This window comes from Morganella psychrotolerans (assembly GCF_001676155.1).
Taxonomy (GTDB): domain Bacteria; phylum Pseudomonadota; class Gammaproteobacteria; order Enterobacterales; family Enterobacteriaceae; genus Morganella; species Morganella psychrotolerans.
Window position 1 is genome coordinate 629,346 of the sequence record NZ_LZEW01000001.1, and the last position, 115,343, is coordinate 744,688.

Sequence of the window (115,343 nt, forward strand, 5' to 3'; positions counted from 1 at the left end):
TTTAATCAAACGTTTTGATCGTTCTTATGAAGATATTAATAATCCCAGTCGTATCCATTTCATTACGGCACAAACATTTATGGGGCTGGCGGGGACCGAGCCATCAAACTACGTCTCTATTGCAGAGCAGATGATGATAAATGGTGCGAGTGATGATATGGCTGAACTTTGGGTACGTATGGCTTACTCTGTGATGATCCAGAATACAGATGATCATCTGCGTAATCACGGCTTTATCCGGGCGGGCAATCGCTGGGCTCTTTCCCCTGCCTATGATATCAATCCCGATCCGTCAGTTGGCGGCACGCTCAAGACCGCGATAAGCGAGATTCATGGTAACGAACTTAATATTTTAGCGGTGTTGGACGCGGCACCGCTCTTCAATATCGACACAGGTGAAGCTCGCGAGGCTCTCAGGGTTATGGCTGAAATCATTACAGACAGATGGCGCCCTCTTGCCTATGAGTTGGGAATGACTGCGAAAGACATTAAGGTGCTTGTACCAGCCTTTGAAAGCCCGCAGGTGAAGAAAGCATTGAGTCTGTAATGAACGAATTTCTACAGCGAGATTGAGCTTTGACAATTTCTGGCTATCGATAGACTGCGGTTTCTACGTAGTGGATCAAGAACCGCTTTTTATTGGTCATTGCAGATCGCATGATGTGTGTAGTAAAGGTCTGCTTTCCGGTTTTGAGTTTTATGTCTGTTACAATTCTGTACCGGATGAGACAAAATAAAATGACAAATTACGTGTATCACCTTGGTTGTCAGCACCAGATAGAAATAGCCATAAACGAATGGTATAAGTTATGGCATAGTGTGACGGGGTTTAATGCATTAATATGATTTTAAACGATTTTTATGTATTAAATATAATTGAGTGGGAATGATCTCCCTATAGTTTTTAACTGTCGGTAATTATCAGAAAACCGCAAGCCATCAGTAACTTACTGGTGGCTTTTTTTGTGGAATTTTATGGTGGATTGCAGATTAATATCACTGTTATTTTATCTTTAGTTGAACATCCGCATTTTTACCCTTTCAATATAAACCCGTATTATCAGATTTTTTCCACATTACCCCCAACCCCAAACACAACTCAGATCCTCAACTTATCAGGCAAACGATTAATCTTGACCCGAATCAATAAAGTGAGTTGTTGTTAGTATATGCATTGACTAAAATAGTAAGCAATATCATTATTGTGTGAAGCGAATCACATAATGAAAATAAAATGATTAAAATGACAGATAATGAAAATCAAATGAGTACAAAGCAGGGATTGGTTGCTATTGAGTATTCTGTTCAGGTTTTTTTCAGAGTATCGCTTGTTATTATGGCCGTAACACTTTTATGCCCGATCCTTGCATTTGCCGTGATGTAATTTATGTCGATATTTTTGGTTTTGTCCGGGGGATATTTTTCGGATGAGGCTGAAATAAATGAAGCTCCGCACCGGGAGCTTCATTTATGTTATTTCTTTCGGGTCTGACTTTTTATATCTGATATTGTCAGCGGGTCAGATCAAATTCTGCCCAGATGGGTGCGTGGTCAGAGGGTTTTTCCATACCGCGGATGTCATAATCAATGCCGGTGGCAGTACAACGCGGTGCCAGTCCAAGGCTTGCCAGGATAAGATCAATACGCAGACCCCGGTTTTCATCAAACCCGCGTGAGCGGTAATCAAACCACGAGAAGCGGTCGTCCGTATCCGGATACATCGCACGGAAAGTATCAGTCAGCCCCCAGCTGAGCAGGCGCTCCATCCATTCACGTTCTTCCGGCAGGAAAGAGCATTTTCCTGTTTTCAGCCAGCGTTTGCGGTTAGCTTCACCAATACCGATATCAATATCTGTGTGGCTTATATTCACGTCACCCATGACAATGATCGGATCCTGATTTGAACGCCCCGACAGGTAGTCTTGTAAATCCTGATAAAATTTCATTTTTGCCGGAAATTTCAGCGGGTGATCGCGGCTTTCACCTTGCGGGAAATAGCCGTTAATAACAGTGAGTAACCCGGCAGGCGTTTCAATATCAGCCATAATAAGGCGGCGCTGAGCATCTTCGTCATCACCGGCAAATCCTTTGCGTACGGCAACCGGCTCATTTTTTGTCAGCAGCGCAACACCATAGTGTGATTTCTGACCATGATGAAAAATGTGGTAACCCAGATGTTTAAGCGCATCATGAGGAAACATGTCGTCGTGAACTTTGATTTCCTGCAAGCCGATAACATCAGGCTGATGTTGCTCGATAATGGCTTCAAGCTGATGGGGCCGGGCTCTTAACCCGTTAATATTAAAAGAGACAAACTTCATAGAATTTCAACCGGTTGATGAGTTAACAACAAAAGAGTAACAGATCACGGAAAGAAAGTAACCTGTCAGAGGAATAATAAAAAATAAGACTCACTGTGCTTTTTATTATTCCTTAATTTTAATTGACAAAATTTGCATCATTAATAATTATTCATATTCATGCTGTAAAGTAAAAGAGCTAAGGGTTACTAAAATTTAAATATCAGCTTTTTGTTGTTGTGTATTAATCTTTAAAGACAGGTTTAATTAAATAAGAAAACATAAGTATCAAAAAAATATTATTATTGAAATAAATATTAAAAAATAAACGTATTTAAACTGTTTGTTTAAGAAAAAAAACGTTAGATATAAAGTCGTTATATATCAATAAGTAATTGTTTTATTGATTGTTTACCACAGCAATAGGAATCGACATTATGTTTTTTTCAAGGAAGTTAGAAGCTTTTATGGCTGTTGTCGAATACGGCTCACTCAGCAAAGCAGCGAAAGTGATGAACAGAACAACGCCCCCTGTCGCAAAATCGATTAAAGATTTCGAGATTTTGCTGGGGAAGCGTTTATTTAAGCGTGAAAAATTTGGTATGAGCCTGACAAGGGAAGGTCTGGAATTGTATAATGACCTGAAAGATCTGTATACACAGGAAAAAGAAATTACTAAAAAACATATCAGCGGAACGATATGTAATAAGATAAATGTATTTTATGACTGGGGGAAAAGTAAATATATTGATGCATTATACAGAGCTGCATTTAAAGCAAATGTGCAAATTAATGTATTTCGGTTTAATTATGATTGTATTGATGAAATAAACGATTTTGAAGGAAATACATTGCTGCTTTCTTCTGAGTCGGTTGTCAGTGAGCGTTTTGCTTTGTTGCGTAATTTGCCGCAAGGGCAGATTGGTATCTGCTGCCGGCAATCCCTTTTTCAGTCCTGTGATAATAATCTGCAAACATTATTATCCCGCTGTGTCTGGTTATGTGAGCCGCTGTTATATGAAAGCCCGCTTCTGAAAACACTGTTACAACAGCATGATGAACAGAGCAAACATGAACATGTACACTTAATTGACAGCACGCACGGTTATCTGCATCTGTTAATTGACGGGGATTATCTCTGTTTTATTGATGAACACCCGAAAACATCACCATACAGCAGTGAGCTTATTTTTTTACCACTGTCGCAGAGTGAGGCAGAAAACAGTTGTCATCTGTACAAATCAAAATCACATGCGAGTGTGCTGAATAAGATTATGGATTGTATTGAGAATTTGAAATAAAGGAGGGCAGTGCAGAAATGGTGGTGGGAGAAGGATTCGAACCTTCGAAGTCTGTGACGGCAGATTTACAGTCTGCTCCCTTTGGCCGCTTGGGTATCCCACCAGTTTTAAATTGTGTGCCTGAACAGTTATTGCCTCAGGACGGGCTGCATAATAGCAAATATGCGGGTGCTGTAAAGTAAAAAAAGAGAAAAGATGAATGTCCGTTGTTTTTTTGCCCGAAGTGCACGGTTTCCGTGCAACTTCAGGCAATTGACCTGTTTACAGAATAACCGTGCGGTTACCGTAAACAAAAACACGTTGTGTCAGAACCCGGCTCAGCGCGTGACTGAGGACGTTTTTTTCAACATCACGTCCGGCGAGTACCATGTCATCAGCGCTGTAAGTGTGATCGATATTAATCACGCTCTGATAAATGATCGGACCTTCATCGAGGTTATTGTTTACGTAGTGCGCCGTTGCGCCGATAATTTTCACGCCGCGTTCATAAGCCTGATGATAAGGGCGTGCGCCGATAAAGGCCGGCAGGAACGAGTGGTGGATATTGATAATCTGGTTCGGGTAGTGCTCAACAAATTCCGGCGTCAGAACACGCATGTATTTTGCCAGCACGACATAATCAGGCTGGTATTGATCAATTTGTTTGATTATCTGCATATCGTGCTGTTCACGGGTTAAACCGTCATGGTTGATATGATGGAACGGGATGCCGAATTGGGTGACGAGGTGACCCAGCACATCATGGTTACCGATGATTGCGGCAATATCGACATCCAGGCCACCATAGGCGCTTTTCATCAGAATGTCGCCAAGGCAGTGCGCTTCTTTTGTCACCATAATGACAATGCGGCGGCGACCGGATGTTGTTAACTCACGGCTTGAGCCTTTCGGCAGTGCATCGTCCAGATCGGCGAGCAGGGTTTCGTCGTTAAAAATGCCTTCCAGTTCGGTGCGCATAAAAAAGCGCCCGGTGCGGTGGTCGACGAATTCGTTGTTCTGAATAATATTAAGCTGATGCTTATAACAAATATTGGTGATTTTTGCGATAAGCCCTTTTGCATCAGGGCAAATGGTTCTCAGGATCTTTTTCTGGCTCATTTGGTGTTGCATGGACGGTGTAAATCCTTAATAACTGATATTTTGTTGTTTGCAAGAGGGTGCTTATTCTGTGTCATGCACAGCATTTTTTTATATTTTTTTCCGGAGCCGCAGGGGCAGGGGTCGTTACGACCTGTTTGCGGTGTCACGCCGTCGAGATAGAACCACTGATTGTCAATCAGGCGAAAGCGTGAGCGCTCATGGATAAGCTGTTTATCTTCGGACTTTTTATCAATAAAGCAAGCACAAAATTCGACGAAAGCCTCGTCCGGTACCGGACCGGTCTGAAAATCAATAATATTGAGACTCAGCCACTGAGTTTGGGTAAATCCGGTTTCAAGATCGTCCCGCACTAGCTGAGCGCGCTCAGGCGGATACCAGGTGCGGATCAGGTGATCTGCATTATGTGTGACAAAAGCACTGTAACGGGAGCGCATCAGTGCCCGGGCATCGGGTGCGGATTGTTGTCCGGACAGATAAGGTCCGCAGCACTGAGCCATATTTTTTTCACTGCCGCAGGGGCAGAGTGCATTATCAGTAAAATGAGGCATAAGTATCAATTAGTGTATTCAGGGTAAATAAACGTAAGGAACAGAGGTTAAATGCTACCGGAAATACAGATCACACGCTATCCTTTATCTTAGCAGCATAGCGGGAACCGCGCCGTCACCGGTGTTTGTGCCGGTCTGTGTAGTCATGCGGGGAATGAGGGAATGCCATGAAAAGAGCACTGGATGAAAAACGAATTTTAGTCATTGACGACGACCCGGCATTCAATATGACGCTGTCATCGTATTTACGACACCTCGGTGCGACAGTATTGTCTGCAGAAGAGGGGGCCCGGGCTCTGTTATGTATTGAAAACGGCTTTCAGCCGGAGCTGATATTTTGTGATTTGAATATGCCGGTGATGAGTGGCACAGAATTTATCGCCGTTATACGGACAGTGTTACCGGATGTCCCGGTGATTGTGATTTCTGCAACTCAAAAAATGTCTGATATTGATGACGCGCTGCGCCTTGGTGCAAAAGATGTGTTGCTCAAACCGCTCAACCGGCTGGAAGAGGTCAAAAAACTGTGTCTGTCTCATTTCTATCCCTTATTTTTTGCCCCGGGCTTGCTGGAAAAAAATGACCTGTCCGGTATCTGGTCGCAGCTGCAACATAATGTGGATGATGTTTTACGTTTATTAAAACAGCTTACCCCGCCGCCTACTCAGGTACTGGCCAATTATCAGATCCGTTATGCGCAATTATCGGATGCCTGCCAGACCGGGCTGGTATTTGATGTGGCGGAGTTTTCAGATAACGAAGTGGCATTTTATTGTCTCGATATCAGCAAAAACACCGGGAATGGTCCGCTGGTGGCGATGTTAATCCGCGTTATTTTTAACGATTTGCTTAAACGTTATATTCATAATAATCACCGCCGGTTACCCAGTATGACCGCGATTTTAAATAAGCTGAATACCCTGTTGCAGGATGCCGGTATTCCGGGGCAGTTACCCTTGTTGCTGGGGTATTATCATACTCAACGCAAATCGGTATTACTGTCCAGTGCAGGGATCAGCGCGGAACTGCGCTCAGAAAATAACGTTATTCGTGTAAACAGAGGTATTCCGCTGGGAACGCTCTCGGCTGTTTATTCCAGTCAGATAAGTGAATTCAGCCCTCATCTGCAATGCCGGATATGGAACGGCAGTAGTCAGATCAAATTAAGTTTAACGCCGGGACCCCGTCACGGGTAATTTCAGTGGCTTATCAACCCGGTCAGATATTAAACATCTCTTAACATCAATTGCCATTTACACAGGACAGAGTATTTATCCCTGAAAATTAGCTGGTATACTCAGACGCATTATTTTGTATTAATCGCGTATTGGTTTTGTATATACGCATTGAGGATGATGTATGTCAGCGCTGAAAAATAAGGTTCATAAGGCCGTGATCCCGGTTGCAGGATTAGGAACACGTATGCTTCCGGCCACCAAAGCAATTCCGAAAGAAATGTTACCGCTGGTGGACAAACCACTTATCCAGTATGTCGTTAATGAATGTATCGCCGCAGGGATCACTGAAATTATTTTAGTGACCCACTCCTCAAAAAACTCCATTGAAAACCATTTTGATACCAGTTTTGAACTGGAAGCCATTCTGGAAAAACGCGTTAAGCGCCAGTTACTCGATGAAGTTCAGTCAATCTGTCCCCGCCATGTCACTATTATGCAGACCCGCCAGGGTATTGCGAAAGGGCTGGGACACGCCGTGTTATGTGCCCGCCCGATGATTGGTGATGAGCCGTTTGCCGTTGTACTGCCGGACGTGGTTATCGATGAATACAGCACTGACCTGTCAAAATTTAATCTTAAAGAGATGATCCAGCGCTATGAAGATAATCAGGCAAGCCAGGTGATGGTCGAACCTGTGCCGCTTGAAGTTGTCTCAAACTATGGAGTGGTGGACTGTCATGGTGAAAACCTGGCAGCCGGCGAAAGCAAACCGATGTTTGCCGTGGTGGAAAAACCGGAACCGGCTAAAGCACCGTCGAATATGTCTATTGTCGGGCGCTATGTGTTATCTCCGGATATCTGGTCGCTGCTGGGTAAAACAGCGCCAGGCGCCGGGGATGAAATCCAGTTAACAGATGCCATCGCCATGCTGATTGAGAAAAACCCCGTTGAAGCTTACCGCCTGGTCGGACGCAGTCACGATTGCGGCGACAAAATGGGGTATATGAAAGCGTTTGTCGAATACAGCATGCGCCATAAACATCTGGGTGGTGAATTCTCAGATTGGCTGAAAACATTACAGAATTAATTATTGTCGCTATAGGTGAACTATGAAAGTAACTGTATTTGGAATCGGATATGTAGGGCTGGTACAGGCAACCGTTCTGGCTGAAGTCGGTCATGATGTTATGTGTGTCGATGTCGATGCACAGAAAGTTGAAAACCTGAAAAACGGTCTTATTCCGATTTTTGAACCGGGTTTAACGCCGCTGGTAAAGAAAAATTATGAAGAAGGGCGTTTAAGCTTTACCACAGATGCCGCAAAAGGTGTGGCACACGGCACATTGCAGTTTATTGCGGTCGGTACGCCACCGGATGAAGATGGCTCCGCTGATTTACAATATGTGACGGCGGTTGCCCGCACTATTGCGCAGTATATGGACGGTTATAAAGTCATTATTGATAAATCAACTGTTCCTGTCGGTACGGCAGACAAAGTCAATGCAACGATCAAAGCCGCTCAGGCCGAACGCGGTACTGATTTTGCGTACGATGTGGTTTCCAACCCGGAATTCCTGAAAGAAGGGGCGGCGGTTGCAGACTGTATGCGTCCTGAACGTATTGTTATCGGCTGTGATAACGAAGGCGTTGTGGATATCATCCGTGAACTGTATGAGCCGTTTAACCGTAATCATGATCGCATGATTGTGATGGATATCCGCAGTGCAGAGCTGACAAAATACGCAGCAAACTGCATGCTGGCGACAAAAATCAGCTTTATGAATGAGATTTCAAACCTCGCGGAACTGCTGGGTGCGGATATCGAAAATGTCCGTCAGGGGATTGGTTCTGACTCCCGTATCGGCTATCACTTTATTTATCCGGGTTGTGGTTATGGCGGCTCCTGCTTCCCTAAAGATGTGCAGGCGCTTATCCGTACCGCAGAGCACATTGGTTTCACGCCGAGAATTTTGCAGGCTGTGGAAGAAGTGAATGAGTTGCAGAAATACAAACTGCCTTCTTTTATTAAGCGCCACTTCGGTGATGACCTGCGCGGCAAAACGTTTGCAGTGTGGGGGCTCTCTTTCAAACCGAATACGGATGATATGCGTGAAGCCTCCAGCCGTGTTCTGTTACAGGAGTTGTGGGCAGCCGGTGCGAAAATTCAGGCTTATGACCCGGAAGCCATGCAGGAAGCGCAGCGTGTTTTCGGACAGCGTGATGACCTTGTACTGATGGGCACCAAAGAAGCGGCACTGCACGGCGCAGATGCACTGGTTATCTGTACCGAATGGCAGAGTTTCCGTGCACCGGATTTTGATACCATTAAATCAGGTCTGAAAACACCGGTTATTTTTGACGGGCGTAACCTTTATGACCCGGAACGTTTAGAAAACCGTGGCTTTATCTATTATGGTATAGGCCGTGGTGCTTCCATTAATCCGGTAATTTGAGTCTGAATATGAAAATACTTGTAACCGGCGCGGCTGGTTTTATTGGTTATCATGTCACACAGCGTCTGCTTGAGCAGGGCCATGAGGTTGTCGGTGCTGACAATCTCAATGACTATTATGATGTTAATCTCAAGAAAGCGCGCCTTGATCTGATTTTATCGCATCCGAATTTTCATTTTTTTAAAATGGATTTATCGGTTAAAAGTGATGTTAGTGAATTATTTGCTTCACAACAGTTTGAGCGTGTTATTCATCTCGCGGCTCAGCCGGGTGTCCGGTATTCTATCCAGAACCCGATGGCGTATATAGACGCAAATATTCTGGGACACATGAATATTCTGGAAGGCTGCCGTCATCATCAGGTGGGGCATCTGATTTATTCCTCTTCCAGCTCGGTATATGGTCTGAACCGTAAACAGCCGTTCTCTGTGGAAGATGATGTTGATCATCCGGTTTCGTTATATGCGGCGACAAAGAAAGCCAATGAATTAATGTCACACAGCTATTCGCATCTTTATCAGTTACCTACAACCGGACTGCGTTTTTTTTACAGTTTACGGACCGTGGGGACGTCCGGACATGGCATTATTTAAATTTGTTAAAGCCATGCTGGATGGTAAACCGATTGATGTTTATAACCATGGAAATATGGTTCGCGATTTTACGTATGTCGGTGATATTGCGGAAGCTGTAGTACGGTTATTAGATGTTATACCAACAGCAGATGATGACTGGACGGTTGAGGAAGGGCTGAAATCAGCCAGTTCTGCGCCGTACAAAATTTATAATGTCGGTAACGGACAACCTACCCGGTTAGGCGATTTTATTCAGGCGATTGAAACCGCACTGGGTATTAAAGCGGCCAAGCATTTTATGGATATGCAGGATGGTGATGTGTTATCCACTTGTGCGGACTCCGGCGAGCTGTATAAAACGATAGGTTTCTCTCCGAATACACCGGTTAATTATGGTGTACAGCAGTTTGTTGATTGGTATATGTCGTTTTATCACGGCAAAAATAAATAATCAGATACGCACTGAGTAACAAAAAAGGAGGTGAAAGCCTCCTTTTTATCGTCAGAATACCGGCAAACAAGCGCACAAAAAAAAGCCCTTCGCAGAAGGGCTTTTCAGTGTGGAAATCCGGATTATTTGATTAAGAAACTATCCAGAGATTTGCCTTCACTTTCGATTGCCTGTTTGATAACAGCTGGCGTGCGACCCTGACCTGTCCAGGTTTTCTGCTCGCCGTTTTCATCGATGTACTCGTATTTAGCCGGACGCTGCGCACGTTTTGATTTGCTTGCAACTTTACCGGTAGACATTGACTGAATTAATTCTTCAGGATTGATACCCTGCTTGAGAATTAACTGGCGAACTTCTTCTAATTTACGGGTACGCTCTTCCAGTTCAGCTTTAGCCTGAGATTCTTCAGTACGGCGTTCTTCAACAACCGAAGTCAGTTTCTCCAGCATTTCTTCCAGACTTTCCAGGGTAGATTCTCTGGCCTGTGCGCGAAGAGTACGAATATTATTAAATGGCTTCAAAGATTCACTCATAATTCTGGTCTCAAATTAAATGTTGGCTGATGTGTAGTTAATAATAGATTGCTATTTAAAAATCTGCAATAGCAAATTTCGTAGTAAGGTTAAAACACATTTTTTTTTAAAAGCAATTATTTCTGCGGAATAATAAGCGTCTTTGTGCTTTTTTGTTTAATTTCGATAAGGGGACGGGGTAAAAAGGTGTTGGTGTTCAGCGATTTTAAAAAGATTTGATCATAAACGATGATAGCGATACAAATTATATTTAACCTTATCTTATGTAAAGAAACGTTATTCTTCAGCTCAGATATAATAAAAAACAGGATAAAATGACCATTGCTGATAACAGTAGTGAATATTCGGCATGTAATCATGCTTCCTATGAATTGCGGTAACGATGAATAACGGATATTGCACATGCGGTTAAGGCATGCTGGCAAATACTGATCACGCTATTTTTATAGCGGTTGTGTTAGTATTGTGGCGATTTTTGAATGACTGAGAGGGAGAGAGCCGGTGGCTCAGCTTTATTTTTATTACTCCGCGATGAATGCGGGAAAATCGACCGCACTATTACAATCCTCCTATAACTACAATGAGCGCGGAATGCGCACACTGATATTTACGGCAGAAATTGATAACCGGTATGCACATAGCAAAGTAACCTCCCGTATCGGCCTGAGTGCTGATGCACGGGTCTTTAGTGAGGATACTGATATTGGCAGTGTTATCACGCAGGAACATCAGCAGGCGCCCGTACACTGCGTATTAATAGATGAGTGTCAGTTCCTGACAAAAGCGCAGGCAGAGCAGTTATGTTATATCGTCGACGATATTGATATACCCGTTCTCTGTTACGGACTGCGCACTGACTTCAAAGGTGAGTTATTTAGTGGTAGTCATTATTTATTAGCTTGGGCTGATAAATTAGTGGAATTAAAAACAATTTGTCATTGCGGGCGGAAAGCCAGCCGTGTTTTGCGTTATGACGGACAGGGTCATGTAATGTCTGACGGTGCACAAATTGATATTGGCGGAAACGAAAAATATGTTTCGGTATGTCGTAAACATTACAGCGACGCGATGCGTAAAGTAATGGCGGCACAATGTTATTCATAAAATAGATACCCGCGTCATGTATACGGAAAATGCCGGACACGCGTGTCCGGCATTTTTATATCAGCGTCGGATAAAAGCACAGACAGCGATGCAAAGGATACCCGGTAAACAGGAAGACGTAAGGCGGTATTTGTGTTGCTCATGATAAAATACTGAAAAATAGCCCCCGGCATCATGTCTGTTTTGTCATTTGTATTAAGTGAAATATTAAAAATCAGCAGCAGGCTGAATTGTTGATCAAAAGAGAATACATATTAATCTTGTGACAATTATTCAGTTATTATTATGGGATAGCGATTAAAAAAGCCCTCAGAAGAGGGCTCTACGGTTATTATTTATCTAATAGATGATTATTTCTTAGCAGTCCGTTTTGAAACAGGTTTGACCAGAGACTTTGGCGCAGCAACCGGAACGGACTCGTCATAGACGCGGCCATAATAAGTATCCAGCATAATTTGTCTTAATTCAGCAATAAGCGGATAACGCGGATTTGCTCCGGTACATTGGTCATCAAATGCATCTTCAGACAGTTTATCCAGCTTCGCCAGAAATTCTGCTTCCGGTACACCGGCTTCGCGGATAGATTTCGGGATCCCCAGAGACGCTTTAATTTCATCCAGCCAGACCAGCAGTTTTTCAATTTTCTGAGCAGTGCGGTCACCGGCAGCACCCAATCCCAGATGATCGGCAATTTCAGCATAACGGCGGCGCGCCTGCGGGCGGTCATATTGGCTGAATGCTGTCTGTTTGGTCGGGTTATCTGTTGCGTTATAGCGGATCACGTTACAGATAAGCAGGGCATTGGCTAATCCGTGCGGGATATGGAACTCAGAACCCAGTTTGTGCGCCATTGAGTGACAAACACCCAGGAAGGCGTTAGCAAACGCGATACCGGCGATAGTGGCGGCGTTATGGACGCGCTCACGGGCGACCGGGTTCTTCGCGCCTTCATGGTAACTGGCCGGCAGGAATTCTTTCAGCAGTTTCAGTGCCTGTAATGCCTGTCCGTCTGAGTATTCATTTGCCAGAACAGATACATAGGCTTCCAGAGCATGCGTTACCGCATCCAGCCCGCCGAATGCGGTGAGGGATTTCGGCATATTCATGACAAGGTTCGCATCCACGATGGCGATATCCGGGGTCAGTGCATAGTCTGCCAGCGGGTATTTTTGTCCGGTTGCATCATCAGTCACAACGGCAAAAGGTGTAACCTCAGAGCCTGTACCGGATGTGGTGGTGATCGCGACCATTTTGGCTTTTACGCCCATTTTCGGGAATTTATAGATACGTTTGCGGATATCCATAAAGCGCAGCGCGAGTTCTTCAAAATGTGTTTCCGGGTGTTCATACATGACCCACATAATTTTCGCGGCATCCATCGGTGAACCACCACCGAGTGCAATAATCACGTCCGGTTTAAAGCTGTTCATCTGTGCGGCACCTTTGCGCACGACAGATAAGGTTGGATCCGCTTCCACTTCAAAAAATATTTCCACTTCCATGCCGTGGGATTTCAGCACACGGGTGACTTCATCGACATAACCGTTATTGAATAAATAACCGTCAGTAACAATAAATGCCCGTTTTGCGCCATCAGTCGCAATTTCTTCCAGGGCAATCGGCAGGCAACCCCGGCGGAAGTAGATAGATTTAGGAAGTTTATGCCACAACATATTCTCAGCCCGTTTTGCCACAGTTTTGGTGTTGATCAGGTGTTTCGGCCCGACGTTTTCAGAAATGGAGTTACCACCCCAGGAGCCGCAACCCAATGTCAGTGACGGAGAGAGTTTAAAGTTGTACAGGTCGCCGATCCCGCCTTGTGAGGCAGGGGTGTTAATAAGGATACGGGCGGTTTTCATTTTTTCGCCGAAGTACTTTATACGCTCCGGGCGGTTATCCTGATCGGTATATAAGCAGGAGGTGTGACCGATCCCGCCCATTTCCACTAATTTTTCTGCTTTTAGTACCGCGTCTTCAAAATCTTTACCGCGATACATCGCTAACAGCGGGGAGAGTTTTTCATGGGCGAATGGCTCTGATTCATCAACCACGGAAACCGCACCGATAAGAATTTTTGTCCATGCAGGGACGTCAATTCCTGCCATTTCAGCGATTTTCACCGCAGACTGACCGACAATTTTAGCATTCAGTCCGCCGTTGATCAGGATGATATCCTGAACCGCTTTCAGATCTTTGCCTTTCAGGATGTAACCACCGTGATTTTCAAAACGCTCTTTAACCTGTTCATACACTTCATCAACGACAATGACAGACTGTTCGGAGGCACAAATCACGCCATTATCAAAGGTTTTTGACATCAGAATAGACGCCACAGCGCGTTTGATATCTGCAGTTTCATCAATAACAACCGGGGTATTACCTGCGCCGACACCAATGGCAGGTTTACCGGAACTGTAAGCGGCTTTCACCATGCCCGGTCCGCCGGTGGCGAGGATCAGGTTAGTATCGGGGTGGTGCATTAATGCATTGGATAATTCAACAGAAGGCTCATCAATCCAGCCGATAATATCAGCCGGCGCACCGGCGGCAACCGCGGCATTCAGTACAATCTGAGCCGCTTTATTGGTGGCATTTTTTGCACGCGGATGCGGGGAGAAGATAATACCGTTACGGGTTTTCAGGCTGATCAGCGCTTTAAAGATAGCAGTGGATGTCGGGTTGGTGGTGGGGACTATCCCGCAGATGATGCCGATAGGTTCAGCAATGGTGATTGTCCCGAATGTCGGGTCTTCAGACAAAATACCGCAGGTTTTTTCATCACGGTAGGCATTATAGATATATTCAGAAGCAAAATGGTTTTTGATCACTTTGTCTTCAACAATCCCCATTCCGGACTCTTCAACGGCCAGTTTCGCCAGAGGGATACGCGCATCCGCTGCGGCAAGTGCCGCCGCACGGAAAATGGTGTCTACCTGTTCCTGAGTGAAACCGGCAAATTCACGCTGTGCTTTTTTAACGCGGGCAACTAATTCATTGAGTTCGGTAACATTGGTTACGGCCATACAGATGACTCCTGATAAATTGTTAAACTTTTTAAGCAAATTAGCGGGTCGGTACGATTTGATTATAGTCACAACAGCAAGAGGTAACTAAATCGATTTTGCTCATAACCTATGGCCTATATCCCGAATTATTCAGAGTATAACCGGGGGAGCCCGCTGATTTGCTTAAAAAGCCCGTCAGGTATTCTGTTAATGACTGAAGTTGAATCGATTCAACTTCAGTAAAATGAGCTTAACATTACAGCGGGATATTAAAGTGATCAAAATCACAAATACAGCAAGCTGACACCATTCAGCTTGTGTGTAAACGAGATTAATTATCAATTTCAACTATAGTGTCTGCCGTCAATTTTACAGAGGAACTGATGATTGACTAAAATATACACATGGATAAGGGGATTGAGCTGTATCGTGTCAGCTTGAGGGGCGAAATATTCTGTTGAAAGCAATTTCTTTTATCCGGGATTCAACGGTATGATGTCCGGGTTAATATAATTATTACAACCCTTTGGCAATACGCGGCGGCGTATATCAGCCGTTCATTACAGTATTATTATACCCGACGAACCTGCAGTTTGAATGAATAAGGGTATATCAGGTTGAGGATTTTTTGTGGGCGCTACATTACTGGACTTTTCCGGCTATTTAAAATTTTTTGTCGGTTTATTTGCCTTAGTAAACCCGGTTGGTATTTTGCCGGTGTTTATGAGTATGACGAATTATCAGACCGCAGCTGTACGCAACCGAACCAATATGATTGCGAACTTTTCGGTTGCCATTATTTTGTGTCTGTCACTGCTGGTCGGCGATAAAATCCTCATGATGTTCGGTATTTCGATTGAGTCTTTCCGGATAGCAGGGGGCACGCTGATTGTTCTGATCGCACTGTCCATGATCAGCGGAAAGCTGGGTGAAGATAAACAAAACAAGCAGGAACAATCAGAAACCGCGATCCGCGATAATATCGGCGTTGTGCCGCTGGCGCTGCCGCTGATGGCAGGACCTGGTGCCATCAGCTCTTGTGTGGTCTGGAGTGCGCGCTGGCAGGGCTGGCAAAACTTTGCCGGACTGGCGCTGACCAGTATTGTGTTTGCGTTTTTCTGCTGGTTGTTGTTCCGCTCTGCGGGGCTGTGGGTGAAATATCTGGGGCAAACCGGGATCAACGTCGTAACCCGTATTATGGGACTGATGCTGATGTCATTAGGTATTGAACTGATTATTACCGGGATGAAAATGAGCTTTCCGGGGTTATTATCATAATCACGCTATTGCTGTTATCCGCAATCTGAACGGGGCATTAGCCCCGTTTTTGCTTTTGTTTAACTGCTCAGCGAACTTCTTCTGTTGTTTCCATCCGGTGCTCTCCCCGGACTAATGCCGCGCGATCAAACTCCCGTACAATCTCTCCGTGCGCCATAAATGCCGCTCTGTCAGACATATGCGCGACCACATCGGCGTCATGACTGACCATCAGATAGGTCATACTGTGTTCAGTTTTCAGGTGATTCAGCAGATTGAGAATTTCGGCCTGAACGGACATATCCAGTGCGGAAGTCGGTTCATCCAGCAATAAAATCTGCGGGCGCAGCATCAGTGCGCGGGCAATCGCAATACGTTGGCGCTGTCCGCCGGAGAGCTGGTGAGGATAGCGCTGCGCTACATCCGGCGGTAATCCGACAGATTCTATTGCCTGTGTGACCCTGGCTTCAATATCATTCTCATTATGAATGTGTAACGGCTCGGCAAGGGCGCGGTGAATAGTATGAAACGGATGCAGGGACGCGTAAGGATCCTGAAATACCATCTGTACATTGCGGCGCAGTGCGCCCTGATAGCGCAGCCCCGGATGTATATGCTGTGACAGCAGCTGAACGCCTCCCTGCCATTCCCGCTGTAATCCGGCGATCACCCGCAGGATAGTGGATTTTCCGCATCCGGACTCACCAATAAGACTGAATGTCTCGCCTGCATTGAGGTGAAAGCCAGCCTTGCAGACGACCTGCCGCTGCCCGAAACTGACGGAAAGATTATTAACCTCAATAATCGGCGCTGGATTATTTTCCGGCATGATGAGTCTCCTGAGTCAGTAAAGTCTGCAACGCCTGTCTGTCCAGTACCGGTAAGTCCGTCCCGTAAGTCTGAGCATCCGGGCGGCAGGTCCACAAGGTGCGGGTATAGGGATGTGTTGCCTGCGGCAGTTGTGCGGCGGGCAGCTCATCCACCTGCTGCCCCTGATACATCACCATCACGCGCTGACAATGAGCGGCGACCAGCGGCAGGTCGTGGCTTATCAGCAGCAATCCCATCCGGCGCTCCTCACACTGGCGGACAATCAGCTCCAGGATTTGATGGCGCAGCCGTGCATCCAGTGCTGAGGTTGGTTCGTCGGCAATTAATACCGCGGGATTATTGATCAGGGCAATTGCAATCATGGCGCGCTGCCCCATTCCGCCGGAAAGTTGCCCCGGATAGCGGGAAAGGGCGGATTCTGCCAGCCCGGCTGCACGCGCCATGTCATATACGCGGTCACGACGGTCAGATTTTGACAGCCTCTGATGCCGCACCAGCGCTTCTTCAATCTGCTGATACAGATTTTTTACCGGATTGAGGGCATAACGCGGATCCTGCATTATCATGGCGATATCATTACCGCGCAGTGCCGCCCACTGTTTTTCACGCAATGACAGCAGCGGGGTATTATGAAATTCCAGCGTTTGCGCACTGACTTTGCCGGGTTTGCGCACCAGCCCCATCAGTGCTCTCGCCGTCATGGATTTACCGGAGCCGGATTCGCCGACCAGCGCCAGCCGTTCCTGTCCCAGGTTAAATGAAATGCTGTTGACCACCCGCGCACGCGGATAATCCACTGACAGGTTTTTGACACGGATAAGTGGCTCAGTCATGTTCAGGCTCCATAATATCGCGTAAACCATCACCCAGAAGATTGAATGCCATACCGGCAGTCAGAATTGCCGCACCCGGTACCGCCGCAATCCACCACTGGTCAAAGATAACCTGCATGCCGTCCGCGATCATCGCTCCCCATTCCGCCATCGGCGGTTGTGCGCCAAGCCCTAAGAACCCCAGACCGGCGGCCGCCAGGATGATAGTCGCCAAATCAAGCGCGAGGCGGACAATGGCCGATGGCAGACAGAGCGGCAGAATATGTCCCCATAACAGGCGCAGTCCGCGGATCCCCAGCATTTCTGCACTGGCAAGATAATCACTGTTGCGCAAATGACGGATTTCACTGCGCGCCTGGCGTGCATACGCGGGCCAGGAGGTGAGTGCGAGCGCCAGCGCGCCGTTTATCAGTCCCGGCCCCAGGATGGCGACAAACGCAAAGGCGAGGATCAGGCGCGGCATCGACATTACAATATCGGTAAAACGCATCAGAACAGTTTCAACCCAGCGCCCGTAAAACCCTGCCAGAATGCCGATCAGCAAACCCGCCGGCAGAGTAATTACAGCAACGAGAGCAACCAGACCAAACATCGGGCGTGCACCGTAAATCAGGCGTGAGAGAATATCCCGCCCGTAGCTGTCAGTGCCGAGCCAGTGTTGTGCGTCCGGTGCCAGCAGACGCTGTGCCGGGTTTTGCAACACCGGATCAAACGGGGCAAGCCAGGGGGCAAACAGGGCAACCAGCAGGAGAAAAAGAATAATCAGTGAGCCGGTCAGTGCGGAAGGTGACCGGCGGATTTTCGGCAGTAATCTCATAATGTCACCCGTGGGTCAGTTAAGCGCACAATCATATCAGTCACATTATTGATAAAGATAAAGCAGATCCCGATAACCAGTGTGCCGCCCATGACGGCAGTTGTGTCTCCGGCAAACAGGGCGGCGGTGAGATAGCGTCCGATGCCGGGCCAGGAGAAAACCGTTTCGGTCAGTACCGCACCTTCCAGCATTCCGGTGTACGCCAGCGCGACCACGGTTATCAGTGTGCCACGGATGTTCGGCAACACATGGCAGAACAGAACCTGCATGTCCGTATTGCCTTTGGCACGCGCCAGGGTGACATACTCTTTGTTCATTTCACTCAGACACGCGGCGCGGGTCAGCCGGGTTATTCCCGCCAGACAAAAATAGGCAAGCAGCGACACCGGTAAAATCAGATGTGCAACCGCATTGGTAAATGCTCCCGGTTCACCGGAAAGCCAGGTATCAATCAATACAAACCCGGTTTTTGCCTCAATTGTATATTGATAGATATCATCCAGCCGTCCGGGTCCCGGACTCCATTGCAGCGTGGCATAAAACAGCAGCAGCATCAGCAGTCCCAGCCAGAAAACAGGAACAGAGTTACCGAGAAGTGTCAGGGTACGGATGATAAAATCAAGGGGTGAACCTGCATAGCGGGCGCACAACACACCACACAGAATGCCGAGCGATGACCCCGCGATCAGTGCAAGGGTTGCCAGCTCAATCGTGGCGGGCAGGGTATGGAGTACGCCATCAAGTACGGGTTGCCCCATAGAGGCGGCGATCCCGAGATCGCCATGCAGCAATCTGCCCAGATAATGCCAGAACTGAATATAAACGGGCTGATCCAGCCCCAGTTCCAGTTTTACCTGTTGATAGGTTTCGTGGCTGGCGTGATCGCCGACAATTTGCAGCACCCGGTCAACCGGGGACAGAGCAGAAAGCGCGAAGGTGATGATCAGCAGCCCGAGCAGTGTCAGTGACAGCGTAAAAATACTCTGAACAGTGACACGCAGGACATGGCGCAGCACAGCGGCGGCAGGCGAAGAGTCAGACATACAGCTATTCCTGAATAAAACAAAAGACAATAACCCGCCGGTGATCCCGGTGGGCTATATAACCGTATGCATTCACACAACAGATTTGTTGGCTGCATCTTGAAGTATGACGAGTATCAGTGGGTTATTTGGTCACTCTGTCGTAATACACCATATCCGCATTCAGTCCCTGCTGATAGCCTTTCACATTATCGCGCAGAACAACCTGGTTTTGTCCCTGAGCCATAAACACATACGGTGAACTGCGCTGTAATTCTTCCTGCATCGCGGCATACATCTGTGTGCGTTTGGCTTTATCAGGCTCTGCCACGGCTTTCAGTGTCATTTCTGACAGCGCGGGAATATCCCAGCCGTTCAGCCATGCGACAGTACTGCTTTTGCCGTCATTAAAGGCAAATGCGCTGGCGTTTGAGTGTGCATCAAAATAGTCCGGGATCCAGAAACGAACCGCCGCCTGATGTGAACGCGCCCGCACCCGTGAATACACCTGGCTGCCCGCCGCAGGCAGAAGCTCCACACGAATTCCGCCCTGTGCAAAGCTTGCCTGAAGTGATTGCGCGATAGTGATATACGGCGGTTTATTCTCTACATCAAGTGTGAAGTGAGCATCTTTAATACCGGCTTTTTCCAGAATGGCTTTTGCTTTGGCCGGATCAAATTTATACGGATTATTAGTCAGCGTGCCGGGTAAACCGACCGGCAGGAAGCTCTGATGAACAAAATACTGACCTTTCAGTAAATCTTTGGTAATGCCTTCATAATCAACCAGATAACGTGCTGCTTCCCACAGCGCCGGGTTCTTCAGCAGCGGATTTGCACTGTTCCCGGTGTTGAACGCCAGATAATCCTGTTCGGCGGACGGAATATTTTCCACTCTGATACCGGCGGTATTTTTCAGTGCGGCAGTCTGGTCAGCCCCCAGTTCGCGGGCAATATCCGCATCTCCCTGCTGAATAAGCAGGCGGCGCGATGCCGGGTCCGGCACGTTTTTAATAATAATAGAGGCAATTTTAGCTTCACCGGTAGAAACATGCGGGTTAGCCGCCATCACAATAGCCTGATTCGGCTGATAAACTTTAAGAAAATAGGCACCGCTGCCGGCAGAATGCATTTTCAGCCAGGCGTTACCGAAATCATTATTTTTAATATTCGGTGTCACTAATTTTTCATCTACAACGGATGCAATCGGTGTGGATAATAAATTAAGTGCCACATCCGGGCTGATATCCGCACTCCATTTAATTTTAAGTGTCCGATCACCGGTTTTTTCAAATTGCTGTGCAATATTGTCTTTATTCCAGCCGAGGATATTGAGAATAAATGCCGGTGATTTATTCATCGTCACTGCGCGCTGATAAGAGAAAATAATATCTTCAGGTCGTACCGGGTTACCGGAAGCAAACTGTGCATTTTCTTTAATACGGACAGTCAGCGTTTTATTCGCAGGATCCGCCTGCCAGTCTTCTAATAAGATGGCATCAAGCTGTGCCGGATTATCACGGTTGGGCTGAACAATGCGCTGATATAAGCTCGGGACAGTCTGAATACTGGAAAGCTCATTACTTTCGGCGGGGTCAAGGCTGACAATATCATCCAGCCCCTGAACAACAATCAGCGTACCCGGTGGTGTTGCGGCGAATACGGAGGTTGAAAAGAGCAGAGCCAATGACACTGACAGTGTTGTTTTTCTCATGATGCGTCCCCTGAATGATGTTGGGTATCTGTTTTAATAATGACACGTTAGAAAAAAATAGCCGGGATTTGCAAAGTCTGTTACGGACTTGTTTATAACTATTCGTTATAGATATTGTTAATGATAGTCCTTCATTTCAATTCCGGTAGCCCGGAAGATAAAAACAGTTATAAAACACCATTGATATAACAACAGGTTATCAGTACATAAGAAATAATGATAAAAATACGGCGGTATTTTGGTAGTGAAAAGGAGCGGTACAGTTTATTTATTTTCGGGTATAACAGATAAGGTGCTCAAATAAACACCAGGGGCGAATTTTATGTCGGAGAGTATATTTTCATACATTAGTTCTTTGATTTTGAAACGGAAATTACTCTTTTACTCTTTTTATTTACAGTTGTATTTTAACTGATTGTTAATATTTAATTGGTTAAAACTGTGATGCATGTAGGTTTTTGCTCTGGTTAAATTGCTTTTTGTTAATTAAATGTTTATTTTTCTATTTGGGCGAAAGCGATTTCCCGTAGTGTGAGAGGAAATCATTATCCTTTTATTTTGCCGGTGCTTTTTCCGCTGATAAGCGCGTTTACAAACAAAAACAGTTACCGGGCTTAAAAATCACAGTCAGCGCTAAGAAAATGCCCGGTGAAATAAACAGAACCTATACTCAGTAATAACGCATTTGCGGTGCTTTAATCACGTTGTTTGTCTAATTGGTGTTATTCAGACCGGGACGGAAAAATGAAAAAAAACGTTATTGCTGTTTCCCTCACCCCCGCGTTGTTGCTGAGCCTTTTTGCGTATCCTGCATCAGCGGCACAGGTGCCTGCCGGAACAAAACTGGCTGTAAAACAAGAGATTGTTATTAATAACGGCAGTGAACCTGTATCACTGGATCCGCATAAAGTGGAAGGTGTGCCGGAGTCCAATATTATTCTTAACCTGCTGGAAGGTCTGGTTTCCACAGATGCGGACGGAAAAATAGTGCCGGGTGTGGCGCAGAGCTGGTCATCACCGGATAACCGGACCTGGACATTTATATTATATCCGGATGCAAAATGGAGTGACGGCTCGCCTGTCACCGCCAATGATTTTGTCTATAGCTGGCGGCGGCTGGTGGATCCGAAAACCGCATCGCCTTACGGCAGTTATCTGCATTATGCCTACGTCGAAAACGTGGATGAGATCCTCAAAGGTACAAAATCACCGGATACACTCGGCGTGAAAGCATTGGATGACCATACTTTGCAGGTGCAGCTGACACAACCGGTACCGTATTTTGTTGATATGCTCAGCCATACGGCACTGAAACCGGTGCCCAAGGGCGCGATTGACCAGTTTGGTGATAAATGGACGGCTGTCGGAAAATTTACCGGCAATGGCGCATATACCTTGTCATCATGGAATGTGAACGAGCGCCTGGTGCTGAAACGCAATCCGAAATACCGCAATGATAAAGAAACAGTGATTGAGCAGGCGACCTTTTTGCCGTTGCAATCAGAAACCAGTGATATTAACCGGTACCGCGCCGGTGAGATTGATATTACTAACAGTGCCGTGCCGCCGGTCTTATTCAGTAAGCTGAAAAAAGATATCCCGGCAGAGGTTCATATTTCCCCTTACCTGTGTACGTTTTATTACGAAATCAATAATTCAGCCACCTCATTTACCGATCCCCGTGTCCGGGAAGCCATCAAGCTGGGCATTGATCGCGATATTATTACCAATAAAATCATGGGGCAGGGGCAGATTCCTGCATACGGTTTTACGCCACATTATATTAACGGCGGAGACTTTATTACCCCGGACTGGGCATCCCAGACGCAGGCTCAGCGTAATGAAAAGGGACGAAAACTGCTGGAAGAAGCCGGTTTCAGTGAGAAAAGCCCGCTGACCTTCGAATTGCTCTATAACACGTCTGATCAGAACAAACAGCAGGCGATTGCTGCCGCATCCATGTGGAATAAAAACCTCGGGGTGAATGTGGTGCTGAAAAACCAGGAATGGAAAACATCGAATCAAAATCGCCACGAGGGTAACTATCAGGTCGCGCGGGCTACCTGGTGCGCGGATTACAATGAACCTTCTTCGTTTTTGAATATTTTCCTGTCAGACAGCAGTAATAACACCAGTTTCTATCGTAATGCCACTTTTGACAGTGCAATGCAGCGCGCATTACTGGCAACCGATGAAAAAACGCGCCAATCCGCTTACCAGCAGGCAGAAATGCAGTTAGATCAGGACTCTGCATTGATCCCTGTCTATTATCGCGTGAGTGTGCGGTTGATAAAACCAGCAGTTGGCGGGTTTACCGGTAATGACCCGCTTGATTATATGGATATTAAGCGCTTATATATGGTAGAAACGTATTAATAATAAAAATTTGCACGCTAATAAGTAGTGCGAAAACAATAAAGGCATGAGTAACAAAAATAAGTGCCTGAAAAACACGCAACAAACGCAAAACACATTCGTCAATGGGGAGTTATGTAAGATGGTAAAGCTGACAAAGAAGAGTTTATTAACACTAAGTGTGATTAGTGCGCTGGGAATGGGATTGGGTGCTCAGGCGTTTGCGGCGGAGGTTCCGGCAGGGGTTCAGCTGGCTGAGAAGCAGGATCTGGTCCGTAATAACGGGTCTGAGCCGCAGTCGCTTGATCCGCATAAAGTGGAAGGGGTTCCGGAAGCCAATATTATCCGTGACCTGATGGAAGGGATCACACTTGAAGGCCCTGACGGTACTGTTTTACCGGGATCTGCGACATCCTGGGAAAATAAAGATTTTAAAGTCTGGACGTTTAAAATCCGTGAAGGCGCAAAATGGTCAAACGGTGATCCTGTCACCGCACAGGACTTTGTTTACAGCTGGCGTCGTTTAGCTGATCCGAATACCGCGTCACCGTATGCGAGTTATTTACAGTATGCCCATATTGCGAATATCGATGATGTTATTGCCGGGAAAAAGAAACCGGAAGAGCTCGGTATTAAAGCGCTGGATGATAAAACATTAGAAATTACCCTGACAGAAGAAGTGCCGTATATTCCGAAACTGCTGGCGCATAACTCTATGTCACCGGTGCATCCGGCTTCTGTCGAAAAGTTTGGTGATAAATGGACGCAGCCGGGAAATTATGTCAGTAACGGCGCGTACAAACTGAAAAACTGGGTAGTAAATGAAAAAATCGAGCTGGAGCGTAACCCGAATTATTGGGATAACCAAAAAACCGTTATTAATAATATCCGCTTCCTGCCTATTTCCTCAGAAGTCACTGATGTAAACCGCTACCGCAGCGGTGAAATCGACATGACGTATAATAACCTGCCGATTGAACTGTTCCAGAAACTGAAAAAAGAGATCCCGGACGAACTGCGTATTTCGCCGTATATGTGTACCTATTACTATGAAATCAATAATGAAAAAGCGCCGTTTAATAATCCGAAAGTCCGTGAGGCTCTGAAACTCGGTTTAGACCGCGATATCATGGTTAATAAAGTGAAAGCGCAGGGTGATACCCCGGCTTATGGCTTCACTCCACCGTTTACCGATGGTATGTCTGCGAAAGAGCCGGAGTGGTTCTCCGGAATGACTCAGGCACAGCGTAATGAAAAAGCACGGAAACTGCTGGAAGAAGCGGGCTACACCAAAGATAAACCGCTGAAATTCAATCTGCTGTATAACACGTCTGATCTGCACAAAAAAATGGCGATTGCCGCCGCATCTATCTGGAAGAAAAACATCGGTGTTGATGTGCAGCTGGAAAACCAGGAATGGAAAACATTCCTCGATACCCGCCATCAGGGCACGTATGATATTGCCCGCGCCGGCTGGTGTGCAGATTACAACGAGCCTTCATCTTTCCTGAATATGATGCTCTCCTACAGCAGCAGTAATACCCCGCATTATAAAAATACAGATTTTGATAAGCTGATGAAACAGTCTCTTCAGGTGAAAACTGATGAAGAGCGGGCAAAAATCTACCAGCAGGCTGAAACAGTGCTGGATAACGATTCCGCCATTGTGCCTGTCTATTACTATGTCAGTACCCGTTTAGTGAAACCGTACGTGGGGGGATACAGCGGAAAAGATCCGTTAGATCACCTTCATACAAAAGATCTTTATCTGATGAAAAAATAATAAAGACGGTTGGCAGCCTCCCCGGAGGCTGCCTGTGTATACCCGACGTCATTCAGGATGCAGGCAGGCGGTAACTAACTGAGCGAAGCCAACGAACCTGCGGTTTGAATGAATAAGGGTTATGTACCCCGGGAGCGGGTACTGTATAGGAACGGGCAATGTTTAAGTTTATTCTTCGCCGTATACTCGAGGCGATCCCGACACTATTTGTGTTGATTACTATCTCTTTCTTTATGATGCGTCTGGCGCCGGGCAGTCCTTTTACCGGTGAGCGCAAATTACCACCGGAAGTGATGGCCAATATTGAAGCCAAATATCATCTGAATGATCCCATCCATGTTCAGTATTTCGACTATTTAGTCCAGTTGTCGAAAGGGGATTTCGGACCCTCATTCAAATATAAAGATTACTCTGTGAATGATTTAGTGGCGACAGCATTTCCGGTCTCCGCCAAACTTGGCATAGCGGCGTTTGTGCTCGCATTGATCGCGGGGGTGAGCGCAGGGGTTATTGCCGCACTGAATCAAAATACCCGGTGGGATTATACGGTTATGGGGGTTGCCATGACCGGGGTTGTTATCCCGAGCTTTGTGGTGGCGCCACTGCTGGTTCTTGTTTTTGCTATCCACCTGCACTGGCTGCCGGGCGGCGGCTGGAACGGGGGGCAACTGAGTAACATTATCCTGCCGATGGTCGCACTTTCACTGGCTTATATTGCCAGTATCTCCCGTATTATGCGCAGTTCAATGATTGAAGTGATGCACTCCAACTTTATCCGCACTGCGCGGGCAAAAGGGCTGCCGATGCGTAAAATCGTCTGGCGGCATGCGCTGCGTCCGGCGCTGTTACCGGTTGTTTCTTTTATGGGACCGGCGTTTGTGGGGATTATTACCGGCTCGATGGTCATTGAGACGATTTTCGGTTTACCGGGCGTCGGGCAGTTATTTGTGAATGGCGCGCTTAACCGCGATTACTCACTGGTACTGAGCCTGACTATCCTTGTAGGGGCGCTGACTATCGCCTTTAACTGTATCGTTGATGTGCTGTATGCCGTTATCGATCCGAAAATCCGCTATTAACTCAGGAGCACGCTATGTTACCGAATGAAAAAAAATGCGACGCTCTGGCGAATTTTGCGGAGCAGCAAAATGTTGAAGGGCGCAGTTTATGGGCGGATGCCCGTCGTCGTTTTATACACAATAAAGCGGCGATCACCAGCCTGTGTCTCCTGTCTTTAATTACACTGTTTGTTATTTTTGCGCCGGTGTTATCGGATTTTGCTTACGATGATACAGACTGGGAAATGATGTCTGCGTCACCGGACAGCGAAACCGGGCACTATTTCGGCACGGACTCCTCCGGGCGTGACCTGCTGGTGCGTGTGGCAATCGGCGGGCGTATTTCGCTGATGGTCGGTCTGGCGGCAGCGCTGGTGGCGGTGCTGGTGGGAACACTCTACGGCGCAATGTCCGGATATGTCGGCGGTAAAACAGACTCCGTGATGATGCGCGTACTGGAAATTCTCAACTCCTTCCCGTTTATGTTTTTTGTTATCTTACTCGTCACCTTCTTCGGGCAGAATATCTTCCTGATCTTTGTGGCCATCGGGATGGTGTCCTGGCTGGATATGGCGCGTATTGTGCGCGGACAAACCCTCAGCCTGAAGAGCAAAGAGTTTATTGAAGCCGCGAAAGTCTGTGGTGTGCCGACCCGCAATATTATTCTGCGCCATATAGTGCCGAATGTGCTGGGTGTGGTGGTGGTGTATGCCTCACTGCTGGTGCCGAGCATGATCCTGTTTGAATCCTTCCTCAGTTTCCTGGGGCTGGGAACACAGGAGCCGTTAAGCAGCTGGGGTGCATTGCTTAATGATGGCGCAAACTCCATGGAAGTATCGCCCTGGTTACTGATGTTCCCGGCAGCATTCCTGGTGGTGACTCTGTTTTGTTTTAACTTTATCGGCGATGGGTTGCGTGATGCCCTTGACCCGAAAGATCGCTGAGGAGGCCGCCAATGACTCAGTTATTACAGGTAAAAGACCTGAATGTGGCGTTTAAAACGCCGGACGGTGATGTTACGGCTGTCAATAAACTCAATTTTTCATTATCGGCAGGTGAAACACTCGGCATTGTCGGCGAGTCCGGCTCCGGAAAATCACAAACTGCGTTTGCACTGATGGGGCTATTAGCCCGTAACGGCGTGGTCAGCGGCTCTGCCATGTTTAATGGTCGTGAAATTCTCAATCTGAAAGAGAAAGCCTTAAATAAAATGCGCGCGGAAGAGATTTCCATGATCTTCCAGGACCCGATGACATCGCTTAACCCGTATATGAAAGTGAGCCATCAGCTCACAGAAGTACTGATGCTGCATAAAGGGCTGAGCAAACATGATGCCTTTGAAGAATCAGTGCGGATGCTGGACGCGGTAAAAATGCCGGAAGCCCGTCAGCGTATGAATATGTATCCCCATGAGTTTTCCGGCGGAATGCGCCAGCGCGTGATGATCGCGATGGCACTGTTATGTAAGCCGAAACTGCTTATTGCTGATGAACCGACCACGGCGCTGGATGTGACTGTTCAGGCGCAGATTATGACGCTGCTCAATGAACTGAAACATGAATTCAACACAGCAATTATTATGATCACCCATGATTTGGGGGTTGTCGCGGGAATTTGTGACAAAGTGCTGGTGATGTATGCCGGGCGTACCATGGAATACGGCACCGCGCGCGATGTATTTTATCAGCCGGTGCATCCGTATTCTATCGGGTTGCTTAAAGCGGTTCCGCGTCTTGATGGTCCTGAAGATAGTGTACTTGCCACTATCCCCGGAAATCCGCCTAACCTGCTGCGTCTGCCGGCAGGCTGTCCGTTCCGCCCGCGTTGTCAGTATGCGATGGAGCAGTGTGCTCAGCAGGAGCCGCCATTAAATGCATTTGCTCAGGGCCGTTTGCGTGCCTGCTTTAAAACAGTTGAGGAGCTGGCATCATGACGAATCCTGAACGTCCTGTTCTGCTGGAAATTGAAGATTTAAAAGTCCATTTTTCTGTCAGAGATAACAAACAGTGGTTCTGGCAACCGGCAAAAAGCCTGAAAGCCGTTGATGGTGTTACTGTCCGTTTGTATGAGGGCGAAACTCTCGGCGTTGTCGGCGAATCCGGCTGTGGAAAATCAACCTTTGCACGGGCGATTATCGGGCTGGTTAAAGCGACAGAAGGGCGCGTAACCTGGCTTGGTAAAGATCTGAACGGCATGAGTGAAAAGGACTGGCATAACATCCGCAATGATATTCAGATGATTTTCCAGGACCCGCTGGCATCACTGAATCCACGTATGACTATCGGCGATATTATTGCCGAGCCGCTGCGCACCTATCATCCGCGCATGAAAAAATCAGAGGTCACGGAAAAAGTGAGAGCGATGATGATGAAAGTCGGGCTGCTGCCTAACCTCGTCAATCGTTATCCGCATGAATTTTCCGGTGGTCAGTGTCAGCGTATCGGAATTGCCCGCGCCTTAATCCTGGAGCCGAAACTGGTTATCTGTGATGAACCGGTATCTGCACTGGATGTCTCGATTCAGGCACAGGTGGTTAATCTGCTCAAAGAATTACAGCGGGAAATGGGGCTGTCGCTTATTTTTATCGCCCACGACCTTGCGGTGGTAAAACACATTTCTGACCGCGTTCTGGTGATGTATCTCGGACACGCAGTGGAGCTTGGCACGTATGATGAGGTTTATCATAATCCGCTGCATCCTTACACCAAAGCACTGATGTCTGCGGTACCGGTGCCAGATCCGGACAGAGAACAGAATAAAGTTATTCAGTTACTGGAAGGTGAACTGCCGTCACCGATTAACCCGCCGACAGGCTGTGTTTTCCGCACGCGCTGCCCGCTGGCAGACAGTGAATGTGCGCGCACGCGTCCGTTACTGGAAGGCAGTTTCAGGCATGCGGTTTCATGCCTGAAAGTCGATCCGCTGTAAATTTAAGTTCTGTCTTATCTGCGACGAAGCGCTCATTTTGAGCGCTTTTTTTTCATTCGGTAACATCTCTTTTTCCGCGCCCGCAGCAACCTCTCTGATGCATAAAAAACGGCCATTGAGGCAGATACTGGTTTCCGTTATTAACTACAGGCCGGTATATATCCTTATTCATTTAAAACATACGCCGGTACGGAAATTTCCCGGATAACCGGGACAATATTAATTGTTGACGAATGTCAACGTACTGGCTACAGTACAGGTATCAGCGGAAATGAAGAGACACCCGGATAAACATATCCAGTCAGCTATTGAGTATGCATTGCTTCAGGGCTGGGTTTGGATCCCTGCGGGAAATTCGGCACATGCGTTTTGCCGGTTGCGGTGCGGTTCTCCGGCTGAAAAACACCGGCTACACCAGATGAGTGTCTGGTCAACACCGCGAAACCCGGAAAATCATGCTAAGCAGATTCGAAGAAAAATAGACAGTTGTTTGTTATGACTGAATTAATCAGGGTGGTAAATACTGCCTCCATACAAGGGAAAAAGTATGGCACTGTATAATTTTACACTAACACTTTCCGGCGTCACCGCAGAGACAGAAAATCTGGAAGATGCATTATTTAAAAGTGGTTGTGATGATGCATTACTCTGTTTTTACGGGAAATCAGTGTATCTGGAATTTGACCGCGAAGCGCTGTCCCCGGATGCCGCTATCCGCAGTGCTGTTGAGGATGTTGAATCAGCGGGGCTGAATGCCCGGGTTGAATCGGTGGATTCTGCCCTGGTCGGACTGAGTGATATTGCAGAACTGACAGGTATGTCGCGTCAGGCGATTGCGCTGCTGAAAGACGGCACGCGTGGGCAGGGTAATTTTCCGTGCCCTGTTCAGCGCCTTCGCGGGCAATCCCCGTTGTGGGACTGGGCGGCAGTCGCTGTCTGGTTGTCACAGCAGGGGCGGCTGGCGGCGCATCCGGAGCTTGCGGAGAACGCAAAAACCATCGTCAAATGGAATGTGGCGCTGCGAGCCGGTGCTGCTGAAAACCCTGCGGAAATTGAAGCGATTACACGGTCATTGCTGGCGCGCCGTGAAAAATGCCGTTGCTGAGTGTATGAGCGGGGTGCGAACCCCGCACACGACCGGGAAACAAAAAAGACAGATTATTTCCGCCAGCGAATAGCAAATTCCGGGGTGCCGGTAAATTGGCGTGAGAGGAGAACACGGGCGAAAATCTGGTCGATATCGGCATCATCGTCCGGTGCCAGCCCGATAACCACTTCTGCGCAGTCCGGAGTTTGTGCCGGAAAAGAGGCGATTTCAGACCAGTCATTACCGGTGGGTACCAGTTCCGCACCTCCGCAATCTTCAAATTGCAGATTAAATAACAGGACATCGGCGGGATCCAGATTATCCATTGCCTGTTCCAAAAACAGATCGTATGCCATTTCAATGGTTTCTTGCTCGCTGAGGCGGCGGGGACGTGGGGTGCTCATGGTCAGACAGCTTTCCGGTTATTCCCTGCAACAGGGCAGTTGCAGGGATAATAAAATAATCAGTATTACAATAACGGGCTGAAGAAGTAACACAGCCGCTCAAGAATACGGTTTGTCAGCGGGCGTTTTTCCCACTCAGCATAATCGAGCCGCGCAGAACGGCTGATATAATCGTTTTGCACGATATTGAGATCACCGGCAAAACTTTCATCATCAATAACAGCTGTAATTTCAAAATTCAGCCATAAACTGCGCATATCCAGATTAACCGATCCTACCATACTGAGCTGGTCATCCACTAACACACTTTTCGTATGCAATAAGCCATCTTCAAACAGGTAAATCTCCACACCGGCTTCCAGCAGTTCGGTATAAAAAGCACGGCTTGCCCAGCGGACAAGGAAAGAGTCATTGAGGCGCGGCATCACAATCGCCACCCGCACGCCGCGCATAGCGGCGGTACAGATAGCATGCATCAGGTCATCGCTCGGGACAAAATACGGTGTGGTGAATGTCAGGCGCTCCTGTGAGGCAAAAATTGCCGTCATCAGTGACTGCTGAATAAGCTCTTCCGGAAAACCCGGACCGGATGCCACAATGTTTACGGTATGTCCGCTGTCTTTTTCAAACGGCATTTCGATATCATCAGGCGGTGGCGGAAGACGTCGCTCACCGCGCTCCATTTCCCAGTCAAAGGCGTAGATAATCCCGAACAGTGCCGTAACCGGACCTTCCATCCGGACAAGGATATCTACCCATTCTCCCACGCCTGAATCTTGCTTGAAGTAGCGCGGATCAACCATATTCATGCTGCCGGTGTATGAAATATAGTTATCGATAACCACGATTTTGCGATGTTGACGCAAATCCATACGGCGCAGCGCAAAGCGCAGAATATTGACCGGCAGCGCCTCGACAAACTCGATACCCGCATCCCGCATCATCTTTGGATAATCACGGCGGAAGAAGTGCCAGCTACCGGCGGAGTCCACCATAATACGGCACTTTACACCGCGTTTGGCAGCGGCAAGCAGGGCATTGGTGACGTGATCCACATCACCGCCCGGTTTCCAGATATAAAACACCATATCGATATTGTATTTTGCATTATCGATATCTTTTACTATCTGCCTCAGTGAATCTTCACAGGTAGTAAATAACTGAATTTGATTGCCTTTTACACCGGGAACACCCTGGCGGCTCTCTATCAGCTGAAATAACGGAGCGGCCTGCCTGCTGTTCTCTGTGGAGAAAATATGTTTTGACTGACGCAGTCCTTCCAGCCATCCGGCAACAGATGGCCACATTCCTTTTGCCTGATCAACCCTCCGGCGTCCCAGATGCAGCTCACCGAAGGCGATATAGGCAATAATTCCGATGAACGGCAGGATATAAATAATCAGCAACCAGGTCATGGTGGAGGTCACCGGGCGGCGTTTGTACATAACACGCACAGTGATACCGGCAATCAGCAGCCAGTAGAAAAGAATACTCAGCCAATACAACAATGTATAAAATGTCGACATAGGTATGTTCTTTCCTGAAAATGAGGTTTACAGATACATCAGATATGAAATCAGATTGATAGCGCACAGGAAAATGTATCAGAAAGCTTTCTGTAATGCTGCTTTATTTATGATTTCAGTCTGTTTGACCAACATTTGGTTCAATTGTCTGAGGTTATTGCGGGAAAGCGGTTGGTTATTGTGTCAGGGAGCTTATAATAATGCTCCTTATTATGAAGCTTATTACATACCCAACGTCATTCAGGATGCAGTCAACGAACCTGAAGTTTGAATGAATAAGGGTATACACACTGTTTAAAAGGGTTTAGTTATGAGGCACAGCAGGCCGGAAGTTGCACGTTGGCGGATGTTAAGACAGGTAACCCGTCGTCGTCGTCGCTGGTTAGAAAGTCAGTCCCGCCGGAATCTGCGGATTTTTTCACTGCGAAAACTGGATATTGCAGGACAACGTCGTTCACTGCTGTTTGCACATACGCGTTTTAGTCATTAAAGAGTGACATTTCGCACGACAAGTGACAATGGTTATGTTTTTCTTATTGAAATTGATTGCTATTTGCATTTACACTAGTAGCCATTGTCATTATTAGTTTCTTATAAGATTGTATCGATATGTCTATTTTTCGTTGGGTGAGTTGGCCGATTCTGATTTCTCTTTCTCTGCACGCATCTGTGGCAGCGGCAATCTATTACAATATGAACAAGGAAAGTGCGGAAGAACCAAAGCTGATGAGCGTTGAAATGGCTGTATTTGCACCGGTACCCGCCGCCGCAGCACCACAGCCGGAGCCTGAACCAGAGGTTGAACCGGAACCTGAACCGGAGCCGGAACCTGTGGTGAAACCGGTTATCGAAAAACCGGTGGAAAAAAAGCCGGTTGAGAAAAAACCAAAACCTAAGAAAGAAAAGAAAATTGAAAAACCAGCGGTAAAACCGACGGAAACCAAAGCGCCGGTCTCTGATAAGCCGTTGTTCAGCGGAACACCGGACGGACAGCAGGATGTGAAAAAAACAGCGCCGGGACCTGTGAGTAACCAGCCGTCAGCCGGGTTGAGCGATAACGGTGGTGGTGACCCGAAAGCACTGAGCCGCGCTGATCCTGTCTATCCCGCCCGCGCCCGCAGCCTGGGTAAAGAGGGAACGGTCCGCGCCAGATTTGATGTGGATGAAAACGGACGTATTCAGAATATCGATATTATCGACGCCACCCCGAAAAATATGTTTGACCGGGAAGTCCGTCAGGCAATGCGTAAATGGCGCTATGAGAAAAAAGCGAAGAAAGGTCTGACCACGACGATTATTTTCCGCCTGGATGGCAAAACATCAGTACAATAAACAGTATATAAGAAGAGGACCCGGCCGTGAGCCGGGTTTTTTACGTCCGGTTATTGACCCGGTAAAAGTATCACGGGAAAGATATCATCCCGCAGATTAATCAGGTCATCCGGCGTGACATGAATCACGCCTTCTCCCGGGATATCAATCTCTGCGATCATAAATAACGCCATAGTGGTCAGCAGCGGCAAAATTAAAATCATAATATTATTGCCGGGCAGCCCGCGGATATTATACCCGATCAGCACATTGGCACTTGCGGCAAAGAGAATGAGTAACACCCAGGCGGCTCCCGGAATTTGATAACGCCAGCTCGCCATGGTTTTCTCTTCAGACACATACAAATCACTGAATGCCGTTAATACCGAGGCAATTACAGGATTAGGTGCGGTGCGGGCTTGTGTGGCGGCTAATTCCCAAAGTGCGTTCTGAGCATCAAGAGACATATCCCGCCAGCGTTCGGTTTTTGCCTGTGATCCTGCATTAAAAAAAGGAAATGCGGGCATCAAGATAATCTTTCAGTAATACCTGCGCCTGTAAATTATTTTCAGGAGAGAGAAGTTGTGCGCGCTGATAGGCATTGCCGATAGTAATAGCTTCGTTTTCTTCCATCTGCTCGCGGTTATTATAGCCGCCGATAGAGATTGTCAGTAAAAAGCCGATTAATAACCCCAGCAGAGATAATACCGCCCCGAGCACAATTTTGGTTTCATCATCCGCCAAATCCGTTTTACCGTGACGTTTTTTGAACAGATATTTTCCGCCATAAGCAGAAAAAACAGAAAGAATAAAAATAACAGCGAATAATAATACAGAGTTGGAGACTAACGCGTTAAATAGTGCTGACATAACAGTGACCCTTCAACTTTACCCTTATTCATTCACGCTGCAGGTTCGTTGGCTGCTGTCAGCCAGACGGGTCACATACTGATGTATGCTCCCCGTCTGTCTTCCCTTGCCGCCTGCCTGCATCTTGAATGACGTTGGGTATATACCCTTATTCATTCAAACTGCAGGTTCGTTGGCGGCGTGAATGACGTTGGTACAAAAACGTCCCCGCAAAAAGCAGGGACGCTGATGGAATAAAATCAGCCCGCAATAGCCTGGTTTTATAGTTAATACTGATTATCATCCGCTGATATAATTTACTGTCCTTCGGGTTTATTTCAGCAGTCTGACTCTGACTGCTTTACCTTTAATTTTGCCTTGCTGTAACTGCTTGCGTGCATGGTTTGCGACTGATTGGCGGATTGCAACATAGGTGTGCATCGGATGGATAACGATTTTACCGATGTCAGCGCCATTAAGCCCCATATCGCCGGTCATGGCGCCCAGAATATCACCGGGACGCAGTTTGGCTTTTTTGCCGCCGTCAATGCACAGAGTTGTCATTGCAGGCTCCAGCGGGGTGATGGAAAGCCCGGTCGGTACCGGCTGCCAGTTCAGTTTCATCCGGAGCATTTCTTCCAGTGCATTGGCGCGCGGCGCTTCTTCCGGTGCGCAAAGGCTGACTGCCAGTCCGCTTTCGCCTGCGCGGGCAGTACGCCCGATGCGGTGGATATGAATTTCAGGGTCCCACGCCAGCTCGTAGTTAATCACCATTTCCAGAGATTTGATATCCAGCCCGCGGGAAGCGACATCAGTTGCAACCAGTACGCGGCTGCTGCCGTTCGCAAAGCGGATCAGAGTCTGGTCACGATCACGCTGTTCCATATCACCATGCAGTACCAGTACGCTCTGATTGCTGTCACTCAGTGCTTCAAAAACATCCTGGCAATCTATTTTTGTGTTACAGAACACCACGCAGGACGCCGGTTGTTCACGGCTCAGCAATTTCTGTAATAAATCAATTTTACCGCGGCGGGACACTTCATAGAACTGCTGTTCGACGGGAGGCAGTTCATCGGTGCTGTTAATTTCAATTGTCAGCGGGTCGCGTTGAAAACGGCGGCTGAACGTTGCGATTTCATCCGGCCAGGTGGCGGAAAATAACAGTGTCTGACGATTTGCCGGGGTGCTGTCCACGATGGCGCTGATATCATCAGCAAAGCCCATATCCAGCATGCGATCAGCTTCATCCAGCACCAGGGTCTGTAACCCGTCCAGATGCACAGTTTCTTTACTCAGGTGATCAAGCAGACGACCCGGTGTTGCCACAATAATATGTGCGGCATGGATCAGTGAATCGCGCTGAATACTGAACGGCACGCCGCCGCACAGGGTCAGAATTTTGATGTTCGGCAGATAACGCGCCAGACGGCGCAGCTCACCGGCGACCTGGTCGGCCAGTTCACGCGTCGGGCACAGCACCAGTGATTGTGTGGTGAATTGTCTGGCATCAATCTGCTGTAACAGACCCAGACCAAATGCAGCCGTTTTACCGCTGCCGGTTTTTGCCTGGGCGCGGATATCTTTTCCGGCGAGAATAGCCGGCAGTGCTGCCTCCTGAACAGGGGTCATGGTCAGATAGCCCAGTTCGGTCAGGTTGGCGAGTTGTTCTGCGGGAAGCGCGTTAAGTTCAGCAAATGAGGTCACAATGAAAATTCCGGATTAAATAAAAAGAGAGATATCCGCCAATGATACTATCCCTTACCGGTTGTGTCGCGGGGAACCTGCTGTATCCGGTGGCGGTCGTTTGACCCGGGTACAAAAAAGGCCACTCTTACTGAGTGGCCCGGAGGAAATGCATTATCTTAATTTTAATCGCTGTTACTGCTGCCTAACTGAAAATTACGTTTTCCGTCAGGTAAAGGGCGGGGACGGTTATCAGCGTCAACGGCGACATAGCAAAATACCGCTTCTGTCGCCCGGTAGCGATCACCAATCGGATCCGTTGCCACTTTTTTCACCCAGACTTCGACCTTGACTGTCATGGATGAATTGCCGGTTTTCAGGCAGCGCGCGTAACAGCAGACCACATCCCCGACAGCCACAGAGCGCAGGAAGGTTATCCCGTCGACACGCACGGTGACGACGCGCCCGAGTGCCATTTCTTTTGCCAGGATAGCACCACCGATATCCATTTGTGACATTAACCAGCCGCCGAAAATATCACCGTTGGCGTTGGTATCCATCGGCATGGTTAAGGTGCGCAGCACCAGTTCCCCGTTAGGTAAACATTGTTGTTGAGTCATGAGAAACACTTACGTCCGTTTGACAAAAAGGATACCGTCCAATACAGACAGGTATCCGGTTGATTTTATTATTTTTCTTCTTCTTCGCGCGGCAGATGACGGTAAATATATACCACACTGATAAGGGTAAACACCAGCGTTACAGCGGTCAGACCAAAGACTTTGAAATTAATCCAGGTATCCATCGACAGCCAGAATGCGACATAAATATTGACCGCAGCGCAGATAATAAAGAACAGGGACCAGGCGATATTCAGACGTTGCCACACATGAGGCGGCAGTGTCAGTTCTTTACCCAGCATTTTCTGGATCAGCGGTTTTTTGAAGAACAACTGGCTGCCCAGCAATACCAGGGCAAACAGGGCATAAATAATAGTCACTTTCCATTTGATAAACAGCGGGTCATGGAAAACGATGGTCAGTGTGCCGAAAATCGCCACAATCGCAAAAGTGATAACGGCAGATTTTTCCAGATGTTTATACAGAAACCAGCGAACAGCGAGCGCTACCGCAGATGCGGCGATTAATGCGCCGGAGGCATAATAGATATCCATGGTTTTATATATGGCAAAAAAGATAACCAGGGGAATAAAATCGAGTAGTTGCTTCATAATTGAGTCAGTCCGAAATTTAAATTTATTTTAAGCACATTGCCATCCAGCCGCTTATTTTTAAAGAAAAAAAAATATATTACAAATGACTTTGCAATATTTTACCATAAGACGGGCGATGACTATCTTCTTTATCCGCATTCGGTTATAAATCAGTTTAATTATTAGCTGTAAAATTAAATTTTACGTCTTAATACGACACTATATGACATATCTATAAGGGTCAACAATGCCGCAAAGCCGACTTCTGCGCTGGATGCCGGGACTTTCCGTTTTTCTGCACTATGAACGCAAAAACCTGCGTTACGATATCCGCGCCGGGCTTTCTGTTGCCGCAGTCGCACTGCCGGTCGCGATCGCCTATACCGGGCTGATGGGCATCAATGCGATTGTCGGGCTGTATGCCTGTATTCTGCCGATGGTCACTTATGCCTTGTTCGGCTCATCGCGCCAGTTGATTGTCGGACCGGATGCTGCCACCTGCGCAGTCATTGCGGCGGCAATTATTCCGCTGGCGAAAGGTGACCCGGATACGCTCTGGCAACTGGCGATCATTATGACGCTGATGACCGGGGTCTGGTGTCTGATCGCCGGTCATTTCAAACTGGCCGCGTTCGCTGATTTCCTTTCACAGCCAATTTTGCAGGGGCTGCTTAATGGTGTGGCGGCAACGATTATTGCCGGGCAGATTGGTAATGTGCTGGGCGTCTCCGGGCTGCCGTCTCCGCTGATTGAGCGGCTGTTTGCCTTGCCGGGGAAATTACACCTGGTTCACTTTCCGACACTGGTGCTGACCGCTGTCAGCCTGGCGGCGCTGTTGCTGCTGGGTAAAATCCGCCGCAACTGGCCGGGCCCGCTGATTGTGATGACTATCGCCACACTGGTCAGCGCATGGATGGATTTTTCCACGATGGGTATCGGGATTGTCGGCAATCTGGGCGACGGACTGCCGCATATCAAAATGCCGGCGTTTGACCCGGGTCTGCTGCGTGAACTGGTGATCCCGTCATTAAACTTAGCCGTGATAAGTATCGTCAGCTTTATGATGACGGTCCGCAGCTTTGCCGAGAAAAACGGCTATGCCATCGATGTGGATCAGGAACTGCGCGCGCAAGGCTATATTAATATCGCCTCCGGTTTATCCCAGGGATTTGCGGTCAGTGCCGCAACCAGCCGGACGGCGGTAAATGACGCCAGCGGCGGAAAAACCCAGATGGTGTCATTGATTGCCGCTGGTTTGATCGCGCTGGTGCTGCTCTTTCTAACCGGCTTCTTAGGGCATATTCCGCTGGCAACCCTCGGCGTGGTTCTGATTTATTCGTCCTGGTCGATGTTCAGTATCCGGCAGATATTTTCATTCCGTAAGCGCAATCACTCCGCGTTTACCCTGGCGCTGTTTACCCTGGTTGCAGTCCTGCTGGTGGGACTGATTAATGGCATTGGTTTTGCCGTTCTGCTGGGGTTGATGCAGTTTCTGCGCACGGTTTTCCGTCCGACTGACCAACTGTTGGGCGTGGATGAGCAGGGCATGATCCATTCAATGAACAACAGTAATGTGGATATTGATCAGGTCGACGGATTAATGATGTACCGGTTCAATTCCCCGCTGACCTATTTCAATGTCGCTTATTTCAAAAAGCGGGTATTGCAGATGGTGAACACGGCACCGAAGCGCCCTGCCTGGGTGGCGATTGATGCAACCGTCAGCTTTATTAACAATGACATGAGCGTGTTTACCACACTGAATGAGCTGGTGACCGAGCTGAAAATCAAAGGTGTCACGCTTATCCTGGCGGGGCGACGCACAGAACTGACGCGCTGGGTCTCTGAAAATAAAATCAAACGCAATGATGACGATTTGATTATTGTGCCTGATCTCTACTTTGCTATCCGCCTGATCCAGAGCAAACAGCAAAGCAGAGTAAAAGCAATGGAAGAGGCGCTGTCACAGGCGGAAGAGGGCAGCAGCGGAGAAACAGCGCAGACTGCGTGATCACCAGCTGATTACCACGCAAAATCCGCCCTGCGCAGGTTGGCGGAACTGTATAGTCAGATGATGCAGTTCCGCAATGCGTTTCACGATAGACAGTCCCAGCCCGCTGCCGGTTTTTTCCTGTCCCGGCGGGCGGTAAAAGCGCTCACCTAACCGGGCCTGCACATCCGCGCTCACACCCGGTCCGTCATCTTCAATTACTAATTGTTGCGGGCTGAGTGTTAACTGAACGCTCCCGCCATCCCGCCCGTAGCGGACCGCGTTATGCAGCAGATTGCGCAGCATCACAGTAAGAAGAAGGTGTTCGCCGCTGATAGTCTGTTCCGGATCTGTGATTATTTTGCGCACAGTTACATGATGTTCATCGGCTTCATTCTGTGTTTGTGCAACCGCATCACTGATGATATCCGTCCAGCGCAACACAGTGCAACTGACGGGTTGTGATTGTGATTCCAGCCGCGACAGTGTCAGTAACTGATCCACAAGGCGTGTTGCCCGGTCGATACCGGTTAACAGGTTGGCGACAACGTGTTCGCGGGTTGCCGGGTCGTCTCCGGCAATCTGCATCACTTCCGATTGCACCCGCAGGGCGGCCAGCGGACTGCGTAATTCATGAGCCGCATCAGAGGTAAACTGACTCTCCCGCTCCCGTAACGTACTGATACGCGCAAATAATCCGTTCAGTGCATCCAGCATCGGTTTTACCTCGCGGGGCAGTACCGGCGGGGCAACGGGGGTTAGATCGGCAGGATTACGGTGCTGTAACTGGCGGGCAAGCAGGCGCAGTGGCTTCAGTGAACGCGTCAGCAGCCATAAAAACAGTAGCAGCATTACCGGCAGCGCAACCAGCCAGGGAATAACCTGCGCAGTAATAATTTTCAGCCCTGTATCCTCGCGGTACTCCCATTCCTGACCGACCACAATAACATAGTGACCATCGACAGACGGTAGTTGCACAAAGCGCCACTTATCACTGTCATCAATCAGTGAGCCATCACGAAAGCCGGATTTTTTTATCAGAAAAGGGGATTTTTCTACCATTTTCACCATCATCAAGTACCCGTTCCCCTTGCGGCGTAAAAATGGCAAAGGCGAGAGCATCATTATCCTGTTTACCCCGGTTACCGGAGAGGATTTTTTTTGTTTTCTTAATGATGGACGGAGGAAGATCCAGATTGGACGGTAAAACAGACAGGCGTTTGGCAAAGCCCATTTGTTGCGTGTCGAATAATTCATTAATGGACTTTGTGGTCTGGAACCAGGCAAACACGCTGGCGGTACCCCAGGTTATCAGGGAGAGCAACAGCAGCAAGCCGCCCAGCCGCAGACGCAGACTAAATATTTTCATCATCATTACCCAGAATATAGCCGATGCCGTGGCGTGTTTTGATAAATTCCCGCCCTAATTTACGGCGCAGATGATGGATATGCACTTCGACCGCATTGCTGGATACCTCTTCATCCCAGTTATACAATTTTTCTTCAATCATGGCGCGGGTGAGAACTTTCTGCGGGTTATTCAAAAACAGCGCGAGCAGGGCGAGTTCTTTTCCTTTCAGGGAAACCGGTACGCCGTTGCGGGTGACGGTCATCGCGACGGGGTCCATCTCCACATTGCCGTGCGCCAGTTTTGCGGATAGCTGACCATGGCGGCGGCGGATCAGCGCCTGCAAGCGCGCAGCGACTTCCGCCAGGGCAAACGGCTTACACAGATAATCATCCGCTCCCTGCTGTAACCCGCCAACCCGCTGCTCCAGCGCATCACGGGCAGTTAAAATCAGCACCGGTTCATCGCGGCTCTGTGCCCGCCACTGTTTCAGAATATCCAGCCCGTCAATACCCGGCAGAGACAGATCGAGGATCACGGCATCATAAGGCGCGGAAAACAGCGCCTGCTGCCCGGTTATACCATCAGTGAACCAATCTATAGTGAAGCCGAGTTTTGTCAGCCCGATTTTCAATCCATCGCCAATCAGGCGGTCATCTTCAATTAATAAAATTCGCATTATATTTATCCCCGGGGTATCGCTGTGGTAGTTTTAGCGCAGAAGTCACAGGATAACCACCTGTTTTGTCTAAAATTAAAAATATAATTAAAAATAGGCTATCTTTAAGATCCTGTTAAGAACTTAATGGTTAAATGCATCTCATGAAGCAACAATGCTTCCTTATATCAGGAGATAAATAATGAAGAAATTACCTGCACTCGCATTACTTGCTACATTACTGGCCGGCTCCGCAGGCTCTGCTTTTGCTGCAAAAAACGGTGGGTTTGAAGGTCCGGGCGCACCATCTGCAACCACAGCCACCACAACCCAAACCGGCGGATTCAGCGGTCCTGATGCCCGTAAAATGACGGTTGCCGACGCGCTGAAATTATCCGATGATGCAAATGTTGTGCTGCGCGGAAAAATCGTCAGCCAGATTGATAATAAGCACTACGAATTTAAAGACAGCACCGGCACCATCCGTGTGGAAATTTCCCCGAAACGCTGGGATGGCTTAAAAGTCACTCCGCAGGATGAAATTGAAGTCGAAGGGGAAATCGATAAAGAGTGGAATAAAACCGAACTGGATGTAAAAGCGGTACGCAAAGTGCAGTAATCGCTTAATGTTTAGTTTTGAAAATGCCCCGGAATGGGGCATTTTCATATCAGCTACGCTCTGACAGTTAGCCAATTCCTAACCCACATCCGCATAAACCCGTTTAATATAACGAACAGACGCCTCTGCTTCTCCGGTTCCGGTATTTATTGCAAAGCCCATTTTGTCTGCGGTTATTTTCTGAAATTCGCCAAATAATTGCAGCATAACAAACAATGCCTGCCAGTTATTTTCCGGAGCTGCATCGGAATAGGTATCTGATATAGCCTGCATTTCTGCATTGGTCAGATAACGGGAAATATATTTCCCGGCTTTGCCGGTGGTGAGGTTAAATCCGTGTGTACAGCCAATTTTCCAGTCAAGCATCTGCATAAATACCGGGCGAATGACATTGTCTGTCATCTCTTTGGCAAAAGTGATTTCATGTCTTGCCAGACCTTTTGCCACGTTGGTGGCGCACCACCAGAACTCATTGGCGGTTTCTGCAAATAAGCGGGCATCCGGCGGGGTGATAAAATAACTGCTTTCATCTGCGGGCGGCAGCGAATTAAATAAATTATCTTTATCCAGCCAGAGAATACTCAGGCTGTCGTGTGTGTAATCCGTTGTTATATGACTGAGGGGAAACAGTGTCAAATCAATACGATGACCATCTTCATAGATCATCAGGTATGTGTATTCCGCGCGCGCAGGCGTATCTTTATTTTCCGGTAACATATCATCGGGGCATTGCTGTAATACCGGAACACCTAAGAGTGCTTCCCACGGACGGATTGATTTAGCTGCGTTAATATCCTGTACAAAAAAGACTAAGTCAAAATCCTGATATTTGTCTTTTTTTAACCTGTTTATTTGCCCGTGAGCCATTGAGAATAACTGCTCTGATATTATTGTCAGATTGCGCACAGCAAAGAATTGCCTGAGAAATATTATCGTTACTTCGCATAATCCAACTCCGGGAATAAAAAAGAAAACCCCGTCAGACAGACGGGGCGGGGAATAACGAATTACTGATAATCGTTAATCGATTGTGATTGCGTAAATAACTGATAAAACCGGAACAGATAAATAATCATCAGCCCGCTGATAATGTTATTTAAGAACAATACGATGACCATCGTAATATGTTCATTCGGCAGCGGTAACCGGCTGAGTAACATAACGGATACCTGTTTCAGTGCAAACCAGATTAAAATAGCCGGCAGAAGTGTTCTGATATTTTTCATCGCAATATTACCGCTGATTTTAATCGCGGTGAAAATACTGTTTTTTTCGGTGAACATCACGATAGGCGCGAGAGCCAGCAGCATCGCCAGCACCAGACCCGGTAAATACATGGCGACCAACCCGAGAGCTATCACTAGCGAACAGATAAGCAACAGAACTAACATGCGCGGTATACGTCCGGCAGAGCCGGTGATTGCCTGAACCGCTGTCAGAGTCTCGCCCTGTGATGCGCTGAATACCAGGAAAATTATGGATGTCACAAAAACCGCATTACCCAGCAGAGAGCCTAAAATACTGCCCAGCCCGGTTTTCAGCATCTGCCACTGGTCGTCGGCAGTCAGTGCGGCGACTGCGCGCTGAAATTCGCCGGAACCCTCATTAATATAGGTGGATTCCAACATACGGATGATATCCGTTCCGTTAGAGTTATAAGTCAGCAGGACGTTGAGAGCAACGGCAATAACGGCGGTGAGCAGAGAAATAACCAGAACAGATGCAGCCTGATTGCGGAAAAAATTAAGACTGTCGCGGGCAAGGCCTGACACCGACATGGACATGAAACGGCTCCTGTATCCTGAATGACGTTGGGTATAGACATAAATTAAAACGCTTTACGTAATTGTAAAACAAAATGGCGGAGAGTGTAACCTGCCTGCCGGGCAAAAATAGAGGTTTCAGGCATTGCAGGATAAATAACAATCATAAAAATACACATTTTCGCAACAATAATAAAACAGAGATAAAGGCTGAAAGATACACATAACATGTTTAAAATTGATATAAACCACCCGAATTATTAATACAATAAAAATGATGAAATGTGTTATTGATTCAAATCAATAAAAGAAATAAATCCCATGGAATAATAAATCCGATTTTGCGTGATTATTGTTTTTTTATTTAAATCTTGTGATCTGTCTTGGATCATAATTCGATTTAAGGCTGTATATTTCAAACTGTATTTATTGTAATTTTTTTTCTTTTTTTTTAGGATGGGATAGATAATGAAAAAGCTTTCTGCTGTGTTTTTAGCACTGGCAACGGTTTTGCCGTCAGTTTCAATTGCGCACCAGGCCGGTGATATGATTATTCGCGGCGGTACAGCAACTGTACGCCCGAATACCGGGTCTGATAACGTTCTGGGTTCTGTCGGTTCTTTTGAAGCGAATAATAATACTCAGTTAGGTTTAACCTTTACTTATATGGCAACTGATAATATCGGTATTGAATTATTAGCTGCTACTCCGTTTGAACATAAAATTTCCACCCCGGGAACGGGTGAAATTGCAACGGCTAAACATTTACCACCAACTCTGATGGCGCAATATTATTTCCGTACTCCGGAAGATAAATTACGTCCGTACCTCGGCGTCGGTATTAACTACACCTTCTTCTTTGACGAAGGATTTAACGACAACGGTAAAAATGCCGGTTTAAGTGACCTGAGCATGAGCGGATCATGGGGTGTGGCAGCGCAGGCTGGTCTGGACTATGAATTAGACAAAAACTGGTTACTGAATGCCTCTGTCTGGTGGATGAATATCGAAACAGATGTGGATTTCACCGCCGGTGGCGAAAACTATTCGTACAAAACCCGTCTTGACCCGTTTGTCTTTATGTTCGGTGCCGGTTACAAATTCTGATAACCGCAGTTAGCTGAAAATAGCTGAAAAAGAAAACGGCGCCTGAAAAAGAGCGCCGTTTTTTTATATCTGCATCATCGCAGCTTCATGGAGTTAATCACAAGCTTGACGCCCGGGACTTTACGCGCAGTATTTACAGCCAGAGTCGCTTCTTTGTCGCTTGAGACAAACCCGCTGAGCTGTACTTTACCTTTAAAGGTTTCCACACTGATTTGGGTGGATTTAATGCCTTTTTCACCCAGCAGCGCTGTTTTTACTTTTGTCGTGATCACGGAGTCATCAAAATAGCCTCCGGTGCCTTCGCTTGTTGCGCTCGGAGCACAGGCGGACAGCGTAAACGCCATAAACATGACAACAAAGAGTGATGTAACCAGTTTCATGTATTTCATATACTCTCCTTATTTATACTCGTCATACTTCAGGATGCCTGTCTTCACTTGTCGCCTACAGGTATCCCGAATTATTCAGAGTATATACCCTTATTCATTCAAACTGCAGGTGCGTTGGCGGTACTCAGCTAGTCGGGTCACATACTCATGTATGCTCCCCGTCTAACTTCCCTTGCCGCCTTCCTGCATCTTGAATGACGTTGGGTATAGATGACAATGAATGCCTGACACTTTGAGTATTAATGAAATCAATATGATTAACAACAAGAATAACCCACCAATATCAGCGCGCTAAATGAAATAATCACAATTGTGTCGCGCTTTTCATTTTCTGCGTAAATTCCCGCAGGCATTCACACATCAGCGGTACATTATCCAGATGTTCTGCAATAATATTTACTACGGCTGAACCGGAAATTGCCCCCGCCGCACCATTTTTCAGTGATTCACGGACTTGTTCCGGTTCGGAAATTCCGAAGCCCTGAATCGGTGGAGCGGCCTTATAAGCATTCAGTTTACCCGCCAGAGAGGCGAGAGATTTTTCTGCCCGGTTTTCTGTGCCGGTAACACCTGCGCGGGAGAGCAGATAGGTGTAGCCTTTCCCGGCGGCAGCAATCGCCTGAAGTAATTTGTCGTCCGCATCCGGCGGGCAGATAAAGATAGGCGCGATATTATTAGCCAGCGCAGCTTCACTGAAGGGCTGTGATTCATGTAACGGCACATCGGCGATCAGTACCGAATCCACACCGGCTGCCGCCGCATTGGCATAAAACTGATTTATCCCGCCATGAAAGACCAGGTTGGCATACATCAGTAACCCGATAGGTAACTGCGGGTATTTTGCACGGATCTGCGCTATCAGCTCAAAACAGCGGGCAGGGGTAATACCGGCGGCAAAAGCACGCAGATTGGCATCCTGAATGGTCGGACCGTCTGCCAGCGGATCAGAAAACGGAATACCGAGCTCCAGAGCATCCGCACCACCTGCCACGAGGGCATCGATAATCTGTAAAGAGACTTCTGCGGACGGGTCACCGAGCGTGACAAACGGTACAAAAGCACCCTGGTTGCGGGCCGTCAGCTGCTGAAAAAGTTGTTCATACCGGTTCATCAGAAATCACCTCTTTCTTTAAGAATGTCATAAACAGTGAAAATATCTTTATCACCCCGTCCGGAGACATTGACGATAAGAAGTTGTTCTTTCTCCGGATTTTCGCGGATCATCTTCAGGGCATGAGCCAGAGCATGGGCAGATTCCAGTGCCGGGATAATCCCTTCGTAGCGGCTCAGTGCTTTAAAGGCGTCAAGGGCTTCATCATCAGTGGCAGAGACATAGTCTGCCCGTCCGATGGCATTAAGATGCGCGTGTTGTGGTCCGACAGACGGGAAGTCCAGCCCGGCAGAGATGGAGTAAGATTCTTCAATCTGGCCGTTTTCTGTCTGCATCATCGGCGATTTCATGCCGAAATAGATACCAACGCGTCCGTGTTTCAGCGGTGCGCCGTGCTCACCGGTTTCAATGCCGTGTCCGCCCGGCTCGACACCAATCAGGCTGACAGATTCATCGGGGATAAACCCGGCAAATGCGCCGATAGCATTAGAGCCACCGCCGATACAGGCGATCACCGCATCCGGCAGGCGACCTTCGCGTTCCAGAATTTGTGCGCGGGCTTCATCGCCGATCATGCGCTGAAATTCACGGACAATGGTCGGGTACGGGTGCGGACCTGCCGCTGTGCCCAGCAGATAGTGGGCGCGTTCATAACTGCCGCTCCAGTCGCGCAGTGCTTCATTACAGGCATCTTTAAGGGTGGATGAACCACTGTGAACCGGGATCACTTCTGCCCCCATCAGGCGCATACGAAAAACGTTGGGTGACTGACGCTCGACATCTTTGGCGCCCATATACACACGGCATTTCATGCCCAGCAGTGCGCAGGCGAGTGCTGTTGCCACGCCGTGCTGACCGGCACCGGTTTCCGCAATAATTTCGGTTTTACCCATGCGTCTTGCCAGCAGTGCCTGTCCCAGAACCTGGTTGGTTTTATGTGCGCCGCCGTGCAGTAAATCTTCCCGCTTGAGATACAGTTTGGTTTTGCTGCCCGCCGTCAGATTTTTGCATAGTGTCAGTGCGGTCGGGCGTCCTGCATAGTTTTTCAGGAGATCGGTAAATTCGCGCTGAAATTCCGGGTCTTCTTGTGCGGCAATAAAGGCATCTTCCAGTTGATCCAGAGCCGGGATTAAAATCTGCGGGACAAATTGCCCGCCGAACTCGCCAAAATAGGGATTTAACTTACTCATTTTTCTGATCCTTTCTGTTTAAGTCGTTAGGCAACGTGCATATGTAATTTTTCAAATAAGATGCGGATTTTGTCTGCATCTTTAATTCCGGGGGCGGATTCTGCGCCGGAGTTAAAATCCAGCCCGGATGCGGCGCAGGATACAGCTGCAAGGCAGTTTTCCGCATTCAGCCCGCCCGCAAGGGTAAAGGGCACCGGCAGTGAGGCGGGCAGTGTTGTCCAGTCAAATGTATGTCCGGAGCCGCCTTTACCGTTATCCAGAACCAGGCGCACCACGCCGTCAGGCACGGTAATATCAGGCTGATGTGACATATCCAGCGCTTTCCAGATTTCACACTGCACCGGCAGATGCAGGCGGAGCATCGCAATATCATGGGCATCTTCGCTGCCGTGTAACTGAACAGCATGCAGTTTCAGGCGGCGGGCAATGGCGGCAATCTCTGCCGGGTCGTGATTTCGGAACACACCGACATACGCCAGCGGTGCGCCGGATATAACAACAGCGGCTTGTGTTTCATTCACATAACGCGGGGAATCACTGACAAATATCAGTCCGCCAAATGTGCCACCGGCGTCATAGACGGCGCTGGCATCATCTGCGCGGGTCAGTCCGCACACTTTGTGCTCACCGAATATCAGGCGGCGGATAGCAAAATCCAGATCCGCCTGCGCCATAATCGCACTGCCGATCAGAAACCCATTGGCATACGGGGAGAGCTCGCGGATGTGCTGATGCGTGGTAATGCCTGATTCGCTGATAATAATGCAGTCAGCCGGAATGCGCGGCGCAAAGTCTTTTGTGCGGTTGCGATCAATCGAGAGATCGCGTAAGTCTCGGTTATTAATACCGATGACTTTTGCCTCCAGATGAATGGCGCGGGTCAGTTCCTCTTCTGTACTGACTTCTGTCAGCACGCCCATATTCAGAGAGTGAGCAAGGGTCGCGAGAGAGTGATATTCCGCATCATTGAGCACAGACAGCATCAGTAAAATCGCATCAGCACCGTAATGGCGTGCCAGATAGACCTGATAGGCATCAATCATAAAATCTTTGCACAGTACCGGCTGTGAAATCTGCGCTCGTACCCGGCGCAGATAGTCATGCTGCCCCTGAAAGTATTTTTCATCTGTCAGAACAGACACTGCGGCTGCATAAGGTGCATAAGCAAGGGCAATCTCTTCCGGATTAAAATTCTGTCGGATCAGTCCTTTGGATGGCGATGCTTTCTTGCATTCTAAGATATACACTGTTTTTGTGCTGCTCAGTGCCTGATAAAAATCCCGGTCACTTGGCTGTAATGTATCGGCAAAATTCAGTAATGGCTCTTGTTTTTTTCCGCTCGATCAATGAGATACGTTTATCATTGATGATTTGTTCTAATACGGTGCCTTTCATGGTCATTATCCTCTCGCGGCCAGGGCGGTGACGCGCTCAAAGGCGTTGCCACTGTGGATCATTGCCAGCGCATGATGCGCATTGGCTCGTAAGTCTTCGTTATCATTGAGTTTCATCAGCAGGGCGACATTCGCGGCAACCGCATGGTTATGCGCGGCCGTGCCTTCGCCCTGTAATAACCGGGTCAGTAACTGACGATTTTCTTCCGGCGTACCGCCGCGTAATTCATTCATATCATAAACCGGCAATGCAAAATCATCCGCCGTCAGGCTGTATTCACGAATTTCGCCGTTATGCAGCTCTGCAACCTGTGTCGCGGCATGAAGGGAAACTTCATCCATGCCGCCGCTGTGAACGACCGCTGCCCGCTGATAACCCAGCACTTTCAGGGTTTGTGCGACAGGGCGGATAAGCGCCGGGCTGTAAACACCAATCAGCGCCACCGGCGGGCGGGCGGGGTTGATAAGCGGTCCGAGGACATTAAACAGTGTGCGGGTTTTCAGTTGTTGGCGCACCGGGGCGGCAAAACGGAAGCCGTCGTGATAGTGGGGCGCAAACAGAAAACAGACGCCGACATCATCCAGGGCGCTGCGTGATATTTCAGCCGGAGTATCAAGCGCGATACCGAAGGCATTGAGCAAATCAGACGATCCGGTTCTGCTTGAAACACTGCGGCTGCCGTGTTTGGCGACTTTTATACCGCAGGCAGCGGCGACAAATGCGCTGGCGGTTGAGATATTGATGCTGTCTGAAGCATCACCGCCGGTGCCGACAATATCACTGAAACGATAGTCCGGACGGGGAAACGCCCGTGCATTGTCCAGGCAGGCTTGTGCGGCTCCGGCGATTTCGTCCGGCTGTTCGCCGCGCATTTTCATGCTGATTAAGGCTGCGGCAAGCTGGGATTCACTCAGTTCGCCACGGATAATCGCAGAGAACAGTTCCCGGCTTTCTGCCTGATTTAGTGCTTCGCCCCGGTATAGTTTTTCAAATAAATTTTGCATCTCTCTATTCCTTATTTATACCCTTATTCATTCAAACTGCAGGTTCGTTGGCTGCGCTCAGCCAGCTGGGTCACATACTTATGTATGCTCCCCGTCTGTCTTCCCTTGCCGCCTGCCTGCATCCTGAATGACGTTGGGTATTTGTCTGTTTTTTTTATGTTTTTTCAGGGTTGAGTTATGCCTGCGCCCATGCCAGCGTGTTTGCCAGCAATGCCGCACCTTCCGGGGTTAAAATTGATTCAGGGTGAAACTGTAATCCGCAAACTTTGTGTTGATCATGGCGCACCGCCATCACAATATTGTCGCTGGTGGCACAAATTGTCAGTGCCACCGGGGTGATTTCTGCGGCAAGTGAATGATAACGTGCCACTTTCATCGGGTTCGGCAGACCATTAAACATTGCCTGATTATCATGTTGCAGCAGGCTGGCTTTGCCGTGCAGTACAGTTCCTGCGCTGCTGACTTTGCCGCCGTAGGCTTCAATAATTGCCTGATGCCCGAGGCAAATTCCGATGATCGGGTAACGCCCGGTGACAGCGCGCAGCACCTGCGGCTGACAGCCTGCATCTGCCGGTTTACCGGGACCCGGAGAGAGTACCAGAACCGGATTGTGCATCTCTTCCAGTGCCGTGAGGATCACCTCTGCCGGAACCCGGTTGCGGTAAATCACCACTCTGTGCCCCTGTGCGCGGAACTGATCGACCAGGTTGTAGGTGAAAGAATCAACATTATCGAGCAGTAAAATATCAGCCATCAGAATGTCTCCTCTGCGTGATGTGCGCGGGTAATTGCGCGGATCACCGCACGGGCTTTGTTGCGGTTTTCATCGGCTTCTGCCTGCGGATCGGAATCCAGTACCACGCCGCCGCCCGCCTGAACGGTGGCGATACCGTTTTCAACATATGCGGAGCGGATAACAATGCAGGTATCAAATGTACTGTCGCCGCGAAAGTAGCCGACCGCGCCACCGTAGCTGCCACGGCGGATTTTTTCTGTCTGTGCAATCAGTTGCATGGCGCGGACTTTAGGCGCGCCGGTCAGTGTGCCCATATTCATACAGGCCTGATAAGCATGAAAAATATCCAGGTCATTACGTAATTCGCCGGTTACGCGGGACACCAGATGCATCACAAATGCATAGCGATCCACTTTTGTCAGTTCTGCCACGCTGCGGGTGCCGGGGCGGCAGATACGGGCGAGATCGTTACGGGCGAGATCCACTAACATAAAATGTTCGGCAAGCTCTTTCTGGTCAGTGCGCAGATCCAGTTCCAGGCGGCTGTCTTTATCGGCATCCACACTGCCGTCTGCATGCAATCCACGGGGACGGGTACCTGCAATCGGATAGATTTCAATCAGGCGGGTTGCGGGGTCATATTTCAGCGCACTTTCCGGTGATGCGCCGAACAGGGTGAAATCGCTGTCCTGCATATAGAACAGATACGGGCTCGGATTGCGGTTTTTCAGGACCCGGTAAGCGGCCATCGGCGACGGGCAGGGTAACTGAAAGCGGCGTGACGGCACGACCTGAAAAATATCACCCTGAACAATGGATTGTTTTAAGTCAGTGACAATACGGCAGAATACCTCATCTGAATGTGACGTTGTCACATTGATGTCCACCGGAGACACAACCGCAGAATCGGTGATTTCATCCGCCAGCATGGTTAATAACGCATTGTGCTGTGATGCCAGGCGTACCTGTTCAGTTTTGTCGTCAGTAAATGTGAGAGTGATAAGCTCGCTGGTCTGTTGTTGGTGATCAATGGTCAGCAGGGTTTCTGCCAGATAAAAGCAGTAATCCGGGCAATTATTTACCGATGTTACAGCCGGTAATGCTTCAAAACCGGCTACTAAATCATAACTGAACAGACCGCCGCAGAATAAATTCCGGCGGTCATCAGGCGTTGACGGCAGGTTCATCAGGGTGCGCAATACATCAAATACAGAATCTGCGCGCAGCCGGGTATCTTCATCAGTATCTGCCGCAGGGGGTGTGAAGCGGACAGTCAGCATGTTCTCTGTGATTTCACATACCGCTTTTGCTGCCAGTTGTGTATGCAGTGCCGGTAACAGCGCCGCTCCGTTTATATTCAGGGCTTCTATGGTCACGGTATGACCCGGGCAGCGTATCCGCAGGGCGCTGTGCAGAATAAGCAGACTTTTTAAATTTGCCTTGGAGGTTATTTCAGCAGATTCTAATAACAGCGTTGCCGGGCGCTGTGCACAAAGTGCGGTAAAGACAGCGGCAGGATCCGGCTGATAGACCGGATAATCAATCAGGGTTATATGTGTGAAAATCGGGCTGTTCATTATTATTTACCTTATCTCATGAGTATTTTTGCCATAAAAAAACCCGCCATGGGGCGGGTTCTGTGCTTTGGTTCAGCCTGTCAGCTGACATGCACGCACAACCATTCCGCCCGACGGGAAGAGTTACGCCACCAACGATTGTTTAGTTTGTGCATGTTCATGGGATGTCCTTTATGAAATCTGTGATTAAATATGCCTCGTTCTACGTACTAGTAAACTAGATCGCGATTGGTGTGTCAAGGATATTTGTGGAATACTACGCCTCCCCGGGAAAAGCCCGGGTAAACAGGCGGTTGTCAGAGAGAATAAAGAGGAGACGCGATGGAGCCGGAAAACACAGGTATAGACCGGGAGTGCTATGATTTGCACAGCCATACCACAGCGTCAGACGGCATTCTGACACCAGAGCAGTTACTGGACAGAGCCCTGGAGATGGGCGTGACAGTGTTAGCGATTACTGATCACGATACGACAGATGCACTTCCTGTTGCGCATCATTATCAGCAGACACATAATTTGCCGCTGAAAGTGATTAATGGTGTTGAAATATCAACGCTGTGGGAACATCATGAAATTCATATTGTCGGGCTGAATATTGATATTCAGCACCCGGCTATGACACAATTATTAGCGCAGCAATCAACACGCCGCCGTGAGCGCGGAATGCAGATAGGCGAGCGCCTGGAGAAGGCCGGTATTCCCGGCACCTGGGAAGAAGCTTGTGAGCTGGCGCAGGGCGGAGAAGTCACCCGCGGGCATTTTGCCAGGGTGTTGATTGCCCGGAAAGTGGAATCCACTATTCCGAAAGTGTTTAAACGCTTTTTAGCCCGTGGAAAAACCGGCTATGTGCCGCCGCAGTGGTGTGAAATCAGTGAGGCGGTTGACGCTATTCATGCCGCCGGTGGTCAGGCGGTGCTGGCGCATCCCGGTCGCTACGGGTTATCCGCCAAATGGCTGAAACGGTTGTGTGATTTCTTTAAACAGACCGGCGGTGATGCCATGGAAGTGGCACAGTGCCAGCAGGCACCGGATGAGCGCCGGGTTCTGGCGGAATATGCGTTAACATACGGATTAAAAGCCTCTCAGGGATCCGATTTTCATCAGCCGTGTTCGTGGATAGAACTGGGCCGTAAATTGTGGTTGCCGGGAGGCGTGATACCAGTCTGGCAGGATTGGTCGTGAAGGATTAACAGAGGAAATACAATGGGCCAGATGTTTCATATCCATCCTGATAACCCGCAGGCACGCGTAATAAAGCAGTGCGTGGAGATTATCAATAAGGGCGGCGTGGTCATTTATCCGACCGATTCCGGCTATGCTATCGGCTGCCGGTTGGAAGATAAAGACGCATTACAGCGGATTTGCCGCCTGCGTCAGATTGACAGTAATCATAACTTTACCCTGATGTGTCGTGATTTATCCGACATTTCGACCTACGCCCAGGTGGATAACAGCGTATTTCGTTTAATCAAAAATAATACGCCGGGTAATTACACCTTTATTCTGCGGGCAACAAAAGAAGTGCCCCGCCGTCTGATGAGTGAAAAACGTAAAACAATCGGGATGCGGATACCAGCTAACCCGATTGCTATGGAACTGCTTGCCGCAATGGGTGAGCCTATTATGTCTGCCAGCCTGATCCTGCCGGGTAATGATTTCGCGGAATCTGATCCGGAAGAGATCAATGATACCCTCGGTAAGCAGGTGGATTTGGTAATTAACGGCGGATATATCGGGCAGCAGCCGACAACGGTGATTGACCTGACAGATGACACGCCGGTTATTGTCCGTGAAGGTACCGGGGATGTTTCACCGTTCCTGTAACCGCCGCAGATGTGCATGGTATGTGTAAAATGCGTTAGCGCCGTGCATGAACCTGTGTATAATGTTGCGGTTGATTTTCATGACGCCTGTGAAGGCGACAGCAGAGGGTGCTCAATGAGCCAGAAGACAGAAAAGTTACAAAAAGTATTAGCCCATGCAGGGCATGGTTCACGCCGTGAAATTGAAGGCTATATCGAAGCAGGACGCATCTCTATTGACGGAAAAACCGCCACACTTGGCGACCGTATTGATGTGAATACCAGTGCAAAAATCCGTTTTGACGGGCGTGTACTGGGTGTTAAAGACGCACAAAAAAATCCGTGTCGCGTACTGGCATACTACAAACCGGAAGGGGAATTATGTACCCGTAATGATCCGGATGGCCGTCCGACCGTATTTGACCGTTTACCTAAAATTTCAGGGGCACGCTGGATTGCAGTCGGGCGCCTGGATGTTAATACCAGTGGTTTGCTGTTATTCACAACCGACGGTGAGCTGGCAAACCGCCTGATGCACCCGAGCCGTGAAGTGGAACGCGAATATGCGGTGCGTGTATTCGGTGAAGTGGATGACACCAAGCGTAATCAGTTATTGAAAGGTGTTCAGCTGGAAGATGGTCCTGCCTCATTCCGCGCCCTGAAATTTAAGGGCGGTGAAGGGATCAACCAGTGGTTTAATGTCACGCTGACAGAGGGCCGTAACCGGGAAGTCCGCCGTATGTGGGAAGCCGTGGGTGTGCAGGTCAGCCGCCTGATCCGCGTCCGCTACGGGGATATTGATTTACCTAAAGCGCTGCCGCGTGGCGGGTGGGTTGAACTGAACCTGGAAAAAACGAATTACCTGCGCGAATTAGTGGGGCTGGCACCTGAAATAACAACAAAAGTGTCAGTGGAAAGTGATAAGCGCCGGATCAAAGCGAATCAGATTCGCCGTGCGGTGAAACGTCATGCTCTGCCGGGAGCCGGTGCGCCGAAGCGTACTTCTGCCCGTCCTGCCTCTTCCCGCCAGGGAACCGGTGTTACCCAGAAGCGCCGCGCAGGGAAATAACCGCGTTTTTTACGAAAAACACGTATTTTTGTGTGTCCGGATAGCTGAGTAATATTATAAACGCCCGAAGTAAGTGACTGCGGGCGTTTTTTTTATGTCCGGATCATGCAAATACTCATCAGGTACGTTAAGATATTCTGTCTGTGCTTTCATCAGCGGGCGTATTTCCGGTAAAAGACCTTTTCTGTGAAGGAGATGAATATCGCGATAACCAGATATAGCCTGTTTGCGCTCATCGGCTTTCTTCAGGGATGCGATGACAGCACACAGCCCGAACCCCCGGAACAGAGCCGGTATTACTTCAGTAATATTACCGGGGACGATATTTTTTTTTACGCTGAACGGGAAAAGTATTCATGTTGCTCACCAAAAAAGCGGCATGCTTTATTTACCGGCGGGACTGAATCAGCTGGAAACACCCCAGGGACAATCTATCCAGTTTATTGCCTACCCGGGTAACAGCGGTGGTATTATTAATCCGTCACGCACCCGCTATTATTCCTACACTATTTATGACGACGAAATGTTGCATTCTCCGATGTTTAATTCACTGGTAAGGCAATTTGAATTTGACGGACATTATTATCAGGGGCCGCTGCGCACCAGTAATGCGGAGCTTATCGATAATAATGTTTTTAAATGTCAGTATCCGGGTGAAGTGGCTGACGTAAAAGCAGAGCTGGAAAGTTATGTTGCAGGTAAAAAGGGAATGATGACGGTTTGCTTTAATGAACCTGAGTTTCGTCAGTTTCTGAAATATCATCCCCGCGGGGTGAGTTCACTACCGGATAATACGATTATTACACCTGATCAGGATGCCGAAATTACGTTTACGTATCGTCTGCGCAATTTTAATTTTATCGATCCGCAATTACAGCAGGGTGAAAAAGAAATAGCGGCGATACTGACAGAATATCAGCACCAGCGGGATGTGAATAAAAAACGCGATATATACAACCGCTATCATACGGTTCTGATGTCTATGGCGCAGCACTACCGGCAGGCGACCTTGCGCCGGGAAAAAGATAATACCGCTGAAAAAGAGGAAGGCCGGAAATTCAGCGATTTTATTCAGGAATCAGGGGAAATCTTTGGTGCCGGGATATTGCCTCTTACAGAGGATGATTTACCCCCGGCACACTAATATACCCTTATTCATTCAAACTGCAGGTTCGTTGGCGGCGTGAATGACGTTGGGTATCGTGTTGCTGTTTTTATTCGGCAGGTCCGGCTTTCCGGCCCGGTTGCGCATCAAAACTGATTCCGTTTTTACCCGCACTGTCATTACACATGACATACAGATATGTCGGCATAATATCTGCCGGTGTTTTCAGTTTTTCTGATGCTTCATCAGGAAATGCACCGGCACGCATTGCGGTGCGTGTGCCGCCGGGATTAATGCAGTTGGTGCGCAGACCGGTTCCTGCATATTCCTGAGCGAGTACCTGCATCATGCCTTCTGTCGCAAATTTGGATACGGCATAAGCACCCCAGCCAGCGCGACCTTCACGACCCACACTGGATGATGTAAAGACCAGCGAACTTTGCGGTGCGCGCAGCAGCAGCGGCAGCAGTGCCTGTGTCAGCATAAAGGTGGCATTCACATTTACCTGCATCACATCCTGCCACAACTGCGGCGGTTGTTCCGTCATCGGTGCGACCACACCCAGAATACCGGCATTATGCAGAACACCATCAAGATGCGGTACGGCGTGTGCCAGAACAGCAGCAAAATCGCGGCACTGTTCTGCTGTCAGTGTCAGCAGGTCATGACAATAAATGCGGGGAGTGACACCGTATTTCTGTGCGATTTCATCACTGACAGTACGCAGTTTGCTCTCTGTACGCCCCGTCAGAATAAGTTCTGCGCCGTAGCGGGCGTAAGTGAGTGCCGCTTCACGGCCGATCCCGTCACCCGCTCCGGTTATCAGAATAACTTTATTTTGCAGGGCATCAGGTGAGGATGGGGTAAAGTGAGATACATCATTATTATGCATGGCAGATAACTCCGGAAAAGCGAATGGACGGGTATCACATCACAGGCGTGGCGTGAATCCATTTTTATCATACCGTCCTCAGGGCGTGATTGCCATCAAGGGTTACAAAACTAGTTGAGCATTTATCAGTTTTTTTTAGTTAAAATAGCGGCATTCAATTTTTCAGTATTAAGGTGTGCCGGTGGAGTTTCTCTCACAATACGGTTTGTTTCTTGCAGAAACCGTAACAATTGTTCTGGCAATCATTGCCATTGTTGTATTTTTTGTCATGCTCAGCATCCGTAAAGGGCAATCTTTGGGTAAATTGCGTCTGACTGATCTGGGGGAAAATTACCGCGACAGACAGCGTGAAATGCAGCATGCCCGCATGAGTGAAGCGGAGCAGAAAATCTGGAATAAAGCGTTTAAAAAACAACAAAAAAACGAAGATAAAAAAAGACAAAAACAATGCAAAAGACGGGCAGACCCGTTTACGCAAGCCATGTGTTTATGTGATTGACTTTAAAGGCAGCCTGGACGCACATGAAGTGGAGTCTCTGCGTGAGGAAATTACCATTATCCTGTCTGTCGCAGAAAGCGGGCTGGATGAAGTACTGATTCGCCTGGAAAGCCCGGGCGGGCTGGTTCATGCATATGGTCTGGCAGCGGCACAACTGACGCGCTTACGTGAGAAAAATATCCGTATCACGATCGCGGTGGATAAAGTAGCGGCCAGCGGCGGGTATATGATGGCGTGTGTGGCAGACAAAATTGTGGCTGCACCGTTTGCTATCCTCGGCTCGATTGGTGTGGTGGCACAGGTACCGAACATTCACCGTCTGCTCAAGAAAAATGATATTGATGTAGAGATGCATACAGCGGGTCAATACAAACGTACGCTGACCTTTATCGGACAGAATACAGATGAAGGGCGTGAAAAATTCCGTCAGGAACTGGATGAAACTCACGTTCTGTTTAAAAGCTTTGTGTCTGAGAATCGTCCGTCACTGGATATTGAAAAAGTGGCAACCGGTGAACACTGGTACGGCACACAGGCAAAAGATCTGGGACTGGTTGATGAAATCGCGGTCAGTGATGATTTAATTATCGCCGCAATACCTGACCACGAAGTGATTCAGGTGCGTTATTTCCGCCGCAGACGGCTTATCGATAAACTGACGCAAAGTGTTATGCTCAGTGCGGATCGTCTTATTCTGCGCTGGTGGCAGCGCGGTAACGGACCGGTCGGAAAATAACCGCAAATAAGCATAAAGTAACGGCAGCTCAGGCTGCCGTTATTGTTTTTGTCAGTTTATACCGGATATCATCTGTCAACCGACTAAATGATATTGCTCTGACATAGTATGTGCGAGATGTTTAAACATATTAAATACTGCGGCACTTTTGAGTGTCGGCAGGCCCTGGTCGTCTAAAAAGTATTCACCTTTAAAAACCAGTACGCCACATTTTTGTTCAACATCATCAGCGATCATTCCTTCAATGAAGTCGTCATGTTCCTGTATGATTTTATTCGCTTTTTCTAACAGTTCGGCTTTACCGGCGGCGATGGTTTCTTTTGGCATTTTGTGAACTCCTTTAAAAAATATTTTGTTGCGCATCACTATTTATCAGGTAAAGTGTGGGTTTTTCAAGATCCCCGCACTTTTGCGGGATGACTGCTTGCGTAATACACTTTAGCGACGGCGATATTAAAAAATACATCATTTCACGACAGATGTTTTGAGTTGAAACAAAGCATTAGTATAAAAAAGAGTTGATCTATTACGAAAGTGCCGCAATATAAAAGAAATGTATTTAACGCAAAAATTGGCGTTTTTATAACCGCCCCGAAAATTTAGGTAATGATAATTATGGGTAAAGCTCTGGTCATCGTGGAGTCCCCGGCAAAAGCCAAAACGATTAACAAGTATCTCGGCAAAGACTACGTGGTGAAATCCAGCGTCGGTCATATCCGGGATCTGCCGACAAGTGGTTCAGCGAGCCGTAAACCCGCTGTAGCAGGCGACAAAGTAAAAGACAAAGTCAAAAAAGTTAAAAAAGACGAACGCACTGCGCTGGTCAGCCGTATGGGTGTTGACCCGTTTAACGGCTGGGAAGCAAATTATCAGATCCTGCCGGGAAAAGAGAAGGTAGTATCAGAATTACAGCACCTTGCCAGTGACGCGTCTCACATCTATCTCGCGACGGACCTTGACCGCGAAGGGGAAGCCATTGCGTGGCACCTGCGGGAAGTGATCGGTGGTGATGACAGTCGTTTCAGTCGTGTTGTCTTTAATGAGATAACAAAAAATGCCATTACCCAGGCGTTTGAACAGCCCGGTGAACTGAATATTGACCGGGTGAATGCCCAGCAGGCGCGTCGTTTTATGGATCGCGTGGTCGGCTATATGGTGTCCCCGTTGCTGTGGAAAAAAATTGCCCGCGGTTTATCTGCCGGTCGTGTACAGTCGGTGGCCGTACGCCTGATTGTTGAGCGCGAGCGCGAAATTAAAGCCTTTGTGCCTGAAGAGTACTGGCAGATCCACGCCTTACTGTCTGATAAAACAGAACAGTTACGCATGGAAGTTGCACAGGAAAACGGCAAAGCCTTTAAACCGGTCAATGAGAAACAAACGCAAGCTGCGGTGACAAAACTGCAATCTGCGGCATACAAGGTTGTTGACCGGGAAGATCGCCCGACATCCAGCAAGCCCGGCGCACCTTTTATTACCTCCACGTTGCAGCAGGCTGCCAGTACCCGCCTGAGCTACGGCGTGAAAAAAACCATGATGATGGCTCAGCGTCTGTATGAAGCCGGACACATTACCTATATGCGTACCGACTCAACAAATCTGAGTCAGGATGCGATTGTGATGGCGCGGGAATATATCACTGAGAGTTTCGGTGATAAGTATCTCCCTGAAAATCCGAACATTTACAGTAATAAAGAAAATTCTCAGGAAGCGCACGAAGCTATCCGTCCGTCGGATATTACTATCACGGAAGCGGATTTGTCGGATATGGAGCCGGATGCCCGCCGTCTGTATCAGTTAATCTGGCGTCAGTTCGTGGCGTGTCAGATGATGCCGGCAAAATACGACTCCACCACACTGACAGTGGAAGCCGGTGATTTTAGTCTGAAAGCCAAAGGGCGCACATTGCGTTTCGACGGCTGGACCAAAGTCATGCCTGCGCTGCGCAAGAATGATGAAGACAGAACGCTGCCGCCGATTGAGGTGGGAACGGTCATGGCGCTGGACTCTCTGGAGCCTGCGCAGCACTTTACCAAGCCGCCTGCACGTTTCAGTGAAGCATCGCTGGTGAAAGAGCTGGAGAAACGTGGCATCGGGCGTCCGTCCACGTATGCCTCGATTATCTCTACTATCCAGGATCGCGGTTATGTCAAAGTGGAAAGCCGTCGTTTCTATGCAGAAAAAATGGGACAAATCGTCACGGACCGTCTGGAAGAGACGTTCGCTGAGCTGATGAACTACGATTTCACCGCGCGGATGGAAAACCAGCTTGACCACATTGCCAATAATGAGGCGCAATGGAAGTCCGTGCTGGATGAGTTTTTTGCCGATTTCAGTACGCAGCTTGATAAAGCGAGTCTGGAGCCGGAAGAAGGCGGTATGCGCACGAATCCGATGGTGATCACCTCGATTATCTGCCCGACCTGTGAACGTCCGATGGGGATCCGCACGGCATCGACCGGTGTATTCCTGGGCTGTTCCGGTTATGCGTTGCCGCCGAAAGAGCGCTGCAAACAAACTATCAACCTGATCCCTGAGCATGAAATTCTGAATATCCTCGAAGGGGATGATGCGGAAACAAATGCGCTGCGCGCCCGTCGCCGCTGCCCGAAATGCGGCACAGCGATGGACAGCTATCTTATCGACACCACCCGCAAAATGCATGTGTGCGGTAATAACCCGGAATGTGAAGGTTATGAAGTCGAAGAGGGCGAATTCCGCATTAAAGGGTATGAAGGCCCGGTTGTTGAGTGTGAGAAATGTGGCTCTGAGATGCACCTGAAAATGGGACGTTTCGGTAAATACATGGGTTGTACCAACGACGAATGTAAAAATACCCGCAAAATTTTACGCAACGGCGAAGTGGCACCACCGAAGGAAGATCCGGTGCCGTTACCGGAAATGCCGTGTGAAAAATCAGACGCTTACTTTGTTCTGCGTGATGGCGCAGCCGGTATTTTCCTGGCAGCGCATAACTTCCCGAAATCACGGGAAACCCGCGCACCGCAGGTGGCTGAGTTAGTCCGCTTTAAAGACCGTTTATCTGAAAAAATGCGCTATCTGGCGGATGCACCGGTTGCGGACCCGGAAGGGAACCCGACTACTGTGCGCTGGAGCCGTAAAACCAAGCAGCAGTATGTGGCATCGGATAAAGACGGAAAAGCGACTGGCTGGTCTGCATTTTATATCGACGGCAAATGGGTTGAAAAAACTAAATAAATTCGAACCTGTAGTTTGAATGAATAAAAATAAAAAACCAGTCAGATTATCGCTGACTGGTTTTTTTTTCGCCTGTTATTTATACCAAATGTAATGATTATAGCGATTTGTTATATATTCCTGACAAAAAAGACTAAGCACGGTGTAGTTTGATAACAGGCGTATCCGGCTGTAAGCGGGATACAGCAGGCGCTGCGTCTTATATTTTTTTAGCTGGTGTCTGTATGGGTTTTGTTATAATGTCGATAAATGGATTGTTGTTATAACAAAATGATTATTTATTACTTTTTGGTATAATTAAGACAATAACAAACTATACCCGACGTCATTTAAGGTGCTGGCTGACTGAGTGCGGCCAACGAACCTGCGGTTTGAATGAATAAGGGTATAAATACTGACAGCAGGTTATACGAATAGCCTGATGGATAGGCTCTGAGGGAATACCGGATGAAATTACAGCAGCTACGCTATATTGTGGAAGTGGTTAATCATAACCTGAATGTCTCTTCGACCGCAGAAGGGCTTTATACCTCGCAACCCGGTATCAGCAAGCAAATCCGTATGCTGGAAGATGAACTGGGTATGCAGATTTTTGCCCGCAGCGGCAAGCATCTGACCCATGTCACACCAGCGGGTGAGTCTGTGCTGCGGATCTCGCGTGAAGTGCTGGCAAAAATTGAAGCGATCAAAGCGGTCGCCGGAGAACACACTTATCCGGAGCAGGGCACACTCAGCATCGCCACCACCCATACGCAGGCGCGTTATGCACTGCCGCCGGTTATCAAAGGCTTTATTCAGCGCTACCCGCATGTCTCCCTGCATATGCAGCAGGGCACACCGACACAGATAGCAGAAGATGTCTGCAAGGGAAACAGTGACTTCGCTATTGCAACAGAAGCGCTGCATCTTTATAAAGATTTGATTATGCTGCCGTGCTATCAGTGGAACCGTGCTGTGGTGGTGTGTAAAGATCACCCGCTGGCGCATCGCCGTGACCTGACGATTGCCGATCTCGCTGACTATGAAATTGTTACCTATACACATGGCTTCACCGGGCGTTCGGAGCTGGACAATGCGTTTGAAAAACTGGGTCTGAAACCAAAAGTGGTGTTCACCGCAACAGACGCGGATGTGATAAAAACCTATGTCCGTCTGGGGCTGGGGATAGGGGTTATTGCCAGTATGGCAGTTGATCCGGAGATTGATAAAGACCTGGTCTGCATTGATATGCGGGATAAATTCAGCTACAGCACCACTAAAATAGGTTTCCGGCGCGGCAGTTTCCTGCGCACCTATATGTATGATTTTATCTGGCGTTTCGCGCCGCATCTGACCCGGGATGTCGTGGATAAAGCCATCGCACTGCGCTCTAATGATGATATTGAAGCCATGTTTAAAGATATTACACTGCCGATTGTCTGAACCGGTCTGTAAAGCAACAGTACATGACCCGGAAAGTTATGATTATACGGATGAGTGTTATTACGCAGGAACGGATATCCTGAAAACGTATCAAATTTACAGAAATGAATATGATAATCAAAAGGATATGGTGAAATCAATAACGCTGGGTGTTGATCAGTCGCTGACGGATTACGGCACTACAGTGAATCTGGATTATAAATGGAAAGGCGTTAACCACCTGACAATGATACAGTTTTTCAATGGCGGGTTGGACACTATCACCTTTGATTATAATGGTAAGGGAACGACAGTATTGATGGAGCGCAGTCCTGATTAGGGAGCAATCACTTGTCTGAATGATTGGTTTTTTATTACATGCGATTACATTTAGTTAACAAACTGTGCGCCGATCACCACACTATTTGCGGGAGTATGATACCCTTATAGATACAATAATAAGGATGATATCTGTTTAACCCGCACACATCATGGTGGAGGCGTTATGTCGTTAACCTTAAAGCAACAATGTGAAAGCCGGCTGACGGTCGGCTCACAACATTATCAAATCTACAGTCTCTCTCTTCTCGCTGACCTGCTCGGCAATCTCGATAAACTACCCAAATCACTAAAAGTATTGGCTGAAAACCTGCTGCGTAACCTTGATGGTGACAGTGTTCAGAATGCGGATTTACAGGCGCTGATCGACTGGCAGAAGAGCGGTTCGGCGGATCACGAAATTGCCTTCCGGCCTGCGCGTGTTCTGATGCAGGATTTCACCGGGGTTCCGGCAGTGGTGGATCTGGCGGCAATGCGTCAGGCTATCCGTGCGCTGGGCGGCAAAGAAGAGAAAGTGAACCCGCTGTCACCGGTTGATCTGGTGATTGACCACTCGGTGATGGTGGATGAATACGGCAGTGATCAGGCTTTTGCCGGTAATGTGGACATCGAGATGTCGCGCAATAATGAGCGTTATCGTTTTCTGCGCTGGGGACAACAGGCGTTTGACCGCTTTCGTGTTGTGCCGCCGGGCACCGGAATTTGTCACCAGGTCAATCTGGAATACCTGGGGAAATCCGTCTGGTATGAAACCCGCGACGGCAAAACTTATGCGTACCCGGACACATTGGTGGGTACAGATTCCCATACCACTATGATTAACGGGCTGGGTGTACTGGGCTGGGGTGTCGGCGGTATTGAAGCTGAAGCCGCGATGCTCGGACAACCTGTCTCCATGCTTATCCCGGATGTGGTCGGGTTTAAACTGACAGGGCAGTTGCGCGAAGGGATCACGGCGACAGATCTGGTTCTGACGGTCACGCAGATGTTGCGCAAACACGGCGTGGTCGGCAAATTTGTGGAGTTTTATGGTGACGGATTGGCGCAACTGCCGCTGGCAGATCGCGCAACTATTGCCAATATGTCGCCGGAATATGGTGCGACCTGCGGCTTTTTCCCGGTGGATGACGTGACGCTGGATTATATGCGGCTGACCGGGCGCAGCGACGATGAAATTGCCCTGACGCAAGCGTACTGCAAGGCGCAGGGGCTGTGGCGCTACGCCGGAGACGAGCCGCGCTTTACCTCCGGTATGGCATTGGATCTGGCGACAGTGGAAACCAGCCTGGCGGGACCAAAACGCCCGCAGGATCGCGTGGTACTGGCTCAGGTACCGGCAGCATTTCAGGCAGCACTTGATCTGGAACTGAATAAAAAGCCGCTGGCGGATAAAATACAGGGCGGGGACAATACTGCCCCTGAAGATGGCGCGGTGGTGATCGCGGCAATCACTTCCTGTACCAATACATCGAATCCGGGCGTGCTGATGACCGCCGGTTTGCTGGCAAAAAATGCAGTTGAGAAAGGTTTAACCCGCAAGCCCTGGGTAAAAACGTCACTGGCACCAGGCTCTAAAGTGGTCACTGATTATCTGAATGCCGCCGGGCTTACACCGTATCTGGATACCCTGGGTTTTAATCTTGTCGGCTATGGCTGTACAACCTGTATCGGTAATTCAGGTCCGCTGGATGCGGATGTTGAAGCGGCAATCAAAGATAATGACCTGACAGTCGGCGCGGTGTTATCAGGAAACCGCAACTTTGAGGGACGCATTCATCCGCTGGTAAAAACGAACTGGCTGGCGTCTCCGCCGCTGGTGGTCGCCTATGCACTGGCAGGAAATCTGCACTGCAATCTTGAAACCGATCCGCTGGGATATGATAAACAGGGTAACCCGGTCTGGTTAAAAGATATCTGGCCGGATAATGCCACAATTGCCGCAGCGGTGGAAAACGTCAAAACCGCGATGTTCCGCAAAGAATATGCCGCTGTATTTGAGGGTGATGAACAGTGGCAGGCGCTGCCGGTAGAAAATACCCCGGCGTATCAGTGGCAGGCGGACTCAACCTATATCCGCCATCCGCCGTATTTTGAGGGAATGCCGCCTGAACCTGCTCCGGTTAAAGACGTGAAACAGGCGCGTATCCTGGCGATACTCGGGGATTCTGTCACAACTGACCACATTTCACCGGCAGGGAATATTAAAGCAGACAGTCCTGCCGGGCGCTATTTGCAGGCTCACGGTGTGGCACCGGCAGATTTTAACTCCTACGGCTCGCGACGCGGAAACCATGAAGTGATGGTGCGCGGTACATTTGCCAATATCCGTATCCGCAATGAAATGGTACCGGGTACCGAGGGCGGATTTACCCGTCATATTCCGTCCGGTGAGACACTGTCTATATTTGATGCCGCTATGCGCTATCAGGATGAAAAAACGCCGCTGGTCGTGGTGGCAGGGAAAGAGTACGGCTCCGGCTCCAGCCGTGACTGGGCGGCGAAAGGCACAAATTTGCTCGGCGTAAGAATGGTACTTGCCGGGTCTTATGAGCGCATCCACCGTTCTAACCTGATCGGGATGGGAATACTGCCGCTGGAATTTCCGGCGGGTACCGACCGCCATACTATGGGGCTGACCGGCGAAGAGCTGATTGATGTAGGCGGGTTAAATATTGTTGAGCCTAAGCAGGTTGTTCCGGTACGAATCACGTATGCGGACGGACGGGTGACGGAGCTGAATGCATTGTGTCGTATTGATACTCAGACGGAGCTGGCCTATTACCGCCACGGCGGAATTTTGTGCTATGTGATCCGCCAGATGTTGCAGTCATAGTTGCAACCATCAAAAAAACAAAGCGCGGTCTTTACAGCCGCGCTTTTACTATTCATGTCAGGGATGTTCAGCACGTTATCAGTGTTTACAGCCCGGGGCCTGGCACAGTAAATGCCCCATTTTTTCGGCTTTGGTATCAAGGTAATGGGCATTTGACGGGTTACGTCCGACAATCAGCGGCACGCGTTCAGTGATATTGATCCCCGCCTGTGTCAGGATCGCGACTTTTTCCGGATTATTGGTCAGCAGACGGATCGCACTGATATCCAGCAGTTTATACATGTCAGCACATAAGGTAAAATCGCGTTCATCGGCGGCAAAGCCCAGTTTCTGGTTTGCTTCCACCGTATCCAGACCGGTATCCTGTAAGGCATACGCGCGGATTTTATTCAGCAGACCAATATTCCGGCCTTCCTGACGGTGATAAAGTAATACACCACGACCTTCTTCTGAAATCTGCTTCAGTGCGGCTTCCAGCTGAAAACCACAGTCACAGCGCAGACTGAACAGTGCATCACCGGTTAAACATTCGGAATGAACACGGGATAATACCGGAGTATCACCACTGATATCACCAAACACCAGTGCTACGTGGTCGTGCCCGGTGGCGATTTCTTCAAAACCGACCATTAAAAACTCGCCGAACGGAGTAGGCAATTTGGCTTGTGCAACACGTTTTAACTGCAATTTATCATTCATGATATAATTAACTCATTGATATAAATATCGTATTTTAACGCTGGTAACAATAACGCTGATAATAATAATGGCGATTACAGTACCTGCGCCGCCCGGGAAATGAAACTGACATCCATTTTCCGGGTCAAATAACTGAACATGACCATAGTAGTACAAGACATTGACAAAATAACATTTATTTTAACAGGAATAATTAACCAGCAATGAAAAACGTAACAAAACCCTTCATTATTGTCTTTGTTTTATTACTTTTGTTGCCGCTGGTGATGCTGCTGACCGGCTGGCGCTGGCAACCTGCCGGTGATGACGATTTGTTGCGCGGGTTATGGTATCTGACGGATACGGCAGCGAATCCGCTGGCCATTATTGTATCTGTCTTCTTTTGTTTTTTGTTTATTGGTTTGTTTCCCGGTAGCAGAAAGCAGGCTGTGCGCCTTGCGGCGATGATGCTGATAGTGATTGCGGCAGGTCAGGGGGTTAAAGTCGTGATGAAAAATACCCTGCAGGAGCCACGTCCTTATGTCGCCTGGCTGGCACAGCAGCACATTATTACGGAAACTGATTTTTATGCACTGTCCCGGACTGAGCGCGCTCAATTGCTGGAAAACAGACTGTCAAACCATTATCAGATCCCGGGCTGGCAGTTAAAGCACTGGCAGAGTGAAACCGGGTATGCGTTTCCGTCCGGTCATGCCTTATTCGCCGGTGCGTGGTCAATGCTGTTATTTGCTTTCTTCTGGGCGCAGCGGCGTACGGGGATAGCGATGGTGATTCTTCTCTGGGGGATTCTGGCACAATACAGCCGCATGGTGCTGGGGATGCACTGGCCGTCTGATATTATTATGTCAGTGATTATTAATGGGTTACTTGTGGGCGGCCTGTTTTTATGGCTCAATAAACAGAGCGGAAAAGAGGTATTATGATATAATCACATCCCGCTGAAACCGTTGTCGGTTTTTTGTATAAATTGAGGCAAAACAGCGGGGAAAAGCCCGGAAGCACAATAAATTACTTTTATTCCCGTACAGGGAAATGGTAACGTAAGGGGTTAGTCTGTCCGTAAGATGCGGAATGCAAACCCTGATACCTGATAATAGGAATGCCGGTGAAATATTTTCTGATTTTTATCCTTGTTCTGGTGGTTTTCATCATTTCGGTGACACTGGGCGCAAATAATGATCAGGTAGTCACATTTAATTATCTGATTGCGCAGGGACAGTATTCTGTTTCCACCTTGCTGGCGGTGCTGTTCGGCACAGGGTTTGTGCTGGGATGGATTGTCTGTGGCCTGTTTTATTTACGTCTGCGGTTATCGCTGGCCCGTGCCCGCCACCGGATCAAGCGTCTGGAAGCTGACCAGACTGCGCCGTCTTCCGGGTCGGTTGCGGTGCAGGACACCACTAAGGAATAAGCATTATGCTTGAGCTGTTGTTTCTTCTGTTACCTATTGCCGCCGCCTATGGCTGGTACATGGGGCGACGCAGCGCACAGCAGAATCAACAGCAGCATGCTGACCGCCTGTCACGCGATTACGTGGCAGGGGTAAACTTTTTACTGTCTGATCAGCAGGATAAAGCCGTTGATTTGTTCCTCGATATGCTCAAAGAGGACAGCTCCGCTTTTGAGGCGCACCTGACGCTGGGTAACTTATTCCGCTCGCGCGGTGAAGTGGAACGCGCCATCCGCATCCATCAGTCCCTGATGGAAAGTGCCTCTCTCTCTTACGAACAACGCCTTCTCGCCACTCAGCAACTGGGGCGCGACTATGTTGCCGCCGGTGTGTATGACCGCGCAGAAGCGCTGTTTTTACAGCTGATTGATGAAGCTGATTTCAGACAAAGCGCACTCCAGTCCCTGTTATCCATCTACCAGTCCACCAGTGACTGGAGCAAAGCCATTGATGTCGCAGAAAAACTCCTCAAACAAGGCGATACCGGGCAGCGGGAGAATATTGCTAATTTTTATTGTGAACTGGCTTTGCAGGCACTGGGCAGTGATAACACAGACGGCGCGTTTGCCTGCCTGTCAAAAGCGGCCGGAGCCGATAAAAACTGTGCCCGGGTGTCTATTATGCAGGGGCGCATCTATATTGATCGTGGTGATTATCAAAAGGCCGTTGATGTATTGAAACGGGTTTTTGATCAGGACAAAGAGATGGTCAGCGAAACGCTGCCCATGCTGGAAATTTGTTATACAAAGCTGGAGCAGCCGGCGGAATGGGCGGAATATCTGCTGACCTGTTCGGATGAAAATATCGGGGCAACGGCTGAGCTTTATCTTGCTGATATTATTGAAAAACAGGAAGGTCCTGAGATGGCGATCACCTATGTGAACCGCCAGTTACAGCGCCATCCGACAATGCGTTTGTTCTGCCGCCTGATGGAATATTATCTGTCAGAAGCAGAAGAAGGCCGCGCCAAAGAGAGCCTCGGTCAACTGCGCAACATGGTGGGTGAACAAATCCGTACCAAACCGGATTACCGCTGCGGCAAATGCGGGTTTACCTCCCACGCCCTGTACTGGCATTGTCCGTCCTGCCGGTCATGGGATACTATCAAGCCTATCAGGGGTTTGGACGGACAGTGACAACGTCACATTTACCCGTATCATCCACGAAACCACAGGTAATAAATTCATGACATCTCTCATGTTACGCGCCGGGAATGCAAAAATTGCATCACCTGTCATTGTTGCGCTTGATTACGACAATCTGAATAACGCCCTGGAATTTGCTGACCGCATCGATCCCTCGCAGTGCCGCCTGAAAGTCGGCAAAGAGCTGTTTACGTTATACGGACCGGATTGTGTCCGCGCATTGCAACAGCGCGGGTTTGAGGTGTTTCTCGACCTGAAATTCCATGATATCCCGAATACCACGGCTCACGCCGTGCGGGCAGCGGCTGAGTTGGGGGTCTGGATGGTTAATGTCCACGCATCCGGTGGTGCGCGGATGATGACCGCAGCGAAAGAGATCCTGCAACCATTCGGTAAAGATGCACCGCTGCTGATTGCCGTGACTGTACTGACCAGTATGGAGCAGAGTGACCTCGCCGGTATCGGGCTGGATATATCTCCGGCAGAGCAGGCATTGCGCCTCGCCCGTCTGACAAAGGATTGCGGGCTGGATGGTGTGGTGTGCTCCGCACATGAAGCACAATTACTGAAGCAGTCTCTTGGTCAGCGTTTTAAATTAGTGACGCCGGGGATCCGCCCCGAAGGCAGCGATGCCGGTGATCAGCGCCGTATCATGACGCCGTGTGCTGCTGTCAGCGCCGGGGTGGATTATATGGTTATAGGACGTCCGGTTACCCGCAGCGACGACCCGCTGGCGGCATTGCAGGCAATTAATGCCTCATTGGGAGTATGACAATGGATAACAATTCACGGCTGGTGTATTCCACGGAAAGCGGACGTATCGATGAGCCGCAGCTAAAAGCCGAACGCCCTAAAGGGGACGGTATTGTCCGTATTCAGCGCCAGACCAGTGGTCGCAAAGGCAAGGGTGTTTGCCTGGTTACAGGTCTTGACCTTGATGATGCTGCGCTGACCAAACTGGCTGCGGAATTAAAAAAAACGCTGCGGCTGCGGCGGTGCGCTGAAAGACGGTATAATTGAAATCCAGGGCGATAAGCGGGATTTACTCAAAGAATTGCTGGAAGGAAAAGGCTTTAAAGTCAAACTTGCCGGTGGCTGAGTGTGCTGGTCTGCATTAACCTAAATATCTGTTGTCAGTGATGAGCATTCAACATATTAAAACAGCTGTTACAGACTAAATAACGGCTTTTTTTGTATCACCTCAGAAGTTTGGGGTTCTGATGAACCCGCAGTGCGTCCAGTACTAACGAAAATGCCGGAGATGGCTGCTTGCGGCTGGGATAATACAGGTAGTAGCCGGGAAATGGTCTGCACCATTGTTCCAGTACGCGGATCAGATGCCCGTTTTCAATATGTGCGCCAAACTCTTCTTCCGGTAAAAAAGCAATCCCCAGTCCTGCAAGTGCAGCATCAACAATATGTTCAGATGTATTAAAAATAAGCTGTCCGCTGACGCGTACATTAAGATCCCCCTCATCCTGATCGAAATCCCAGATATACAATCCGCCGGACGTGATCATCCGTTGATTTATGCACCGGTGTTGTATCAGATCATGCGGTGTTTCAGGGACAGGATAACGCGAGAAATAATCCGGAGATGCTACTGCGGCCATCCGCAATTCCGGGCTTATGGATACTGCTATCATGTCTTTATCAATTGTGTCACCCAGCCGGACGCCGGCATCAAAACGGTCTGCCACAATATCGCGGAAACCATGGTTTGCGTCGAATTCGATATTAATATCCGGATACTCGCGTAACAAGGGCATCAGTTTTGGCAACAGCGTGTTATGCAAAATATTGGGTCCGCAGGTGATGCGGACCATACCCGCCGGTTTATCACGCAATTCAGTCAGCATGTCCAGTTCAGCTTCAATCTCATCAATGCGATTACCTATCGCCAGCAGCAGCCGTTCCCCGGCCGAAGTCGGTGACACACTGCGGGTGGTACGTGTCAGCAGGCGAATTTGCATACGCTCTTCAAGTGCGGAAATCGCCTGGCTGATGGCTGGCTGAGTTACACCCAATTGTGCCGCTGCACGGGTAAAACTGCGTTCACGCGCGACAGTGACAAAATAAAGAAGGTCATTCAGATTGCGTTTCATGAGGCAGACTCTTTTTTTATTAATAAGCATAAGTTATAACCCCATTAACTATTCATTAGCTAGTAATAATGTATCCGGCATGTAAAATTTACGGCAAGAGATGAGTAAGCGGTGGCGGATAAAATATAGTTTTCCTTTCATTTTTCTTTTATTTTTTTCTTCATTTTTTCTTTTTCGGCGTTATTCCTGAGAATAGCGTCCGGTCCCGGCTTATCTGAAAGTAGCCGGGAACTACCCGGAGTAAGCAATTTATGGTCACATTATCGGATGATATATCTCCTCACAAAGAGCGCGCGCACTGGAGTGGTGTTTTTGCCATGACGTTGTGCATCTTTGCACTGATTGCATCTGAATTTATGCCTGTCAGCCTGTTGACGCCCATATCGGAAGATTTAGGTGTCAGTGAAGGATTAGTCGGACAAGGGATCGCTGTTTCCGGCGTATTTGCTGTGCTGACAAGCCTCTCTATATCTACCTTGGCTGGGTCTGTCAGCCGAAAGATGTTGCTGTTAGGCATGACAGGATTGATGGCATTTTCAGGTGCAATTATCGCATCAGCTCCCGGTTATCTGATTTATATGGTTGGGCGGGCTCTGATTGGTATATCTATCGGCGGGTTTTGGTCATTGTCTGCCGCCACCGCTATTCGCCTGGTTCCGAAGCATCAGGTACCCCGTGCACTGGCTGTTTTTAACAGCGGAAATGCGTTGGCAACCGTTATAGCTGCGCCACTCGGGAGTTATCTTGGCTCTGTCATCGGCTGGAGAGGGGCATTTTTTTGCATTGTACCCGTCGCGGTGATTGCATTTATCTGGCAATGGTTCAGTTTGCCGGCATTGAAAACGGATAAAAGTGATAAGCGTACAGGCTCTGTTTTCCGTCTTTTTGCTAATCCGCTTGTTGCTGTCGGGCTTGCGGCTTGCGGATTATTCTTTATGGGCCAGTTTTCGTTGTTTACCTATCTGCGACCATTCCTTGAGACAGTTACGCAGGTAGATATTAATACGCTGTCGCTCATTTTACTGACTATCGGCGTAACCGGTTTTATTGGCACCCTGGTGGTTGGTGCATTTTTGAAATCCGGTTTTTATTTCACACTTATCACTATTCCGTTACTGATGGCCGCAATTGCCGGAGCACTGATCGCTTTTGGTCAGAGTGTGTGGATTGTTGCCCTGCTGCTTGGTTTATGGGGATTAGTCGCCACCGCTGCACCTACCGGCTGGTGGACCTGGATCACCAACACTCTGCCGGAGGATGCGGAAGCCGGCGGTGGTCTGATGGTTGCCATCGTTCAACTGTCAATCGCGCTGGGATCTACTCTCGGTGGTTTGGCATTTGACCACAGCGGTTATCAAAGTTCTTTCACCATCAGTATGATTTTATTAGTAATAGCGGCTGTCCTGGCTTTATTAACATCACGCAAAGATACCAGTCAAACTAACTGAGGATTATCCTGTGAGAAAATTTACTATATTGTTAGGGCTGTTAATCAGCTCATTTGCTGCAACAGGCGCTGATATGTCTGACGGGGCAGATAATTTTTACAAGAGCGATAAAGTAACCCTGCAAAAAGTGACCTTTAAAAATCAATACCAGATGAATGTCGCCGGTAATCTATTTATACCTGAGGGAATGGATCAGAGCACTAAAAATCCGGCAATTATCATTGGTCATCCGATGGGAGCGGTAAAAGAACAAAGTTCAAATCTCTATGCGCAGAAACTGGCGGAACAAGGATTTGTAACACTGGCGATTGATCTTTCCTTCTGGGGGGAGAGTGACAGAAAACCCGGTCATCTGATTTCCCCGGAAATTTATGCGGATGATTTTAGTGCTGCCGTCGATTATCTGAGTACGCTGCCTTACATCTCTCCTGAGAGAATTGGCGTACTGGGTATCTGTGGCAGCGGAAGCTTCGTGATCAGTGCCGCTAAAATTGACCCGAGAATGAAGGCCATTGTCACGGTCAGCATGTATGACATGGGCGCAGCTTTCCGCAATGGCCTTCATCACTCGATTACGTCTGAACAGCGAAATGTGTTTATTAAATCTGTAGCAGAGCAGCGTTTTGCCGAATTTAATGGCGCAGATATTGCCTATACCCCGGGAACGGTTAACAAGCTTGATGATTCCACATCTGCGATTCAGCGGGAATTCTTCGATTTTTACCGTACACCACGGGGTGGTTATACGCCACAGGGCGGGAAAGAAGAGTTGACAACAAAGCCAATGTTAAGCAGTACAGCTAAATTTATGAACTTTTATCCGTTCAACGATATCGAGACTATCTCGCCACGCCCGATGCTGTTTATCACCGGTGATAAGGCACATTCGAAAGAATTCAGCGAAGATGCTTACAAACGTGCAGGACAGCCGAAAGAGTTATACATCGTGCCGGGTGCGGGCCATGTAGATTTGTATGATCGTACTGATCTCATCCCTTTTGCTAAGCTGGCATCGTTCTTTAACGCTAACCTTAAATAATATCCGAATCCACATCCGGAAGAGTGTGGCTAATTATTTGCAGGGGGCTTCATATGAAATATCCGTGTGCTTTAATATTCTGCCTGCTTGCGGCGGTTACCTTTGCCTGCTACGCCGGAACCCCGGCCCGGACTCCTGAGGAAAATGCGATGATGGTGACAATGAACATTAATGACCAGCAATTTGTCGTCAGGCTTCATAATAGTCCGGCGGCTAAAGCATTTGTTAATGCTTTACCTTTGCAACTTGGGATGGATGAGTTAAATGGCAATGAAAAGTTCGCGGATCTTCCTTATGATCTGCTTTCTGACCCGGTGCATCCGGGGGCCATTCAGGCAGGAGATCTTATGTTGTACGGTACGCACACGCTGGTTTTGTTCTATGAATCATTTCAATCCTCGTATCGCTATACACCTATCGGGAAAGTTATTAATCCGGAAAATCTTCCTGCAGTGATGGTCAGAAAGAGAGTATGGGTTGGGTTTAATGACGATTAATATACAAGGCAAAAAGGTGTAATGATTTTTTTGCGGAAGGCGATTTACTGTGCAGTCAGGTATCGGGAGTGGTGATAAAAACTGGCTCATCAGTATTATAGTATCCTGATGAACCAGCAATTTTATGATGAATATTACGGCGTGGTGACAAACAACAAACTCAGACCGGGCGTGCCAGAATGTTCCGTGTTTCCATTTTCACTTCTGCAATTTTCACCGGGATAATATCATTAAGGCGATAACGGACTTCACCGTTGATAAGCACTGAGCCGGTTTCCTGGCTGCACTGTAATTCATCTTTTACCGGATGGATAAAAGTACCCGGGATAAAGGCAACAGCGCCGTTTTCTGTCAGACGGACACGGATACCACCACGGGTGATATCAATAATCTCTGCCGGGAACGGTGTGTCAGTACCCGCGTAAGGGTGAAGATAACGGGCGTATAACCAGTCTCCGACATCCCGCTCAGCCATACGGTTGGCACGACGGCGCTCCGCCAGATGTTCCGCCAGTTTTTCAGCCGGTTTTTCGGCCGGTTTACCGGCGATAATGGCTTTGAGCAACCGGTGATTGAGGATATCACTGTATTTGCGGATCGGTGATGTCCAGGTGGCGTAACCATCCAGTCCGAGGCCGAAGTGCGGGCCTCTTTCCATTCTGACTTCCGCAAATGTCTGGAAGCGGCGGATACGGCTGTCGAGGAACTGTGTCGGCTGGTTATCCAGCTCACGGCGCAGGCGGCAGAAGCCATCCAGAGTCAGTAGCTCTTCTGCGGTGAAATGAATACCGTTTTCTGCCAGCAGCACCACGGCCTGGTCAACCGTCAGCGGGTCAAGACCGGTATGCACGTTATACACACCAAAGCCCAGTTCTTTATCAAGCACGACTGCCGCGCAGATATTGGCAGTGATCATGGCTTCTTCCACGATGCGGTTGGCACTGCGGCGCTGCTCTGCAACGATATTTGTGACCACACCATTCTCATCGAGAATAAAGCGGAAATCCGGTCTTTCTTTAAAGACCAGCGCATGAGTTTCGCGCCACTGGTGACGGCGCTGATACATTTCCTGTAACAGCGCAATCTGCTGACGGATAGTGTCATTGACAGCGAGGCGGTCTTCCACGCCTTCCAGCAGGTCAGAGACATCGTCATAAGCCAGTTTGGCTTTGGACTCAACCCACGCAGCAAAGAAAGTGGCATCATCTGCCAGTGATCCGTCTTCATTTATGGAAATCTGACACACAATCGCAGGGCGGCGGACATGAGGATGCAGAGAGCAGAGGTCGTCGGACAGATTACGCGGCAGCATCGGGATATTAAAGCCCGGCAGGTAATTGGTAAATGCGCGTTTATGTGCGATAGCATCCATCTCACTGTCCGCAGGGATGTAAGCGGTCGGATCAGCGATAGCAATGGTCAGGCGAAGCTGGTTGTTATCACCTCTGGTGATATAAAGCGCATCATCCATATCTTCAGTGGATGCATTGTCAATGGTGACAAAATCGAGCTCTGTCAGGTCAGTACGGGGCAGGTCGTCATCAGCCAGTGTGGCATCAACCGGCTCCGGCTCTTTCAGTGCATGCTGGTGACGGGTAAGTGTGACCCACCACGGCGCGTAATGATCATCGGCATCTGTAATAAACCCGGTAATTTCAGCATGGAAACTGCGGTCACCCTTTAACGGATGGCGGCGCATTTCAGCTACGGCCCAGTCACCTTGTGCGAACGTGTGTTCAACCTCTTTCGCCGGGCGGCAGGGGATTGAATCTTTTAACAAAGGATGGTCAGGAATTATCCAGAGACGTTCATCATTTTCTTTGCGTTGTACACGTCCGACAAAGCGGTCAAGGAACGGCAAAACCAGTGTTTCAGGCTCCGCGACATCTTTATTATTCACGCTATGAATAGCGGCAGTAATGCGGTCACCGTGCATGACTTTTTTCATGTGTGGCGGCGGAATAAAATAGGATTTTTGTCCGTCAACTTCGAGGAAACCGTAGCCTTTGTCGGTACCTTTCACGATACCTTCGACACGCAGTGTTTGACCGTGGAGCTGTTGCTTTAGCTGATTTAACAGCGGGTTATCTTGAAACATAGGATCCCGTACTGGTTGGGTGATCAAATTTGATGTTATTTTTACGCGAATTCACGCTGTCCGCAAGCACAGAGGGCAATTTCTGTTTAATCCGCAGTGAATTATTCCTCCGGATAGACTTTTTCGCCGAATTCACATAAATCTTCAATAATACATGAGCCGCAGCGCGGTTTGCGGGCAATACAGGTATAACGCCCGTGCAGTATAAACCAATGATGACAGTCGACCTTAAACTCTGCCGGAACAACCCGCAATAATTTTTGTTCCACTTCATCCACATTTTTACCGGGGGCAAATTTTGTGCGGTTACAGACCCGGAAAATATGGGTATCAACGGCAATGGTCGGCCAGCCGAATGCGGTATTGAGTACGACATTGGCGGTTTTCCGCCCGACACCGGGCAGCGCTTCAAGTGCCGCGCGATCTTCAGGAACCTCACTGTTATGGAGTTCAACCAGCATCCGGCAGGTTTTAATCACATTTTCAGCTTTAGTATTAAATAACCCGATAGTTTTGATATAGGTTTTTACGCCGTCCACACCCAACGCGAGTATGGACTGCGGAGTGTTGGCTACCGCATAAAGCGGACGGGTGGCTTTATTGACGCTCACATCAGTCGCCTGAGCGGATAACAAAACAGAGATAAGCAGTTCAAACGGCGAACTGAACATCAGTTCTGTGGTGGGCTGCGGGTTGTTATCCCGCAGGCGGGTCAGAATTTCAATACGTTTTTCTTTATTCATAACGACATTGGCTCATTAATCCTGAATCATTTTATCTGACAAGATGGCTTCCGCATCCTTTTTCAGTTTCATATACTCTTACGTCTGACGCATTTTTGCGTTTTTTCATCTTTTCATCAATAAGATACTTGGCGGCAAGCATTAAGCCAAGCCCGATAAATGCGCCCGGCGGCAACATCGCCAGTAAAAACGGGGTATCGAGATGCAATATATCTACCCGCAGGACTTTTGCCCAGTCACCGAGCAGCAGATCAGCACCGTCAAACAGAGTGCCGTTTCCGAGAATTTCCCGCATAGCGCCGAGCACAAACAGCGCGGCAGTTGACCCCAGCCCCATCGCAAGACCATCTATTGCGGAAGGAAAAACGGCATTTTTTGCCGCAAATGCCTCGGCGCGGCCAATCACAATGCAGTTGGTGACTATAAGCGGGATAAATATACCGAGTGACTGATATAGCCCGAATGCATAGGCGTTGATCAGCAACTGAACGGCGGTCACGACAGAGGCAATCAGCATTACGTAAATCGGGATGCGGATTTCCGACGGGATCCAGCGGCGCAGAGCAGACACGGCAATATTGGTGCAGCAGAGCACCAGGGTGGTTGCCAGCCCCAGTCCCAGTGCGTTTGTGACCGTGGAGGACACCGCAAGCAGCGGGCACAACCCCAGCACCTGAACCAGTGCGGAGTTATTTTTCCATAAACCATCGGCGAATAACGTTTTGACCTGACTCATTATTCTGCTCCGCAGTGTGGTAATTCAGTTAATTGTGGCGGCAATGTCTGTATATACACAGCCGTTTTTCTCACGGCATTAACAACCGCCCGTGGCGTGATCGTTGCACCGGTGAACTGATCGAAATCCCCGCCGTCTTTTTTGACTGCCCAGTGCGGATCAGCGGCTGAATCCACATGTTTGCCGCTCAGTGTGGTGATCCAGTCTGAAATCCGGGTATCAATTTTATCCCCCAGCCCCGGGGTTTCTTTATGCTCAGTTACCCGGCTGCCCAGTACAGTCTGGTTAAAATCAGCGGCAACCAGTAGCTGAATGGCGCCTGAATAGCCATCCGGCGCGGTGGATTCAAGGACTGCCGCAACCGGTTCACCATTTTTGCGGGCAACATACAGGCGGTGTGGCAGATTATTGCCCAGCATCGGGTCGGTCACAAGATAACACTCTGCAATCATATCGTTATCATACATGCCGGCGGGCAGAATTTGGGCAAACAGGGCTTTTTGCTGCTCAGCCGCCTGCTGCTCAATCGCCGGTTTGGTCAGTGTATAGACAAACCCGCTCAGACCGGTGGTTCCGGCGGCAAACAGGGCGAGGATCAACCCGTAACGGCGCAATGTGGCAATCATTTATTTCCCCGTTTATGCCCGTAAACACGGGGTTGTGTATAGGTATCAATCAGCGGCACCGTAATATTGGCGAGCAGAACAGAAAATGCAACAGCATCCGGATACCCGCCGTAAACGCGGATAACCCATAATAAAAGACCAATCAGCGCGCCGTAAATCAGGCGACCGCGCGGGGTGGTGGAAGCAGTAACCGGGTCTGTGGCGATAAAAAATGCACCCAGCATGGTAGCCCCTGAAAACAGCTGCATAACCGGCGTGGAAAAATGCTCTGCATCCATCAGATAGCCGGTGGCTGCCAGTACAGCAAGCGTTCCCAGCATTGCCACCGGTACCTGCCAGGCTATTACGCGGCGGTTCAGCAGAATACAGCCGCCGATAAGATACCCGATATTAATCCACTGCCAGCCAATCCCGGCAACAGAACCCTGCAATACCGGTTGTGAGAGGATCTCATTCATATCACGGGTCAGCAGTCCGGTTTTAAAGCTGTCCAGCGGCGTTGCCTGACTCATGCCGTCGGCACCCGCGCGTAACTGCTCTAATGTCAGCCCCTGATCGGATAATCCGCTGAAAATCACATGCAGACTATCACTGACTGAAATCGGCATGATTTGCAGGCTTTCAGGCGGCAGCCAGCTTGTCATCTGGACCGGGAAGGAGATAAGCAGCACCACATAACCGACCATGGCGGGGTTAAACGGGTTCTGACCCAGCCCGCCATACAGGTGTTTGGCGATAATCACGGCAAAGAATGTGCCGGTGACAATCAGCCACCAGGGGGCGAGTGGCGGAATACTGACCGCAAGGAGCACCGCAGTGACCAGCGCAGAGTTATCTTTCAGATAAGGCATAACCGGCTGTTTGCGCAGACGGATAGCAACACTTTCGGCAACAATGGCCGTGGTGACGGCAATCAGTATCTGAATAAGTGTCCCGATCCCGAAGAACCAGAGCTGTGCGGCAACGCCCGGCAGCATGGCGATAACAACCCACAGCATGATGGCGGACGTATTGTCGCGGTTATGTGTAAACGGTGACCCTGCGATTTTCAGCCGGTGCGGTGTATTTGAGTTAACGGGTCTGAATTTCATGCTTATATCGCTTCATTATCAGTGGTTTTTTCAGCAGCCTGAGCAGCTTTCTTTGCTTTGGCGCGGGCAATAGCAGCCGCGACAGCGGCTTTGCGCGGATCAATATCGGCTTCTGCCGCAGCTACCGGTTCAGGTGCGCTGTGCGTTTCGCCGTTTTGCTCAGCAGCTTGTGCAGTTTTCTTTGCTTTGGCGCGGGCAATGGCAGCGGCAACAGCGGCTTTACGCGGATCGGTTTCAGTTTCTGCGATCACATCATTAGGTTTGGATTCGGATTCAGCGGCTTTTTCTGCCTGGCGTGCCCGCGCCTGTGCCTTTCTGGCTTCACGGGCAGCAATAACAGCACTGTTATCCGGTAATACCGTCGGATTGATGGTAATTGTACCGCCTGCGGTGGTATTTTTTTCTTTCACCCGGGCGAGAGCAGCGCTGATGGCAGAACTGTCTTTTTCATCCACCTGTACAGCGGCTTTTTTATGCCGTGCATCGCGGGCTTCTTTTTCGCGGGCAAGCCGTGCCTGTCTGGCTTCAAAACGAACTTTCGCTTCCGCTGCCCGCTGCGTTTCGCTGCGGATCTCAATAATCTGTGCTTTTTCCTGCCGGTAATATTGCACCAGCGGAATATTGGACGGGCAGACCCAGGCGCAGGCACCGCACTCTATACAGTCAAATAAATGGTGTTGTTCGGCTTTCTCATGCTCTTTGCCTTTACTGAACCAGTATAATTGCTGCGGCAGCAAACCGGCAGGACAGGCATCCACACAGTGACTGCAACGGATACAGGCCTCTTCCGGGGCTTCGGGCTGCATTTCATCTGAGGTCGGCGCAAGAATACAGTTACAGATTTTTACCACCGGCACATTAAGATCCGGCAGGGTAAAGCCCATCAGCGGACCGCCCATCACCACCATTTGCTGGTGCTGCGGGTTAAACCCGGCTTGTTCCAGCAGGAAACGTACCGGTGTGCCGAGGCGCGTCCGGAAGTTACCGGGAGTCTGAACCGCTTCACCCGTAACGGTGACCACGCGCTCAATCAGCGGCTCACCATCAACAATGGCGCGTTTTATGGCAACGACGGTGCCGACGTTCTGCATCAGCACGCCGATATCAGATGAACGCCCGCCGGACGGCACTTCCCGCCCGGTCAGAATTTTTGTCAGTTGTTTAGCGCCGCCGGACGGGTATTTTGTCGGGATCACACGCACATGTATCTGTGTTTCCCCGGCGGTTACCTCTCGCAGGGCGGCAATTGCTTCCTGTTTATTATCTTCAATGCCGATTAACACCTGCTCCGGAGCCAAAAGATGCATCAGGATGTGAATACCGGTCAGAATTTCGCCGCCATGCTCCTGCATCAGACGATCATCCGCCGTGATATAGGGTTCACACTCTGCGGCATTGATAATCAGGGTGCGGATAAGGTCACCGCCGCCTTTGAGTTTGCTGGCAGTCGGGAAACCCGCGCCACCCAGACCGGCAATTCCCGCCTGATGAATACGATCAGTCAGTTCTGTCTTACTCAGGGAGCAGAAATCCGGTGTTTTTTCAGAAGGATAAGCTGTATCCAACCCGTCAGTCTGTATACGGACACACGGTGCGGTCAGTCCGGACGGGTGCGCGGTTACACAAGGTTCAATCGCGGTGATAATCCCGGAGGATGTGGCGTGAACCGGTAATGTGCGCCCGGTGCCGCTTGTCAGCGGCTGACCTTTGAGAACATGTTCACCCGGGCGGACAATCAGGTCGCCTTCGTTGCCGATATGCTGTTGCAGCGGAATAATCAGCTCCGGCGGGACAGGGCAGACACGCATAGGCGTGCGGGATGATTGCACTTTCATTTCCGGCGGATGAATGCCGCCGTCAAAATCCCAGACCCGGTCTTTTTTCAATAAATTGAGTAAATTAAACATAAAACTTATGACGCCTCAATCTGAACGGGTTTGACCGGGGATGCAGCAGGCTCTGCCGGAATATTTCTGACCGGAATACTGTTTAAATCCCATTTCCAGTTGTGCGTCGTGGTAGCGACCGGGATCATTTCGATACAATCCACCGGGCAGGGCGCGACACACAAATCACAGCCGGTGCAGAGATCTTCAATCACGGTATGCATAGCGCGGGTGGCACCGACAATGGCATCCACCGGGCACGCCTGAATACATTTCGTGCAGCCGATACACTGATCTTCATGGATAAAGGCCACTTTACGGACAGGATTCAGGGCTGATTCGTCACCGTCGAGCGGTTGCGGATCAACACCCAGCATATCCGCCAGTTTCAGCATCACCTGCTCACCGCCCGGCGCGCAGCGGTTTATCGCGCCACCATTAGCAACAGATTCCGCATAAGGGCGGCAGCCCGGAAACCCGCATTGCCCGCACTGGCTTTGTGGCAGAATATCGTCGATTTTATCAACAATCGGATCTTCCTCCACTTTAAAGCGGCGGGAGGCATAGCCGAGTATCAGCCCGAACAGCAGCCCGAACAGGCTGAGCACGGCGACGGCAATCCATATAATCGTCATCAGAATTTCACCAGACCACTGAAGCCCATAAAGGCGAGAGACATCAGACCGGCAGTGACCAGCCCGATAGACGCCCCCCGGAAGGGCGCGGGAACATCGGCGGTTGCCAGTCGTTCACGAATAGCGGCGAACAGCACCATAACCAGTGAGAAACCGGCGGCGGCACCAAACCCGTAAACGGCAGATTGCAGAAAATTATGAGACAGATTGATGTTCAGCAGCGCCACGCCGAGAACGGCGCAGTTAGTGGTGATAAGTGGCAGGAAAATACCCAGCAGCCGGTAAAGTGCCGGGCTGGTTTTGCGCACCACCATTTCAGTGAACTGCACCACAACGGCTATCACAAGGATAAAGCTCAGTGTGCGCAGATACAGAATATCCAGCGGGATCAGGATAAAGGTATCCATCAGCCACGAGCTGACAGAGGCGAGCGTCATCACAAATGTGGTGGCGAACCCCATGCCGATTGCGGTTTCTAATTTTTTGGAGACCCCCATAAAGGGGCACAATCCTAAGAATTTGACGAGAACAAAGTTATTCACTAACACAGTTCCGACAAACAATAATAAGTAGTCAGCCATTACAATGCCCAAAGCAAGTCTATATACCCGTCTGAATGACCCAGGTATAAAATACAAAAAACCGGCCATTACCGGAAAACGGATGAAATGATAACAATCCCCGGCGCCCGGGGTTATCGGGATTGTGTGAAAGGCGGTATAACTGAGTGTATCAGAATGAAAAAGCGGCAGAATGTAATAAAAATGCGCACAAGGTTTGCGTCGCGGAATCTGTTAGTGTTACTTTTCAGGGTGATTGTTTCATTCTGACTGCATATTTTTATCCTTTAACGTGACAATCTCCCGGAGAATGTGATGACAAAAATACTGAAAGTGGGTCTGGTAGGATACGGTTTTGCCGGAAAAACATTCCATGCACCGTTTATTGTTAATAATGCCAATATGGAACTGGTGAAAGTCGCCAGCAGTGACGCGCAGAAGGTTCATGCGGATTATCCGGATGTACAGGTTGTCGCCACCCCGGAGGAGATATTCGCAGACCCGTCCATTGATTTGGTTGTTATCCCGACCCCGAATGACACGCATTTTCCGCTGGCGCAGATGGCGCTGGCAGCCGGGAAACATGTGGTGGTGGATAAGCCGTTTACCCTGACATCCGCAGATGCATTTTCACTGGCAAAACAGGCAGATGACGCAGGATTGGTATTGTCTGTTTATCATAACCGCCGCTTTGATTCAGGCTATCTGACACTCAAATCCCTGTTCGAAAGTAAAAAACTCGGTGATATCAAATACTTTGAAATCCATTTTGACCGCTACCGCCCGCAACCGCAGAAACGCTGGCGCGAAGCGGCGGCATTGGGCAGCGGTATCTGGTACGATCTCGGCTCACATCTTATTGACCAGGCGCTGCAATTTTTCGGCAAGCCGGATGCAATAACGGCTGATCTCGGTATGATCCGCCCGGGCGCGGAAGCGGTCGATTATTTCCATGCGCAGCTGCATTATCCGGATGTGAAAGTCATTCTTCATGCGACGACAGTGGCGGCAGCAGAATCGCCGGTGTATATCGTGCACGGCATGAAAGGCAGCTATGTGAAATACGGGCTGGATCCGCAGGAAAATGCCCTGAAAGCAGGAGAGATGCCGGTTGGTATCAACTGGGGTCACGACAGCAGAGACGGAAAAGTGACACTGTCACCAGATGGTATTGAACTGATAACAGATATTTACCCGAACAAAGCCGGACATTACGGGCGTTATTACGCCGAAGTAGCAGAAGCGATTCTGAATAACGGACCAAACCCGGTAACAGCGGCGGAAGGTGCGGAAGTGATCCGGATTATTGAAGCCGGAATGGAATCTCATAAAACAAAACGGACGGTAGCGCTGTAATCAGCCCTCCGGTTCTACCCTTATTCATTCAAACGGCAGGTTCGTTGGCGGAGCTTGCCGCTTTCCTGCATCCTGAATGACGTTGGGTATAGTTCAGACAAAAAGTGAATAACGTATGACAAACTGGTGGCAGAAACTGCGGTTAGATCCGTTCCTGGTTATTATGATCACAGTGGTTATTTTAGCCTCTCTTTTTCCGGTAACGGGGAGTATTGCCACCGGATTCCGCTATCTGACCACCGCCGCGATTGCGCTGTTGTTCTTTTTTCATGGTGCCAAGCTTTCCCGTTCTGCGATTGTGACCGGCATGGGACACTGGCGTCTGCATCTGATGGTGTTCAGCAGTACCTTTATTCTGTTCCCGGTTCTGGGGCTGGGTCTGAGTTTCCTGGTGCCGGAGTGGATGTCGCCGGCTATTTACATGGGCTTCTTATACTTATGTGCCTTACCGGCAACAGTACAATCGGCTATTGCTTTTACCTCTGTTGCCGGGGGAAATGTAGCGGCTGCGATTTGCAGTGCTTCCGCATCCAGTATTCTTGGTGTTTTTTTTATCGCCGGTCATTATCGGTTTTATGATGGAAACACAGGGCGCACATGACCTTGATACCTTTGGCGCGATCAAATCCATTTTACTGCAACTGATGCTGCCGTTTGTTGTCGGGCATCTTTCCCGCCCGCTGATTGGCAAATGGGTGGATCGCAACAAAAAAATCATCAATAAAACAGACCGGACCTCTATTTTGCTGGTGGTTTATGTCGCATTCAGTGAAGCGGTCGCGGAAGGTATCTGGCAAAAGATTGATGCGATGTCTATTTTACAGATTGCGGTTGTCTCCTGCGTCTTACTGGCGATAGTGCTGGTGATTAATGTGTATGGCTCGCGCTGGCTGGGTTTCAGTAAAGAAGATGAAATAACCATAGTGTTTTGCGGCTCGAAAAAGAGCCTGGCAAACGGCGTACCGATGGCAAACGTGATGTTCCCGCCTGCCGTTGTGGGCGTTCTGGTTCTGCCGCTGATGCTGTTTCATCAGATCCAACTGATGGTCTGCGCGGTAATGGCGGCACGCTATGCCCGCCGCAGTAAGGCTCACAAACAGGAGTAATTATGATGCGCCTGATGGCAGGATACGGTGACAGCAATGCGGGAAGTACATCGTTTTCATACAGCTCAGGCAGCTCAGGTTCCGGCAGCGGGGGAAGCAGTTCCTCTTCCGGAGGCGGGCTTCAGGCAGTTGGTAATAAAAACCGCCGCATACAGCATACGGCGGTTTTATAATCAGACAAAAGCAGGAGATTATTTGCTGCGTTGTGCCGCTATCCGGCGTAGTTCGGTTTTCTCTTGTTCAGAAAGAAATGCAATGTCCAGCCCGTTAATCTGTGCCTGCTCAATTTCCGCACGTGTCAGACCGGCAGCTGGTGCTGCGACATTATATTCATACGCTATTTCAATGCCTTCAACAGCAGGGTCATCCGTATTGATAGTTGCAGGAATGCCGTGCGCCAGAAACTGTTTCAGCGGGTGTGCCGCGAGAGATGCCACTGTGCTGGTCTGGATATTGGAGGTCAGGCAGGATTCCATGCCGATGCGGTGCTCCGCCAGATAATCCATTAGTACAGGGTCTTCAATTGCCATCACACCATGCCCGATGCGCTGTGCGCCGAGGTCGCGGATAGCCTGCCAGATACTGGCGGCACCGGCAGCTTCACCGGCGTGGGCGGTGATCGCCCAGTTGGCATCGCGGGCTTTACGAAAGTGGTCGGTGAACAGGTCACCCGGATAGCCGGATTCATCACCGGCAATATCCAGTGCCACAATACGCTCACGATGAGCAAGCAGCGCATTCAACTCAGTATGACAGGCCTCTGTGCCAAAAGTACGGCTGAGGATGCCAATCATATTAATGCGCACAGCGCTGTTACGCGCCACTGAGTTCACACCATCCAGCACCGCTTCTACCACACCTTCAACCGGCAGTTTATGTTTCATCGCCATATAATACGGAGAGAAACGCAGCTCGGCATAGTCAATCCCCGCATCTATTACATCCTGAACGTTTTCTGCCGCGACACGGTGGCAGGCATCCAGATCTGCGAGTACTGAAACACCCCAGTCAAGTTTTGCCAGAAATTGCACCAGGTCCGGCTCATTGCTCATCACCTGAACATACGGGCGCAGGGTTTCCGGCTCATAAGCCGGTAATGGCAGATTATGTTGGCGGGCAAGACTGATAATGGTGGAGAGGCGGATATTGCCGTCGAGATGACGATGAAGATCAGTGAGGGGGAGTGAACGGTTAATCATCATAATCAATATTCCTTACGGATAACAAAAAAGCCGGTCTGGCGACCGGCTTTCACTTAATCAACTAATGATAAAGAACGATATTACTGCGCAGCCGGTGCCGCAGTGTCTGCAGCCGGCTCTTCACCGATAGTAATATTTTCTTCAATGACGTCGCCGTCAGCATTCATTTCGACAGGCTCTTCGTTATAGCCTTCGTCACTGTTATCACTCAACATACCGTATTGGTCGTATTTTGCGAGGAATTCAGCAACAGTAAATTTCTTACCGTTGAAATCAATGTTGTTATTGCTGTATTTCAGATCCATGCCGATGGTTTTATCAGTAACTTTAACCACTTCCATCATGGCACCCATGCTGGCCATCTGAGCAACACCTTGTTCGCCTTGTTCTTTGGCTTCTTTCGCGCCCATACCTTGTGACTGCATGGCAACCGCCACGAAATCAGTCAGCATTGGTTTTGACAGATCCATATTGAATGCGAAATCTTTAACCAGAACCGGCAGGATTTTTTCAAAGCTGCCACTGTGCTCCAGGGATTTAAAGTTTTCCTGAGTCAGGGGATTAAAGGTCATGCTGAAGTTAACTTTTGACTCGCCACCGCTGTTTTTCCAGCTCAGCGGGGAGATAGCAAATGACGGACTGTGTTTGAAGAGCGCCAGTGCGTTGGTCTTCATTTTCTCGTCCAGCGCGTCCATTTTGCTGTCATCAAAGTTTTCGGTATACATGGAATCACTCATCTGAGAGTATTCTTCCATTGATGCCATCAATGTATTTGCTGCAGTTGCATCCAGATCTTTCAGTGCGCCTTTCAGGGTGATGCCACCCAGGTCGATATCACGATAGCTCAGTGAACCCAGGCTGTAATCGATATCCGCGCTCATTTTGTTGTCTTTGACGCCGGACGTGCCGTTCAGCTTCAGATCTTTCAATGTAACGTTATCGCTGTAATTAACAACAACCAACTCTTTCATCGACAGATTCTGGTCGCCCAGATAGAAGAAGCTGTCACCGGATTTGCTTACGTCGCTGTCAAATGCCAGACCACGCATCACCAGGCTTTCACGCTCACCTTTGCGGTAAGTCAGTTCATTGCTGCTGCCGTTACCTTTCACGTTTTTAAATTCTTTATCGAATTTAACATTCAGGTCTGCACCGGAGAATGCCAGTTCTTCGCCATCTTTTTTGTAGTCGATTTTGCTGACAGCAAGGTCGATATCAAAATTCTGGTCGTAACTGATACGGGTGTCCAGAGCAACAGGGGATTTACCGCCGGTCATATCAAATGCCGGTTTGGTGCTTTCGCTGCTTTCCAGTTCAGAATGGATTGACGCCATGTTTGGCGAAAGAACCATTTTTTTCAGCTGAGACAGCGGGAACGGACCGTGGTCAATTTTGTTAACGATAACTAACTGGTCTTTGGCGCTGCTTCCTTCACCCTGAAGAACCAGTTTAACGTCAGAACTGAAAATACCGCGTGAAAAATCTTTTGCAGTCAGAGTAATCTGAGCATCAGGATATTTATCCTTGATCAGTTTATTTGCTTTGGCAACGTACTGCTCGAGGTTCGCTTCGATTGTTTTACCGGTCTGCCATGAAGCAACACCCCATGCTGCACCTAATGCAACAATAACGCCAACAGCAACTAACGACTTTTTCATAGAGAAATCCATCCTTTATATGCGATTCAATTTGCAGGTTTTCGCACGGTATCAAATTAACGGACAGTTTACAGAGCAAACTGTCCGGGAGAAATCAGGGAAGTACTTACAGCGTATTATAAACGCGGGCAATGATTCCTTCACCATCTATTTCAAATTTTCTTTCTGTCGCTGAGAGAAAAGCTGATTCACCTTCGATAACTCTTAAAGTCGTGGTTTTGGTAGTGATAACCACCTGACCTTTCACACAAAAAAAGAATATTAGCGCTATTATTATCCAGTGTGATTTTCTGATTATTTAATTTAATCACCGAAAAAGAGAAATCATCGACCGGAACCGGGAAAATATCGCAGCCATTTGCGGTGTGTGGTGACATAAATAAGCTTTTTACCGGTTTCGTAATGAAATCAAGATTACTCAGTAATTCTGCTACATCTATATGTTTTGGTGTCAGCCCGGCCCGCAGCACGTTGTCTGAGTTTGCCATGACTTCCAGCGCGGTTCCCTCCAGGTAAGCATGGGGAGTCCGGGCATACAGAAACATGGCTTCACCCGGTTTCAGTTCGACAACATTAAGAAGAAGAGGGGTGAATAAACCATTATCTTCCGGGTAAAACTCCGTCATCTTCCTGATAGTATCCCACGGCTCTCCCTGACGGCTGTTCAGTGCTGATTTCAGCACACCAATAGCTCTGTCTTTTGTTTCACCGCTCATTGACAGCAACCGGGTAAACAATACAGAAAGCTGTTCTTCCGATGGTTCTGCAATAAACAGGGCAATTCCCGGATGTGCCGGTGCCACTTCACTGAGCAGTGTGCAGATCTCCGGCAGCGGACGAAAGGCATTCATCGCTTTGAACGGGGTGAGGGCATAAACCAGCTCTGGCTTATGATTATCATCCTTATAGTTACGAACAGGAGAATCAAGGGGAATACCCGCCAGATTTTCCCGTGCAAAACCGGCTTCTGCCGCGGCTTTGTCAGGATGCACCTGAACGGAAAGCGGTTGGGCGGCACTCAGCACTTTAAACAAAAAGGGTAACCGGTGAAAGCGGCGGTTTATTGTTTCCCCCAGACAGCCCTGCGGGTCGGCGGCGATATAATCATATAAAGAGCTGACGTTACCGCTGTTATCCGTGACGACTGAGCTGGCTTTAGGGTGTGCGCCCATCCATAATTCCGCCATCGGCTGCTTATCAGGATTCGGGTAACCGTACATTTCTGTCATCGCGGTATAACTGCCCCAACTGTAGTGTTGCACCTGATTCTGCATTTTTAACATAGCTTCGCTCTCTTTTTAAACAATTAACAATAAGATAGTAACAATAAAACAATAAGTCTGCCCGGATCGCATAATCGGAAATGAAACTATGGCAAGATGACGGCGTTTTCAGAGTTTATCTGCAACGTCCGGATTTTCAAATTCATTTTATGTTGTGTGCTAAGGAGAGAGTAATGGCGGTCACGCGTATTGAAAAAGACTCAATGGGCCCTGTTGATGTCCCGGCTGACAAGCTGTGGGGCGCGCAGACTCAGCGTTCATTAGAGCATTTCCGTATCTCAGTTGAAAAGATGCCCGCTGATCTGATCGCGGCGCTGGCCATGACAAAAAAAGCAGCCGCAGCGGTTAACTGTGATTTGGGGCTGTTGGCGCAGGAGCGCGCCGGAGCAATCATTGCGGCGGCAGATGAAGTGCTGGCAGGTAAACATCCCGGTGAATTTCCGCTGGCTGTCTGGCAGACCGGCTCCGGCACACAAAGTAATATGAATATGAATGAAGTGCTGGCAAACCGTGCCAGTGAAATTCTCGGCGGCAAGCGCGGCAATGAGCGCCTGGTTCACCCGAATGATGATGTAAATAAAAGCCAGAGTTCCAATGACGTCTTCCCGACCGCTATGCATGTCGCCGCTGTCATTGCGGTCACGACACAACTTATTCCTGAATTAAAATCTCTGCACAGTGTCCTGGCGAAAAAAGCGGAAGAATTCCGTGATATCGTCAAAATCGGCCGTACGCATTTACAGGATGCAACGCCGCTGACATTAGGTCAGGAAATTTCCGGCTGGGCAGCCATGCTGGAATATAACCGCAAACACCTGGAAAACAGCCTGCCGCACCTGAGCGAGCTGGCACTGGGCGGAACGGCAGTCGGCACAGGGCTTAATACGCATCCCGAATATGCTGTCCGAGTGGCGAAAAAAATCGCGGAGCTGTCCGGTCAGCCGTTTGTGACCTCACCAAACAAATTTGAAGCACTGGCAACCTGTGATGCGCTGGTTCATGCGCATGGTGCGCTGAAAGGTCTGGCGGCATCAATGATGAAAATTGCCAATGATGTCCGCTGGCTCGCATCCGGTCCGCGCTGTGGTATCGGTGAACTGGCTATCCCTGAAAATGAACCGGGAAGTTCTATCATGCCCGGAAAAGTCAATCCGACACAGTGCGAAGCAATGACCATGCTGTGTGCCCAGGTGATGGGAAATGATGTTGCCGTTAATATCGGCGGGGCTTCCGGTAACTTTGAGCTGAACGTATTCCGTCCGTTGGTTATCCATAACTTCCTGCAATCTGTCCGCTTGCTGGCAGAAGGCATGCGCAGCTTTAATGAGCATTGTGCCGTGGGTATCGAGCCGGTTCGTGAGCGAATCAGTCAGTTGCTGAATGAATCACTGATGCTGGTCACTGCGCTCAATACCCACATCGGCTACGACAAAGCAGCAGAAATCGCGAAGCAGGCACATAAAGAAGGATTAACCCTGAAAGCCTCTGCCATGAAGCTGGGTTATCTGACTGAAGCTGAATTTGATGCCTGGGTGCGCCCGGAAGATATGGTCGGCAGCCTGAAGTAATCAACAGCATTTTTAGTATGACGGTATATATACTCTAAATAATTCGGGATGCCTGTAGGCGACAAGCTCCGATTGCCGGGGAGCATACATCAGTATGTGACCCGGCGGGCTGAGCGCAGTCAACACCCGGGCATTCTGAAGTATGACGAGTATTCTCACATTATCTCCATAAACAAATGCAGGCGGGGTATTACGGAGATCAGTTTTTTTGCCTGAGGGCGGTGGCGCACCTTAATATTTTCGGCATCATAATCCGGTAAATCCCCTGTGACAGGTCTGTTTTCATCATCACCATCATAAAACACAATAATCGGTGAGGCGTTTGCATACTGCACCTGCTTTTGTGCCTCACTGTACCAGACTCTGGCAATCGGCTGGACTTTAACCGGCCGTTTGATTTTAAGTACGGCATCCGCCGGAATCTGTTTCAGTGCCGCTATTTCCTTTGCCAGAAACGCCTGCCATGCCTCTCTGGTGTGGGGGGCAATTGCCCGTGGGTTCTGGTAACGCTCCTCTGTCTGAGCCAGTAATTCATCACGATCCACTTTCTGGATAATATGTTTGTTCGCCCAGCCAAAGCGGACAGTATCAGGAGAGGTCACGGACTGGATCTGACGGTAAGCATTTAATGTAATCAATCCTTTGATTTGATTATGAACAAATTCAAAACGCTGTGTTTTATTGACCCCGGATGTTTCAGTGACTATTTTTGCCAACTGCTTTTTCAGGGTATTAATATCATCGAGTTGTTGCTTCACCTGCCGCTGCTCAGCGCGGGGAAGGGGAACCAATATGACACCGGGCAAACGTACCGCAGATTTACTGCTGATATTGTGGTCATTATCAAAAATAAACAGCCGCTGATAATGCGCTAATGCCATGTTTGTTGCAGCTTCACCGGAGACAGGAATAACAGGAATAGTAGTAATCTCTTCATTTTCCTCACCTTTTAGCCTGTCGGGTAACTGATAAACCTGTGCCTGAACTCCCGGTGTGTGGCTGAGTGTCAGACAGAAGGTATTCAGCATATTCTCTAGCTGTTCGAAACAGGCTGTGAGTGACATTTTTGCATCGTATCGCATCAGATTCACCATTTTAGTTACAACATACAGTATGGTTTTATCATCAGATTACTTTAGCATCCTGCTTTATACAAGGATAAAATGCTTTCAGCAGCAGGGCGAAAGGGCTCATTATATGTAAATTAGTAATTATGAGTACGGAGAATTAATCCATTAAAAAATCACCATTAACCCGATAATTAAATACCGGGTTAATGGTGGATGTTGATTTGGCATAATACGATATACCCTTATTCATTCAAACTACAGGTTCGTTGGCCGCACTCAACCAGCCGGGTCACATACTGATGTATGCTCCCCGTCTGTTTTCCCTTGCCGCCTTCCTGTAACTTGAATGATGTTGGGTATATATTTTATCCGTTATATCAGTAGTTAAAATTCGAAATTATTGCTTTTTTACCGAACAGTAACTGAAAATAATATACCGCAGAGGAGTATTTCTATTATGAACAACCAATTTTTTCTTTTGGACAGTTAACCAGGGGTTGATGAATTTCTGACGGTTCCCAAAGATCAGGCGGGGCTTCATTTACATTAGGCTTCGGATAACAACTGATGGATCATCAGTGAACTGCTTAATAATAGCGTTAACATAATCACCTCGTTATATGTAAAATTTAATTGTTGATATAATAATCAGGCATTGATTTACATTTCAGGCATTACCATGGATATCCCCATATAACCGGACAGTATTCAGGTGAAACAATATCGCAGCCTTCAAATGAAGCTGCAGAAGAAATTAATAATGAACCGGATAACAATAGTGCTAGCATAGATACTCCCTGTAAATGAACTCTGTTATTAAAATATGATATCAACAGAAGGGATTGCTGATTGAACAGGTGCTGTCAATATAATAGGAAATTGTTGGTTCCCGTGGAGGCGGTGGTGGCGGAACCTGATCAGTATTCCGTGGCGGGAAAATATTATGAACCATTAATGAACTGCTTAGCAGTAATGTCAGCATAAATAACCTCTTCATTATGTTAAGTTATCATAAACTTGAGATGTAATATCAGCGGTACGTATTAACATTAGCGGGCTTAACCCGACAGGACAATTAACCTTATGAGGTATTTTATATCGCCGGAGTATAAAGAATCCCTGTTTTATTTTAAATGGATTATTTTCTTACATTAGTTTTTAACTGTATGTAAGTGAACTATTAATTTATGCTGGTTTTATTATTTAGTAAGATAAGAATGCCATTGCTATTAGTGAAACGTTGATAGTAATGGCAATATACCTTTATTCATTCAAACTACAGGTTCGTTGGCGCAGGGAAGCCAGCCGGGTCACATACTTGTGTATGCTCCCCGTCTGTCTTCCCTTGCCGCCTTCCTGTATCTTGAATGACGTTGGGTATATATGAATAAATAATACGCATACAAAAAGAAAGGGTAAAGACATTCCCTGTTAATCGTTTTTTTGCATTACCCCTTAAATTTAAGGGGTGTAAGTAATTGATTTTCCAACCGGAGGCCAGATGTCACACGTAGAAGGGTAGTTAATATCACACTGATACGTTGAGAATGAAAATAAAACACTACCTAATAAAAAATGCACTCATTTATAACCTCACTGTATAATAATGAAAATGAAAAACAGACTATTTGCCTGACTACAGAAAATTACCAATAATGCATTCGTTCTGTAATTAGTCCGATGAGGTATTTTATATATCGGAGATATTAATTCCCATGGGGATATTGCACAGGAATTAATATAAATCTTATGAAGAAATTTGTTTCTTCAGGTGCAGAGCAATAAACAGTCCGATAACCAACATGGCGGCAATAAAACAACCGACACCCGTCCAGTGCCAGTAAGACCAGAATACACCGCCAAGTGTACCGGCAATACTGGAACCGCCATAATAAGCAAAAAGATACAGTGAGGATGCCTGTGCGCGCGCGCGTCTTGCACGGCGTCCGACCCAACTGCTGGTGACGGAATGGGCGGCAAAAAAGCCGGTGGTCAGCACTAACATACCAATAAGTACGGCTGCCGTGGCGTCACCAAGCGTTATCAGAATACCGGACAGCATCAGTACTACCGCACCAATCAATATATTGGCGTATCCGTATTTCCGGGTCAGCGTACCGGCTTTGGATGCACTGTAGGTGCCTGATAAATAAACAACAGATAACATACCGACAACCGCCTGACTGAAATTATACGGCGGCTCCAGCAGCCGGTAACCAATATAGTTAAACAGCGTGACGAAACTGCCCATAATGATAAAACCGATAGCAAATAACCAGGGTAACCCGTCGTCCCGGCAGTGCAGGATCAGATATTTCCACAAGCTCTTAGGCTTGAGTGAACTGGCGCGGAAATGGCGGGAGGGCGGTAACAGCCGCCAGAATAAAAATGCACCGAACAGGGCAAATGTCCCCAGGATCAGAACCGCAATGCGCCAGTTGGCGTAATCAGCAACCACCCCGGTTATCAGTCGTCCGCTCATACCGCCTATCGAGTTACCACTGATATATAACCCCATGGAAAGCGCTACGTAGCCCGGATGGATCTCTTCACTGAGATACGTCATTGCCACCGCAGCCACACCGCTGAGCGACAGCCCGACAAGTGAGCGGACAATCAATATCCCCGTCCAGCTTGTGGTAAAAGCGCTGAGCAGTGTGAAAAGTGCGGCGCAGGTCAGCGCGACAACCATTACGTTTTTGCGCCCGACCGCATCAGAGATGGGGCCGGTAATCAGTAACCCGACCGCCATAAATCCGGTGGCAAGGGAGAGTGACAAGCTTGCCTGCGCGGGTGATACGGCAAAGTCTTCAGATAACAGCGGCAGAATGGGCTGGACAAAATAGAGCAGCGCAAAGGTCGCCAGACCCACCATAAAAAAGGAGAGGGTAACGCGCAGATACAATTTGTCATCACGCTGGATATAGTGCAATTTTGTCTGACTCACGGCACTGTCCCGGTCAATATCCGGGGCAATCGTCAGTTTATTCTCATCAGTCATACACTTATCTCAGGTCGCAGTAATATAACAGAGGATAAAAAGATGCTACTATTTTGTCTAATATATTAATACTCTTGATTGATACTTTAAACGACTTAGTGAGGCAATAATGATCGAATTTCGCCATTTGCGCTATTTTATTGCCGTCGCAGAAGAGCTGCATTTCGGGCGGGCGGCAGAGCGGCTGAATATTTCACAGCCCCCGCTGAGCCAGCAAATTCAGGCATTGGAAAAGGCAATACCGGCAAAATTACTGGCGCGCAATAACCGGAATGTCAGCCTGACACCGGCGGGTGAAATGTTTCTGCGCGAAGCCTATCAAATCCGCGCTCAGGTTGAGGCGGCGATCGGCAAAGCGGCGAGAATGGAACGCGGGGAGTTGGGAGAAGTCTCTGTTGGTTTCACGTCAACCACACCTTTTATGCGCCATATTACCGCGACATTTCGCCAGTACCGGGAAGCGTACCCGGATGTGGCTATTCACATGCACCAGATGAATACAAAACAGCAAATCAATCCGTTACTTACCGGCCGGATTGATTTTGGTGTGATGCGCAACACACAATTGCCCGATAATCTGGTTCATGAGTTGTTGTTCAGAGAACGATTTATGTTAGCAGTCTATGATGATCATCCGCTAATCCGGCACAGGGAAGCGGGTATTTCACTTGATATGCTCAACGGCGTGCCGCTGGTCTTTTTTGAGCGGGATGTGGGAACAGCATTATACGATGAAATCATTAATATACTGAAAGGGGCAGGCGTAACCCCGGTAATAGCCCAGGAAGCTGGCGAGGCAATGACGATACTCGGGCTGGTGTCTGCCGGGCTGGGAGTGTCACTGGTGACTGAGTCCTTTACGCGGATGAAAGTGGATGGTGTCCGTTACCTGCATTTAGCTGAAAATCAGGCGTTTTCTGAAGTCTGGTTGGTGTATCATAAACATAAAATATTATCGCCTGCCGGTCAGCGGCTGATTGCGATGCTGAAAAGTAATGTTTTCCGCTGAGCGGAGCCGTTTAAACTGAGGTGCAAGTGTTCCGGTGTGATAAATATCCCGCGATAACTGTTTTGTTACTCACTCTGTGGTCAGGCATTGCCGGCGCGGCGGTGAGTCTCAGCGACTTTTATCAGCCCGATGGCACCCGGCGTGCGATAACGCATAATATTACGGCACTGACCGGGCAATTTCTTGCAGTGCCGTACCGGGCGCATCAGTTGGTTGGTTCGCCGGAAATGCCGGAGCAACTGGTCACAAATCTGAATGCGCTCGATTGTTTTACCTATCTGGATTATGTGGAAGCGCTGAAGCGCAGCCCGCAACAGCAGGATTTCCCCGGACAACTGGCGCAAATCCGCTATAAAAACGGGGATATCAGTTATTTTCAGCGGCGTCACTTTTTTTCAGATTGGGTAAGCGGCTCACAGCCGGTTGCACAGGATATTACCCGACAACTGTCACCGGGCTTTCAGGTGACACATAAGCAGCTTAATCAGCGCAAGACGGGGGACGCCTATATTCCCGGTCTGCCGGTAACAGCACGGGATATTGCCTGGCTGCCGGTATCTGCACTGACGCCGGTGGTGCTCGCACAATTGCAGACCGGAGATTATATCGGTATCTACTCCCCGCAAGCAGGGCTGGATGTTTCCCACGCGGGGATTATTATCCGTACTCCGGACGGATTATTTCTGCGTAATGCGTCATCAACACGGCGGGAACGGCAGGTGATAGATTCGCCATTACACCTGTATCTCCGGCAAAAAAGCGGGATAGTGGTATACCGTGCGGTGTTGTGAAACCACTTACGAACCCGGCGTTTACCCGGATAATGACTACTTCAGCCCGTACATTGCTCAGGATTATTACTGGTGAAATCGACAACACAACCCGGACATATTGACCATATCAAACAAACCAATATGGGGGTTGTTTATCGCTATATTGACCAGCAGGGTCCGATATCCCGTATTTCCCTGTCAAAAAAGGCGCAGTTAGCCCCGGCGAGTATCACCAAAATTACGCGTGAACTGATGGATGCGCATCTGGTTCGTGAAACGGAATTTCCGGGGCTGGGGTTTCGTGGTCGTCCTGCCATAGGGCTGAAAACAGATTGTGGCGGCTGGCATTTTTTGTGCGTCCGTATTAACCGGGGTGAGGTTATTTTTGCGCTGAGGGAACTGAGCGGAAAACTTCTGGCAGAGGAAATTATCGGATTTCCGGCGGCTTGTTCTGATTTTGTTCCGCCTTTCCTGGCTGAAATTGATGCCTTTTTTGCCCGGAACTACGCGATAGTAGGGCGTCTGACCGCTATTGCGATCACCATCAATGCGGTTGTTGATCCGGCGAAAGGGATTATCCTCGATTTTCCTTATTATAATATTACTGAATTACCTATCGCGGATATCTTATTTCAGCATACCGGTATGCCGGTTTTTCTTCAGCATGGTATCTCCGCCTGGTCGTTGGCGGAATATTTTTTTGGTGCGTCGAAAGAGTGCCGGAACAGCATTCAACTGGTGATTGATGAACATGTCGGTGCGGCGGTTATCACTGATGGTTCGTTATTGCATGCACGGCGTAACAGCTCGGCGGAAATAGGGCATACCCGGGTTAATCCGCAGGGAAAACCCTGCTATTGCGGCAATCAGGGGTGTCTGGAAACCGAAGTTGGTATACATCATGTGCTGGAGCGTGCCGCGGCGTTCCTGACCGGTCCTGACGGTCAACCGCCGACAGCGGACATTTTATGTCGCGCGGCACTGGACGGCGATGCGTCTGCATGCGCACTTATTGAAGAGGTCGGGCATCATATTGGCGATATCGCCGCGGTGATGGTCAATATATTTAATCCGGAAATGATCCTGATTGGCTCTCCTTTAAACGCGGCATCGTCTGTTTTGTTTCCGGCAATCCGTGCGCGGATTGATCAGTGCGCATTACCCGGATTCAGCCGGACATTCACCATGACTTCATGTGAATTTATTAATTCCGGTACATTACCGGGGGCGGCGTTAGTTAAAGAAGCGCTGTACAACGGTTCTTTACTTATAAAACTGATGAATGGATAAGTAATTTTGTAGTGTTGGTCTTTGACATAAAACAAATTAATGGCAAGGATTTGTTCATCAAAACAGGATTTTCGCAAAAAATTGCGCTGGCGCAAACTTGACAGATATCTGATGCCTTACACTTGTTCTGTTATCAATTTTGATACGCACTTCTTGATATAACGGAAAAACATCTATGTTAAGGCGCTTGTTTATAACCGGCACAGATACGAATATAGGCAAAACTGTCGCTACGCGGGCTTTAATGCAAGCCATCAACCGACTGGGTAAATCTGTCGTTGGGTATAAACCAATCGCAACAGAATACCATGATACCCTTAACGGTAAACGTAACCGCGATGCCATGGTTCTGCATGAGACATCCAGTATTGATGTTACTTATCAGGATGTTAACCCTGTCATGCTGGAAAATAACTATGGTCCGACGACGACGGATATCCAATTTCCTGCATTATCAGCGGGGCTGGAAAAATTAAGCCGGGTTGCGGAACAGGTTGTGGTGGAAGGGAACGGCGGATGGCGTTATTTACTGAATAACGAAACATTTTTATCTGACTGGGTGAAAAAAGAGAAACTGCCGGTGATTCTGGTGGTCGGGATCCAGTCCGGATGTGTGAATCATGCATTATTAACCGCTGAAGCAATTAAACATGATGGCCTGGAAATTATCGGCTGGATTGCAAACCGGATTAACCCGGGGCTATCCCATTACGCGCAGGTGATGGATCGTTTACTGAAACATCTGCCGGCTCCGCTTCTGGGCGAGATCCCGTATTTACTGCGTCCGGAAGAGCGCGAGTTATCGCATTATCTGAATGCTGAAAAAATTGAGATGCTCTGGGGCAAAGAATTGGTCGCTTCCTGAGTTATCAGACTGATGATAAATAAAAGAAAAGGGCTATGAATAATAGCCCTTTCTGTCATTCATTAACTACATTACGGAGTATTGACTGCGTAATGTTATTTACGAATTATTTGCGAAGATAGATAATATTCTGCGTTTCATTGTCACAGTTACCCACAACCTGACCTTCAGCCTGTGCTGCGCTTTCCGCAGGCACCACGGTTAAGGTAAAGCCGTCAGCAGGCACACCATTACTGATGATTTTTTGCGAAATTTCTTCCGTGACACTTTCACAGGAAGCTTGTGCCATTGCAGGGACAAGCGCAAAAAGTACCGTACTAACCGCAATCAGTTTTTTCATCATTTTTCCTTAAATGTTTACTACTTCCAACCTGAAGTAACTTCACGTCCTGTATTTGCATCAAGACATCTTTGTGTATTAGGTTCCCAATACGCAGTGACGACGGAACTTTTTAAGCAGGCATCTTCGACATCAATAGCACGATCAACTTTATCAAACTCTTTTTCCGCACGGCGGTTCACTTTCTGGCGCAGGGAGCGGGTATCATCCCACCGTTCTTTTTCCTGGCGCGCTCTTTCTTTCTCCAGCGCGGTATCACCACCACTGACGACACATGTGCTGCCCGGACTGCAATTTGCAGTAACCGCGTTTGCCTGTGCTGCAAAAAAGAAGGGCGCAGCGAAGGCGGTTGCGATAAACCACTTTGTGAGTATGGATTTAGTCATTATCGTGTTTTCCTCAAAGTTCAATCCTGCAAATTTCGTTCTGATCTTATGCATTATACCGAAGTGTATTTGAGCACCAACAAAAGAAAAAGCATTTCGTGCGTAATTTCAGGTAATTTAAGAAAATTACCTGAAATAAATGAGGTAAGTTTATATTTTACTGTGGTTTTCAGCCTTCACGGTGAACATTCAGTCCGGCAAAGGACTGACAAACCGGCATCATTTCCATGGTATTGATATTGACATGTGCCGGTAATGTTGCCACCCAGTAAACGGCTTCCGCAATATCATCCGGCATCAGCGGATCGGCATTTTTATAGGTGTTATCGGCTTTTTCTTCATCACCACGATAGCGAATTCCGGAGAATTCAGTTCCGCCGACCATGCCCGGTTCAATATCGGTCACACGGATTTTTTTGCCGAACAAGTCCGCGCGCAGTGCCAGGCTGAACTGTTTTACAAAGGCTTTTGAACCGCAATAAACATTACCGCCCATGTAAGGCCAGGAACCGGCAGTTGATCCTAAATTAATGATATGGCCACGATTTCTTTCCACCATGCCCGGCAGTATCGCACGGGTCATGTGCAGCAACCCTTTGATGTTGGTATCGACAACCACATCCCATTCCGCAGGGTCAGCTTTATCAGCAGTTTCCATACCAAGCGCCAGACCTGCATTATTCACCAGTACATCAATTTCACGCAGTGATTCAGGCAGGGCGGCAATCACATTATCAACCGCCGGACGATCCATCATATCCAGCGCCAGCGGATAGAAGCGATCACCTAACTCTTTCTGTAATTTTGCCAGGCGCTCAAGACGGCGTCCTGTACCGATTACAGTGTGGCCGTTATCAATAAATTTGCGTGCAAATGCCTCACCGAAACCTGCGGTTGCGCCTGTAATTAAAACAATCATGACTTACTCCGATTCTGTCAGCGGGATTTCCCGGAAAAAATAACACGTCCACAGCGATATAATGCAGATAGTTAATAGTGTGCAGTGTAACGCGGATAAACTTTTGAAAGCGCGTCACAGGTTCCGCTTTTCAATTATTACGATGCATATTCAACGAATCTGTGGTTTGAATGAATAAAGATATATACCCAACGTCATTCAAGATGCAGGAAGGCGGCAAGGGAAAACAGACGGAGAGCATACATTAGTATGTGACCCGGCTGGTTGAGTGCAGCCAACGAACCTGTGGTTTGAATGAATAAGGATGTATACCCAACGTCATTCAAGTTGCAGGAAGGCGGCAAGGGAAAACAGACGGGGAGCATACATGAGTATGTGACCCGGCTGGTTGAGTGCAGCCAACGAACCTGCAGTTTGAATGAATAAGGGTATAAATAAAAACGGATACCGGTGAGGATATCCGCTCTGTTTTTCTGCGTTGCCGGGCAGATTGGAAACTACTGTCAGATTACAAACAAGTCCATAAACTCACTGACGGACAGTGATTCCAGCGTTTTACGGTCGCGGGCAGCATTCAGAATACGTTTCTGCTGTGCTTCCGGGAACTGGCGCGCCAGATTAATACGGAATTTTTCCAGTAATAACGGAATGCCTTCTTCACGGCGGCGGGCGTGTCCGACCGGGTATTCCACCACCACTTCATCCAGCACAGTACCGTCTTTCAGGGTGATGGTCAGGGCGTTGGCGATAGAGCGTTTTTCAGGATTATGATAGTCCTTGGTGAATGCCGTATCTTCCTCACAATGAATGCGCGCGCGCAGGGCATCGATACGGGTATCGGCGGCAATATTATCTTCATAATCTGACGCGGTCAGGCGACCGAAAATCAGCGGAACAGCAACCATATACTGAATACAGTGGTCACGATCAGCCGGGTTATTCAGGGGCCCGTGTTTATCAATGATACGGATACAGGCTTCATGCGTGCGGATAGTGACTTTTTCAATATCATCTGCTGTTTTACCGGCTTTTGCCAGCGTGTGATGCAGCGTCATTGCAGCTTCAACAGCGGTCTGTGAATGGAATTCGGCAGGGAACGAAATTTTAAACAGTACGTTTTCCATTACATACGAGCCATAATCGCGCTGGAATTTAAACGGTTTGCCGTCGAACAGCACATCATAGAAACCCCAGGTTTTCGCGGTCAGTACAGTCGGATAACCCATCTCACCTTTTTGTGCCAGAAGCGCCAGACGCACTGCGCGGGATGTTGCATCACCGGCAGCCCAGGATTTACGGGAGCCTGTATTCGGTGCATGACGATAGGTGCGCAGAGACTGACCATCCACCCATGCATGAGACACCGCACTCAGCAATTGTTCGCGATCCAGCCCCAGCATCTCGCCGACAACCGCGGTGGATGCGACTTTTACCAGCACGACGTGGTCAAGACCGACTTTATTAAACGCATTTTCAAGCGCCAGGCAGCCCTGAATTTCATGTGCTTTGATCATCGCAGTCAGTACGCGTTTCAGTGGCAGCGGAGCTTTACCTTTTGCCAGTGCTTCGCGTGATAACCAATCGGCCACCGCTAAAATACCGCCGAGGTTATCGGAAGGATGACCCCATTCGGCTGCCAGCCAGGTATCGTTAAAATCGAGCCAGCGGATCATGGCACCGATATTAAAGGCGGCCTGGATCGGATCTAACTGAAACTGTGTACCCGGCACTTTTGCGCCGTTCGGAACAATCGTTCCCGGAACGACAGGACCGAGCATTTTTTTGCACGCCGGATATTCCAGGGCTTCCATACCACAGCCGAGGGTGTCCAGAAAACAATAATACGCGGTGTCATAAGCCCGCTCACTGCTGATGTCCATCTTCAGCACATAGTCAGTAATGTCCTGAATAACCTGATCGTACTCTTGGTGCCGTGGGGTAACGGATGCTGACATAGTCTGTATTCCTTATTATTCAATAATTAACGCGCATTCAACGGGACAAAAGTCTGGTTTTCCGGGCCGGTGTAATTGGCGGAAGGACGAATGATTTTATTATCCAGACGCTGTTCAATAATGTGTGCCGCCCAGCCTGCGGAGCGGGCAATAACAAAAATCGGGGTAAACATCGCGGTCGGAACACCCATCTGGTGATAAGCAACCGCAGAGAACCAGTCCAGATTCGGGAACATTTTCTTGTGCTGTGACATCACAGATTCAATGCGGTCGGCGATATTAAATAAGCGGAAATCTTTGGCTTCTTCTGATAACTCACGGGAAATAGCTTTGATCACCTGATGACGCGGGTCAGCGATGGTATACACCGGGTGTCCGAAACCCATCACCACTTCATTGCGGGAAAGGCGGGCAATAATATCGTCCTGCGCTTCATCCGGTGAGCTGTAGCGTTTCTGAATTTCCAGGGATACTTCATTTGCGCCGCCGTGTTTCGGTCCGCGCAGAGCAGCGATAGCACCGGTGATCGCCGAATAAAAATCGGTACCGGTTCCGGCAATGACCCGCGCAGCAAACGTCGAGGCATTAAATTCGTGCTCGGCATAGAGAACAAATGAGGAGTTCATGTAGCGAACCCACTCAGCAGACGGGGTTTTACCATGCAGCAGGCGCAGGAAATGCCCGCCAGCGGTTTCTTCGTCTGTTTCGGTATCAATGCGGCGGTCATTGAACGCATAGTGATACCAGTACAGCAGCATTGAGGTCAGGGAAGAGAGCAGGCGATCGGCAATATCACGCGCGCCGGATAACGGATGCCCTTCTTTTTCAGGCAGAACACAACCCATAATAGATACGCCTGTGCGCAGAACATCCATCGGATGCGCAGATGCAGGCAGCGCTTCCAGTGCTTTTTTCACACTGTGCGGCAGACCGCGCAGAGATTTCAGTTTGACTTTATACGCCGACAGTTCAGCGGCATTCGGCAATTTTTCGTGGATCAGAAGATGAGCGACTTCTTCAAAATCACATTGTGTGGCTAAGTCCAGGATGTCATATCCGCGGTAGTGCAGGTCGTTCCCGTTGATCCCCACAGTACAGAGTGCGGTATTTCCGGCAGCGACGCCGGAAAGCGCGACGGATTTTTTACCTTTCTTCGGTGTAGGTTCAGATTTGCTGAGTTGCTTAGTCATTACGGGTATTCCTTATTATTATGTACCCCTATTCATTCAAACTGCAGGGTCTGGGCTTCGGTCAGCCTGCCTGCATTCTGAATGACGTTGGGTATAGTCAGACAACCTGCTTCGCGTAGTATCGGGTAAGATTCAGGTGTTACTTTTTCTGTGAAAACAGAGCGTCGAGCTTGTCTTCATAATCGTAGTAACCGATGCTTTGGTATAATTCATCACGGGTCTGCATCTGTGACAGCAGATTTTGCTGAGTGCCTTCACGACGCAGCGTGTTATACACATTCTCAGCCGCTTTATTCATGGCACGGAACGCGGTAAGCGGATACAGGGCGATAGCGATATTCACACTGCGCAGTTCATCCAGGGTAAACAGCGGCGTCTGACCGAATTCAGTAATATTGGCAAGCACCGGTGCGTTGATATTTTTGGTGAACAGGCGGTACATATCCAGCTCAGTGATAGCTTCGGGGAATAACATATCAGCACCGGCATCAATATACGCCTGAGCACGATCCATGGCGGCATCCAGACCTTCCACCGCAAGAGCATCAGTCCGCGCCATTACTACAAAGTTTTCATCTGTACGTGCATCAACTGCCGCTTTAATGCGATCAACCATTTCCTGTTTTGAGACGATTTCTTTGTTCGGGCGGTGACCACAACGCTTTGCGCCAACCTGATCTTCAATATGCATACCGGCGGCACCGGCTTTGATCAGGGATTTCACAGTGCGTACCACATTAAATGCTGACGGACCAAAACCAATATCTGCATCCACCAGCAGCGGTAAATCACACACATCGGTGATACGGCGGACATCTGTCAGCACATCATCCAGTGTGGAAATACCCAGATCCGGGATACCCAGGGAGCCTGCGGCAACACCGCCGCCGGAGAGATAAATTGCTTTATAGCCCGCACGTTTAGCCAGCAAAGCATGGTTGGCATTGATAGCACCGACCAGCTGCAACGGGGATTCAGACTTTACGGCATCACGAAATGCGCGTCCTGCGAAGTTAAGAGCCATATATTCACCTTGTTATTAGTTTGATACTCATTTGATACCTGGTTGTTATAAAGCAATCACTGTGCCAACCAGCCTGGTATTAAGCTAAAACGAACTAAAACGGGACGCACATCACAAATACCGGCTTGTTTATCCGGATATTACGGCATCCACTATAGAAGTTGATGATTCTGTCTGACAAGCGGGATGTTAGTGATTTGTGATGATGGTGCTATTTATGTTTCATTGCCTGGGTTATCATGTTTCATGAAACCAAAGTGAAACATATGAAACACTTGAAACGAATGAAACATCTGAAACAGGAGCAGACTGATGACGCAAAGCGACAAACCGGTGATCTGGACTGTTTCCATCTCCCGCCTGTTTACCCAGTTTCGCGATATCAGCCCGGAATTCAGCGCCCGCGCCACTATCAGTGCTATCAACCTCGGATTTGATGCGGCGGTTGATGCCATCCGCGAGCGGCTGAAAACGCAGAGCTGTGATGTGATTGTCAGTGCCGGATCAAATGGTGCATATCTGAAGCAGCATTTACCGGTGCCGGTGATTATCGCCGCTCCCGGCGGGTTTGATGTGATGCAGGCACTGGTTCAGGCGCGTCAAATCAGTGATCGCATTGGTCTTGTCTATTACCGGGATACCTTTCCGGCACTGGAATCGCTGGCGCAGAGTTTCGGGATGCAGATTGAGCAGCGCAGTTACATCACTGCTGAAGATGCACGCGCAGCGTGTCATGCACTGAAAGCGGCGGGGATCACCGTTGTGGTGGGTGCCGGGCTGATTACAGATATTGCGGCTGAGTGCGGAATGACCGGTATTTTCATTTATTCTAATGATGCTGTCCGCCGGGCATTCACGGACGCAATAGAATTAACGCGGATCCGCCACCAGCCACAAAGCTTCCCGCTGCCGGTTGCCGGCTCGCTGAGTATTCGTCATACCATTAATGATATTCTGGGTACATCCGGGGTCATGGAACAGGTCCGCGAGACAATCACACTGTTTGCCCGTTCAAAAGCAACGGTGATGATCCAGGGCGAAAGCGGCACCGGCAAAGAAATGGCGGCACAAGCCATTCACCATGAATATACCTTGTTCCGTACCCATAAACGCACAAAGCGCAGTGCGCCGTTTGTTGCGGTTAACTGCGGGGCAATTCCGGAAAGTCTGCTGGAAGCTGAATTATTTGGTTATGAAGAGGGCGCATTTACCGGCTCACGCCGGGGCGGCCGTGCCGGGCTATTTGAAGCCGCAGACGGCGGCACCTTGTTCCTCGATGAAATCGGCGAAATGCCTTTGTCACTTCAGACCCGCCTGCTGCGGGTGCTGGAAGACCGCGCAATAGTGCGTATCGGCGGATATAAACCTATTACGGTGGATGTGCGGGTTATTTGCGCTACTCACGGCGACCTTGACCGGTGGGTAACGGAAGGGCGCTTCCGCGCTGATCTTTTTTTATCGTCTTGGTGTGTTGCGTCTGCAATTACCGGCACTGCGTGAGCGGGACGCCGATATTTTATTGTTAGCGGAAAAACTGCTCAAACTTGCCTTTGCTGAACTGGATTTGCCCCTGCATCGCGGGCATCTGCAACAAATTCTGGCATACAGCCCCTTTTTCTATCAGTACCGCTGGCCGGGCAATGCCCGTGAGTTGCGCAATCTGATGGAGCGGGTGGCACTGTATTGCAGTGCGTATCCTGACAAAATAATTACTGAATCATTATTAATGCAGTTATCACCGGAACGCCGTGCTGAGCGGCAACCCGCTGACATATTTCCTGTTACAGCAGAGCCTGCGATAACTGCAACGGCGGCAGAGGCCATTGTCCGTTTCCGTGGTGACCGGCAGGCGGCGGCTGACTGGCTGGGGATCAGCCGGACAACCTTGTGGCGGCGTTTAAAACAGGAGCGCGCTGCATCATGACGTTGAGTATATCCGAATTGAAAAGCAAGAGCCGGAGTGTTTGCCCGCCTGTGGCAGGCAATACTGTTGTACCCAACGTCATTCAGGATGCAGCCAACGAACCTGCAGTTTGAATGAATAAGGGTATACCACCGGAAGGACAGAGGGAACAGGACACAATGTCAGATCTTTTTGCGCACGATGAACCACTCAATATTGCGCCGGATGCCTGTTTATTCAAAGGGTTTCTCAGTGATGAAGATACTGTGCTGCTGGCGGATATTACTGCGATCACGGCTATCTCTCCGTTTCGTCATATGGTGACACCGGGCGGATACCCGATGTCAGCGGCGATGAGCAGTTGCGGCGCACAGGGCTGGATTTCAGATGCAAAAGGTTACCGTTATACTGCGACTGATCCGCTGACCGGCAATCCGTGGCCATCCATGCCGGATCTGTTTCTGTCTCTTGCACAAAATGCGGCGGAACGTGCCGGTTTTTACGGGTTTACCCCGGACAGTTGCCTGATTAACTGTTACGTCCCGGCGCGGGAATGTCATTGCATCAGGACAGAGATGAACCTGATCGCCGCCAGCCGATTGTCTCGTTTTCGCTCGGGTTACCTGTGCAATTTCAGTTCGGCGGAATGCAGCGGCACGACCCGCTGAAAACCTTTGCGCTTGAGCATGGCGATGTGCTGGTGTGGGGCGGTCGTTCCCGGCTGAACTATCACGCTGTCCGTCCGGTAAAAAACGGGGTTCATCCGCTTGCGGGTGCCCGGCGGTTTAATCTTACTTTTCGCTGTACGCGATAACGGAAGTTCAGGATGAAAACAGAGATACAACGACCATCAGATGACGATTGCTGGGCGGCGCTGATTGCCCGGGACAAAACGGCAGATGCACATTTTGTTTATGCTGTCAGAACCACCCAAACATGGGGATTTCCGTCTACGGTGGTGCGCCTGCCGAAACGGGAAAATACTGAATTTTTTGCTACCCCCGCTGATGCTGAAGCGCGGGGTTACCGTGCCGGAAAGCGGCGTCAGCGCCGTGGTGATGTCATGATACAGCGCCATGCGCAACTGATTGCCGGGGCTTGTCGCGAACTGGAAGCCTGTATCAGCGACGGGGGCGTCTTACCATCACTGGCAGAACTGGCGAAATCCGCCGGGATCAGTCAGTTTCATTTTCACCGTTTGTTTAAAACACACACCGGGGTGACACCGGCGGCGTATGCACGGGCTTTCCGGGGTGAACGGTTACGTGACCAACTGACAAAACAGACGACAATTACCGGCGCAATTGCTGAATCTGGCTTCAGTTCCGGCAGTCGGTTTTATGAAATATCAGATACACTGCTGGGGATGACACCGAAAAGCTGGCGCGCAGGCGGCAAAGGGGCGCTTATCTACTTTGCTCTCGGTATATGCGCGCTGGGCGATATTCTCGTTGCACAAAGCGAAAAGGGAATTTGTGCTATTTTGCTGGGTGATGATGCGGAAACACTGCTGCAAAATTTACAGGATCAATTCCCGAATGCCGAACTTGTCGGCGGAGATGCGCAATTTGAGCAGGTTGTTGCGCGGGTAGTCGGTTTTGTGGAAGCGCCGTCTGCGGGGTTTGAATTACCGCTGGATATCCGTGGCACTGCTTTTCAGCGCCGTGTCTGGCAGGCGCTGCAAACTATCCCGGTCGGCACGACTGTCAGTTACCGTGATATTGCGCAACGGATAGGCTCCCCGAACGCGGTTCGGGCTGTTGCGGGCGCGTGTGCGGCAAACTGTCTGGCGGTGGCTATTCCGTGTCACCGCGTGGTGCGCACCAGCGGGGAACTTGCCGGGTATCGCTGGGGAATTGATCGGAAAAAATGCCTGTTACAGCGGGAAGCCCTGCAACAGGAATCTCTGCAATAAAAGTATAAGGATTATAAATGCGTTTTAGTCAGACCATTTTGTGGCTGAATTTATGTCTCGCCGTACTGCCGTTTTCCGCCACTGCGGCGCAAGAGAAAACGGAAAATGAAGAAGACGGTACCGTATCTGCCGCAAGCGCCGGTCCGTTATTTGATTGTGGCTATGAGCTGACAAAACTGATTGCGGGCAGTAATCATGACCTTATCCGTGCGGAAAAGGTGACATCAGACAAACTGAGTATTGATATTGAAAAGCGTGATAACAATGAACTTGCCATTCAGTTATCGGATACCCGGCAGACACCGTCGGCGGACAGCCCCGGTGCCGGTAAGCTCGGTTGGGTGACCTACAATATAAAAGAGAACACATTGCAGGCGACAGGGCCGGATGAAGATCACCCCGTATCACTGACCTTTAGTGCGGTACAAGGGCAACGGGTGCAATCGTGCTTTAAAAAAGAGCAGGCGTGTCAGGAAATCCTTGGTACGCTGCGCCTTGAGGCGTTTATTGCGCAATCCCCGAAATGGCGGGTGACAGGTACCGGGCGCGCTTATTTTCATGCCGCACCCACATCACAGTGTCGTGATGATAATGCTTTTGTGGTGCCCGGTGATGTGCTTCAGGTAAACGGATTCAGGGCGACAACCCCGGTGAAAGGTGAGAAAGAGGGCTGGTTGCTGGTGGGCTACGGCAATGCGCAAGGCTGGATCAATGTAAACCGCCTTGAACCACAGGATGACCTTTGTGACGCCGTCACAAAAAAGGCGGAAAAAGCCTATGAAAAAGAACTGCGTAACAGTGAACCGGCATCGCACAAATATATCGTCACACAAAAACAGCTTCGCTTTTATGATGCACCGGATAAAGGCTGCAAAGCGGAAGATCAGACCCTTGTTGTGTTGGATGATGCCGTCTGGGTTGATCGCAAACAGCCGTATCAGGGATTTTTACACGGGCGTTATATTCATCCGGCGAATGGAAAAATAACGGAAGGCTGGCTGAAAGCAGATGGTCTGACCAAAAAATAAGAGAAAAGAAAAAGCGGATACCGAAAGATATCCGCCTTACTTAATTACTCATCTAACCCTAATTGTGCACGCAAAGTGGCAATTTCTGCCTGCCATTGCTGCTGAAGTGCGGGTTTCTGGTGTCCGGGTTTGCGCTGTACATCGGCAGCAAGCCTTTCTTCCAGCGCGATCAGCGCCGCCAGTTTTTTCTCTTCATCATCTGCAACCTCGGTCGTTTCACCTGTTGCGGCAAGTGACTGTGTTACTGCATCCGGGGACTGATCAGCATTCAGATGCCGGATAGCATCATAAACCTGATCCAAATCGTGATACTCGGTCAGCCGTGAGCCGTCGATGTACCAAAACCGGTTACAGCTTTTTTCAATCAGTTCCCGGTCATGGCTGACCAGCATCAAACCACCGGCAAACCGGCTGATTTCATCTGCCAGCGCGGATTTACCGTCCATATCCAGATGGTTGGTCGGTTCATCCAGCATCAGAAGCGAATATTTCGCCAGGCTTAACCCGACAAACAGCAGTCGTGCCCGTTCACCACCGCTCAGTGAGCCGACAGTTTGCTGGTGGCGCAGATAGGGAAATCCTGCGCCGATCAAGGCCATTTTCCGCTGTTCATCAATCAGCGGAGCAAACGGTTTTAGTGCATCCATTAATGAATCAGTATCATTCAGTTGCGCCAGTTTCTGGTCGTAATAACCCAAATGAACCCGTGGATGCAGTACCAGCGGGCTGTCGGGTAAGGTGACATTCTCCTGCTGTGACTGCGCCCAAATCATTCGCAGCAATGAGGATTTCCCTGTGCCGTTTGCACCCGTAACAGCGATGCGGTCGCCACTTTTCACCGATAAATTATCCGTTACATACAGCGGTGGGCAATTATCGGCCGGGATAACGGCTAACTGATTAAATGCACAGAGACGATCTGCCCGCAGGGCATCGCCGGTCAGTTTCAGTTGCCACTGACTGCCGGCTGACAGTTCAACCTGATCATCCTGCAAACGTCCGACCTGTTTTTCCATTTGTTTGGCTTTACGGGAAAGTGCTTCGTTATCATACACTTTTCCCCAGATAGCCAGACGTTTTGCACTCTGCGCTATGCGGTCTATCTCTTTTTGCTGCGCACTGTGACGATGCTCATCACTTTCATCCTGTGCAACGAGCGCTTCCCGCGCTTGTGAACAAGGTAGCCGGAACACAGAAATAGTGCCGTCACGCAATATCCAGGTGCAGTTTGTTACATGGTCGAGCAGGGTATTATCGTGAGATACCAGGATAAAACTGCCGCGCCAGCTTACCAAAAACTGCTCCAGCCACAGAATAGTCGGTAAATCGAGATGGTTACTTGGTTCATCCAGCAGCAGCAAATCCGGATTGATAATCAGCGCCCGCGCCAGTAACAAACGGGTATGCTGCCCGCCGCTCAGTGCGGAAAGCGGCAAAGACCACTGTGCGCTGTCAAAACCGGTTTCGGTTAGTAACATTTCCGCCCGCCACATGTCAGAGACACGCAGCTCCGCAGGCAGTTTTTCCAGTACCGCATCAATTAGTGTCACAGACTGTAATGATTCAGGCAGATGTTGCTCAATATAGGCCACTATCACGCGGTTTGCCGGTGTGACAGTGCCTTCATCCGGCATTAATTGTCCGGATAATAATTTCATCAGGGTACTTTTTCCGCAACCGTTATGACCAATCAGGCCAATTTTCTCTCCCTGATTCAGGGCAACAGAAATATCGGTTAACAGGGGTGTGTGACCGGGGTGGAATGACAGATTACGGGTTGATAATAATGTACTCATAGCTTACTCAAATTTTTGGCGTAACAACGCCCTGGGTCATAAAAGCGATAACCCTGTAAGCTGAGGAAGGGTGTTACTCAGTAATGCTTCACTCAGGCAGGATTAACGCGCAGCGTTAACAGAACAGCCTGAGTTCTGACGATTACCAAAGAAATGTGAATATTCGATCACATCACTTAACAACATAATTAGCCTCCTTTTTTTCTCTGAGTTATAGGATGGACCGATTATATCACCGGAAATTATTAATGAGCAATAAACTGATGGCACCGGTTTACCGGCGGGTCATATCACAGTGCGGGATACCGTCTTCTGAATAAATCTCTGAGCAGACAGTAAAGCCGCATTTTTCATAAAATGCAGTCAGATGAGCCTGGGCGCTGATATGAATCTGCCGTTGTCCGTGATGTTGATGTACGGCGCTGATAGCCGCTTCCATCAGGGGATAGCCCAGTTTTTGTCCGCGAAACTGCGGATTAACCACGACACGGCCGATTGCTGCCGGTGATGTGTCATCCGCCGGAGGCAGAATACGACAGCAGGCGACAATCTCCCCGTTTTGCTCAGCCCACAGATGCAGTGCGGTGAGGTCAGCACCGTCTGCATCCTGATAACAGCAGGTCTGCTCCACAACAAATACCGCGCTGCGCAGAGCAAGAAGGCGGTAGAGTGTCAGCGGTGATAATGTATTAAATTCAGCGGTGTGCCAGGTGATCGCGGTCATTGTGTTGTCCGTCTGTATGAAAAGAAGAAAAATCCGGCTGCTGCATGGTGACACAATGGATACCGCCACCGCCGGACGCAATATTATCAATATTTATCTGAACAACGGTGCGCTGTGGGAACAGGGATTCAAGCAGGGATCGCGCCTGCGCATCGGCGGTTTTATCGCCGAATTCCGGCAGGATAATCCCGCCGTTACACGGGTAGTAATTAATGTATCCGGCGGCAAAATCCGGGTGCTTGTCCCGGTTAACCCTTGTCTGTGACGGATTATTCAGAACATGAATATTATCAATCAGATTAGTATGCTGACGCAGAGTATTCAGGGCTGCGGCATGATCCCGCGTGACCTCGTACTCATAGGAACCGGGGTCATTTTCCATCGGAATAATTAACGATTTTTCATTGATAAACCGCGCGTAGAAATCCACATGGGCATCGGTAATATCATGGTCGCGGATACCATTAAGCCAGATAATTGTATTCAGACCAAGGGTTTGCTGTAATAACTGCTCTGTCCGCTGACGGCTGAATCCGGGGTTACGGTTATCATTAAGAATACAACTGCGGGTAAAAATACCGGTACCATAGCCATTGACTTCAACCGCGCCACCTTCCAGGGTCAGCGGGCTGATATGCAAAGGCATACCGGTGTATTGTGCCATAACCGCTGCAATGTTTGCATCGTGCTTTGCTGTTTGTTTTCCACCCCAGCCGTTAAAATTAAAACTGACTGCGGCGGGGCGCTGTGTCAGGGTGTCATAAACAAAATTGGCACCGCTGTCGCGCAGCCAGATATCATCCAGCGGACAGTCAATGTAAGTGACAGTGTCACCGAGTAACTGCTGTGCAATGGCTCTGTTCTCTTTTGTTACCAGCAGATTAACCGGTTCAAAGCGGGCAATAGCCTGTGCAATATTTGCCTGATCACGACAGACTCCTGCGGCAAGTTTTGCAGACCAGATGCGTGGATGAGCCCCGAATGCCAGCCAGGTGGCTTTGTGGGGCTGATGTTCTGAAGGATAAATAAACATAGTCAGCTCATTATCTCAATGGTAACGACATGTAATACCAGCCGTAAATATCCATATAGCGCAGGGTGGTCTGCGAGGTTTCATATTTCACATCAGTAAAGCCGCGCCGCAGATAGAGTGCGCGGGCTTTTGTATTTAAATCTGAGACATACAATGACAGCCGGTTGATGGACGGGTCAGTGCGTAACTGCTCTGTGATGCTGTCAAGCACCTGGTTGCCGATACCCGTTCCGCGCTGTGATTCATCCACACACAGATAGGAAATATAGGCGGTATCCGGTTCAGGGACATGCACAAACATCTGAAAAATCCGCCGGATTTTCATAAACGGGATAAACCCGGCTTTGCGCAGGATAGTCAGATAGGATACCGGGCGCGGCGCATTTTCCGTCGGGTGTTTCACACCATAGCTCAGCCCGTAAACAGCGACTAATCTGCCGTCACGTTTTACCTGAAAATGGCGGTCATGCGGCTCACTCAGCCCGCGCTGCCAGAACATCTCCAGCACCGCCTTACGTTGCTTATCCGGCATGGCGTGTATGGTTTTAAATTTAGACGAAAACGCCTGATAAAACAGGGCACATGCGCTGTTTATGTTTGTTTCATCCAAACTTTCTGTTTGTAATCTGCTACCATCAGGGGTAGTGGTTATACCTGTGCTCTTCATTATATTTGTCATTATGAATAATAAAAGACGAATTGATAAAAGATAGAGTAATCAGTCTAACTTTTATTGTCCAGCTTTTCGGAGAATATTCTCATGGATAAATTAACGGAAAAGCAGCGCCAAAAACGCCGCCAGATCCTGGATGCAGCAATGCACTGCTTTATTGAAAAGGGGTTTCATTCGACATCAACAGCAGAAATCTGCAAAGCTGCAGGGATGAGCCCGGGTAACTTATTTCATTATTATCCGACGAAATACGCGATTATCGAAGCTATTGCAGAGCTGGACAGTGATGATCACAAGACCATTCTTGCCATGGGCGACGAATCCGGTAATACCATTGATATTATTGAAAAAATAGTGTCGGCGTTGATCGCACTTTATAATGAACCCGGCTATGCGCGCATCAGTCTGGAAATTATCACCGAGGCGAGCCGTAACCCGGAACTTAACACCGCATTTGTGGTAAACGAGCAAAAGTTACACAGTAAAATACGGGATGTATTGCACCGGGGAATTGCCGCCGGAGAGATTGATTCACAACTGAACCCGCAACAAACGGCATCCTGGCTGATGGTGATAGCAGAAGGTGCGATGGGCCGCGACCTGATGGAGCCTGCGTTTAACTGGAAAACCAGTCTTGCCGGGCTGCATGTTTTGATCAGAAAAGCGCTTATACCCAACGTCGCAACCTGAATGAATAAGGGTATCCTGAATAATCAGTCTGCTAATAGACGCTGCATAATGGTGACGTTTTCATCGTTGATAACATCATCAAACATGGGTTTCCATCCCATCCGGGCATACATGGCTTGTTTATCCGGGGTGTAAAGATTGAGTGCAGGCGCGCGGCGCGCGGTTGCGGCATCAACCACCGTCTGTGTCAGGGCGCTGCCCAGCCCCTGACCCCGTGCGGCGGGCAGAGTATATATTTCACCTGTCCACCAGTCAGCATCTGCCATCCGGCTGGTTTTCAGCTCCCGCCAGATAAGACTGGCGGTTGCCAGCAATGCGCCGTTTTTATCTGTGGCAACAAACAATTGTTCACCATTTTCCCCGTTTACCCGGTTAAGCAGACGCGCCAGAATTATCTCCGGAGTCTGCCATTGCGGCAGTGCCTGCCACTCGTTATGCAGAACCTGTGCAATGGCCTGCATCAGAGGATAGTCCTCAGGCTGAGCAGTGACAGGGCGGACAACCATGGTGGGGATAGTCATGATGATGATACTCCGGGATATTCAATTAGTTCGCTAATCAGTGCCAGAACGGGCTGAAAGAGCGCCAGGCTCTGTTCATAAGTATAGTCGGTGCGGCGGATAGCGACACTGTGCCCGTGCAATGCATCCGCCAGAAGATGCAGAATGGCAGTCCGGCGGGCATCACTCAGCCCGCATGGCGCTATGATGCGCAGATAGCGCCGCCGGAAGCATTCTGACGGGCCGTCACTGTCCGCAGACAGCAGGACAGTCAGCAAACCGCTGTAAATATAAAGCAGATGCAGATAACTTTCTGCCAGGCGGCA

101 protein-coding genes, 1 tRNA gene, 9 pseudogenes and 1 other annotated feature (2 of these 112 cut by a window edge) are annotated in these 115,343 nt (G+C 48.8%); of the genes and pseudogenes, 52 read left to right on the forward strand and 59 right to left on the reverse strand.

Annotated features, from left to right (window positions below; all coding sequences use genetic code 11):
* Both AYY16_RS03175 and AYY16_RS20115 read left to right on the forward strand, forming a co-directional pair.
* On the forward strand, positions 1-547 hold the end of the coding sequence (locus AYY16_RS03175) for a type II toxin-antitoxin system HipA family toxin (RefSeq protein WP_162271037.1). It extends 704 nt beyond the left edge of the window; the window shows 547 of its 1,251 coding nt (coding positions 705-1,251); its start codon lies off the left edge, out of view; its stop codon occupies positions 545-547.
* A 687-nt stretch (positions 548-1,234) separates the two neighbouring features.
* The gene (locus AYY16_RS20115; protein WP_156664946.1) at positions 1,235-1,384 is read left to right on the forward strand and encodes a hypothetical protein; all 150 of its coding nucleotides are present in this window, start codon (positions 1,235-1,237) and stop codon (positions 1,382-1,384) included.
* 127 nt (positions 1,385-1,511) lie between these two features.
* Here the strand turns inward: AYY16_RS20115 and xthA are convergent, their stop codons facing one another.
* Complete coding sequence (gene xthA, locus AYY16_RS03180) at positions 1,512-2,321, reverse strand: exodeoxyribonuclease III (protein ID WP_067361985.1); 810 nt, start codon at positions 2,319-2,321, stop codon at positions 1,512-1,514.
* Positions 2,322-2,737: 416 nt separating this feature from the next.
* Between xthA and AYY16_RS03185 the strand changes: the two genes are divergently transcribed.
* Positions 2,738-3,601 carry a helix-turn-helix domain-containing protein gene (locus AYY16_RS03185; protein WP_067361987.1) on the forward strand — a complete coding sequence of 288 codons (864 nt, stop codon included), beginning with the start codon at positions 2,738-2,740 and terminating at the stop codon, positions 3,599-3,601.
* An 18-nt stretch (positions 3,602-3,619) separates the two neighbouring features.
* Here the strand turns inward: AYY16_RS03185 and AYY16_RS03190 are convergent.
* From AYY16_RS03190 to AYY16_RS03200, 3 genes are all read right to left on the reverse strand, one after another.
* A tRNA-Tyr gene (locus AYY16_RS03190) sits at positions 3,620-3,704 on the reverse strand.
* Between the two features lie 158 nt (positions 3,705-3,862).
* Positions 3,863-4,711 carry a formyltetrahydrofolate deformylase gene (gene purU / locus AYY16_RS03195; RefSeq protein ID WP_067361990.1) on the reverse strand — a complete coding sequence of 283 codons (849 nt, stop codon included), beginning with the start codon at positions 4,709-4,711 and terminating at the stop codon, positions 3,863-3,865.
* On the reverse strand, positions 4,696-5,250 hold the full coding sequence (locus tag AYY16_RS03200) for a YchJ family metal-binding protein (RefSeq protein WP_082970570.1): 555 nt from the start codon (positions 5,248-5,250) through the stop codon (positions 4,696-4,698). The genes purU and AYY16_RS03200 overlap by 16 nt, the downstream gene beginning before the upstream one ends.
* Before the next feature lie 167 nt (positions 5,251-5,417).
* Here AYY16_RS03200 and rssB point away from each other — a divergent pair, with 167 nt between their 5' ends.
* From rssB to AYY16_RS03220, 4 genes and pseudogenes are all read left to right on the forward strand, one after another.
* A complete protein-coding gene (rssB, locus tag AYY16_RS03205) occupies positions 5,418-6,446 on the forward strand; it encodes a two-component system response regulator RssB (protein ID WP_067361993.1) in 1,029 nt (342 codons plus the stop codon).
* Between the two features lie 163 nt (positions 6,447-6,609).
* Positions 6,610-7,515, forward strand: a complete 906-nt coding sequence (galU, locus tag AYY16_RS03210; RefSeq protein ID WP_067361996.1) for a UTP--glucose-1-phosphate uridylyltransferase GalU — start codon at positions 6,610-6,612, stop codon at positions 7,513-7,515.
* A 22-nt stretch (positions 7,516-7,537) separates the two neighbouring features.
* Positions 7,538-8,881, forward strand: a complete 1,344-nt coding sequence (locus AYY16_RS03215) for a UDP-glucose dehydrogenase family protein (RefSeq protein WP_067362000.1) — start codon at positions 7,538-7,540, stop codon at positions 8,879-8,881.
* An 8-nt stretch (positions 8,882-8,889) separates the two neighbouring features.
* Positions 8,890-9,907, forward strand: a pseudogene (locus tag AYY16_RS03220) (NAD-dependent epimerase).
* A 122-nt stretch (positions 9,908-10,029) separates the two neighbouring features.
* On the opposite strand, the gene hns reads toward AYY16_RS03220, so the two are convergent.
* Positions 10,030-10,440 (reverse strand): histone-like nucleoid-structuring protein H-NS, encoded by a 411-nt coding sequence (gene hns, locus AYY16_RS03225; protein WP_067362003.1) that lies wholly within the window; start codon positions 10,438-10,440, stop codon positions 10,030-10,032.
* A gap of 501 nt (positions 10,441-10,941) precedes the next feature.
* Between hns and AYY16_RS03235 the strand changes: the two genes are divergently transcribed.
* Entirely contained in the window at positions 10,942-11,544 is a 603-nt protein-coding gene (locus AYY16_RS03235; RefSeq protein ID WP_067362008.1) for a thymidine kinase, read from the forward strand.
* 350 nt (positions 11,545-11,894) lie between these two features.
* On the opposite strand, the gene adhE is transcribed toward AYY16_RS03235, so the two are convergent.
* The gene (adhE, locus tag AYY16_RS03240; RefSeq protein WP_067362011.1) at positions 11,895-14,567 is read right to left on the reverse strand and encodes a bifunctional acetaldehyde-CoA/alcohol dehydrogenase; all 2,673 of its coding nucleotides are present in this window, start codon (positions 14,565-14,567) and stop codon (positions 11,895-11,897) included.
* 612 nt (positions 14,568-15,179) lie between these two features.
* On the opposite strand from adhE, the gene AYY16_RS03245 reads away from it, so the two are divergent.
* On the forward strand, positions 15,180-15,827 hold the full coding sequence (locus AYY16_RS03245) for a YchE family NAAT transporter (protein WP_067362014.1): 648 nt from the start codon (positions 15,180-15,182) through the stop codon (positions 15,825-15,827).
* A gap of 67 nt (positions 15,828-15,894) precedes the next feature.
* Here the strand turns inward: AYY16_RS03245 and AYY16_RS03250 are convergent, their stop codons facing one another.
* From AYY16_RS03250 to AYY16_RS03270, 5 genes are all read right to left on the reverse strand, one after another.
* On the reverse strand, positions 15,895-16,635 hold the full coding sequence (locus tag AYY16_RS03250; protein WP_067362017.1) for an ABC transporter ATP-binding protein: 741 nt from the start codon (positions 16,633-16,635) through the stop codon (positions 15,895-15,897).
* Positions 16,622-17,470 (reverse strand): ABC transporter ATP-binding protein, encoded by an 849-nt coding sequence (locus AYY16_RS03255; protein ID WP_150384715.1) that lies wholly within the window; start codon positions 17,468-17,470, stop codon positions 16,622-16,624. Before AYY16_RS03255 ends, AYY16_RS03250 begins: the two co-directional genes overlap by 14 nt.
* The gene (locus AYY16_RS03260) at positions 17,463-18,287 is read right to left on the reverse strand and encodes an ABC transporter permease (RefSeq protein ID WP_067362020.1); all 825 of its coding nucleotides are present in this window, start codon (positions 18,285-18,287) and stop codon (positions 17,463-17,465) included. Before AYY16_RS03260 ends, AYY16_RS03255 begins: the two co-directional genes overlap by 8 nt.
* Positions 18,284-19,330: an ABC transporter permease gene (locus AYY16_RS03265; RefSeq protein WP_067362023.1), complete on the reverse strand. Its 1,047-nt coding sequence runs from the start codon at positions 19,328-19,330 to the stop codon at positions 18,284-18,286. Before AYY16_RS03265 ends, AYY16_RS03260 begins: the two co-directional genes overlap by 4 nt.
* 124 nt (positions 19,331-19,454) lie before the next feature.
* Entirely contained in the window at positions 19,455-21,023 is a 1,569-nt protein-coding gene (locus AYY16_RS03270; protein ID WP_067362026.1) for an ABC transporter substrate-binding protein, read from the reverse strand.
* Positions 21,024-21,767: 744 nt separating this feature from the next.
* On the opposite strand from AYY16_RS03270, the gene AYY16_RS03275 reads away from it, so the two are divergent.
* The 8 genes from AYY16_RS03275 (at position 21,768) to AYY16_RS03305 (ending at position 30,252) form a co-directional block, all read left to right on the forward strand.
* The gene (locus AYY16_RS03275) at positions 21,768-23,399 is read left to right on the forward strand and encodes an ABC transporter substrate-binding protein (RefSeq protein ID WP_067362029.1); all 1,632 of its coding nucleotides are present in this window, start codon (positions 21,768-21,770) and stop codon (positions 23,397-23,399) included.
* Positions 23,400-23,520: 121 nt separating this feature from the next.
* Positions 23,521-25,161 (forward strand): oligopeptide ABC transporter substrate-binding protein OppA, encoded by a 1,641-nt coding sequence (gene oppA / locus AYY16_RS03280; protein WP_067362032.1) that lies wholly within the window; start codon positions 23,521-23,523, stop codon positions 25,159-25,161.
* Between the two features lie 158 nt (positions 25,162-25,319).
* Complete coding sequence (oppB, locus tag AYY16_RS03285) at positions 25,320-26,240, forward strand: oligopeptide ABC transporter permease OppB (RefSeq protein ID WP_067362035.1); 921 nt, start codon at positions 25,320-25,322, stop codon at positions 26,238-26,240.
* Positions 26,241-26,254: 14 nt separating this feature from the next.
* Positions 26,255-27,163 (forward strand): oligopeptide ABC transporter permease OppC, encoded by a 909-nt coding sequence (gene oppC, locus AYY16_RS03290; RefSeq protein WP_067362038.1) that lies wholly within the window; start codon positions 26,255-26,257, stop codon positions 27,161-27,163.
* Positions 27,164-27,174: 11 nt separating this feature from the next.
* Complete coding sequence (gene oppD, locus AYY16_RS03295) at positions 27,175-28,152, forward strand: ABC transporter ATP-binding protein (protein WP_067362041.1); 978 nt, start codon at positions 27,175-27,177, stop codon at positions 28,150-28,152.
* On the forward strand, positions 28,149-29,147 hold the full coding sequence (oppF, locus tag AYY16_RS03300) for a murein tripeptide/oligopeptide ABC transporter ATP binding protein OppF (protein ID WP_067362044.1): 999 nt from the start codon (positions 28,149-28,151) through the stop codon (positions 29,145-29,147). Before oppD ends, oppF begins: the two co-directional genes overlap by 4 nt.
* Positions 29,148-29,418: 271 nt before the next feature.
* On the forward strand, positions 29,419-29,646 hold the full coding sequence (locus tag AYY16_RS20800) for a hypothetical protein (protein ID WP_082970571.1): 228 nt from the start codon (positions 29,419-29,421) through the stop codon (positions 29,644-29,646).
* 48 nt (positions 29,647-29,694) lie between these two features.
* Positions 29,695-30,252, forward strand: a complete 558-nt coding sequence (locus AYY16_RS03305; RefSeq protein ID WP_067362047.1) for a helix-turn-helix transcriptional regulator — start codon at positions 29,695-29,697, stop codon at positions 30,250-30,252.
* A gap of 53 nt (positions 30,253-30,305) precedes the next feature.
* On the opposite strand, the gene AYY16_RS03310 is transcribed toward AYY16_RS03305, so the two are convergent.
* Both AYY16_RS03310 and cls read right to left on the reverse strand, forming a co-directional pair.
* Positions 30,306-30,638, reverse strand: coding sequence for an HI1450 family dsDNA-mimic protein (locus AYY16_RS03310; protein ID WP_067362050.1), 333 nt, complete (start codon positions 30,636-30,638; stop codon positions 30,306-30,308).
* Positions 30,639-30,703: 65 nt separating this feature from the next.
* A complete protein-coding gene (gene cls, locus AYY16_RS03315; RefSeq protein WP_067362053.1) occupies positions 30,704-32,164 on the reverse strand; it encodes a cardiolipin synthase in 1,461 nt (486 codons plus the stop codon).
* 310 nt (positions 32,165-32,474) lie between these two features.
* Between cls and AYY16_RS03320 the strand changes: the two genes are divergently transcribed.
* On the forward strand, positions 32,475-32,654 hold the full coding sequence (locus tag AYY16_RS03320; protein WP_067362056.1) for a YciY family protein: 180 nt from the start codon (positions 32,475-32,477) through the stop codon (positions 32,652-32,654).
* A gap of 119 nt (positions 32,655-32,773) precedes the next feature.
* Positions 32,774-33,496, forward strand: a complete 723-nt coding sequence (locus tag AYY16_RS03325) for a TonB family protein (protein ID WP_067362059.1) — start codon at positions 32,774-32,776, stop codon at positions 33,494-33,496.
* A 50-nt stretch (positions 33,497-33,546) separates the two neighbouring features.
* On the opposite strand, the gene AYY16_RS21630 is transcribed toward AYY16_RS03325, so the two are convergent.
* From AYY16_RS21630 to AYY16_RS03345, 5 genes are all read right to left on the reverse strand, one after another.
* A complete protein-coding gene (locus AYY16_RS21630) occupies positions 33,547-34,002 on the reverse strand; it encodes a hypothetical protein (RefSeq protein ID WP_235846198.1) in 456 nt (151 codons plus the stop codon).
* Positions 33,980-34,345 (reverse strand): hypothetical protein, encoded by a 366-nt coding sequence (locus AYY16_RS21635; protein WP_235846199.1) that lies wholly within the window; start codon positions 34,343-34,345, stop codon positions 33,980-33,982. The genes AYY16_RS21630 and AYY16_RS21635 overlap by 23 nt, the downstream gene beginning before the upstream one ends.
* A 312-nt stretch (positions 34,346-34,657) precedes the next feature.
* Positions 34,658-36,031, reverse strand: coding sequence for an ATP-dependent RNA helicase DbpA (gene dbpA, locus AYY16_RS03335; RefSeq protein ID WP_067362062.1), 1,374 nt, complete (start codon positions 36,029-36,031; stop codon positions 34,658-34,660).
* A 164-nt stretch (positions 36,032-36,195) separates the two neighbouring features.
* Positions 36,196-36,630, reverse strand: coding sequence for an acyl-CoA thioester hydrolase YciA (gene yciA / locus AYY16_RS03340; protein WP_067362065.1), 435 nt, complete (start codon positions 36,628-36,630; stop codon positions 36,196-36,198).
* A 68-nt stretch (positions 36,631-36,698) separates the two neighbouring features.
* The gene (locus AYY16_RS03345) at positions 36,699-37,241 is read right to left on the reverse strand and encodes a septation protein A (protein WP_067362068.1); all 543 of its coding nucleotides are present in this window, start codon (positions 37,239-37,241) and stop codon (positions 36,699-36,701) included.
* A 229-nt stretch (positions 37,242-37,470) separates the two neighbouring features.
* On the opposite strand from AYY16_RS03345, the gene AYY16_RS03350 reads away from it, so the two are divergent.
* Positions 37,471-39,234, forward strand: a complete 1,764-nt coding sequence (locus AYY16_RS03350; RefSeq protein WP_190973072.1) for a SulP family inorganic anion transporter — start codon at positions 37,471-37,473, stop codon at positions 39,232-39,234.
* Here AYY16_RS03350 and qseC read toward each other — a convergent pair.
* Positions 39,235-40,582: pseudogene (gene qseC, locus AYY16_RS03355) on the reverse strand (quorum sensing histidine kinase QseC).
* Positions 40,569-41,240 carry a quorum sensing response regulator transcription factor QseB gene (qseB, locus tag AYY16_RS03360; RefSeq protein ID WP_067362071.1) on the reverse strand — a complete coding sequence of 224 codons (672 nt, stop codon included), beginning with the start codon at positions 41,238-41,240 and terminating at the stop codon, positions 40,569-40,571. Before qseB ends, qseC begins: the two are co-directional and overlap by 14 nt.
* Before the next feature lie 181 nt (positions 41,241-41,421).
* Here qseB and AYY16_RS03365 point away from each other — a divergent pair, with 181 nt between their 5' ends.
* Positions 41,422-41,838: a YgiW/YdeI family stress tolerance OB fold protein gene (locus AYY16_RS03365; protein ID WP_067362074.1), complete on the forward strand. Its 417-nt coding sequence runs from the start codon at positions 41,422-41,424 to the stop codon at positions 41,836-41,838.
* Positions 41,839-41,916: 78 nt separating this feature from the next.
* On the opposite strand, the gene AYY16_RS03370 is transcribed toward AYY16_RS03365, so the two are convergent.
* From AYY16_RS03370 to AYY16_RS03375, 3 genes are all read right to left on the reverse strand, one after another.
* Positions 41,917-42,705 carry an aminoglycoside 6-adenylyltransferase gene (locus AYY16_RS03370; RefSeq protein WP_082970573.1) on the reverse strand — a complete coding sequence of 263 codons (789 nt, stop codon included), beginning with the start codon at positions 42,703-42,705 and terminating at the stop codon, positions 41,917-41,919.
* Positions 42,653-42,784: an aminoglycoside 6-adenylyltransferase gene (locus AYY16_RS21640; RefSeq protein ID WP_082970574.1), complete on the reverse strand. Its 132-nt coding sequence runs from the start codon at positions 42,782-42,784 to the stop codon at positions 42,653-42,655. Before AYY16_RS21640 ends, AYY16_RS03370 begins: the two co-directional genes overlap by 53 nt.
* A gap of 61 nt (positions 42,785-42,845) precedes the next feature.
* Positions 42,846-43,622: a YciC family protein gene (locus AYY16_RS03375; protein ID WP_067362077.1), complete on the reverse strand. Its 777-nt coding sequence runs from the start codon at positions 43,620-43,622 to the stop codon at positions 42,846-42,848.
* A 447-nt stretch (positions 43,623-44,069) separates the two neighbouring features.
* On the opposite strand from AYY16_RS03375, the gene ompW reads away from it, so the two are divergent.
* The gene (gene ompW, locus AYY16_RS03380; protein WP_067362080.1) at positions 44,070-44,708 is read left to right on the forward strand and encodes an outer membrane protein OmpW; all 639 of its coding nucleotides are present in this window, start codon (positions 44,070-44,072) and stop codon (positions 44,706-44,708) included.
* A 74-nt stretch (positions 44,709-44,782) separates the two neighbouring features.
* Here the strand turns inward: ompW and AYY16_RS03385 are convergent, their stop codons facing one another.
* The 7 genes and pseudogenes from AYY16_RS03385 to AYY16_RS03415 form a co-directional block, all read right to left on the reverse strand.
* Positions 44,783-45,097 (reverse strand): BON domain-containing protein, encoded by a 315-nt coding sequence (locus AYY16_RS03385; protein WP_067362083.1) that lies wholly within the window; start codon positions 45,095-45,097, stop codon positions 44,783-44,785.
* Between the two features lie 304 nt (positions 45,098-45,401).
* The gene (gene trpA, locus AYY16_RS03390) at positions 45,402-46,208 is read right to left on the reverse strand and encodes a tryptophan synthase subunit alpha (RefSeq protein ID WP_067362086.1); all 807 of its coding nucleotides are present in this window, start codon (positions 46,206-46,208) and stop codon (positions 45,402-45,404) included.
* Positions 46,208-47,398 carry a tryptophan synthase subunit beta gene (gene trpB / locus AYY16_RS03395; RefSeq protein WP_067362089.1) on the reverse strand — a complete coding sequence of 397 codons (1,191 nt, stop codon included), beginning with the start codon at positions 47,396-47,398 and terminating at the stop codon, positions 46,208-46,210. Before trpB ends, trpA begins: the two co-directional genes overlap by 1 nt.
* Positions 47,399-47,424: 26 nt before the next feature.
* Positions 47,425-48,793 (reverse strand): annotated as a pseudogene (gene trpCF / locus AYY16_RS03400) (bifunctional indole-3-glycerol-phosphate synthase TrpC/phosphoribosylanthranilate isomerase TrpF).
* 5 nt (positions 48,794-48,798) lie between these two features.
* A complete protein-coding gene (gene trpD / locus AYY16_RS03405) occupies positions 48,799-49,797 on the reverse strand; it encodes an anthranilate phosphoribosyltransferase (protein ID WP_067362093.1) in 999 nt (332 codons plus the stop codon).
* A gap of 175 nt (positions 49,798-49,972) precedes the next feature.
* Positions 49,973-50,551 carry an aminodeoxychorismate/anthranilate synthase component II gene (locus AYY16_RS03410; protein WP_067362096.1) on the reverse strand — a complete coding sequence of 193 codons (579 nt, stop codon included), beginning with the start codon at positions 50,549-50,551 and terminating at the stop codon, positions 49,973-49,975.
* The gene (locus AYY16_RS03415) at positions 50,551-52,110 is read right to left on the reverse strand and encodes an anthranilate synthase component 1 (protein ID WP_067362099.1); all 1,560 of its coding nucleotides are present in this window, start codon (positions 52,108-52,110) and stop codon (positions 50,551-50,553) included. Before AYY16_RS03415 ends, AYY16_RS03410 begins: the two co-directional genes overlap by 1 nt.
* 33 nt (positions 52,111-52,143) lie before the next feature.
* Positions 52,144-52,250 (reverse strand) — a sequence feature (Trp leader region).
* Between the two features lie 181 nt (positions 52,251-52,431).
* Between AYY16_RS03415 and rnm the strand changes: the two genes are divergently transcribed.
* The 4 genes from rnm (at position 52,432) to AYY16_RS03435 (ending at position 56,125) form a co-directional block, all read left to right on the forward strand.
* Positions 52,432-53,292: an RNase RNM gene (gene rnm, locus AYY16_RS03420; RefSeq protein WP_067362102.1), complete on the forward strand. Its 861-nt coding sequence runs from the start codon at positions 52,432-52,434 to the stop codon at positions 53,290-53,292.
* A 21-nt stretch (positions 53,293-53,313) separates the two neighbouring features.
* The gene (locus AYY16_RS03425; RefSeq protein ID WP_067362105.1) at positions 53,314-53,934 is read left to right on the forward strand and encodes an L-threonylcarbamoyladenylate synthase; all 621 of its coding nucleotides are present in this window, start codon (positions 53,314-53,316) and stop codon (positions 53,932-53,934) included.
* A gap of 114 nt (positions 53,935-54,048) precedes the next feature.
* Positions 54,049-54,981 carry a 23S rRNA pseudouridine(2605) synthase RluB gene (gene rluB, locus AYY16_RS03430; protein ID WP_067362108.1) on the forward strand — a complete coding sequence of 311 codons (933 nt, stop codon included), beginning with the start codon at positions 54,049-54,051 and terminating at the stop codon, positions 54,979-54,981.
* A 256-nt stretch (positions 54,982-55,237) separates the two neighbouring features.
* Positions 55,238-56,125, forward strand: coding sequence for a hypothetical protein (locus AYY16_RS03435; protein ID WP_235846200.1), 888 nt, complete (start codon positions 55,238-55,240; stop codon positions 56,123-56,125).
* A 70-nt stretch (positions 56,126-56,195) separates the two neighbouring features.
* On the opposite strand, the gene AYY16_RS03440 is transcribed toward AYY16_RS03435, so the two are convergent.
* A complete protein-coding gene (locus AYY16_RS03440; protein ID WP_067362113.1) occupies positions 56,196-56,978 on the reverse strand; it encodes a YciK family oxidoreductase in 783 nt (260 codons plus the stop codon).
* Positions 56,979-57,159: 181 nt separating this feature from the next.
* On the opposite strand from AYY16_RS03440, the pseudogene sohB reads away from it, so the two are divergent.
* A pseudogene (gene sohB, locus AYY16_RS03445) lies at positions 57,160-58,213 on the forward strand (protease SohB).
* Positions 58,214-58,288: 75 nt separating this feature from the next.
* Here sohB and AYY16_RS03450 read toward each other — a convergent pair.
* Positions 58,289-58,540 (reverse strand): DUF2498 family protein, encoded by a 252-nt coding sequence (locus AYY16_RS03450; RefSeq protein ID WP_067362116.1) that lies wholly within the window; start codon positions 58,538-58,540, stop codon positions 58,289-58,291.
* A 288-nt stretch (positions 58,541-58,828) separates the two neighbouring features.
* On the opposite strand from AYY16_RS03450, the gene topA reads away from it, so the two are divergent.
* The 4 genes from topA to acnA all read left to right on the forward strand — a co-directional run bounded on the left by topA (position 58,829) and on the right by acnA (position 66,002).
* Positions 58,829-61,429, forward strand: coding sequence for a type I DNA topoisomerase (topA, locus tag AYY16_RS03455; protein WP_067364616.1), 2,601 nt, complete (start codon positions 58,829-58,831; stop codon positions 61,427-61,429).
* Positions 61,430-61,876: 447 nt separating this feature from the next.
* A complete protein-coding gene (gene cysB / locus AYY16_RS03460; protein ID WP_067362119.1) occupies positions 61,877-62,851 on the forward strand; it encodes an HTH-type transcriptional regulator CysB in 975 nt (324 codons plus the stop codon).
* A 127-nt stretch (positions 62,852-62,978) separates the two neighbouring features.
* On the forward strand, positions 62,979-63,170 hold the full coding sequence (locus tag AYY16_RS20120; protein ID WP_150384708.1) for a hypothetical protein: 192 nt from the start codon (positions 62,979-62,981) through the stop codon (positions 63,168-63,170).
* Positions 63,171-63,335: 165 nt separating this feature from the next.
* Positions 63,336-66,002: an aconitate hydratase AcnA gene (gene acnA, locus AYY16_RS03470; RefSeq protein WP_067362124.1), complete on the forward strand. Its 2,667-nt coding sequence runs from the start codon at positions 63,336-63,338 to the stop codon at positions 66,000-66,002.
* A gap of 78 nt (positions 66,003-66,080) precedes the next feature.
* Here acnA and ribA read toward each other — a convergent pair whose 3' ends face one another.
* Positions 66,081-66,689 carry a GTP cyclohydrolase II gene (gene ribA / locus AYY16_RS03475; RefSeq protein WP_067364619.1) on the reverse strand — a complete coding sequence of 203 codons (609 nt, stop codon included), beginning with the start codon at positions 66,687-66,689 and terminating at the stop codon, positions 66,081-66,083.
* A gap of 215 nt (positions 66,690-66,904) precedes the next feature.
* Between ribA and AYY16_RS03480 the strand changes: the two genes are divergently transcribed.
* The 5 genes and pseudogenes from AYY16_RS03480 (at position 66,905) to yciH (ending at position 70,395) form a co-directional block, all read left to right on the forward strand.
* Positions 66,905-67,624, forward strand: a complete 720-nt coding sequence (locus tag AYY16_RS03480; RefSeq protein WP_067362127.1) for a phosphatase PAP2 family protein — start codon at positions 66,905-66,907, stop codon at positions 67,622-67,624.
* 182 nt (positions 67,625-67,806) lie between these two features.
* Positions 67,807-68,112 carry a LapA family protein gene (locus AYY16_RS03485; protein WP_067364622.1) on the forward strand — a complete coding sequence of 102 codons (306 nt, stop codon included), beginning with the start codon at positions 67,807-67,809 and terminating at the stop codon, positions 68,110-68,112.
* A gap of 5 nt (positions 68,113-68,117) precedes the next feature.
* Positions 68,118-69,287: a lipopolysaccharide assembly protein LapB gene (gene lapB / locus AYY16_RS03490; RefSeq protein WP_067362130.1), complete on the forward strand. Its 1,170-nt coding sequence runs from the start codon at positions 68,118-68,120 to the stop codon at positions 69,285-69,287.
* 49 nt (positions 69,288-69,336) lie between these two features.
* The gene (pyrF, locus tag AYY16_RS03495) at positions 69,337-70,068 is read left to right on the forward strand and encodes an orotidine-5'-phosphate decarboxylase (RefSeq protein WP_067362133.1); all 732 of its coding nucleotides are present in this window, start codon (positions 69,337-69,339) and stop codon (positions 70,066-70,068) included.
* Positions 70,065-70,395 (forward strand): annotated as a pseudogene (yciH, locus tag AYY16_RS03500) (stress response translation initiation inhibitor YciH). Before pyrF ends, yciH begins: the two are co-directional and overlap by 4 nt.
* Before the next feature lie 97 nt (positions 70,396-70,492).
* Here yciH and AYY16_RS03505 read toward each other — a convergent pair.
* Entirely contained in the window at positions 70,493-71,401 is a 909-nt protein-coding gene (locus AYY16_RS03505; protein ID WP_067362136.1) for a LysR family transcriptional regulator, read from the reverse strand.
* A gap of 251 nt (positions 71,402-71,652) precedes the next feature.
* Here AYY16_RS03505 and AYY16_RS03510 point away from each other — a divergent pair, with 251 nt between their 5' ends.
* Genes AYY16_RS03510 through AYY16_RS03520 form a run of 3 tightly spaced genes read left to right on the forward strand, consistent with a single transcriptional unit; the run spans position 71,653 to position 74,385 of the window.
* Positions 71,653-72,849 (forward strand): MFS transporter, encoded by a 1,197-nt coding sequence (locus tag AYY16_RS03510; RefSeq protein WP_067362139.1) that lies wholly within the window; start codon positions 71,653-71,655, stop codon positions 72,847-72,849.
* A 10-nt stretch (positions 72,850-72,859) separates the two neighbouring features.
* Positions 72,860-73,888, forward strand: coding sequence for an alpha/beta hydrolase (locus AYY16_RS03515; RefSeq protein WP_067362142.1), 1,029 nt, complete (start codon positions 72,860-72,862; stop codon positions 73,886-73,888).
* Between the two features lie 53 nt (positions 73,889-73,941).
* On the forward strand, positions 73,942-74,385 hold the full coding sequence (locus AYY16_RS03520) for a cyclophilin-like fold protein (RefSeq protein ID WP_223861153.1): 444 nt from the start codon (positions 73,942-73,944) through the stop codon (positions 74,383-74,385).
* A 160-nt stretch (positions 74,386-74,545) separates the two neighbouring features.
* Here the strand turns inward: AYY16_RS03520 and AYY16_RS03525 are convergent, their stop codons facing one another.
* The 8 genes from AYY16_RS03525 to rsxA form a co-directional block, all read right to left on the reverse strand.
* Positions 74,546-76,483, reverse strand: a complete 1,938-nt coding sequence (locus AYY16_RS03525; RefSeq protein ID WP_067362145.1) for an exoribonuclease II — start codon at positions 76,481-76,483, stop codon at positions 74,546-74,548.
* Positions 76,484-76,584: 101 nt separating this feature from the next.
* Entirely contained in the window at positions 76,585-77,226 is a 642-nt protein-coding gene (gene nth, locus AYY16_RS03530) for an endonuclease III (RefSeq protein WP_067362148.1), read from the reverse strand.
* Positions 77,227-77,257: 31 nt separating this feature from the next.
* Positions 77,258-77,962 (reverse strand): electron transport complex subunit E, encoded by a 705-nt coding sequence (locus tag AYY16_RS03535; RefSeq protein WP_067362151.1) that lies wholly within the window; start codon positions 77,960-77,962, stop codon positions 77,258-77,260.
* Positions 77,962-78,588, reverse strand: a complete 627-nt coding sequence (gene rsxG / locus AYY16_RS03540) for an electron transport complex subunit RsxG (RefSeq protein WP_067362154.1) — start codon at positions 78,586-78,588, stop codon at positions 77,962-77,964. Before rsxG ends, AYY16_RS03535 begins: the two co-directional genes overlap by 1 nt.
* Positions 78,585-79,679: an electron transport complex subunit RsxD gene (gene rsxD / locus AYY16_RS03545; RefSeq protein ID WP_067362157.1), complete on the reverse strand. Its 1,095-nt coding sequence runs from the start codon at positions 79,677-79,679 to the stop codon at positions 78,585-78,587. The genes rsxG and rsxD overlap by 4 nt, the downstream gene beginning before the upstream one ends.
* 2 nt (positions 79,680-79,681) lie before the next feature.
* Positions 79,682-81,586, reverse strand: a complete 1,905-nt coding sequence (gene rsxC, locus AYY16_RS03550) for an electron transport complex subunit RsxC (protein WP_067362160.1) — start codon at positions 81,584-81,586, stop codon at positions 79,682-79,684.
* Positions 81,587-81,591: 5 nt separating this feature from the next.
* Positions 81,592-82,200 (reverse strand): electron transport complex subunit RsxB, encoded by a 609-nt coding sequence (gene rsxB / locus AYY16_RS03555; RefSeq protein ID WP_067362163.1) that lies wholly within the window; start codon positions 82,198-82,200, stop codon positions 81,592-81,594.
* Positions 82,200-82,781 carry an electron transport complex subunit RsxA gene (gene rsxA / locus AYY16_RS03560; protein WP_067362166.1) on the reverse strand — a complete coding sequence of 194 codons (582 nt, stop codon included), beginning with the start codon at positions 82,779-82,781 and terminating at the stop codon, positions 82,200-82,202. Before rsxA ends, rsxB begins: the two co-directional genes overlap by 1 nt.
* A gap of 294 nt (positions 82,782-83,075) precedes the next feature.
* On the opposite strand from rsxA, the gene AYY16_RS03565 reads away from it, so the two are divergent.
* The 3 genes and pseudogenes from AYY16_RS03565 (at position 83,076) to AYY16_RS20125 (ending at position 85,395) form a co-directional block, all read left to right on the forward strand.
* Positions 83,076-84,116, forward strand: coding sequence for an oxidoreductase (locus tag AYY16_RS03565; protein ID WP_067362169.1), 1,041 nt, complete (start codon positions 83,076-83,078; stop codon positions 84,114-84,116).
* Between the two features lie 115 nt (positions 84,117-84,231).
* A pseudogene (locus tag AYY16_RS03570) lies at positions 84,232-85,222 on the forward strand (bile acid:sodium symporter family protein).
* A gap of 2 nt (positions 85,223-85,224) precedes the next feature.
* Positions 85,225-85,395 (forward strand): hypothetical protein, encoded by a 171-nt coding sequence (locus AYY16_RS20125; protein ID WP_156664948.1) that lies wholly within the window; start codon positions 85,225-85,227, stop codon positions 85,393-85,395.
* Between the two features lie 18 nt (positions 85,396-85,413).
* Here the strand turns inward: AYY16_RS20125 and add are convergent, their stop codons facing one another.
* The 3 genes and pseudogenes from add to manA all read right to left on the reverse strand — a co-directional run bounded on the left by add (position 85,414) and on the right by manA (position 89,365).
* Positions 85,414-86,421, reverse strand: coding sequence for an adenosine deaminase (gene add, locus AYY16_RS03575; RefSeq protein ID WP_067364625.1), 1,008 nt, complete (start codon positions 86,419-86,421; stop codon positions 85,414-85,416).
* Between the two features lie 83 nt (positions 86,422-86,504).
* Positions 86,505-88,082 (reverse strand): YdgA family protein, encoded by a 1,578-nt coding sequence (locus AYY16_RS03580; protein ID WP_067362172.1) that lies wholly within the window; start codon positions 88,080-88,082, stop codon positions 86,505-86,507.
* A gap of 106 nt (positions 88,083-88,188) precedes the next feature.
* Positions 88,189-89,365, reverse strand: a pseudogene (gene manA, locus AYY16_RS03585) (mannose-6-phosphate isomerase).
* Positions 89,366-89,538: 173 nt separating this feature from the next.
* Here manA and fumC point away from each other — a divergent pair.
* Positions 89,539-90,933 (forward strand): class II fumarate hydratase, encoded by a 1,395-nt coding sequence (gene fumC / locus AYY16_RS03590; RefSeq protein ID WP_067362175.1) that lies wholly within the window; start codon positions 89,539-89,541, stop codon positions 90,931-90,933.
* A 155-nt stretch (positions 90,934-91,088) separates the two neighbouring features.
* On the opposite strand, the gene tus is transcribed toward fumC, so the two are convergent.
* Both tus and AYY16_RS03600 read right to left on the reverse strand, forming a co-directional pair.
* A complete protein-coding gene (gene tus / locus AYY16_RS03595; protein WP_223861152.1) occupies positions 91,089-92,015 on the reverse strand; it encodes a DNA replication terminus site-binding protein in 927 nt (308 codons plus the stop codon).
* A gap of 1,735 nt (positions 92,016-93,750) precedes the next feature.
* Positions 93,751-95,004, reverse strand: coding sequence for an MFS transporter (locus AYY16_RS03600; protein ID WP_067362178.1), 1,254 nt, complete (start codon positions 95,002-95,004; stop codon positions 93,751-93,753).
* A gap of 106 nt (positions 95,005-95,110) precedes the next feature.
* On the opposite strand from AYY16_RS03600, the gene AYY16_RS03605 reads away from it, so the two are divergent.
* The 4 genes from AYY16_RS03605 to bioD all read left to right on the forward strand — a co-directional run bounded on the left by AYY16_RS03605 (position 95,111) and on the right by bioD (position 98,941).
* Positions 95,111-96,013, forward strand: coding sequence for a LysR family transcriptional regulator (locus AYY16_RS03605; RefSeq protein WP_067362181.1), 903 nt, complete (start codon positions 95,111-95,113; stop codon positions 96,011-96,013).
* 101 nt (positions 96,014-96,114) lie between these two features.
* Positions 96,115-96,804 carry an N-acetylmuramoyl-L-alanine amidase-like domain-containing protein gene (locus tag AYY16_RS03610; protein ID WP_223861151.1) on the forward strand — a complete coding sequence of 230 codons (690 nt, stop codon included), beginning with the start codon at positions 96,115-96,117 and terminating at the stop codon, positions 96,802-96,804.
* Positions 96,805-96,876: 72 nt separating this feature from the next.
* Positions 96,877-98,076: a sugar metabolism global transcriptional regulator Mlc gene (gene mlc, locus AYY16_RS03615; protein WP_067362186.1), complete on the forward strand. Its 1,200-nt coding sequence runs from the start codon at positions 96,877-96,879 to the stop codon at positions 98,074-98,076.
* A gap of 175 nt (positions 98,077-98,251) precedes the next feature.
* Positions 98,252-98,941 carry a dethiobiotin synthase gene (gene bioD / locus AYY16_RS03620; protein ID WP_067362188.1) on the forward strand — a complete coding sequence of 230 codons (690 nt, stop codon included), beginning with the start codon at positions 98,252-98,254 and terminating at the stop codon, positions 98,939-98,941.
* Between the two features lie 106 nt (positions 98,942-99,047).
* Here the strand turns inward: bioD and AYY16_RS03625 are convergent, their stop codons facing one another.
* The 6 genes from AYY16_RS03625 to prpB form a co-directional block, all read right to left on the reverse strand.
* Entirely contained in the window at positions 99,048-99,281 is a 234-nt protein-coding gene (locus tag AYY16_RS03625; RefSeq protein WP_067362191.1) for a DUF1161 domain-containing protein, read from the reverse strand.
* Positions 99,282-99,301: 20 nt separating this feature from the next.
* Complete coding sequence (locus AYY16_RS03630; RefSeq protein WP_067362194.1) at positions 99,302-99,667, reverse strand: DUF1283 family protein; 366 nt, start codon at positions 99,665-99,667, stop codon at positions 99,302-99,304.
* 169 nt (positions 99,668-99,836) lie between these two features.
* Entirely contained in the window at positions 99,837-100,586 is a 750-nt protein-coding gene (ydfG, locus tag AYY16_RS03635; protein ID WP_067362197.1) for a bifunctional NADP-dependent 3-hydroxy acid dehydrogenase/3-hydroxypropionate dehydrogenase YdfG, read from the reverse strand.
* 503 nt (positions 100,587-101,089) lie between these two features.
* Entirely contained in the window at positions 101,090-102,541 is a 1,452-nt protein-coding gene (locus AYY16_RS03640; RefSeq protein ID WP_067362200.1) for a bifunctional 2-methylcitrate dehydratase/aconitate hydratase, read from the reverse strand.
* Positions 102,542-102,567: 26 nt separating this feature from the next.
* Positions 102,568-103,731 carry a bifunctional 2-methylcitrate synthase/citrate synthase gene (prpC, locus tag AYY16_RS03645; RefSeq protein WP_067362204.1) on the reverse strand — a complete coding sequence of 388 codons (1,164 nt, stop codon included), beginning with the start codon at positions 103,729-103,731 and terminating at the stop codon, positions 102,568-102,570.
* A gap of 139 nt (positions 103,732-103,870) precedes the next feature.
* Positions 103,871-104,755, reverse strand: coding sequence for a methylisocitrate lyase (prpB, locus tag AYY16_RS03650; protein ID WP_067362207.1), 885 nt, complete (start codon positions 104,753-104,755; stop codon positions 103,871-103,873).
* Positions 104,756-105,067: 312 nt separating this feature from the next.
* On the opposite strand from prpB, the pseudogene prpR reads away from it, so the two are divergent.
* The 4 genes and pseudogenes from prpR (at position 105,068) to AYY16_RS03670 (ending at position 109,601) form a co-directional block, all read left to right on the forward strand.
* A pseudogene (gene prpR, locus AYY16_RS03655) lies at positions 105,068-106,679 on the forward strand (propionate catabolism operon regulatory protein PrpR).
* 158 nt (positions 106,680-106,837) lie between these two features.
* Positions 106,838-107,472: pseudogene (gene alkB / locus AYY16_RS03660) on the forward strand (DNA oxidative demethylase AlkB).
* Between the two features lie 12 nt (positions 107,473-107,484).
* Positions 107,485-108,573, forward strand: a complete 1,089-nt coding sequence (gene ada / locus AYY16_RS03665; protein WP_067362210.1) for a bifunctional DNA-binding transcriptional regulator/O6-methylguanine-DNA methyltransferase Ada — start codon at positions 107,485-107,487, stop codon at positions 108,571-108,573.
* Between the two features lie 17 nt (positions 108,574-108,590).
* Positions 108,591-109,601 carry a hypothetical protein gene (locus tag AYY16_RS03670; RefSeq protein ID WP_223861150.1) on the forward strand — a complete coding sequence of 337 codons (1,011 nt, stop codon included), beginning with the start codon at positions 108,591-108,593 and terminating at the stop codon, positions 109,599-109,601.
* 44 nt (positions 109,602-109,645) lie between these two features.
* Here the strand turns inward: AYY16_RS03670 and AYY16_RS03675 are convergent, their stop codons facing one another.
* From AYY16_RS03675 to AYY16_RS03690, 4 genes are all read right to left on the reverse strand, one after another.
* Positions 109,646-111,397, reverse strand: a complete 1,752-nt coding sequence (locus tag AYY16_RS03675; protein WP_067362213.1) for an ABC-F family ATP-binding cassette domain-containing protein — start codon at positions 111,395-111,397, stop codon at positions 109,646-109,648.
* Positions 111,398-111,671: 274 nt separating this feature from the next.
* Positions 111,672-112,121, reverse strand: coding sequence for a GNAT family N-acetyltransferase (locus AYY16_RS03680; protein ID WP_067362216.1), 450 nt, complete (start codon positions 112,119-112,121; stop codon positions 111,672-111,674).
* Entirely contained in the window at positions 112,093-113,154 is a 1,062-nt protein-coding gene (locus tag AYY16_RS03685) for an agmatine deiminase family protein (protein ID WP_067362219.1), read from the reverse strand. Before AYY16_RS03685 ends, AYY16_RS03680 begins: the two co-directional genes overlap by 29 nt.
* A 10-nt stretch (positions 113,155-113,164) precedes the next feature.
* Positions 113,165-113,764 (reverse strand): GNAT family N-acetyltransferase, encoded by a 600-nt coding sequence (locus AYY16_RS03690; protein WP_223861149.1) that lies wholly within the window; start codon positions 113,762-113,764, stop codon positions 113,165-113,167.
* A gap of 150 nt (positions 113,765-113,914) precedes the next feature.
* Between AYY16_RS03690 and AYY16_RS03695 the strand changes: the two genes are divergently transcribed.
* On the forward strand, positions 113,915-114,517 hold the full coding sequence (locus AYY16_RS03695; RefSeq protein ID WP_067362225.1) for a TetR/AcrR family transcriptional regulator: 603 nt from the start codon (positions 113,915-113,917) through the stop codon (positions 114,515-114,517).
* A 23-nt stretch (positions 114,518-114,540) separates the two neighbouring features.
* On the opposite strand, the gene AYY16_RS03700 is transcribed toward AYY16_RS03695, so the two are convergent.
* Both AYY16_RS03700 and AYY16_RS03705 read right to left on the reverse strand, forming a co-directional pair.
* The gene (locus tag AYY16_RS03700) at positions 114,541-115,038 is read right to left on the reverse strand and encodes a GNAT family N-acetyltransferase (RefSeq protein WP_223861148.1); all 498 of its coding nucleotides are present in this window, start codon (positions 115,036-115,038) and stop codon (positions 114,541-114,543) included.
* Positions 115,035-115,343, reverse strand: the 3' portion of a protein-coding gene (locus AYY16_RS03705; RefSeq protein WP_067362228.1) for a TetR/AcrR family transcriptional regulator. Its footprint extends 270 nt past the window's final position; the window shows 309 of its 579 coding nt (coding positions 271-579); the start codon falls outside the window, past its right edge; it ends in the stop codon at positions 115,035-115,037. Before AYY16_RS03705 ends, AYY16_RS03700 begins: the two co-directional genes overlap by 4 nt.

Bases quoted from the DNA above. Each gene is read 5' to 3' on its own strand.
- AYY16_RS20115 (WP_156664946.1), top strand. From the start codon at position 1,235: ATGATTAAAATGACAGATAATGAAAATCAAATGAGTACAAAGCAGGGA.
- xthA (WP_067361985.1), bottom strand. From the start codon at position 2,321: ATGAAGTTTGTCTCTTTTAATATTAACGGGTTAAGAGCCCGGCCCCAT.
- AYY16_RS03185 (WP_067361987.1), top strand. From the start codon at position 2,738: ATGTTTTTTTCAAGGAAGTTAGAAGCTTTTATGGCTGTTGTCGAATAC.
- purU (WP_067361990.1), bottom strand. From the start codon at position 4,711: ATGCAACACCAAATGAGCCAGAAAAAGATCCTGAGAACCATTTGCCCT.
- AYY16_RS03200 (WP_082970570.1), bottom strand. From the start codon at position 5,250: ATGCCTCATTTTACTGATAATGCACTCTGCCCCTGCGGCAGTGAAAAA.
- rssB (WP_067361993.1), top strand. From the start codon at position 5,418: ATGAAAAGAGCACTGGATGAAAAACGAATTTTAGTCATTGACGACGAC.
- galU (WP_067361996.1), top strand. From the start codon at position 6,610: ATGTCAGCGCTGAAAAATAAGGTTCATAAGGCCGTGATCCCGGTTGCA.
- AYY16_RS03215 (WP_067362000.1), top strand. From the start codon at position 7,538: ATGAAAGTAACTGTATTTGGAATCGGATATGTAGGGCTGGTACAGGCA.
- hns (WP_067362003.1), bottom strand. From the start codon at position 10,440: ATGAGTGAATCTTTGAAGCCATTTAATAATATTCGTACTCTTCGCGCA.
- adhE (WP_067362011.1), bottom strand. From the start codon at position 14,567: ATGGCCGTAACCAATGTTACCGAACTCAATGAATTAGTTGCCCGCGTT.
- AYY16_RS03250 (WP_067362017.1), bottom strand. From the start codon at position 16,635: ATGCCGGAAAATAATCCAGCGCCGATTATTGAGGTTAATAATCTTTCC.
- AYY16_RS03255 (WP_150384715.1), bottom strand. From the start codon at position 17,470: ATGACTGAGCCACTTATCCGTGTCAAAAACCTGTCAGTGGATTATCCG.
- AYY16_RS03260 (WP_067362020.1), bottom strand. From the start codon at position 18,287: ATGAGATTACTGCCGAAAATCCGCCGGTCACCTTCCGCACTGACCGGC.
- AYY16_RS03265 (WP_067362023.1), bottom strand. From the start codon at position 19,330: ATGTCTGACTCTTCGCCTGCCGCCGCTGTGCTGCGCCATGTCCTGCGT.
- AYY16_RS03270 (WP_067362026.1), bottom strand. From the start codon at position 21,023: ATGAGAAAAACAACACTGTCAGTGTCATTGGCTCTGCTCTTTTCAACC.
- AYY16_RS03275 (WP_067362029.1), top strand. From the start codon at position 21,768: ATGAAAAAAAACGTTATTGCTGTTTCCCTCACCCCCGCGTTGTTGCTG.
- oppA (WP_067362032.1), top strand. From the start codon at position 23,521: ATGGTAAAGCTGACAAAGAAGAGTTTATTAACACTAAGTGTGATTAGT.
- oppB (WP_067362035.1), top strand. From the start codon at position 25,320: ATGTTTAAGTTTATTCTTCGCCGTATACTCGAGGCGATCCCGACACTA.
- oppC (WP_067362038.1), top strand. From the start codon at position 26,255: ATGTTACCGAATGAAAAAAAATGCGACGCTCTGGCGAATTTTGCGGAG.
- oppD (WP_067362041.1), top strand. From the start codon at position 27,175: ATGACTCAGTTATTACAGGTAAAAGACCTGAATGTGGCGTTTAAAACG.
- oppF (WP_067362044.1), top strand. From the start codon at position 28,149: ATGACGAATCCTGAACGTCCTGTTCTGCTGGAAATTGAAGATTTAAAA.
- AYY16_RS20800 (WP_082970571.1), top strand. From the start codon at position 29,419: ATGAAGAGACACCCGGATAAACATATCCAGTCAGCTATTGAGTATGCA.
- AYY16_RS03305 (WP_067362047.1), top strand. From the start codon at position 29,695: ATGGCACTGTATAATTTTACACTAACACTTTCCGGCGTCACCGCAGAG.
- AYY16_RS03310 (WP_067362050.1), bottom strand. From the start codon at position 30,638: ATGAGCACCCCACGTCCCCGCCGCCTCAGCGAGCAAGAAACCATTGAA.
- cls (WP_067362053.1), bottom strand. From the start codon at position 32,164: ATGTCGACATTTTATACATTGTTGTATTGGCTGAGTATTCTTTTCTAC.
- AYY16_RS03320 (WP_067362056.1), top strand. From the start codon at position 32,475: ATGAGGCACAGCAGGCCGGAAGTTGCACGTTGGCGGATGTTAAGACAG.
- AYY16_RS03325 (WP_067362059.1), top strand. From the start codon at position 32,774: ATGTCTATTTTTCGTTGGGTGAGTTGGCCGATTCTGATTTCTCTTTCT.
- AYY16_RS21630 (WP_235846198.1), bottom strand. From the start codon at position 34,002: ATGCCCGCATTTCCTTTTTTTAATGCAGGATCACAGGCAAAAACCGAA.
- AYY16_RS21635 (WP_235846199.1), bottom strand. From the start codon at position 34,345: ATGTCAGCACTATTTAACGCGTTAGTCTCCAACTCTGTATTATTATTC.
- yciA (WP_067362065.1), bottom strand. From the start codon at position 36,630: ATGACTCAACAACAATGTTTACCTAACGGGGAACTGGTGCTGCGCACC.
- AYY16_RS03345 (WP_067362068.1), bottom strand. From the start codon at position 37,241: ATGAAGCAACTACTCGATTTTATTCCCCTGGTTATCTTTTTTGCCATA.
- AYY16_RS03350 (WP_190973072.1), top strand. From the start codon at position 37,471: ATGCCGCAAAGCCGACTTCTGCGCTGGATGCCGGGACTTTCCGTTTTT.
- qseB (WP_067362071.1), bottom strand. From the start codon at position 41,240: ATGCGAATTTTATTAATTGAAGATGACCGCCTGATTGGCGATGGATTG.
- AYY16_RS03365 (WP_067362074.1), top strand. From the start codon at position 41,422: ATGAAGAAATTACCTGCACTCGCATTACTTGCTACATTACTGGCCGGC.
- AYY16_RS03370 (WP_082970573.1), bottom strand. From the start codon at position 42,705: ATGGCTCACGGGCAAATAAACAGGTTAAAAAAAGACAAATATCAGGAT.
- AYY16_RS21640 (WP_082970574.1), bottom strand. From the start codon at position 42,784: ATGCGAAGTAACGATAATATTTCTCAGGCAATTCTTTGCTGTGCGCAA.
- AYY16_RS03375 (WP_067362077.1), bottom strand. From the start codon at position 43,622: ATGTCCATGTCGGTGTCAGGCCTTGCCCGCGACAGTCTTAATTTTTTC.
- ompW (WP_067362080.1), top strand. From the start codon at position 44,070: ATGAAAAAGCTTTCTGCTGTGTTTTTAGCACTGGCAACGGTTTTGCCG.
- AYY16_RS03385 (WP_067362083.1), bottom strand. From the start codon at position 45,097: ATGAAATACATGAAACTGGTTACATCACTCTTTGTTGTCATGTTTATG.
- trpA (WP_067362086.1), bottom strand. From the start codon at position 46,208: ATGAACCGGTATGAACAACTTTTTCAGCAGCTGACGGCCCGCAACCAG.
- trpB (WP_067362089.1), bottom strand. From the start codon at position 47,398: ATGAGTAAGTTAAATCCCTATTTTGGCGAGTTCGGCGGGCAATTTGTC.
- trpD (WP_067362093.1), bottom strand. From the start codon at position 49,797: ATGCAAAATTTATTTGAAAAACTATACCGGGGCGAAGCACTAAATCAG.
- AYY16_RS03410 (WP_067362096.1), bottom strand. From the start codon at position 50,551: ATGGCTGATATTTTACTGCTCGATAATGTTGATTCTTTCACCTACAAC.
- AYY16_RS03415 (WP_067362099.1), bottom strand. From the start codon at position 52,110: ATGAACAGCCCGATTTTCACACATATAACCCTGATTGATTATCCGGTC.
- rnm (WP_067362102.1), top strand. From the start codon at position 52,432: ATGGAGCCGGAAAACACAGGTATAGACCGGGAGTGCTATGATTTGCAC.
- AYY16_RS03425 (WP_067362105.1), top strand. From the start codon at position 53,314: ATGGGCCAGATGTTTCATATCCATCCTGATAACCCGCAGGCACGCGTA.
- rluB (WP_067362108.1), top strand. From the start codon at position 54,049: ATGAGCCAGAAGACAGAAAAGTTACAAAAAGTATTAGCCCATGCAGGG.
- AYY16_RS03435 (WP_235846200.1), top strand. From the start codon at position 55,238: ATGACAGCACACAGCCCGAACCCCCGGAACAGAGCCGGTATTACTTCA.
- AYY16_RS03440 (WP_067362113.1), bottom strand. From the start codon at position 56,978: ATGCATAATAATGATGTATCTCACTTTACCCCATCCTCACCTGATGCC.
- AYY16_RS03450 (WP_067362116.1), bottom strand. From the start codon at position 58,540: ATGCCAAAAGAAACCATCGCCGCCGGTAAAGCCGAACTGTTAGAAAAA.
- topA (WP_067364616.1), top strand. From the start codon at position 58,829: ATGGGTAAAGCTCTGGTCATCGTGGAGTCCCCGGCAAAAGCCAAAACG.
- cysB (WP_067362119.1), top strand. From the start codon at position 61,877: ATGAAATTACAGCAGCTACGCTATATTGTGGAAGTGGTTAATCATAAC.
- AYY16_RS20120 (WP_150384708.1), top strand. From the start codon at position 62,979: ATGGTGAAATCAATAACGCTGGGTGTTGATCAGTCGCTGACGGATTAC.
- acnA (WP_067362124.1), top strand. From the start codon at position 63,336: ATGTCGTTAACCTTAAAGCAACAATGTGAAAGCCGGCTGACGGTCGGC.
- AYY16_RS03480 (WP_067362127.1), top strand. From the start codon at position 66,905: ATGAAAAACGTAACAAAACCCTTCATTATTGTCTTTGTTTTATTACTT.
- lapB (WP_067362130.1), top strand. From the start codon at position 68,118: ATGCTTGAGCTGTTGTTTCTTCTGTTACCTATTGCCGCCGCCTATGGC.
- pyrF (WP_067362133.1), top strand. From the start codon at position 69,337: ATGACATCTCTCATGTTACGCGCCGGGAATGCAAAAATTGCATCACCT.
- AYY16_RS03505 (WP_067362136.1), bottom strand. From the start codon at position 71,401: ATGAAACGCAATCTGAATGACCTTCTTTATTTTGTCACTGTCGCGCGT.
- AYY16_RS03510 (WP_067362139.1), top strand. From the start codon at position 71,653: ATGGTCACATTATCGGATGATATATCTCCTCACAAAGAGCGCGCGCAC.
- AYY16_RS03520 (WP_223861153.1), top strand. From the start codon at position 73,942: ATGAAATATCCGTGTGCTTTAATATTCTGCCTGCTTGCGGCGGTTACC.
- AYY16_RS03525 (WP_067362145.1), bottom strand. From the start codon at position 76,483: ATGTTTCAAGATAACCCGCTGTTAAATCAGCTAAAGCAACAGCTCCAC.
- nth (WP_067362148.1), bottom strand. From the start codon at position 77,226: ATGAATAAAGAAAAACGTATTGAAATTCTGACCCGCCTGCGGGATAAC.
- AYY16_RS03535 (WP_067362151.1), bottom strand. From the start codon at position 77,962: ATGAGTCAGGTCAAAACGTTATTCGCCGATGGTTTATGGAAAAATAAC.
- rsxG (WP_067362154.1), bottom strand. From the start codon at position 78,588: ATGATTGCCACATTGCGCCGTTACGGGTTGATCCTCGCCCTGTTTGCC.
- rsxD (WP_067362157.1), bottom strand. From the start codon at position 79,679: ATGAAATTCAGACCCGTTAACTCAAATACACCGCACCGGCTGAAAATC.
- rsxC (WP_067362160.1), bottom strand. From the start codon at position 81,586: ATGTTTAATTTACTCAATTTATTGAAAAAAGACCGGGTCTGGGATTTT.
- rsxB (WP_067362163.1), bottom strand. From the start codon at position 82,200: ATGACGATTATATGGATTGCCGTCGCCGTGCTCAGCCTGTTCGGGCTG.
- rsxA (WP_067362166.1), bottom strand. From the start codon at position 82,781: ATGGCTGACTACTTATTATTGTTTGTCGGAACTGTGTTAGTGAATAAC.
- AYY16_RS03565 (WP_067362169.1), top strand. From the start codon at position 83,076: ATGACAAAAATACTGAAAGTGGGTCTGGTAGGATACGGTTTTGCCGGA.
- AYY16_RS20125 (WP_156664948.1), top strand. From the start codon at position 85,225: ATGATGCGCCTGATGGCAGGATACGGTGACAGCAATGCGGGAAGTACA.
- add (WP_067364625.1), bottom strand. From the start codon at position 86,421: ATGATTAACCGTTCACTCCCCCTCACTGATCTTCATCGTCATCTCGAC.
- AYY16_RS03580 (WP_067362172.1), bottom strand. From the start codon at position 88,082: ATGAAAAAGTCGTTAGTTGCTGTTGGCGTTATTGTTGCATTAGGTGCA.
- fumC (WP_067362175.1), top strand. From the start codon at position 89,539: ATGGCGGTCACGCGTATTGAAAAAGACTCAATGGGCCCTGTTGATGTC.
- tus (WP_223861152.1), bottom strand. From the start codon at position 92,015: ATGCGATACGATGCAAAAATGTCACTCACAGCCTGTTTCGAACAGCTA.
- AYY16_RS03600 (WP_067362178.1), bottom strand. From the start codon at position 95,004: ATGACTGATGAGAATAAACTGACGATTGCCCCGGATATTGACCGGGAC.
- bioD (WP_067362188.1), top strand. From the start codon at position 98,252: ATGTTAAGGCGCTTGTTTATAACCGGCACAGATACGAATATAGGCAAA.
- AYY16_RS03625 (WP_067362191.1), bottom strand. From the start codon at position 99,281: ATGAAAAAACTGATTGCGGTTAGTACGGTACTTTTTGCGCTTGTCCCT.
- AYY16_RS03630 (WP_067362194.1), bottom strand. From the start codon at position 99,667: ATGACTAAATCCATACTCACAAAGTGGTTTATCGCAACCGCCTTCGCT.
- ydfG (WP_067362197.1), bottom strand. From the start codon at position 100,586: ATGATTGTTTTAATTACAGGCGCAACCGCAGGTTTCGGTGAGGCATTT.
- AYY16_RS03640 (WP_067362200.1), bottom strand. From the start codon at position 102,541: ATGTCAGCATCCGTTACCCCACGGCACCAAGAGTACGATCAGGTTATT.
- prpC (WP_067362204.1), bottom strand. From the start codon at position 103,731: ATGACTAAGCAACTCAGCAAATCTGAACCTACACCGAAGAAAGGTAAA.
- prpB (WP_067362207.1), bottom strand. From the start codon at position 104,755: ATGGCTCTTAACTTCGCAGGACGCGCATTTCGTGATGCCGTAAAGTCT.
- ada (WP_067362210.1), top strand. From the start codon at position 107,485: ATGAAAACAGAGATACAACGACCATCAGATGACGATTGCTGGGCGGCG.
- AYY16_RS03670 (WP_223861150.1), top strand. From the start codon at position 108,591: ATGCGTTTTAGTCAGACCATTTTGTGGCTGAATTTATGTCTCGCCGTA.
- AYY16_RS03675 (WP_067362213.1), bottom strand. From the start codon at position 111,397: ATGAGTACATTATTATCAACCCGTAATCTGTCATTCCACCCCGGTCAC.
- AYY16_RS03680 (WP_067362216.1), bottom strand. From the start codon at position 112,121: ATGACCGCGATCACCTGGCACACCGCTGAATTTAATACATTATCACCG.
- AYY16_RS03685 (WP_067362219.1), bottom strand. From the start codon at position 113,154: ATGTTTATTTATCCTTCAGAACATCAGCCCCACAAAGCCACCTGGCTG.
- AYY16_RS03695 (WP_067362225.1), top strand. From the start codon at position 113,915: ATGGATAAATTAACGGAAAAGCAGCGCCAAAAACGCCGCCAGATCCTG.
- AYY16_RS03700 (WP_223861148.1), bottom strand. From the start codon at position 115,038: ATGACTATCCCCACCATGGTTGTCCGCCCTGTCACTGCTCAGCCTGAG.